Source organism: Dolichospermum compactum NIES-806 (assembly GCF_002368115.1).
GTDB lineage: Bacteria > Cyanobacteriota > Cyanobacteriia > Cyanobacteriales > Nostocaceae > Dolichospermum > Dolichospermum compactum.
The window spans coordinates 4,336,202-4,418,381 of record NZ_AP018316.1 but is presented as its reverse complement, the minus strand read 5'-3'; the positions used below and the strand labels follow the sequence as shown (position 1 = coordinate 4,418,381).

87 protein-coding genes, 1 tRNA gene and 4 pseudogenes are annotated in these 82,180 nt (G+C 37.9%); 56 read left to right on the top strand and 36 right to left on the bottom strand.

Annotation, left to right across the window (positions count from 1 at the left end; all coding sequences use genetic code 11):
• Positions 1 to 140 precede the first annotated feature (140 nt).
• The 19 genes from CA730_RS20530 to CA730_RS25010 all read left to right on the top strand — a co-directional run bounded on the left by CA730_RS20530 (position 141) and on the right by CA730_RS25010 (position 19,537).
• Positions 141 to 695: a DUF2887 domain-containing protein gene (locus tag CA730_RS20530; RefSeq protein ID WP_096670102.1), complete on the top strand. Its 555-nt coding sequence runs from the start codon at positions 141 to 143 to the stop codon at positions 693 to 695.
• Between the two features lie 693 nt (positions 696 to 1,388).
• Complete coding sequence (locus CA730_RS20525; protein WP_028091101.1) at positions 1,389 to 2,000, top strand: retropepsin-like aspartic protease; 612 nt, start codon at positions 1,389 to 1,391, stop codon at positions 1,998 to 2,000.
• A 1,066-nt stretch (positions 2,001 to 3,066) separates the two neighbouring features.
• Complete coding sequence (locus tag CA730_RS20515) at positions 3,067 to 4,056, top strand: glycosyltransferase family 2 protein (RefSeq protein ID WP_096670098.1); 990 nt, start codon at positions 3,067 to 3,069, stop codon at positions 4,054 to 4,056.
• Between the two features lie 314 nt (positions 4,057 to 4,370).
• Entirely contained in the window at positions 4,371 to 5,507 is a 1,137-nt protein-coding gene (locus tag CA730_RS20510; RefSeq protein ID WP_231939898.1) for a glycosyltransferase, read from the top strand.
• Between the two features lie 73 nt (positions 5,508 to 5,580).
• A complete protein-coding gene (locus CA730_RS20505) occupies positions 5,581 to 6,480 on the top strand; it encodes a class I SAM-dependent methyltransferase (protein ID WP_172891221.1) in 900 nt (299 codons plus the stop codon).
• Positions 6,481 to 6,548: 68 nt separating this feature from the next.
• Positions 6,549 to 7,721 carry a glycosyltransferase family 4 protein gene (locus CA730_RS20500; RefSeq protein WP_096670094.1) on the top strand — a complete coding sequence of 391 codons (1,173 nt, stop codon included), beginning with the start codon at positions 6,549 to 6,551 and terminating at the stop codon, positions 7,719 to 7,721.
• Between the two features lie 25 nt (positions 7,722 to 7,746).
• Entirely contained in the window at positions 7,747 to 8,763 is a 1,017-nt protein-coding gene (locus tag CA730_RS20495; protein WP_096670092.1) for a CgeB family protein, read from the top strand.
• 24 nt (positions 8,764 to 8,787) lie between these two features.
• Entirely contained in the window at positions 8,788 to 9,150 is a 363-nt protein-coding gene (locus CA730_RS20490) for a hypothetical protein (protein WP_197705471.1), read from the top strand.
• A gap of 22 nt (positions 9,151 to 9,172) precedes the next feature.
• A complete protein-coding gene (locus CA730_RS20485) occupies positions 9,173 to 10,537 on the top strand; it encodes a hypothetical protein (protein WP_096670090.1) in 1,365 nt (454 codons plus the stop codon).
• 192 nt (positions 10,538 to 10,729) lie between these two features.
• A complete protein-coding gene (locus tag CA730_RS20480; protein ID WP_096670088.1) occupies positions 10,730 to 11,869 on the top strand; it encodes a glycosyltransferase in 1,140 nt (379 codons plus the stop codon).
• A complete protein-coding gene (locus tag CA730_RS20475) occupies positions 11,832 to 12,206 on the top strand; it encodes a PDDEXK family nuclease (protein ID WP_407919749.1) in 375 nt (124 codons plus the stop codon). The genes CA730_RS20480 and CA730_RS20475 overlap by 38 nt, the downstream gene beginning before the upstream one ends.
• Before the next feature lie 189 nt (positions 12,207 to 12,395).
• Positions 12,396 to 14,237, top strand: a complete 1,842-nt coding sequence (gene asnB / locus CA730_RS20470; protein ID WP_096670086.1) for an asparagine synthase (glutamine-hydrolyzing) — start codon at positions 12,396 to 12,398, stop codon at positions 14,235 to 14,237.
• A complete protein-coding gene (locus CA730_RS20465; protein ID WP_096670084.1) occupies positions 14,234 to 15,400 on the top strand; it encodes a glycosyltransferase in 1,167 nt (388 codons plus the stop codon). The genes asnB and CA730_RS20465 overlap by 4 nt, the downstream gene beginning before the upstream one ends.
• Before the next feature lie 493 nt (positions 15,401 to 15,893).
• Entirely contained in the window at positions 15,894 to 16,340 is a 447-nt protein-coding gene (locus CA730_RS20460; RefSeq protein WP_096670082.1) for a DUF29 domain-containing protein, read from the top strand.
• A 132-nt stretch (positions 16,341 to 16,472) separates the two neighbouring features.
• Entirely contained in the window at positions 16,473 to 17,306 is an 834-nt protein-coding gene (locus CA730_RS20455) for a Uma2 family endonuclease (protein ID WP_096670080.1), read from the top strand.
• Positions 17,307 to 17,358: 52 nt separating this feature from the next.
• Positions 17,359 to 17,559, top strand: coding sequence for a hypothetical protein (locus CA730_RS24690; protein WP_157750033.1), 201 nt, complete (start codon positions 17,359 to 17,361; stop codon positions 17,557 to 17,559).
• A gap of 315 nt (positions 17,560 to 17,874) precedes the next feature.
• Complete coding sequence (locus CA730_RS20445) at positions 17,875 to 18,228, top strand: nucleotidyltransferase family protein (RefSeq protein WP_096671684.1); 354 nt, start codon at positions 17,875 to 17,877, stop codon at positions 18,226 to 18,228.
• Positions 18,210 to 18,674: a ribonuclease toxin HepT-like protein gene (locus tag CA730_RS20440; protein WP_096670078.1), complete on the top strand. Its 465-nt coding sequence runs from the start codon at positions 18,210 to 18,212 to the stop codon at positions 18,672 to 18,674. Before CA730_RS20445 ends, CA730_RS20440 begins: the two co-directional genes overlap by 19 nt.
• A gap of 56 nt (positions 18,675 to 18,730) precedes the next feature.
• The gene (locus CA730_RS25010; RefSeq protein ID WP_172891220.1) at positions 18,731 to 19,537 is read left to right on the top strand and encodes a nucleotidyltransferase family protein; all 807 of its coding nucleotides are present in this window, start codon (positions 18,731 to 18,733) and stop codon (positions 19,535 to 19,537) included.
• Between the two features lie 9 nt (positions 19,538 to 19,546).
• On the opposite strand, the gene CA730_RS20425 is transcribed toward CA730_RS25010, so the two are convergent.
• Positions 19,547 to 20,008, bottom strand: coding sequence for a DUF29 domain-containing protein (locus tag CA730_RS20425; RefSeq protein WP_096670076.1), 462 nt, complete (start codon positions 20,006 to 20,008; stop codon positions 19,547 to 19,549).
• Between the two features lie 225 nt (positions 20,009 to 20,233).
• Here CA730_RS20425 and CA730_RS20420 point away from each other — a divergent pair, with 225 nt between their 5' ends.
• From CA730_RS20420 to CA730_RS20375, 10 genes and pseudogenes are all read left to right on the top strand, one after another.
• Complete coding sequence (locus CA730_RS20420) at positions 20,234 to 21,001, top strand: Uma2 family endonuclease (RefSeq protein ID WP_096670074.1); 768 nt, start codon at positions 20,234 to 20,236, stop codon at positions 20,999 to 21,001.
• A gap of 89 nt (positions 21,002 to 21,090) precedes the next feature.
• Positions 21,091 to 21,984 (top strand): phytanoyl-CoA dioxygenase family protein, encoded by an 894-nt coding sequence (locus CA730_RS20415; protein ID WP_096670072.1) that lies wholly within the window; start codon positions 21,091 to 21,093, stop codon positions 21,982 to 21,984.
• Between the two features lies 1 nt (position 21,985).
• The gene (locus CA730_RS20410) at positions 21,986 to 22,954 is read left to right on the top strand and encodes an aldo/keto reductase (RefSeq protein ID WP_096670070.1); all 969 of its coding nucleotides are present in this window, start codon (positions 21,986 to 21,988) and stop codon (positions 22,952 to 22,954) included.
• A 101-nt stretch (positions 22,955 to 23,055) separates the two neighbouring features.
• Positions 23,056 to 23,772 (top strand): FkbM family methyltransferase, encoded by a 717-nt coding sequence (locus tag CA730_RS20405; protein WP_096670069.1) that lies wholly within the window; start codon positions 23,056 to 23,058, stop codon positions 23,770 to 23,772.
• Between the two features lie 50 nt (positions 23,773 to 23,822).
• Positions 23,823 to 24,221: a class I SAM-dependent methyltransferase gene (locus tag CA730_RS20400; RefSeq protein WP_269076532.1), complete on the top strand. Its 399-nt coding sequence runs from the start codon at positions 23,823 to 23,825 to the stop codon at positions 24,219 to 24,221.
• 23 nt (positions 24,222 to 24,244) lie between these two features.
• Complete coding sequence (locus CA730_RS20395; protein WP_096670067.1) at positions 24,245 to 25,027, top strand: glycosyltransferase family 2 protein; 783 nt, start codon at positions 24,245 to 24,247, stop codon at positions 25,025 to 25,027.
• Between the two features lie 24 nt (positions 25,028 to 25,051).
• Positions 25,052 to 25,249 (top strand): DUF2281 domain-containing protein, encoded by a 198-nt coding sequence (locus CA730_RS20390; protein WP_096670065.1) that lies wholly within the window; start codon positions 25,052 to 25,054, stop codon positions 25,247 to 25,249.
• A 206-nt stretch (positions 25,250 to 25,455) separates the two neighbouring features.
• Positions 25,456 to 25,566, top strand: a pseudogene (locus CA730_RS26500) (YdcF family protein); the annotation flags it as partial.
• Positions 25,541 to 26,113, top strand: coding sequence for a WcaF family extracellular polysaccharide biosynthesis acetyltransferase (locus CA730_RS20380; protein ID WP_096670063.1), 573 nt, complete (start codon positions 25,541 to 25,543; stop codon positions 26,111 to 26,113). The pseudogene CA730_RS26500 and the gene CA730_RS20380, both read left to right, overlap by 26 nt.
• Before the next feature lie 408 nt (positions 26,114 to 26,521).
• Entirely contained in the window at positions 26,522 to 28,750 is a 2,229-nt protein-coding gene (locus CA730_RS20375) for a GumC family protein (protein ID WP_096670061.1), read from the top strand.
• A 188-nt stretch (positions 28,751 to 28,938) separates the two neighbouring features.
• Here the strand turns inward: CA730_RS20375 and CA730_RS20370 are convergent.
• The 4 genes from CA730_RS20370 to lipB all read right to left on the bottom strand — a co-directional run bounded on the left by CA730_RS20370 (position 28,939) and on the right by lipB (position 31,676).
• Positions 28,939 to 29,022: transfer RNA gene (locus tag CA730_RS20370), tRNA-Leu, on the bottom strand.
• A 108-nt stretch (positions 29,023 to 29,130) separates the two neighbouring features.
• Complete coding sequence (locus CA730_RS20365) at positions 29,131 to 30,006, bottom strand: M48 family metallopeptidase (protein WP_096670059.1); 876 nt, start codon at positions 30,004 to 30,006, stop codon at positions 29,131 to 29,133.
• Positions 30,007 to 30,157: 151 nt separating this feature from the next.
• Entirely contained in the window at positions 30,158 to 30,874 is a 717-nt protein-coding gene (gene msrA / locus CA730_RS20360) for a peptide-methionine (S)-S-oxide reductase MsrA (protein ID WP_096670057.1), read from the bottom strand.
• 85 nt (positions 30,875 to 30,959) lie between these two features.
• Positions 30,960 to 31,676, bottom strand: coding sequence for a lipoyl(octanoyl) transferase LipB (lipB, locus tag CA730_RS20355; RefSeq protein ID WP_096670055.1), 717 nt, complete (start codon positions 31,674 to 31,676; stop codon positions 30,960 to 30,962).
• A 755-nt stretch (positions 31,677 to 32,431) separates the two neighbouring features.
• Here lipB and hpf point away from each other — a divergent pair.
• A complete protein-coding gene (gene hpf, locus CA730_RS20350; RefSeq protein WP_096670053.1) occupies positions 32,432 to 33,070 on the top strand; it encodes a ribosome hibernation-promoting factor, HPF/YfiA family in 639 nt (212 codons plus the stop codon).
• 87 nt (positions 33,071 to 33,157) lie between these two features.
• Here hpf and CA730_RS20345 read toward each other — a convergent pair whose 3' ends face one another.
• From CA730_RS20345 to CA730_RS20335, 3 genes are all read right to left on the bottom strand, one after another.
• Positions 33,158 to 33,619 (bottom strand): peroxiredoxin, encoded by a 462-nt coding sequence (locus CA730_RS20345; RefSeq protein WP_096670051.1) that lies wholly within the window; start codon positions 33,617 to 33,619, stop codon positions 33,158 to 33,160.
• A 24-nt stretch (positions 33,620 to 33,643) separates the two neighbouring features.
• A complete protein-coding gene (locus tag CA730_RS20340) occupies positions 33,644 to 34,207 on the bottom strand; it encodes a PEP-CTERM sorting domain-containing protein (protein ID WP_096670049.1) in 564 nt (187 codons plus the stop codon).
• Between the two features lie 86 nt (positions 34,208 to 34,293).
• Positions 34,294 to 34,488: a hypothetical protein gene (locus tag CA730_RS20335; protein WP_096670047.1), complete on the bottom strand. Its 195-nt coding sequence runs from the start codon at positions 34,486 to 34,488 to the stop codon at positions 34,294 to 34,296.
• A 545-nt stretch (positions 34,489 to 35,033) separates the two neighbouring features.
• Here CA730_RS20335 and CA730_RS20330 point away from each other — a divergent pair.
• The 3 genes from CA730_RS20330 (at position 35,034) to galE (ending at position 38,289) form a co-directional block, all read left to right on the top strand.
• A complete protein-coding gene (locus CA730_RS20330) occupies positions 35,034 to 36,008 on the top strand; it encodes a helix-turn-helix domain-containing protein (protein ID WP_096670045.1) in 975 nt (324 codons plus the stop codon).
• A gap of 24 nt (positions 36,009 to 36,032) precedes the next feature.
• Positions 36,033 to 37,163: an acyltransferase family protein gene (locus CA730_RS20325; RefSeq protein WP_096670043.1), complete on the top strand. Its 1,131-nt coding sequence runs from the start codon at positions 36,033 to 36,035 to the stop codon at positions 37,161 to 37,163.
• 127 nt (positions 37,164 to 37,290) lie between these two features.
• Complete coding sequence (galE, locus tag CA730_RS20320; protein WP_096670041.1) at positions 37,291 to 38,289, top strand: UDP-glucose 4-epimerase GalE; 999 nt, start codon at positions 37,291 to 37,293, stop codon at positions 38,287 to 38,289.
• Positions 38,290 to 38,492: 203 nt separating this feature from the next.
• Here the strand turns inward: galE and CA730_RS20315 are convergent, their stop codons facing one another.
• The 3 genes and pseudogenes from CA730_RS20315 to tnpA all read right to left on the bottom strand — a co-directional run.
• Complete coding sequence (locus CA730_RS20315; protein WP_096671680.1) at positions 38,493 to 39,125, bottom strand: hypothetical protein; 633 nt, start codon at positions 39,123 to 39,125, stop codon at positions 38,493 to 38,495.
• Positions 39,100 to 40,326, bottom strand: a complete 1,227-nt coding sequence (locus CA730_RS20310) for an urease accessory protein UreH domain-containing protein (RefSeq protein ID WP_096670039.1) — start codon at positions 40,324 to 40,326, stop codon at positions 39,100 to 39,102. Before CA730_RS20310 ends, CA730_RS20315 begins: the two co-directional genes overlap by 26 nt.
• A 216-nt stretch (positions 40,327 to 40,542) precedes the next feature.
• A pseudogene (gene tnpA, locus CA730_RS20305) lies at positions 40,543 to 40,782 on the bottom strand (IS200/IS605 family transposase); the annotation flags it as partial.
• 16 nt (positions 40,783 to 40,798) lie between these two features.
• On the opposite strand from tnpA, the gene CA730_RS20300 reads away from it, so the two are divergent.
• Positions 40,799 to 40,999 (top strand): zinc ribbon domain-containing protein, encoded by a 201-nt coding sequence (locus CA730_RS20300; protein ID WP_269076531.1) that lies wholly within the window; start codon positions 40,799 to 40,801, stop codon positions 40,997 to 40,999.
• Positions 41,000 to 41,056: 57 nt separating this feature from the next.
• Here the strand turns inward: CA730_RS20300 and CA730_RS20295 are convergent, their stop codons facing one another.
• The 5 genes from CA730_RS20295 to CA730_RS20280 all read right to left on the bottom strand — a co-directional run bounded on the left by CA730_RS20295 (position 41,057) and on the right by CA730_RS20280 (position 45,785).
• Positions 41,057 to 41,461, bottom strand: coding sequence for a hypothetical protein (locus tag CA730_RS20295; protein ID WP_096670037.1), 405 nt, complete (start codon positions 41,459 to 41,461; stop codon positions 41,057 to 41,059).
• A 24-nt stretch (positions 41,462 to 41,485) separates the two neighbouring features.
• On the bottom strand, positions 41,486 to 41,950 hold the full coding sequence (locus CA730_RS20290; protein WP_096670035.1) for a hypothetical protein: 465 nt from the start codon (positions 41,948 to 41,950) through the stop codon (positions 41,486 to 41,488).
• A 192-nt stretch (positions 41,951 to 42,142) separates the two neighbouring features.
• Positions 42,143 to 42,307: a hypothetical protein gene (locus CA730_RS24685; protein ID WP_157750032.1), complete on the bottom strand. Its 165-nt coding sequence runs from the start codon at positions 42,305 to 42,307 to the stop codon at positions 42,143 to 42,145.
• A 679-nt stretch (positions 42,308 to 42,986) separates the two neighbouring features.
• Positions 42,987 to 43,772: a sigma-70 family RNA polymerase sigma factor gene (locus CA730_RS20285; RefSeq protein ID WP_096670033.1), complete on the bottom strand. Its 786-nt coding sequence runs from the start codon at positions 43,770 to 43,772 to the stop codon at positions 42,987 to 42,989.
• Positions 43,773 to 44,243: 471 nt separating this feature from the next.
• On the bottom strand, positions 44,244 to 45,785 hold the full coding sequence (locus CA730_RS20280; protein ID WP_096670031.1) for a YcjF family protein: 1,542 nt from the start codon (positions 45,783 to 45,785) through the stop codon (positions 44,244 to 44,246).
• Positions 45,786 to 46,323: 538 nt separating this feature from the next.
• Here CA730_RS20280 and CA730_RS20275 point away from each other — a divergent pair.
• The 3 genes from CA730_RS20275 (at position 46,324) to CA730_RS20265 (ending at position 49,008) form a co-directional block, all read left to right on the top strand.
• A complete protein-coding gene (locus CA730_RS20275) occupies positions 46,324 to 46,821 on the top strand; it encodes a DUF937 domain-containing protein (protein WP_096670029.1) in 498 nt (165 codons plus the stop codon).
• 292 nt (positions 46,822 to 47,113) lie between these two features.
• Positions 47,114 to 47,806: a magnesium protoporphyrin IX methyltransferase gene (gene bchM, locus CA730_RS20270; RefSeq protein ID WP_096671678.1), complete on the top strand. Its 693-nt coding sequence runs from the start codon at positions 47,114 to 47,116 to the stop codon at positions 47,804 to 47,806.
• A gap of 944 nt (positions 47,807 to 48,750) precedes the next feature.
• Positions 48,751 to 49,008 carry a DUF7219 family protein gene (locus tag CA730_RS20265; RefSeq protein WP_096670027.1) on the top strand — a complete coding sequence of 86 codons (258 nt, stop codon included), beginning with the start codon at positions 48,751 to 48,753 and terminating at the stop codon, positions 49,006 to 49,008.
• Between the two features lie 124 nt (positions 49,009 to 49,132).
• On the opposite strand, the gene CA730_RS20260 is transcribed toward CA730_RS20265, so the two are convergent.
• The 9 genes and pseudogenes from CA730_RS20260 to CA730_RS20225 form a co-directional block, all read right to left on the bottom strand.
• Positions 49,133 to 49,402: a hypothetical protein gene (locus CA730_RS20260; protein WP_096670025.1), complete on the bottom strand. Its 270-nt coding sequence runs from the start codon at positions 49,400 to 49,402 to the stop codon at positions 49,133 to 49,135.
• 35 nt (positions 49,403 to 49,437) lie between these two features.
• A pseudogene (locus CA730_RS20255) lies at positions 49,438 to 49,682 on the bottom strand (hypothetical protein); the annotation flags it as partial.
• A 66-nt stretch (positions 49,683 to 49,748) separates the two neighbouring features.
• Complete coding sequence (locus CA730_RS24680; protein WP_157750031.1) at positions 49,749 to 49,886, bottom strand: hypothetical protein; 138 nt, start codon at positions 49,884 to 49,886, stop codon at positions 49,749 to 49,751.
• Between the two features lie 42 nt (positions 49,887 to 49,928).
• Positions 49,929 to 51,062 carry a glycosyltransferase family 4 protein gene (locus tag CA730_RS20250; RefSeq protein WP_096670023.1) on the bottom strand — a complete coding sequence of 378 codons (1,134 nt, stop codon included), beginning with the start codon at positions 51,060 to 51,062 and terminating at the stop codon, positions 49,929 to 49,931.
• A gap of 179 nt (positions 51,063 to 51,241) precedes the next feature.
• A complete protein-coding gene (locus CA730_RS20245; protein WP_096670021.1) occupies positions 51,242 to 52,396 on the bottom strand; it encodes an NAD-dependent epimerase/dehydratase family protein in 1,155 nt (384 codons plus the stop codon).
• A 162-nt stretch (positions 52,397 to 52,558) separates the two neighbouring features.
• Positions 52,559 to 53,065, bottom strand: coding sequence for a hypothetical protein (locus CA730_RS20240; protein ID WP_096670019.1), 507 nt, complete (start codon positions 53,063 to 53,065; stop codon positions 52,559 to 52,561).
• A 10-nt stretch (positions 53,066 to 53,075) separates the two neighbouring features.
• On the bottom strand, positions 53,076 to 53,270 hold the full coding sequence (locus CA730_RS20235) for a hypothetical protein (protein WP_096670017.1): 195 nt from the start codon (positions 53,268 to 53,270) through the stop codon (positions 53,076 to 53,078).
• Between the two features lie 110 nt (positions 53,271 to 53,380).
• Entirely contained in the window at positions 53,381 to 53,581 is a 201-nt protein-coding gene (locus CA730_RS20230; RefSeq protein WP_197705548.1) for a hypothetical protein, read from the bottom strand.
• A 145-nt stretch (positions 53,582 to 53,726) separates the two neighbouring features.
• Positions 53,727 to 53,870, bottom strand: a pseudogene (locus tag CA730_RS20225) (transposase); the annotation flags it as partial.
• A gap of 165 nt (positions 53,871 to 54,035) precedes the next feature.
• On the opposite strand from CA730_RS20225, the gene CA730_RS20220 reads away from it, so the two are divergent.
• From CA730_RS20220 to CA730_RS20210, 3 genes are all read left to right on the top strand, one after another.
• Complete coding sequence (locus tag CA730_RS20220; protein WP_096670015.1) at positions 54,036 to 54,383, top strand: hypothetical protein; 348 nt, start codon at positions 54,036 to 54,038, stop codon at positions 54,381 to 54,383.
• Positions 54,384 to 54,473: 90 nt separating this feature from the next.
• On the top strand, positions 54,474 to 55,985 hold the full coding sequence (ycf46, locus tag CA730_RS20215) for a stress-responsive protein Ycf46 (protein WP_096670013.1): 1,512 nt from the start codon (positions 54,474 to 54,476) through the stop codon (positions 55,983 to 55,985).
• Between the two features lie 143 nt (positions 55,986 to 56,128).
• The gene (locus tag CA730_RS20210) at positions 56,129 to 56,479 is read left to right on the top strand and encodes a DUF1257 domain-containing protein (protein ID WP_015081375.1); all 351 of its coding nucleotides are present in this window, start codon (positions 56,129 to 56,131) and stop codon (positions 56,477 to 56,479) included.
• Positions 56,480 to 56,614: 135 nt separating this feature from the next.
• On the opposite strand, the gene CA730_RS20205 is transcribed toward CA730_RS20210, so the two are convergent.
• Entirely contained in the window at positions 56,615 to 58,684 is a 2,070-nt protein-coding gene (locus tag CA730_RS20205) for a prolyl oligopeptidase family serine peptidase (protein ID WP_096670011.1), read from the bottom strand.
• A 241-nt stretch (positions 58,685 to 58,925) separates the two neighbouring features.
• Here CA730_RS20205 and CA730_RS20200 point away from each other — a divergent pair, with 241 nt between their 5' ends.
• From CA730_RS20200 to CA730_RS20180, 5 genes are all read left to right on the top strand, one after another.
• Entirely contained in the window at positions 58,926 to 59,330 is a 405-nt protein-coding gene (locus CA730_RS20200) for a hypothetical protein (RefSeq protein WP_407919806.1), read from the top strand.
• Positions 59,331 to 59,333: 3 nt separating this feature from the next.
• Positions 59,334 to 59,762 carry an NUDIX hydrolase gene (locus CA730_RS20195; protein ID WP_096670009.1) on the top strand — a complete coding sequence of 143 codons (429 nt, stop codon included), beginning with the start codon at positions 59,334 to 59,336 and terminating at the stop codon, positions 59,760 to 59,762.
• A gap of 73 nt (positions 59,763 to 59,835) precedes the next feature.
• Entirely contained in the window at positions 59,836 to 60,918 is a 1,083-nt protein-coding gene (locus CA730_RS20190) for an AI-2E family transporter (protein WP_096670007.1), read from the top strand.
• A gap of 381 nt (positions 60,919 to 61,299) precedes the next feature.
• On the top strand, positions 61,300 to 62,454 hold the full coding sequence (locus CA730_RS20185; protein WP_096670005.1) for an iron-containing alcohol dehydrogenase: 1,155 nt from the start codon (positions 61,300 to 61,302) through the stop codon (positions 62,452 to 62,454).
• 458 nt (positions 62,455 to 62,912) lie between these two features.
• Positions 62,913 to 63,257, top strand: coding sequence for a pentapeptide repeat-containing protein (locus CA730_RS20180; protein WP_231939897.1), 345 nt, complete (start codon positions 62,913 to 62,915; stop codon positions 63,255 to 63,257).
• A 75-nt stretch (positions 63,258 to 63,332) separates the two neighbouring features.
• Here CA730_RS20180 and CA730_RS20175 read toward each other — a convergent pair whose 3' ends face one another.
• The 3 genes from CA730_RS20175 to CA730_RS20165 form a co-directional block, all read right to left on the bottom strand.
• Entirely contained in the window at positions 63,333 to 63,668 is a 336-nt protein-coding gene (locus CA730_RS20175; protein ID WP_096670003.1) for a XisI protein, read from the bottom strand.
• A complete protein-coding gene (locus CA730_RS20170) occupies positions 63,656 to 64,072 on the bottom strand; it encodes a XisH family protein (protein ID WP_096670001.1) in 417 nt (138 codons plus the stop codon). Before CA730_RS20170 ends, CA730_RS20175 begins: the two co-directional genes overlap by 13 nt.
• A gap of 310 nt (positions 64,073 to 64,382) precedes the next feature.
• A complete protein-coding gene (locus tag CA730_RS20165) occupies positions 64,383 to 64,580 on the bottom strand; it encodes a hypothetical protein (RefSeq protein WP_096670000.1) in 198 nt (65 codons plus the stop codon).
• A 131-nt stretch (positions 64,581 to 64,711) separates the two neighbouring features.
• Between CA730_RS20165 and CA730_RS20160 the strand changes: the two genes are divergently transcribed.
• Positions 64,712 to 65,413 (top strand): aldehyde oxygenase (deformylating), encoded by a 702-nt coding sequence (locus tag CA730_RS20160; protein ID WP_096669999.1) that lies wholly within the window; start codon positions 64,712 to 64,714, stop codon positions 65,411 to 65,413.
• Between the two features lie 405 nt (positions 65,414 to 65,818).
• Here the strand turns inward: CA730_RS20160 and CA730_RS26170 are convergent, their stop codons facing one another.
• Positions 65,819 to 65,944: a hypothetical protein gene (locus CA730_RS26170; protein WP_269076485.1), complete on the bottom strand. Its 126-nt coding sequence runs from the start codon at positions 65,942 to 65,944 to the stop codon at positions 65,819 to 65,821.
• A gap of 74 nt (positions 65,945 to 66,018) precedes the next feature.
• On the opposite strand from CA730_RS26170, the gene CA730_RS20155 reads away from it, so the two are divergent.
• From CA730_RS20155 to folE, 4 genes are all read left to right on the top strand, one after another.
• Positions 66,019 to 67,038, top strand: a complete 1,020-nt coding sequence (locus tag CA730_RS20155; protein ID WP_096669997.1) for a long-chain acyl-[acyl-carrier-protein] reductase — start codon at positions 66,019 to 66,021, stop codon at positions 67,036 to 67,038.
• 144 nt (positions 67,039 to 67,182) lie between these two features.
• A complete protein-coding gene (locus CA730_RS20150) occupies positions 67,183 to 68,163 on the top strand; it encodes an acetyl-CoA carboxylase carboxyltransferase subunit alpha (RefSeq protein WP_015079153.1) in 981 nt (326 codons plus the stop codon).
• Between the two features lie 338 nt (positions 68,164 to 68,501).
• Entirely contained in the window at positions 68,502 to 69,227 is a 726-nt protein-coding gene (locus tag CA730_RS20145; RefSeq protein WP_096671672.1) for an SDR family oxidoreductase, read from the top strand.
• A 94-nt stretch (positions 69,228 to 69,321) separates the two neighbouring features.
• A complete protein-coding gene (gene folE / locus CA730_RS20140) occupies positions 69,322 to 70,029 on the top strand; it encodes a GTP cyclohydrolase I FolE (RefSeq protein ID WP_096669995.1) in 708 nt (235 codons plus the stop codon).
• Positions 70,030 to 70,146: 117 nt separating this feature from the next.
• On the opposite strand, the gene CA730_RS20135 is transcribed toward folE, so the two are convergent.
• Positions 70,147 to 70,776, bottom strand: coding sequence for a phosphoribosylanthranilate isomerase (locus CA730_RS20135; RefSeq protein ID WP_096669993.1), 630 nt, complete (start codon positions 70,774 to 70,776; stop codon positions 70,147 to 70,149).
• A 129-nt stretch (positions 70,777 to 70,905) separates the two neighbouring features.
• Between CA730_RS20135 and psaK the strand changes: the two genes are divergently transcribed.
• Both psaK and CA730_RS20125 read left to right on the top strand, forming a co-directional pair.
• Positions 70,906 to 71,154 carry a photosystem I reaction center subunit PsaK gene (gene psaK, locus CA730_RS20130; RefSeq protein ID WP_096669992.1) on the top strand — a complete coding sequence of 83 codons (249 nt, stop codon included), beginning with the start codon at positions 70,906 to 70,908 and terminating at the stop codon, positions 71,152 to 71,154.
• Between the two features lie 127 nt (positions 71,155 to 71,281).
• Complete coding sequence (locus tag CA730_RS20125; RefSeq protein WP_096669990.1) at positions 71,282 to 72,475, top strand: site-2 protease family protein; 1,194 nt, start codon at positions 71,282 to 71,284, stop codon at positions 72,473 to 72,475.
• A 289-nt stretch (positions 72,476 to 72,764) separates the two neighbouring features.
• On the opposite strand, the gene CA730_RS20120 is transcribed toward CA730_RS20125, so the two are convergent.
• The 4 genes from CA730_RS20120 to CA730_RS20105 form a co-directional block, all read right to left on the bottom strand.
• Entirely contained in the window at positions 72,765 to 73,466 is a 702-nt protein-coding gene (locus tag CA730_RS20120) for a manganese catalase family protein (RefSeq protein ID WP_096669988.1), read from the bottom strand.
• Positions 73,467 to 73,528: 62 nt separating this feature from the next.
• Entirely contained in the window at positions 73,529 to 73,801 is a 273-nt protein-coding gene (locus CA730_RS20115) for a GlsB/YeaQ/YmgE family stress response membrane protein (RefSeq protein WP_027403466.1), read from the bottom strand.
• A 145-nt stretch (positions 73,802 to 73,946) separates the two neighbouring features.
• Positions 73,947 to 75,329, bottom strand: coding sequence for an oxygen-independent coproporphyrinogen III oxidase (gene hemN / locus CA730_RS20110; protein ID WP_096669986.1), 1,383 nt, complete (start codon positions 75,327 to 75,329; stop codon positions 73,947 to 73,949).
• A 247-nt stretch (positions 75,330 to 75,576) separates the two neighbouring features.
• Positions 75,577 to 76,251 (bottom strand): biliverdin-producing heme oxygenase, encoded by a 675-nt coding sequence (locus tag CA730_RS20105; RefSeq protein ID WP_096669984.1) that lies wholly within the window; start codon positions 76,249 to 76,251, stop codon positions 75,577 to 75,579.
• 395 nt (positions 76,252 to 76,646) lie between these two features.
• Here CA730_RS20105 and acsF point away from each other — a divergent pair, with 395 nt between their 5' ends.
• On the top strand, positions 76,647 to 77,723 hold the full coding sequence (acsF, locus tag CA730_RS20100; RefSeq protein WP_096669982.1) for a magnesium-protoporphyrin IX monomethyl ester (oxidative) cyclase: 1,077 nt from the start codon (positions 76,647 to 76,649) through the stop codon (positions 77,721 to 77,723).
• 75 nt (positions 77,724 to 77,798) lie between these two features.
• Here the strand turns inward: acsF and CA730_RS20095 are convergent, their stop codons facing one another.
• Entirely contained in the window at positions 77,799 to 78,716 is a 918-nt protein-coding gene (locus CA730_RS20095) for a metal ABC transporter substrate-binding protein (RefSeq protein WP_407919748.1), read from the bottom strand.
• A 234-nt stretch (positions 78,717 to 78,950) separates the two neighbouring features.
• Here CA730_RS20095 and CA730_RS20090 point away from each other — a divergent pair, with 234 nt between their 5' ends.
• From CA730_RS20090 to CA730_RS20080, 3 genes are all read left to right on the top strand, one after another.
• Positions 78,951 to 79,778, top strand: a complete 828-nt coding sequence (locus CA730_RS20090) for a metal ABC transporter ATP-binding protein (RefSeq protein WP_096669980.1) — start codon at positions 78,951 to 78,953, stop codon at positions 79,776 to 79,778.
• A gap of 298 nt (positions 79,779 to 80,076) precedes the next feature.
• Positions 80,077 to 80,922 carry a metal ABC transporter permease gene (locus CA730_RS20085; protein ID WP_096669978.1) on the top strand — a complete coding sequence of 282 codons (846 nt, stop codon included), beginning with the start codon at positions 80,077 to 80,079 and terminating at the stop codon, positions 80,920 to 80,922.
• Positions 80,923 to 81,108: 186 nt separating this feature from the next.
• Complete coding sequence (locus CA730_RS20080; RefSeq protein WP_096669976.1) at positions 81,109 to 82,152, top strand: serine/threonine-protein kinase; 1,044 nt, start codon at positions 81,109 to 81,111, stop codon at positions 82,150 to 82,152.
• Positions 82,153 to 82,180 lie beyond the last annotated feature (28 nt).

Here is an 82,180-nt window from a genome sequence, read left to right as displayed (position 1 = left end):
GAGCAACCCCCTCCCCCCAAGCGATGAGGGGGCTATGATGTATCTTATGCAAGTGCATACCGCTATATTGAACTATACCAACAAGTCCGGCGATCGCTGCCCTTGGAGCAGGCATCGCAACTGAGTATATAATGTGATTATTGGCAAGTTCCAGAGTCCACCGTATATACTTGGATGAATTAGAACCTCCAGCAAATGCCCCTATCAGTCTGAAGTTGCTGAAACTGATTGTTACTCCTGCGGATAAAAGTGCAGTTTTAGCACAAGAAATTGCTAAAGAAACCTATGGACAAATAACTCAAAGACAATTGCAATTGCAACTAATTGATTTGTTAGAGACTATCATGGTTTATAAACTGCCTATTTTAAGTAGAGAGGAAATACAGCAGATGATAGGAATAACAGACGTAGACCTCAAACAAACCCGTTTTTATCAGGATGTCTTTGCTGAAGGACAACAGGAAGGAAAGCAAGAAGGAAAGCAAGAAGGAAAGCAAGAAGGAAAGCAAGAAGGAAAGCAAGAAGAAGCAGTGAGTATAGTTCTGCGTCTTCTGACACGGCAATTTGGTTCTTTAGATTCTGCCATTGAAGATCGAATTCGGGGTTTGAAACTAAGTGTAATTGAAATGTTGGTTGATCAATTACTTGATTTTACGGATATTTCTGAGTTAGAAAGCTGGTTAGAAAACCAGTAAATTTTCACATTTAGTCTAGTCTATCCCCTAAAGACAACTTATAATCAATTGAGATATACTTTGTTTATCTTGAAAGCGATCGCTAATTTATGAAATCTCAAATTGGTCACTGGGGAAATTCTTTAACCTTCACTCTATAAATAAAATAAGAAAATCAGATCCCCGACTTCTTTAAGAAGTCGGGGATCTGAAACTGTTGATCTTGAAGGTGATCGCTTGGTTAAATGAAACTCTTTCGCAGGTATCAATTATTCAAAGGAGTTAATTAAAATATACTGACAATAAAGATGACACTTGAATCAGAATCTCTGAACCTAGCGCACACTAATTAACTATGTGTTATTCTATTATTCATCCATTAGAGAACGACGATCGCAAACCTGTATAAAATCAGAGTTAAAAAAAATAGATTCGATTATTGTTGTGCGAGAGTGACAGAACCGGATAGTATTGAACAGTGAGTTGGGCTTTGATGGTCTTTTTGATCTCAGTCCCTCCATGCAACCTTTTGAGGATCTCTTTTGAGATATTGATCAGAAGGCCAAAGTACAGAAAATATCTGACCAAAATCTGGAACTTTGTCTACAAGACATCTAATATTGTCAGTAATTAGGCGATTAAAGAAATAAATATAATGGTAACTGAATACATAATCTGATCATGCCCAGATCCCCGACTTTCCTATAGCTAAATATGAACGAAAAATACAATAGTGCCAAAGAATGGCGTAAAGCAAATTACCGAAAACTAAAACAATATCGTGGAGAATGGATTATTTACACTAAGGATGGTGTAATAGCTCATCACCAAGATTATAGAATCATGACACAGCAAATTGACCTTCAGAACTTAAAATCTTCTGACTACATCACTGAGCGGATCTACGAGAACGAATTTGTTGAGCCAGTGAAGTTTTTCCCAGTGCGTTTTAGAACAGTCAAAAAACATGATTGGCAGCCAAAATACGAAGTCTGTCTAACTTTTCAAAATTCTAAAATCCTGGAAATGCTTGTAGATTCTGGTTCGGATATTAGCCTAATTACATTTTATTTAGGCACAGACTTAGGATATGCCCTCTCTCAAGGAGAAGTTCTGAGTAATGGAGAAGGAGTAGGGGGGAGTGTACAATATGTACTCCGACAAGTTGAAATGCAGATTGATAATTATACCTTTTCTGCTCCTGTTGCCTGGTTACAAAATGAGGATTGCCAAGAAGTTTTATTGGGTAGGGAAGTTGTGTTTGATTTATTTGATATTGAATTTAAACAAGCTGAGGAGAAAATCCTATTCAAATATAGGGGATAACTACTGTTAACTTATAAAATAAGTGTGTTATAAGTGAGCTAATAATAGTCATTGGGGATTGTAACGTTATTTTAAGATAAATAATTAAGGGGAAAAAATGAACGAAAATTGTTGAGCGAACTGCTTGCAGCAGCGTTTCGCTATCGCCCTTAAAGAATATACTTTAGAAATGCAGGAAAAAAGATATAGCAGTATACACTTGCATGAGATACATCATAGCCCCCTCATCGCTTGCGGGGAGGGGGTTGGGGGTGGGGTTCTTGTATCTCAATTAATCGAGAACCGCTATATATAGAACTATACCAACAGATGAGGCGATCGCTTCCCTCGCAGTAAGCATCGCAACCAAATATATAATGTGATTATAGCCTCTAGTTCAACCAGTACAGGCGAACTGCTTGCAGCAGCGCTTCGCTATCGCTCAAAGACTTGCAAACCATCCCCGAATATTCATTTAGTCTATCAAATACCCTTTTGTCGTCTAGGGTAGCGGCAATTGAGATATACTTTGTTTATCTTAATTGAAAGCGATCGCTAATTTATGAAATTTCAAATTAGTCATTGGGGATTGTAACGTTATTTTAAGATAAATAATTAAGGGGAAAAAATGAACGAAAATTGGCGAGCGAACTGCTTGCAGCAGCGTTTCGCTATCGCCCTTAAAGAATATACTTTAGAAATGCAGGAAAAAAGATATAGCAGTATACACTTGCATGAGATACATCATAGCCCCCTCATCGCTTGCGGGGAGGGGGTTGGGGGTGGGGTTCTTGTATCTCAATTAATCGAGAACCGCTATATATAGAACTATACCAACAGGTCAGGCGATCGCTTCCCTCGCAGTAGGCATCGCAACTGAATATATAATGTGATTATAGCCTCTAGATCAACCAGTACAGGCGAACTGCTTGCAGCAGCGCTTCGCTATCGCTCAAAGACTTGAAAACCATCATGGACAATAATTAACAAGATATTTTTCCGCGAGATGTTCCAGTAAAATCAAATTTCTTTTGAGAACAGTTGTAAGTCTAAAAGTTTTAATCCTAATAAGGAGTATAATAAGTATATGCGTTGTCCCACTTTAAGCGAACTTCCACCACCCCCAAGCGGTAAAACAGGCTGGCCTTGGACTGAATCGAGTCCCCAAGTACCTGATAAAATGCCTGATGGCTCAGAATGGCCAAAGATTAGTATTGTTACACCAAATTATAACTATGGGCAATTTATAGAAGAAACTATTCGTTCTGTGTTGCTTCAGGGTTATCCTAATTTAGAATATATTGTAATTGATGGTAACAGCACAGATGATTCAGTGGAGATTATTAAAAAGTATGAACCTTGGTTGACTTATTGGGTGAGTGAGAAGGATAAAGGACAGGCAAATGCGATTAATAAAGGATTAGAAAAAGCTACAGGTCATATATTAGCTTACCTTAATAGCGATGATATGTATCTACCATCTGCTTTCCAAGATATAGCCAAGATATTTTATAGCAAAAAATGTGATATTTTAGTTGGTAATAGAAAGCCCAATCAATATAAACCCAAATATTATTTATTACGTAGGAGTTGGTGGCGGCATCATTTTCGCATATTTAAACCGTTTGTCTTTCCTTTTATAGTATTTAATCTCCGTTACGAACTTCCGCAGGAGAGCACATTTTGGAATCACACCAAATTTCAAAATTTGAAATTCAATGAAAATTACCACTTCTGTTTAGATTTGTGGTGGTTCTATCAGATTTATTCTGGTGCGAAAGTTGCTCATACTACCCAGAGATTGGGTTACTTTCGTTTACATTTAGATTCTAAAACTTCTAATCTAGAAAATGTACATCAAAGAGAAAAATCTAACTTACTCAAAGAGTGGTCTAGCAAAACTTTCTCTCCTATTAACAAAAATGATGAACTCAAAATTATTTCTGCTTATAAATGGGTAAGTATTTATGCTGTTTTAGTCAAGTTAACTATGCCCTGGATTGATGTAATCTTTGAATATAATCATCCAGACTATCTAAGGGGCGCTGAAAAGAAAAACGTCAAAACTAAAAAATAATGCCTTTTATTAAGTAAGTGAACACAATAAAACCAATCTGTGTAAAGAAAAGTAAAAAATGATTTTCTACCTACATTTGGTGCAAGTCGTTTTCCGGTGTTAAGCTTCCTCTATGCCATAAAGCTAACTTATATCTCCTGAGACATACTTTGTTTATCTTGAAAGCGATCGCTAATTGATGAAATCTCAAATTGGTCCTTGGGGAAATTCTTTAACCTTCACTCTGTAAATAAAATAAGAAAATCAGATCCCCGACTTCTGAGAGAAGTCGGGGATCTGAAACCTTCAAAAAATCAAATATTATTACTGCACTAATGATTAAATCAAAAAATCGCATCTTATACATCCAATACACAAACCCCGCAATTTATCCCCCTTTAGAACATAGTTCTCGGATTTTAGCCCAAGCCGATTGGGAAGTGCTGTTTTTAGGGACAGGAGCATCAGGCGGAGACGCTTTAAGGTTTCCACCTCATCCTCATATTACCGTCTATCAAATACCCTTTTGTCAGCCTGGCTGGTGGCAAAAATTACATTACATGAGATATTGTATTTGGGTGTTGATATCGGTGTTACGTTGGCAACCTCAATGGGTATATGCTTCAGATTTTTTAGTTTGCCCGATAGCTTTAATATTGACTTTTTTACCCGGTATAAAAGTTATTTATCACGAACATGATTCACCAAGCACAAAAGCTAACAGTTTATTTATAAATTGGTGTTTACAAGCAAGAGAAAAATTAGCACGCCGAGCTAAATTCTGTATCTTACCTAATCAACAAAGAGCCGATTTATTTGACAAAGAACTTAATAATAATCAACATTCTCTTTGTGTTTGGAACTGTCCAAGCAAACAAGCAGTATTTCATCCCAATATATTAAATGACAAAGATGAATTATGGCTTTGGTATCATGGCTCAATAGTTCCCACTCAACTTCCTTCTATAATCATTAAAGCTTTAGCACAGTTACCCGAAAATGTTAAACTTAGGATAGCTGGATATGAAACTATAGGGCATCGGGGTTATGTGAAAGAATTACAAACATTAGCAAATAAGATAGGTATAGGCGATCGCATTCAGTATGTAGGAACATTATCTAAACGATCAGAACTACTGGAATGGTGTAGTAAATGTGATATCGGCTTATCACTATTTATTAAACCTACCAGAGAACCAATGACCGGTGCTTCCAATAAACCCTTTGATTATCTAGCTTGTGGTTTACCCTTGGTAGTGTCAGATTTACCCGACTGGAAACAAATGTATGTTGAACCCGGTTATGGATTATCCTGTAATCCTGAAGATGTTAATAGCATTGCTGATGTTATCCGCTGGTATTTGGAACATCCTCTAGAAATGAAAGCAATGGGGGAAAAAGGTAGACAAAGGATTTTAAATGAGTGGAATTATGAAACTCAATTTGAAGTGGTTAAAAATCAAATGAATTAAGTTCTAATACAAACTTTCTTTATTTCTTGATCAAAGTTCGGTTCAATTACTTTATTTAATGAGATTGGATGTTATGGTGATATTAAGTGAACAACAATGCCCCTCTTGCGGCGGACAAGGCTCTACAATTGGCATCTCTTTCGATGAAGATGTGCTTCATTGTCAGGATTGTGATTTATGCTTTCTGAAAAATTCAGTACGCCCTATGTCTGCTAATGATAATGGCTGGTATTCGGAGTTATTTGATTTTTCTCAAAACGCAGCTAATAATTTGGTTGCTGAAATGCAGGATTCCTATTTACGTCAACTATCTACTTTAGAAAAAGTATCTCATGGGAGAAATATTTTAGATGTTGGTTGTGGAATTGGCATTTTTCTGGCAGTTGCTAAATCTAGAGATTGGAACGTCTTTGGTGTAGAATCTAGTGAACATGGAGCTTATTTTGCCAATAAGCACTTTGACATTCAGTATCAATCATCTATAGATGAATTTCCAGCTAATACCTTTGATGTAGTGAGAATATCCCATGTTCTTGAGCATATACCAGAACCTAGAGATTTTCTACACCAATTATATCGAGTTCTAAAACCATCAGGAATTTTAGTCGTTATAGTTCCTAATCGTGAGCCATTATGTGCAATGTTTGTTAATAGATATCGTCAGCTATTTTCAAAGAAACCAAAACTTGCTGGGGCAATTTATCCAGATATGCACGTTCTTGGTTTTTCTACAAAATCTTTAAATAAATTAGTCAATTCCATAAAATTTAATACTGTAAGTTGCTTCACAGTATCAATGGGAGACATAACTTATTACCCATTATTTTATGATGGACTTCTGAGCCGAACGAAAATAACAAACATTAAATTTAAAACTTTTTTACGGTATTATTTGCCAATGATAGTTGATAACTTAGGTAATCCATTTTCCAAAGGACAATGGATAGTAGGTTATTTTGCAAAGAACGAATGATTTAATAGTTTGGAGTTAAACACGGAAATTAAAAATCAATATATCTTACACTAAAAACATAATTACTTATGCTTGCTGTCATAGACACACATCCCATTCAGTATCGCGCCCCCGTTTACCGAACCTTAAGCACAGAAATTGGTATACCAATAACTGTAATTTACGGCTCTGATTTTAGTGTGGTTGGTTACAAAGATAAAGAATTTGGCGCAAAATTTGCCTGGGATACAGACTTACTATCAGGCTATTCATCAAAATTTTTATCCCATGTCAAAACTGGAGGAGCGCAGTCTTTTGAAGAAGTTTCTGCTCAAGGACTAGCAGCAACGCTCAGAGAAGTACAGCCAAAAGCTTTGTTAATCACAGGTTATAGTCATCGCTTATATCAAGCCGCTTTTTATCAAGGGTGGAAATTGCAGATTCCTATTTTATTTCGTGGAGAAACAACGGATCATGCCATCAAACGAAATAAAATAAAATCTTGGATACGCGATCGCACCTTATCTGTAGTTTATCAGAGTTGCTCTAAATTACTTTATATTGGTCAAAATTCTCAAAGACATTTTCAGCGATTGGGATTGTCAGATACAAAACTGGTTTTCTCTCCTTATTGTGTTAATACTCAATCATTTCAACTGAAAGCGGCTGATAGAAAATTATTAAGAAATACTACTCGTGAGCAATTAGGGATCACAAACACAGAAAAAGTTTTATTATTTTCAGGCAAACTCAGTTATAGAAAAGGTGTAGATTTAATTTTACCAGCAATTGAAAAATTACCTGAAGAAATTAAAAAACAGTTGGTAGTCTTATTTTTAGGGAATGGAGAATTAAAAGCACAACTAGAAAAACAAGCCGAAAATTTACCTAATACCAAAGTACATTTTCTGGGTTTTCAGAATCAAACTCAATTGAGTCATTATTATCATGCAGCAGATATACTAATATTACCAAGTCGCTATTCAGAAACTTGGGGATTGGTAGTCAATGAAGCGTTACATCACGGACTCCCTTGTATTGTCTCTCAAGCCGTAGGAAGTGGGTCTGATCTAGTTAAACCTGGTGTAACGGGTAATATTTTTGAAACTAATTCTATTGATAGTTTGGCTAATAACATAAAAGATAGCTTGTATTTGTGCAATAACTCTGAGATTCAAGAGCAGTGTCAATTACAAGTTAGTAATTATTCTGTGGAAAAAGCTGCCGAAGGCATAGCAACAGCTTATAGTTCACTCTGCTAAAAAATTTAGTTAAAATTCAATTATTGTGAAATTACTGATTATTGGTTTATCTGGTACTACTCATATAGGTGGTACTTTTTTAAAAGTTGCCAAAAATCTCCATCTAGAGCCGAGATTTATTAGTGTTGATTTAGCCTATGAAGCGCCTAAATGGCTAAAAACCATTAATTGGCATCTGCGAGGTAGATATCCATCAAATTTGAATACATTTAGCCAAGATGTAGTTAAACAATGTGTCAACCTTCAACCACAATGGCTATTAACCACAGGAATAGCTGCTATTAACCATTTAGCCTTACAACAAATTGGTCAAATGGGAATTAAACGGTTCAACTTCCTCACCGATGATCCTTTTAACCGCGCTCACTACGCGCCCTGGTTTTTCAAAGCTTTACCCCATTACGACGTTGTTTTTTCCCCCCGTCGTGCTAATATACAAGACTTGCTGAACGCAGGTTGTTCGAGAGTAGAATATCTACCATTTGGTTATGATGATGAATTATTCTATCCCGAAGACCCATCTAACATCAACCTAGATACAACCGTTCCCGATGTTGTTTTTGCAGGAGGGGCAGACCGCGATCGCGTTCCTTATATGAGTGCTTTAATCCAATCAGGCATCAATTTAGCCCTATATGGCGGTTATTGGGAAAAATACCCAGAAACTAAGGCTCATACCCAGGGTCAAGCAGATGTTCCTACCCTGAGATTAGCCATTACTAGTGCTAAAATTTCCCTATGTTTAGTCAGAAGAGCAAATCGTGATGGTAACTGTATGAGAACCTTTGAAGTCCCGGCTATTGGTTCATGTATGTTAACTGAAGATACTCAAGAACATCGGGAAATTTTTGGTCAAGAAGGTGAAGCAGTTGTTTACTTTAATACCATCTCAGAAATGCTAGAAAAAACACATTGGCTGCTGGATCACGACCAAGAACGCCAACGTTTAGCCAAAAATGCCCATTTACTCATTACTCAAGGAAATCATACCTATAGCGATCGCCTAAAAACCATGTTGTCAAATGATTTAATCTCAAAATAACGTAGTATACTGGGGTTAATCGTATTGAACGGCAAGATAAAATACCTAACCCCAGAACAAGTTTACAAACAATTTGGTTATTACCCTAAGACAACGGCAGAATTGGCTGACTTAGGGAAAATAGAATGTATCCGTTCCCCTGGTGGACACCGGAGATATCCAGAATCAGCATTTATCAAAACAGTCTCAACGGACAAAGAGCGAGTTCTCTATGCCCGTGTCAGCACAAAAACCCAGTTGTTGGACCTTGACACACAAATAGATTTTTTAAGTAAAACTTACCCAGGATGTCGAGTAGTTAAGAACAAGAGAGTATATGAAGACTTTCAACCTAGAGATTGGAGTAATGTTGCTCAGGATTTTACTATAATTGGCAGAGATTATTGAGACCAAGGACAAAAGTAACTTCATGGAAAATCGCTCTGAGTTAATTATCTGGTTGGTGATTTGGGTAGCAATATGTGCCTCCGTAGTCCGCGACCAGTGGAGTCGGAAAGTTCCTAGCGTTGGTTTACCCCTTGCTTACTTATTATCCCTGTCAATGATTCATTTTTTTGGTGGAGTTGTTTACGCTTTACCTTGGTATAAACCCAAAGGTGCATACCTGCTGCAAGCAGGGGCTTCCTATGCTCAAGTTTCCGCCGGTTTCATCGAAAGCGTCTATGGTGTCATGGGCTTTGGTTTAGGTAGCACCATTTTAGCTTACTGGATACTACGCATATTTCAACCAAGTTGGCTCAGACAAGTTCCCCAAAACCCTGATTTGCAATTACCCAAACAGTTGCTACAAGTGGGGTTCTTTTTCACGCTGATTATCGCTCCTACTATTGGTCGTATCCCCGGTTTTCAGGGTTTTAGTACATCAGGGGTCTACCTAATTGTTGTATCATTATGTTTGGCTTGTTGGAAAGCATGGCATGAGCAAGATAAAAAAGCTTTTTTCTTCTGGCTGGCTGCCAGTTGTAGTATACCCCTAATTACTATTAACGTGCTCGGTTTTATTGGTTACGGCGCTGCGGCTACCTTAGTTATCCTCATTTTTATATCCAGTTTTTATCGTCCCCGTTGGCATATTTTAATCACCGGATTTTTGGTATTTGCTTTAGGACTATCTGCGTTTGTTACCTACCTCAGAGATAGAGGAGAAATTAGAGCCACAGTATGGGGAGGACAGGGTATAGAAGCAAAATATGAACGGATGATCAATACCTTTAGCAAGTTTGAAATAATTGATTTTTCTAACCAATCTCATTTAGAAGCTATTGACACAAGGCTCAATCAAAATGGATTAGTTGGCAAAGCTGTTGAATACATCAATCTTGGACAAGCAAGTTATGCTTTAGGTGAAACATTATTACAAGCAGCAGTTGCCCCTATTCCCCGACTTCTGTGGCCTGATAAACCTATCTTTGCTGGAAGTGGGAATATTGTTACTTCCTATACAGGACAAAAGTTTGAGGATGGTACTAGTGTGGGTGTGGGGCAAGTTTTAGAATTCTATCTCAACTTTGGCTCTACAGGTGTTTTTCTGGGGTTTATGGTCATAGGCACAATCATCAGAATTATTGATATCTCAGCAGCTTGTAAGTTATTGTATGGCAATTGGCTAGGATTTGTTTCTTGGTTTTTACCAGGATTAGCCATCCTCCAGCCTGGAGGTGCATTAGCAGAAGTTACAGGTTCTTATGCCGCTTCAGTAGCGTTAATTATTTTAATTAGAAGATTTCTATCCAGAAGGTCTTCAATTATACAACAGACTCGATTTCATGTTTAGTCCCTATTGGCAATTGTGCCGGAATGCGATTCTCCGTTGGTTGTTTCCTAAATCATTCTTAATTTATTTGCGAAATAGGCGTGATGGGTTTAGGGAAGTAAAATATATAACAGGAAATATTCAGTAATTATAGCTATAAGAAGTGGAACTTTTACTTTGATTAAACAATTGTTATCATCTTTTCATCTATGGATGCCCAACCTGTTTGAATTCAAAGGTGGAATCCAAACCTACTCAGCTTTTTTCCTCCAAGCTATTCAATATCTTCACCCTGATGCTGAGTATGACATATTTATTAAGCATGACAAAAAACCGCCCTCAGATTTTACCAGTGTAGCCACAACTAGATTTCGCTGCGCTGGAACTATACCATTATCCCTGCGTACTCCTGACTTTGCTGCTCAACTATTTGCATGGGGAATATGGCAAAATCCTGATTTAATCATCTCTACCCATCTAAATTTTACCCCAGTCGCCTATCAATTAAAGAAACTTCGGGGCATTCCCTATTGGACAATTGCTCATGGTGTAGATGCTTGGAACATTGACAACCCCAAATTACAACGCGCCCTACATCATGCCGATCGCATTTTAGCAGTTAGCGGTTACACACGCGATCGCCTCCTGAAAGAACAAAACCTTGACCCAAAAAGAGTCTCTGTACTCCATAACACATTTGATAGTTCTAAATTTAAACCCGCACCAAAACCGACCTATTTATTAGACCGATATCAACTTAAACCAGAACAACCAATTATTTTAACAGTAGCTAGATTATCAGCTTCAGAACAGTATAAAGGCTATGACCAAATCATTCGAGCAATACCAAAAATTCGTGACCTAATTCCCGATATTCATTACATCATTGTGGGTAAAGGGGATGATAAATCAAGAATTGACCAATTAATTACCGAATTTAAATTAGAAAACTGCGTTACCTTAGCTGGGTTTGTTCCCGACGCTGAACTTTGTGATTACTACAATCTTTGTGATCTTTTTGCCATGCCCAGTAAAGGCGAAGGTTTTGGTATAGTTTACTTAGAAGCATTAGCCTGTGGTAAACCCGTACTTGGCAGTAATCAAGACGCGGCAATTGATGCTCTTTGTCATGGTAAACTAGGTGCATTGGTTAATCCTGATGATGTAGATGAAATTGCTCAAACTATTACTCAAATTTTACAAGGTACATATCCTAATTTATTAATGTACCAACCTCAAGCCCTCCGTCAAGCGGTCATTGACACCTTTGGTTTTGAGCAGTTTCAGAAAACTTTGGCTGGATATTTACAAAACTATGAAGCCAGGAAACCAGGGCATAAATTCCCCGTCTGATATAATTTTGGTGGAGGCGATGAAACATAATTTGCGATCGCCATATTATGTTATTTTTGACAGATATGAAAATAAATTACGAGTATTTCAATTGGTTGGTACAAGATATCAAGCGGTAGAACTTGTAGAGCCAAAATTCTGGTTTCCTGAATTGGAATTAGGAGTAGGAGTTTGGTCAGGAAAATATCAAGATACAGAAGGTTTGTGGTTACGTTGGTACAATCAAGATGGTGATTGGATTCCTACTTTTGCTGAAAGAGCAGAACAGGAGAAACAACGAGCAGATAAATTAGCTGAAAAATTGCGGGCTTTGGGAGTGAATTTAGATGACATTTAAAGGAATTTAAACAAGGAAGCTAGGGAATTTATTCCCTGGCTGTAATAGGCTGTTATGCAGCTAAATTGTATAGTCATAAATTCTTGAACTCTTGTGGCACAGGCATCTTGCCTGTCTCATTTATACAAATTAAATGCACAACAGCTTATTATTTTTATCCCAACTCATAATACATATATAAGCTTAACTATGTGCGGAATTGCAGGTATTATTAAACTAAATACCAACTATGGTAATTTAGAAGCAAAAATCGAAAAGATGCAAACTGGACTAAAACATCGTGGACCAGATGATGCAGGTATTTATATTTCAACTGACAAACAAGCAGCTTTAGCCCATACTCGTCTCTCAATTCTTGATCTCAGTTCCGCTGGAAATCAACCCATGTCTACCAGTGACGGACGATATTCAATTACATTTAACGGAGAAATTTACAACTTTCAAGAACTACGAGAAAATCTCATTTCCCAGGGTGAGAAATTTCATTCTCAAACAGATACAGAAGTAATTCTCAAACTCTATCAAAGAATCGGTTCTGATTGTGTCCAGCATTTACGAGGAATGTTTGCTTTTGCGATTTGGGATGATTTAGAAAAAACTTGTTTTTTAGCTCGTGACCCTTTAGGAATTAAACCACTTTATTATTACCAATTAGGTACAACTTTAGTATTTGCTTCCGAACTCAGAGCGGTTTTAGCATCTGGTTTACCTGCAATTAATATGAGTGTGGAAGGATTATATGGTTATTTAACAACTGGTTCAGTTCCCGAACCATACACCTTAATCGCTGACATTCATTGTTTACCCGCTGGTAATTGGCTATATTGGCAGAATGGAAATATTACTAAAAAACAATATTGGCAAATAAATTTTACTCCTGAAGCAATTTCTCCTCCAGAAGCGCGAGAAATAGTCCGTAAAGCTTTATTAGATTCCATTGAGCATCATTTTATCAGTGATGTACCCGTGGGAATTTTCCTCAGCGGAGGTATTGACTCTACAACCATTCTCGCTTTAGCAACTCAAACTCAAAAATCTCAATTATCTACCTACTCCATAGCTTTTGCTGAATCAGAATTCAATGAAGGAGAATTAGCTCAAAAAATCGCTAATCATTTTGGTGCAAAACACACAGAATATCAAGTTACATCATCCTTTGCTAAGAGCATATTACCCGATTTCCTCGCAGCAATTGATCAACCAAGTATTGATGGCTTTAATACATTTTGTGTCTCTAAAGTTGCCCATGACAATGGCATGAAAGTAGTATTATCAGGTTTAGGAGGAGATGAAATATTTGGTGGATATCAGTCTTTTCAAAAAGTTCCCCAAATGGTTGCATGGGGTAAAAAATTGCAGATATTACCCTCATTTAGCACCGTGTTAGGTAAAGGTTTAGAACGTTGGGAAAATTCACCAAAAATGCAAAGATTGGGTGATTTTTTACAACAGCCTCCGAGTTTTAATGCTGCTTACCGTAGTTTTCGAGGTATTTTTTCTCATCAAGAAGCTTGTACAATTATTAATCAATTATCAATCAGCATCCCGATGTTACCCCCCTTAGTCCCCCCTTATAAAGGGGGGAAACCGGAATCTAGTTCCCTCCCCTTGCTAAGGGGAGGGTTAGAGTGGGGTTCTACTCCAGAAGATGAAGTTAGCTTTTTAGAATTAAGCCGCTATATGCGTAATCAATTACTACGAGATAGCGATGTCATGAGTATGAACTGGGGTTTAGAATTGCGTGTTCCTTTTGTAGATAAAGCTTTATTAGAAGCTGTTGCCCCAATTCCTAGTAGTATTCGTTTACAGCAGGGAAAAAAGCTTTTAACACAAGCAATTACAGAAGTACCTGATTGGGTAATAAATAGACCCAAGAAAGGCTTTTCCTTCCCCTTTGAAAGTTGGATGAATAGTGAATTTGGTGATTATTTCCAAAACCTAAATACACCCCCAAATATCTCCCTCACTCCTTGGTATCGTCGTTGGATTTTAGCAATATTGAAACATTGGTGGGAGCAAATTAAATCATGAAGGTTCTCCATATAATTCCCTCTGTTGCAACCGTTCGCGGTGGTCCGAGTCAGGCAATTTTAGAAATGGTGAAAGCTTTAAGAAAAAATGATATTGATGCAGAAATTATCACTACTAATGATAATGGAGAAGATATATTAGATGTACCTTTAGGAAAATTTATAAATTATCAACAAGTTCCTGTCCAGTTCTTTCCCCGATTTTCTCCTTCTATTCACTCATTGAGAGAGTTTGCTTTTTCTAGAGAATTAACTATCTGGTTATGGCAAAATATTCGTAATTATGACTTATTACATATTCATGCTATTTTTTCTTATAGTTCTACTATAGCAATGGCGATCGCTCGCCGTCAAAAAATTCCCTATATTGTTCGTCCTCTAGGACAACTATGTACATGGTCTTTACAGCAAAGTGCTAGAAAAAAGCAAATATATCTGAAAATTATCGAAAAAGCCAATCTTAATCATAGTCAATCAATTCATTTTACTTCTGAACAAGAACAAGAAGAAGCTTCACTATTAAATTTAACCTCCCCAAGTTTTATTCTTCCTCACGGACTTTCCATTCCAGCTATAATTCCTGATGCTTATCAACGGCTGCGAGAACAATTTAATTTACCAATAGATGAAGCAATTATCTTATTTTTATCTCGCTTACATCCTAAAAAAGGTTTAGATTACCTAATTCCAGCATTGGGGAAGTTATATCATTACCGCTTCACATTCATTGTCGCAGGTAGCGGTGATGCAGATTATGAAACTGAGGTAAAAACTTTAGTGAAAACTCATGGAATTGAAGAAAGAACACATTTTGTCGGATTTGTCAAGGGTGAAATTAAGGATTTATTAATACAAGGAGCAGATATATTTGCCCTAACTTCCTATTCCGAAAACTTTGGTATATCAGTTCTAGAATCCCTAGCTGCGGGTACTCCAGTTATAATTACCCCTGGTGTAGCGCTCAGTGATATAGTTCAGCAACAACATCTGGGATATGTTACAGAACTTAATATTAATGATATTGCTACTACAATTGAAAACTTCTTCAATCATCCTCAAGAATCTAAAGAAATGGGCTATCGCGCCCGGCAATTTATATTAGATAATTATACATGGGATAAAATAGCATTAAAAATGATCTCTGTTTATAGAAGTATCCGGTAAACGTAAAACTCAGCGGCTTTAGCTCTGAGATATGAGTGACACACTCTGGTTTCTCGACTATTGAAAAAACGATTTGGAGCGATAGAGCGATTCCTAGGTCGCGCTTCGCTATCGCAGCTATAATACCATAGGAATGATATTTGATTTATGAAAAGATACTTAGGGTGCGTCAGATATTACAAATCTGTTTATCGATAGAATTTATGCAGTCTGACGCACCCTACAATACCTAATTTTTTTCAAAAATCAAATACGAGTTCTATATATTAGAGTAAACAATACTTAGAGGGTGCTTGAAAAGTCTCAATCCATACTAACTCTGGCGACTAGAAGTCGCGGCTACACAGACAAAACCCACCTATTCCTTCGGTTCCGTAAGGGATACGTGGGTTAAGAACCTTAATTTTGTGTTAGTCCACAAAAGTGGACTTGGTTTGTGTAGTTGCGATTTATAATCGCCGGAAACTTTTCAAACATCTTATTAGGCGCTTTTATGAACACCATTAATGCTCTTTACGAACAAGATTATTTCCTTTGGCTGGAAGAAACCTATAAATTACTAGAAAATAATCGCATTGAGGAATTAGATTTTTTACATTTAAAGGAGGAAATTCTCAGTTTGGGTAATGAACAAAGGCGGAAAGTTGACAGTTACCTGCGTCAATTGCTCATTCACTTATTGTTGTATAAGTATTGGAACTCTGAAAAAGAATACTGTGCCAAAGGTTGGCAAAATGAAATTGATAACTTTCGATTTGAGCTTGAGTTATTGTTAAAGTCTAAAACGTTGTATAATTATTTCTTGCAAGAAATTGCAGAAATTTATGTTAAAGCCAGAAGACAGGCTATCAAAAAAAGTGAATTACCTGCTCATCTTTTTCCTGAAAGTTGTCCGTTTTCTGCCGATGATCTACTTGATCCAGAATTTCTTCCCGATTAAAATTAGTGATGTCCCTGTGAAATTTCTATAATAATGCTTTTCAAAAATGGGCGATTCCTAGGTCGCACTAGTTCCCTCCGGGACGCAATGCGTTCGCGATCGCGCCCGGCAGTTTATATTAATGAATGAATCATGTATCAAAGTGAAGCACCTCCGCACAAAAACCTGCCCACCATGTATGATTTACCTAGTGAAGACATTGATGAAGAATTAGACTCCACAATTCATCCCCGTCCACCCTGGGAAACCATGCCAACGATGTATGATTTACCTGGTGAAAATCCAGAGGAGCCAGGTTTGCCAGACGAATTTCATGACTTTCAACCGCAATTATTACGGGAAACCTGTCAGTCTCCCCTTTATCCCAAAGAGGAAATGTTCATTGGTACGGATTTAAACTTATACTATGATGGTCGTCATTATTCATGGTATAAAAGACCTGATTGGTTTTTAGTCTTAGGTGTAGCTGCTTCCGAAAAACAAGAAGATATGCGGTTGAGTTATGTAGTTTGGCAGGAAGTAGTAGCTCCATTTTTAATAGTAGAATTATTATCACCAGGTACGGAAGCAGAAGATTTAGGACAAACATTAAGAAGCGCGAATAAACCGCCGACAAAATGGCAAGCCTATGAACAATATTTGCGATCGCCCTACTATATTATCTTTGATAGATATGAAAATAGCCTAAGAGTATTTCAATTACGTGGGACAAAATATCAAGCTGTGGAACTGACAAAACCAAAATTCTGGTTTCCTGAATTGGAATTAGGACTAGGAGTTTGGTCAGGAAAATATCAGGATACAGAAGGTTTGTGGCTACGTTGGTACAATCAAGATGGTGATTGGATTCCTACTTTTGCCGAAAGAGCAGAACAGGAAAAACAACGAGCAGAACAGGAAAAACAACGAGCAGACAAACTAGCGGAAAAACTGCGGGCTTTGGGAGTGAATTTAGATGAAATTTAAAGAAAATTAACCGAAAAAAGCAACTTACAGGTAAGCTGTTACGCAGCTAAATTTGATAACCATAATTTACTTGAACTTTGTGGTGCGGGCATCTTGCCCGCTAGAATTATACAAACTAAATGCACAACAGCTTACAGAAGGTTTGTGGCTACGTTGGTATAATCAAGATGGTGATTGGATTCCTACTTTTGCTGAACGAGCAGAACAGGAGAAACAACGAGCAGACAAACTACAGCGATTTCCAATCATCTAAGCTACATCTTAGCCCCCTCATCGCACCCCCCTAAATCCCCCCGCTGCGGGGGGAAGAAAAGGATAAGCTTTTGATACTGGAGGGGGTTGGGGGTGGGGTTCTTGTTCCAGGTTTGATGACAATTTGCTGTAGCTGAAAAATTGCGGGCTTTGGGGGTGAATTTAGATGAAATTTAAAGAAAATTAACTTAAAAAAGCATTTCCGCAGGTATGTTATTGTGTGTCTATTACCAAGCACCCCATTCCCAAGCTATAATTGGCTCTAGGAGGTAGTCCAGAACGACAAAAATTTACAGCAGAATTTGCTGAAAAATATATGAAACAGTGGCACAGTCCAAAATTAGATGATATTATCCAAGAGCGCCGTTATAAGTTAGAACAAGAACGCAAAGATCTAATTGTCAAGACAAAACAATGGTTAGATGAATTTTCGCCAGAATTTGGCATAGATGAAGCCTACATTTTTGGTTCTGTAACCCGTGGTGGTAAATTTCGGCAAAATTCAGATGTTGATGTCGCAGTAGAAAATATCAATCCAGAACAATATTGTTTAGCTATTAGCCTACTCTCAACCTATTTAGAAAGGGATGTAGATATTATCAGATTGAATGATTGTCATTTTAGCGATCGCATTCGGCAAACAGGAATATTATGGAAAAAAACACCCTAATTATCTTCCAAACGGATGTCAAATATCAATTAGCGGTGATTGTTGCTATTAATCAAAAATTGGTTGAACGTTCTGAAAACTTAACCTCTGATAATCCAGTTTTATTAGAAAGTATCGCTTACCAAATTCATAACTTATATGGTGCAACCGAAGATCTACTAAAAATAGTAGCCTCCTATTTTGAAAATAATATTACCGATACTGCCCAGTGGCACAGTGCATTACTCAGAAGAATGAGCCAAAATATTCCCGAAATTCGTCCTTTTTTAATTTCTCCGTCAACCTACGAGATTTTAAATAGTTTAAGAGGATTTCGCCATTTCTTTCGTCATGCTTATGGGGTAGAAATAGAATATGAGCAACTAAAGATCAATTTATTTAAAGCATTAGCATTATTACCAAATCTTGAAAAAGATATTGAACTCTTCCTGGAAAAAATTAACTAGTTAACAGGAAGCGGGAGTAGGGAGTGGTAGGGATAAACTCAGGACTAAACACAATAATGGAAAACATTTATACAGAAAACAGCAATCAAACTCTAGAAGAAAGAAAACAAGAAGCATTACAAACAGCCGCAAAATGTCGGCAAATTCTCCTAGAAAATGGAGCAAAGGAGGTAATATTATTTGGTTCTTTATCAGGAGAAAGTCCTTGGCATTGGCAATCTGATTTAGATTTAGCCGTGAGAGGAATGTCAGAAAAACAACAATGGGAAGCCTATTCTCTTTTGGAAAAAATCACACCTACTTGGTTAAAAATAGATTTGGTAGCATTAGAAGAAATCCCAGATTTTGTCCGTTCTCGCATTCTCAAAGAAAAGCCCATGCCTACTAATAAATATTTAGCCCTAAAAACCCGTATTGAAGATGGGATGATAGCTTTAGATCAGAATTGTCAAGCTTTAAAACAATTAATTGCTCAAGCAGAAACCATTCCAGAAATTGCTCTCACTCCTGCCTTATCCAGTTATATTTGTGATTTTTACACAGCTTGTGAGCGAATTAGCGAAAGAGTTGCTGTGACTTTAGATGGGGGAATACCAAAAACAGAAAATTGGCACGAACAACTATTGTTACAAATGGCAGAAATTGGTGGAGAAAATCGTCCTCCCTTATGGCAAGGTTCACTATTATTACAATTAAATGATTATCGCAAGTTTAGACATTTAGCCCGGCATAATTATAATCTGCAATTACGAAAAGAAAGAGTATTAGAATTAGCCCAACAAACAGAAACAATTATAGCAAAAATTCAAGAGGCGATCGCTATTTTCAATAATTGGCTAGAATCTCAAGCACAAGACATATAATTCACGAAATTATAATTCTTCCCAAAACTTGTTAGTTAATATAGCATCTACATCATTGGGAAATGGACAAAGATTGGAAAAATAAACATCAGGATAACTATCTTTGACATTTTCCAATGCCATTTCATAACTTTTAGCGAAAATTTCTCTCAAAAAAGTTTTCAAACTTGGTGAATCTTCTAATTCAATTTGTAATCTTTGGCGAAAATTCCGTATTTCAATTTCCCAACCTCGATAACAGTCTGACATTGGTACATAACACCGTTTTAATAAATGTTCTAATAACCGCACCAAAAAACTCCTGACTGCTTTACGCTGACTTTTGCCCAAAGATTCTACCTCTTCAATTAAATTCTCCCAATCTAAATTATCATGATCTCGCGTTTTTAACTTGTTAATTGTATCTTCAATCCAGAGAGAAAAATCCTGTTCATAAAGATTTTTTACTGATTTTACTGATGTTTTACTCATAGTTGATATGGGCGGTTTATTTTGGCTGTATTATAGCATTATATTTTAAATATAAGATCCCAGACTTATTCAAGAAGTCGGGGATCTACAGATTGCAATAAAGTTGTGCTAAATTGGTTAAGCGTAGTACCAATTCCACCGTTAATAGAATTGTTCAACCATCTAATCTAAATACCAACAATAAACAATATAATAACTTAACACTGTTAGCGATCGCACTTGAGTATGACAGTTCTACAACTCCCTCCCCCCAATACTCTACCTCGAATCACCTGGGAAAAACTACCAGCAGATTTTCCTCTACCAGATGAACCCGTGGAAAATAACTTCCAACCCCTTCTCGCTGCTGCTCTAAGAGAGTCCCTAGAATTAGCAGGTTTAATTCTAGAATCAATGCTGATTGCCTCCAATTTTGGTCTATGTGCCACAGTGGATGAAAAAAGCATCGTCAAAGCACCTGATTGGGTTTACGTGCCTTCTGTCCATCCTCTACCCCCAGGAGAAATCCGTCGTAGTTACACTCCTCACAGCGAAGGAGAAAACCCAGCCATTGTCATGGAATTTATATCCGCAACAGAAGGAACAGAATATTCCATTAATCCTCATTATCCCTATGGAAAGTGGCACTTTTATGAACAAATTTTAAAAATTCCCACTTACGTGATTTTCCATCCCCAAATTGGAATTTTAGAAGTTCATAATTTAGTTAACGGTAAATACCAGCAAGAATCTCCAGATGAAAGTCAGCGCTTTTGGATAGAAGCTTTAGACCTATTCTTGGGTGTATGGATAGGAAAAAAAGCCGAATTTGAGGGTTATTGGTTACGATGGTGGGATAAATCTGGAAATTTATTACTCTGGGGAAGTGAGTTAGTTAATCAAGAGCGTCAAATAGCAGAAAAAGAACGCCAAATAGCAGAACAAGCAGAACAAAAAGCTGTTAAACTAGCTGAAAGACTGCAAGCAATGGGGATTAATTTAGAAGATATTTAAGAACCGAACCTTTTAGTAAAGAAGAGACCTTGGATACTGAGTATCTACCATTAACTGTTGTTGAGAAACATAAAAAAGACTTAAAATTTATGAATCAGCCTAACTTAGCTTATACATCTGATAATCCTAAATTAGATTATCGCGTGATCATCAAAAAAATATTAAACGGTAATTTTGGGTATATTTTTGGCAGATTTTATATGTGCAGAAAATATTATTCTCAATTCAAAAGAATAAAGCAACTTTTTCAAAAAAATAAGATTGAGAATAGTTTGAAGTTTAAAACTCAAATATTAAATTGCTCTAATCTTGAGCCACAAGAAATAGCTAGTTACATTAAAAATAACTCATATTACGACCAACTTGAGCTAAATCAACAATCAGTTGCATCCATAGTAGCAGCCGCCAAGACAGAAAACCTGATTGCGACTGGAAATGGTTTATCTTTTACTTATGATGAATATCAGTATCAGACCAAACAAGATCATAAAATTGCAATGGCTAATGTAGATCAACCTCTAAAAATAAAGGAAATACACAAACTTAGGTATGATAGTCAATTATTAGATATTTCATCACAATACCTGGGTTACTTTCCCACTAGCTGTGATGTCAGATTGTGGTGGAGTTTTGCGAATACATTATCTCCAGAAGCAAGACGTAGCCAGAATCAAACCATTGACTATCATTATGACATACATGGATTTAACTTTTTCTATGTTTCTTTTTATCTAACCGATGTAGATATTAAAAGTGGCGCACATATTCTTGTTAAAGGGAGTCATGTAAATAAAAAGATGTTTATGCTTTTGCGTAGTGCGCGTCTTCCTGAAGAGGTAATTCATCAAAATTATTCTCCAACAGACATTATTACAATTCAAGGTAAAGCAGGAAAATGTTTTCTTGAGGATGCTTCCTGTTACCATAAAGCTTTAGCACCCATTGAACATGATCGTTTATTTCTACAACTGAGGTATTTTTAATATGTTAGTAACTAAACTGGGTTTTGGCTGTGCTTCAATTTTAGGTAAAATTGACAAAAAGAATAGCCTTTATGCTCTTAAATTAGCACACGAAGCAGGTATTAACTATTTTGATATAGCCCGTTCTTATGGTTGGGGTGAAGCAGAATCCCTATTGGGAAATTTCTTAATACAAGAGAAAATTTCTAGAGAAAATGTAGAAATTACAACTAAATTTGGTTTGAGTCCACGTAACAATAAATTTATCAGAATAGCTAAAACATTAGCAAGAAATATTGTCAATTATATCCCTCAATCTCAAACAATAGTCAAGTCTGCGGCTGGTCAGGTTTCACCTAAGATAGACTTTACAGTCAAAAATGCAACTATTAGCTTAAATACCAGCTTAAAATCTTTGCGTACTGATTATATTGATAATATATTATTTCACGGTTATGACTTTGAAAACAAATCAGATGACATCTTTGAAGTGATTGAATTTTTAGAAGCACAAAAAAAATGTGGTAAGATTAGAAGTTATGGATTTGCTACATATCAATCAATAGAATTAGTAAATAACTTCTTCACATCTCAAAATATTAAGCCTGATATACTTCAAATAGCCTGTGGAGGAATTGGTAAGCATGATTCAATGACATTGAAAAATCTTGCTGATAAAGATATAAAAATTGTGATGTATTCTCCCTTTAGAATTGAACCGAGTATAGCATTGATATTTGAACAACTTAAGGATAAAAACCTCTATTCTGAAATTGAGTCTATATTTGGAAGAAAATTTATTCCACAAGAAAATATGCACCAAATTATATTATCATATTTTCAAAGAATTTATTCACCTTACGCAATTGTAATCAGTATGTTTAATCCTCAGCATATTAAAATCAACCAGCAAGCAGTTCAACAAGAAAAAATCAGTAAGGAACAATTTGAGTCTTTTGAAAGATTGCTTATTCTTCATAAGATCATTTAAATAATAGATTTTGATGTATAAATAACCCATCAAAAATTAGTTGATATAAATGCTAATGCTTTGTTAAAATCTAAATATTTTCCATTTTCTCTAAGAATACTATGAAATCTATATTTTCTAGCCTCGTTCAAAGCCCATACATCATAAATACAAGATCCTTTTTAAGGAAAAATAGTATTGGTAGAAAGTTTTTAGCATACCTATCTACTAAAATTAGTAAAGGATATGAGAGTAATTTTGAATCTGCTTTATTGAGATATATTAAAGCTGGTGATATCGTATGGGATATAGGAGCAAATATTGGATATTATACAGAACAAATATTGAGTCAAGTTGGAAATGAAGGTAAAGTTATAGCTTGTGAACCATCACCTTTAAGCGCACAGTTGTGCAGAAAAATTCCTAATAAGGGAAACTTAATTGTGATCGAATCAGCATTAGGCAGTAAAACTGGAACTACATATTTTTCTCTTAATGATGATCCAACTTCCCCAACAAATAAATTATCAAATTATGGTAAGACAAGTAATAGTATAGAAGTAGAAATTACTACTGGTGATAATATTTTCAAGCAATTAGGTTATACTCCTAATGTGATCAAAATAGATGTAGAAGGAGCAGAAATTGAAGTCCTTAGAGGTATGCAGAAAGTTTTAACTTCTTCAGATTTGAGGGCAATTTTTATTGAAGTACATTCTCAAATACTTGAACAGAATGGATATCATGATGCAATTAAGATAATAACTCAAATTTTAAATAATAATGGTTTTAATATTAACTGGACAGATTTTTCACATATTGAAGCCATTAGAAAATAACTTTGCAGGTAGATTACCTTGTATTAGACATCTGGAGGTAAAGACTTTCCATAAAACATTGTCGCTTTATTCAAGGTAGCATTTATGATTTACCATATTCTCAACTAGGAGACAACTTTGATATTGTGATTGCTGTTGAGGTAATTGAGCATTTATTTTATCCTAAAGAATTAGTCAGAAACGCTAAAAAATGCCTCAAACCCAATGGTGGGTTAATTCTAACCACACCCTATCATGGTTATTTAAAAAACCTAGTGATGGCTGCTACAGGGAAAATGGACAACCATTTTACCGCTCTTTGGGATGGTGGTCATATCAAATTCTTTTCCGTACCAACTATGACGGCTTTACTTAAATCAGAGAACTGTACAAATATCAAGTTTAAGTTTGCAGGTAGATTTCCCTACCTTTGGAAAAGTATGTTGTGTTCTAGTACCATAGTTCAATAACAAGAATTTATTTGAATATCCTCATGTTAGAACAAATTACCCCCCTCATCCTTACCTATAACGAGGAAAATAACATTAATCGTACCCTAGAAAAACTTAAATGGGCAAGTAAAATCATTGTCATTGACAGTTATAGCACAGATACAACATTAAAGATTTTGTCTCAATATCCTCAAGTAGAAGTATTTTCCAGAAAATTTGATACTCATGCTACTCAGTGGAACTATGGATTAGAAAAAGTTGCAACTGAGTGGGTTTTATCCTTAGATGCAGATTATATTGTCACTGATGCACTAACAACTGAAATAAAAAATCTATCTCCCAATTCTGGCATTGATGGCTATTTTGCTAAATTCAAATATTGTGTATTTGGTAAACCCTTACGAGGTACTATACTACCTCCCCGTCAAATTCTTTTCCGTAAAGACAAAGCAATATATATTGATGACGGACATACTCAACTTTTAAAGAATCAAGGTAAATCTAGTCAATTATCAGCATACATCCACCACGACGATCGCAAACCATTGAGTCGTTGGTTATGGGCGCAAGATCGTTATATGGTAATTGAAAGTAAAAAACTTCTAGAAACACCAGAGCATGAACTTAGTATAGGCGATCGCATCCGCAAAGAGAAAATCCTCGCACCTTTAATCATCTTCATCTATTGTCTCATCCTCAAAGGCGGTATTCTTGACGGTTGGCATGGATGGTATTATACATTTCAGAGAGTTTTAGCAGAACTATTGCTGGGTATACATATAATAGAAGCAGAGAAAATAGATATTCAGCAAACTCAAAAATAAAAACCCAGCAAGCACGATGGTAATATGACAACCCAAATCATCCCTAACCCAGAGATTCAGCAAATTGAAGACTTCATTGAGTTCCTTACCCAAAAATATGTTCACCCAAAAGACATCATTTCCCAACCACCTCGGATTCTCGGACTTCAAGAAGGTAAAGAATGGATAAGCAAAGACTTTAACAATCCTCTCCCGGATGAGTTTTGGCTAGGTGAAGGATGAACCTATTACTAGATACCCATTCTTTCATTTGGTGCGGCATCTGTCCAAATAAACTTTCTACAAGAGCCACTAGCCTGATTTTAGACCGAAGCAATCCCAAGGGTTGTGATTGCTTCCCTTCGCTCGCAATGACTGTAAATATTTTTGTCCAATTTAAAATCCGTGAAATCAGCGTAATCCGTCTAATCCGTGATTCAGAGCTTTTTGTCCGCGATAGTATACGTTCCCTGTTTTGGATTGTCTCAGGTCGTACAGGAGCCAGCTTTAACCCACGTTTTCACTCCCCATTTTATGCGTTTAGACAATTACACACTTGAGAATTATACACCTGGAGCGCCATATATCCAACAACTTCTATGGTATTTCATTGGCTCACCCATAGTGGAGAGTTATTGGCTGCCTATATCATCTATAAAAGTTTCAATACTGAGACTGTTTGGTGCTACTATAGGTAAAGGTGTACGCATTAAAACAGGAGTAAAAATTAAATTTCCCTGGCGCTTGACCCTTGGTGATTACGTTTGGATTGGAGAAGATGTCTGGATTGATAATATAGCTCCTGTGGTGATCGAAAATCATGTGTGTTTGTCTCAGGGAGTTTATCTCTGTACTGGTAATCATAACTGGAATCACCCCAACTTTGAACTAATTCCTGGAGCTATTCATATTCAAGAGGGTAGTTGGATAGCGGCAAAATCAGTCATCGGACCTGGTGTTACTATTGGACGGGGAGCAGTTTTAGCATTGGGTAGTGTCACAGGAAGATCCTTAGAAGCGAATATCATCTACTCAGGAAATCCGGCTAAACCAATCAAAAAAAGGACAGAATGGGAAAATTTGGCATCAGACACCACCAAAAATTAGCGGAGTGCGGGTTCTACCGCTCCCCCGGTGATTAAATATTCATTTTAGATGTCCAAAACTATTGCTGTATATGGATTTTATTTAAGAGCGATTCCTACAAAATATCAGGGATAAGCACTCCATCCATATAACGTTTAATTTATGATAATCCTCATTTAAATGTATCCTCTAGCTTAATTGAGGTGTTATATTAACAAATAGCAATTTCCTCACAATAGTAACAACGTTGATATATCGTTCCATTATTACTTAAGTATGTGAACAGAAAGATTTAAAGGTATGTGAAGAAAAGTAAAATCACTCAAAACTCTCTTCCTGTTCCCAGTTAAGAGTTCCCAGTTAAGAGTTCCCTGTTCCCTTGCCCCAACGACAATTTTTAACGCCCACCTACTTACACAATAAAAATCAATGCTTAATAAGCAAATTACAAACCAAACAAGTTCTATCAGTGATATCATTCCGATCGCTGAATCATTTCCCAATCCCACCTTTTCCCAATTTTCAGAAGAGGCTAGTGATTTTAACCTCAAGTCCTTTCTTGGTCTTTTACAGCGCCGAGCAATTATCATCATAGGAGTTGCTTCCGTTGCTATGGGTAGTGTTATTTATGCAACTTTTAACCAAGTACCAATTTATGAAGGCAACTTCAAAATATTAGTTGAATCTGTTAATAGTGACTCTGAACTAGGGAAAATCAACATAGGAGTCGGTAATACCTTTAGTCCATCTGGACTAGATTATGATAGCCAAATTCAAGTACTCCAAAGTCCAGAACTGCTGAAAGATTTTATTAAAGAAATACAAAAATCTCATCCTGATATTGATTATAATACCCTTACCAAACGGTTAACTATTCGTCGCTTGGGAGAATCAAAAATAATCCAAGTTAACTATAAAAGTGAGAATAACCAAGAAATTAAACTCATATTAGATCCTCTGGCTGATTTTTATTTAAAATATAGCCTCAACAAGCGACAAACAAAGCTCCGTCAGGGAGTTCAATTTGTGGATGCAAAACTACCTGAAATCCGAATTAGGCTAGGACAGTTGCAAAAAGAAATGCAAATGTTCCGCCAAAGATACGATTTTATTGATCCGGAAAACCAATCTGGAGTAATTTCTTCGCAAATTCAATCTTTGACACAACAAAAACTAACTATCAATCAACAGTTAACCGCTGCCAGATCTGCTTATGACAGGCTACAGAGACGTGAAGAACAGTTAGCAATTCTCAATACTGCCCCTCTTTATCAAACCCTAATTGCTCAACAACGCCAATTAGATATCCAGCTATCTGGAGAATTAACTCGGTTTCAACCAGATAACCCAGTTATCCGCACCTTACAAGAAAAAAGATCCAACCTTTTACCTATTATTGAGGCAGAAGCAGCACGCACTATTAATATCAGAATATCTGAAGCTACGAATCTAATTAAGAAAATAGAAGTAGACAATCAATATATGGTACAAGTAGAAAAACAACTGCAATTTAAATTAGACCAGTTGCCAGTTTTGTCTCGGCAATATACTGAAATTCTACGGAATTTACAAATAGCCAATGAAAGTTTAAATCGCTTTTTAGCTGCTCGTGAGCAATTGCAAATACAAGTAGCTCAAACAGAACTACCTTGGGAATTAATCCAAGCACCTAGTAAGTCTCTATATCCAATTTCTCCAGATATTCCCCGCAATTTGATGTTGGGATTTGTGGCTAGTTCTTTATTAGGCATAGGTGCTGCTACTCTGAAAGAACAGACTGATAATACCTTTCACAGTGTTAAAAATGTCCAGGATAATATAGGAATGCCTTTATTAGGAACTCTTCCCTTTAATAAAAACTTAGCTCAGAATCCATCTTTAAAATTGACAAACAAAAATCAACAACCAGAAGTAGTTTTAGACCCTCTTCTCCTAAATGATGAACCAGCTAAAACTTCTGCTCGTAGACCTTCCCAATCAAGGTATTATTATGGACAGGGATCATTTTGGGAATCTTTACAAGTTTTATATAGTAATATTCAACTGCTTAATTCTGATAAACCAATTAAGTCTTTAGTTGTTTCCTCTGCTGTCCCCGGAGATGGTAAAAGTACGGTGGCATTTAGTCTGGCAAAAACAGCCGCGATTATGGGGAAAAAAGTATTAATTGTAGATTGTGACCTCCGCAAATCCAAGGTTCACAAACTATCAAAATTAAATAATCTCTGGGGACTAAGTAGCTTAATTTCTTCAGATATAGATGTCAAGCAAGTAATTCAAGAAATGCCCGGACTTAATGGTTTATCTGTGATTACGGCAGGTCCTTTACCACCTGATCCGGCGCGGTTACTATCATCAGATAAAATGATTCAACTGATGAACTATTTCTCTGAGAATTTTGATTTAGTGATTTATGATACTCCTCCTTTGTCAGGATTAGTAGATGCTAGACTAGTAGCAATTAATACTGATGGTATCATGCTAGTTGTCAGAATTGATAAAACAGATAAATCAGTCGTCAAGCAAGTTGTTGATGCGCTAAAATCATCTCCCATCAATTTACTAGGAACAGTAGTCAACGGCGAGAAATTCCGAGGACTGGGATATAACTATAATTACAGATATAGCTCATATTACTATAGTAATAGTAAGAGATAAACACGGGTGAGATCTAAACTTTTGCCAAATGACAAAGAACCCAGATGTGTATGGGTAAAGTAAAAGCTTATTGGTGTCAACTTAAGGTGAAAGCCTTGTAAAATATCAGTTTCACCCTTTCTCGTTCCCATACAGAGTATGGGAACGAGATAAAAATAAAGGACAAACAGATGAAGCCTTGACAAATATGGGCAGGAGGAGAATCGAACTCCTATGACCTCACGGCCGCCGCATTTTGAGTGCGGTGCGTCTACCAATTCCGCCACCCGCCCTTGGGTGTAACTTTACCATTATAGCCTATTTTTTTAGTTTGGCAATAGGTAATTAGATTTAATTTAGAAACTTTTTGGAAAATTTCCAGAAACGGATTCCTGTAAAATCTACCAATTCCGCCATCCGCCTGGGGATGGAGATTCACTTTTGTAATTAATACCGTGATTTTGCACTAACTTTTGGTACTCTTGACTACTTGCCCAACGGTCAATTTCCCTAGCTCGTAATACGGGGACAGGATGGCTTAATTGGGCTGTGCGGGCGGATTTGACCATTTCACCCAATTCGGTTTTGCTAATGTCATCATAGGCACGAGCTTGGTCAACAAAGGCATCTAAATTGAGTTGGGGTGCTAAACTGGGAGAACCGCCGGCTAACTTCATTAATACTGACATGACAACTTTTGGGTCTTGGGTAGCTAACAAAGCGGCGCGATCGCAGGTAAACTCAGCACAGCGGACCCATTCTAATAATTGTGACTGGATAGCTTGAGCCAAGACAGCGCCGACATTTGGGACAATGGCAGCGGCTAAAATCAACAAATTCACAGGTGTTAAGTATACGCTATGATCGCATTTAAGATGACCTAATTCATGGGCAATTACAGCCTGTATTTCTTCAGGTGTAAGAATCTCAATCAAGGATGTATGAATGACCACAAAAGGCTGCTTACCGCGCATAGCAAAGGTGTAAGCGTTAGGGGCTGGATGTTGACGCACATATAACTGAGGCGGATCAATATCCAGAATTTGACAAGCTTCTAGTAGTAACTTGTGTAAATCAGGAAGTTGTTTTTCTCCCACCAAAATACTAGAAGCGATATTTTCCACATAAAAAACCTGTTCAGCCATTGGACCTAGCAAATTCCGCACCATCATATCTAAACCGGGAATTTGTTTGAGAGTTTTCGTAGCTTCCAAGTCCAGAGGATGACGGAATGAGTCTGCTTTTAAGCCTGTGAGCGAGGTTTTGAGTAAGGACATAGTATTTAAATTAATAAAAGATTGGGCATGGGATAATGGCGGTATGAGTTATGTTATGCCTACGGCACGCTGCACAAAAGAGCAAAAACGCAAAGTTTAGAAGATACAAGGTTGGGTTAAGGAGGGAAAACTCAACCTTGATTTCAAACTCTTACTCTCTGAGACTCTGCGCCTCTGCGTGAGGTAAAATCATATTCTGAATCAGCAACCCTACCTGAGCTTCGGGAATACCTGGACAAGCTACGTTAGTACCACCTAAGCCACAATAACCACCAGGGTTTTTGGCTAAATATTGCTGATGGTATTCTTCAGCATAATAAAATTCAGGTGCATCTAAAATTTCTGTGGTAATTTTACCATATCCAGCGCCGCTGAGGGCAGCTTGATAAGCGTTCTGTGATGCTTCCGCTAATTCTTTTTGCTCTTGTGAATAAACGTAAATTCCTGAACGGTATTGAGTACCAGCATCATTACCTTGACGCATTCCTTGGGTGGGGTTGTGGCTTTCCCAAAACACTTTCAACAGTTGGGAATAACTAATGATTTTGGGGTCAAACACCACTAATACCACTTCATTATGACCTGTCATGCCACTACATACTTCTTGATAGGTGGGGTTGGGTGTGTAACCAGCCGCATAACCTACCGCAGTGGTGTAAACTCCTGCTTGTTGCCAAAATTTGCGCTCTGCTCCCCAAAAACAGCCTAAACCAAACATGGCAGTTTCTAAGCCTTGGGGAAAAGGTGCTTTCAGAGGATTTTTATTAACGTAATGTTGTGCGGGTACTCGCATTACTTCTGCCCGTCCTGATAGGGCTTGCTCAGGTGTAGGTAGGGCTGACTTTTTACCAAATCCAAATATTCCCATTGTTTTTAATTTGTATTATGTATGATTGCTATTCTTTTTTATTGTAAAGATTTTTGTAGCTATTACGGGTTGGGATGAATAAATTTCAGGGTGTTATTGATGAATCGTTTCTGGGCGCAGTCCCTGCGCCCCTACTTTCTGAATTTTTCATGGTTACGTCAAATACTTCTGCAAAACATTGATCTATAGAATGTCGGACTTGGTTACAGGTAATGTCGGGAATCCATCTAGCTAAACTGCTGACTGGTTTATCAATAATGCCACAGGGAATAATTTGTTGAAATCCTGTCATGTCTGGACATACATTTAAAGAAAAACCGTGCATTGTAATCCATTTACTCACTTTTATGCCGATGGCGGCAACTTTGTATCCTTCTAGCCAAACTCCCGTAAAACCAGGAATCCGTTCTCCTTTCAAGTCGTAATTTGCTAAAACGCGAATTAATACTTCCTCAAGTTGACGCAAGTACCAATGGAGGTCTTGGCGGTAATGACGCAAGTTTAAAATGGGATAACCTACCAATTGTCCTGGACAATGATATGTGACTTCGCCACCTCTTTCAATGCGATGCACATTATAATCACTTTTGTCAAGATTAAATTTAATAAATTCTGGATTTGCTCCTGTCCCCAAGGTGTAAACGGGGGGATGTTCTAGCAAGATTAAGACATCATCTAGTTCTGGGTTGTGAATGCGCTCTGCAACTAGCGATCGCTGCCACTGATGAGCAGTTTCATAAGGCATTACGCCAACATTATATAGTAAACAACGGTACGGGGTTAATTGAGTGCTAGGAATCATCAGTGAATAAATGATAGGCAAGAAAGAGGCAAGAGGTAAGTCTTATTTCCCAAAAATATAACGAACAAATGTCAAGCTATGCAAAGGATCTTAAAGGAACGTCAAGGAAATAAACTTTAGAACTTACAAGATGCTAGTTTGAATATATAACCTCAATGGGTGTTGGGAGGAGAGCATTCAGATCAGACAATACCAACTAATTTACAAAACTGATGGCAACTTAACAGTTTATAAGACCTCGCGGTAAGCGTAAAACTCAGCGGCTAAAGCCGCTGAGAGTGTCAATTGTATCAATCAGGATCAAATTTCCCAAAAGAGTTGTATTCTCTATACAATAGTGAACAAGACTGGGGGACGAAAAAAGGCGAGGACTCCTATTTTGGTAAAGTTCAATAAAAGTAGGTGTTTAAAAGAACCATATCTCAAGCAGCCTAATTCAATAGTTTTGCTTAGATAGCCAATTGCTTACAGCGACTTCCAATCATGTAAGGTACATCTTAGCCCCCTCATCGCTTGCGGGGAGGGGGTTGGGGGTGGGGTTCTTGTTCCGGGTTTGATGACAATTTGCTTAACAACCAGTTGGGAAACAAGACGATAAATAAGCGCCAACTTGAAGATGCAAGAAGTGTTAAAAATGCTAAAAAACAATGTCTTAGGGATAAGTAACAATTTGTGTCGGTGGCAGTGATAGGCCTTACCGCAATTTCTATTCCTAACCGAAAACATCACATATAATATTGAGCGGGAGAGTTTACATGAAGCTTGTCATCCACGGTAAAAATATTGAAATCACTGATGCAATTCGTGAATATGTGCATCAAAAGATTGAAAAAGCAGTTAGTCACTTCCAGAACATCACCAATCAAGTGGATGTTCATTTAAGCGTAGCCCGCAATCCCCGAATAAGTACAAAGCAAGCGGCAGAAGTAACTATTTATGCTAATGGTAGTGTTATCCGTGCGGAGGAAAGCAGCGAAAGCTTATATGCAAGTATTGACCTAGTTGCCGACAAAATTGCTCGACAATTACGGAAATATAAGGAAAAAAGGCAGGATCATCAAACTCAACCTATATCAACTAACGAAGCAGTAGCACCGGAAACCGTTGCAGCGGATCTAATAGGCGATCGCACCCCTGGATTACCCGAAGAGGTTGTTCGTACCAAATACTTCTCTATGCCGCCTATGACATTGGCAGAAGCGCAGGAACAACTACAACTGGTGGGTCATGACTTTTATATGTTTCATAATGCCGAAACCGGAGAGATTAACGTCATTTATGAACGTAATCACGGTGGTTATGGAGTCATTCAACCCCGCAATAACGGTAATGGCAACGGCAAAAATGGCAAATCAGCTAATGTTGGTATTCCCGAAAAATCGCACTCTAAATAAAGTCTGATTAAATTCTTTATATGTAGAGACGTTTCATGAAACGTCTCTACAATGTTGTTTGTTCAAAGGTAATTTTTGTAACCTATCTTACTTTGCTGCTAGTTGTTCCAGGGTTTTTAATGCTTCTTCAACGTGGCCTTTAAAGTTCAACATGGAATCAAGCACATACTGAACCACTCCATTTTGATCAATTACATAGGTAACTCGGCCGGGAATGAAACCAAAAGCGGTAGTTGCACCGTATTGTTTTCGGACTTTATCACCTTGATCACTTAAAAGTGTAAAAGGTAAATTGTATTTATTTGCAAACCTTTGATGAGATTCCCTAGAGTCACCACTCACACCAATAACTTCAGCACCAGCGGCTTGAAACACTTCATATTGATCTCGAAAAGCGCAAGATTCTACAGTGCATCCTGGTGTATCATCCTTGGGATAAAAATAGAGGACAACGGATTTTTGACCCCGAAAGTCTGCCAGACTGACGTTTTTGCCATTTTGGTCAAGTAAACTAAAGTCAGGCGCGGTATCTCCAACTTTGATAGACATATTAAAATTATTAATTAGGGAGTCTCAAGATTTAGAATTGCCAGTGTATTTACGTTTAGCCCAAACACCAATACCAAAAAGAATTGTACTACCTAATATTGGTAGGGTATCAGTTTCCCAAGGAACAGCCTGAATTTGAGCATTACTTAGGGTGAGAGTTGATTGACCTGTTGTATCATTAACGTCAACAACTCCAATACCAATATTATAACTTCCCGGTGAAGTGAAGGTATAGCTATAAGTACCATTATTACCCGTTAAAGCTTGAATATTATTGGCAATCGCTACAAAAGCTTGATCTTGATTGTCTTGGTTAAATTGCCATTGAAAGCTAAATACATCTCCAGAATTAATGTTACTAAAGGTACTTTTAATGGCTGAACCAAAAGTATTGTCTGGGATAACAGTTGAAAAATTGGTCGGGTCAATACCCAGGAAATCCTCCAAAGTACCAGTACCACCACTGATTTCAACCGTATTCGGTGAACCTGAGGAAATAACTGTGTTGTTACTAATAACATCTCCAATGGAGTTAAAAGTGTTTAAATTAACTAAGTTGATAGAGTAAGCAGGAGCAGAGATTGCCATGGAACTGATACCAGTGGACAAGGTTATACCGATGGTGATCAGAGGGTTTTTAAATTGAGTCAACATAGAGATCCTGATAGAAAATGTTAAAAAACAAAGTTATCGACGTTGTTTAACTGGGTGGTAGTGATGTTATCAACCTGAAGGAAGTTCTTAAATATCGAACTACCTGAAGTACCATCCCGGTCAATTTGCAAAAAGGTACTACCGATATTACTCCCAGTTCCCGCAACAAATCTGATGTATTTATCCGCAATAGGATTAGTGCCATTATAATTCATACTACTGACTTTATTAATGAAGTAACATCACTGATGTAGCTGTAGAAGCTAAAAAAACTGGAAACCGTTGTAGATTCATTACAAAATGAAGTGCGGAAAGCGGGATATTAAATTTTTTAACAATACGCGAAAGTCCCCAGCCTCAATGTACTTTTATAGTGGGGATGAGTAGCGGGCGGTCTCTACAATCTTTTTCACCCCACCCTAACCCTCCCCTTGCAAAGGGGAGGGAACTGGATTTTCTTGTTTCCCCCCTTCATAAGGATTAAGGGGGGTAATTTAACTTGTGTGTACACGATAATTGCAAAGGGGAGGGGATTAGATTCCGGTTTCCCCCCTTGACAACAGAAAACTTCGGAAAAATAAAAGAGGCGATCGCTCAACACCAGCCAAAATATCCTAAAATTAAATACAGTAACGGGAATTTAGACTAAAAGAAATTAAAAATTAAAGTCATAAATTACCTAAAACAGGCGGGTTTAAGCGTAAAAATAAACCATCATCTGTACGCTTTCATCATGGGAATAACCACTTAACAGAAATCAATGCCAAGATCACTATGCGTTCGTTATGACTGTATTGACGAGGTTAGGGTGGCTGTTACACGCAATGGATACGCTAACCAAAGAGCCTTAGCTGATGATACCGGATTATCCTTAGCTACAGTTAGTAATTTCTTAACTGGTAAACCCGTTAACCATACAACAGTTGAAGAACTATGTCGCAAATTAAATCTAGATTGGCAAAAAATTACCACTAGCAGCGATAAAGTAATATCTACCCCCCCCCGCAATCCGGACAAATACGCAAAAAAAAACAATTTCAATAAATTCCAAGACTGGGGAACAGCAATTGATATTTCACCATTTTACGGACGCAGGGAAGAACTCATACAGCTAGAATCATGGATCATCCAAGATAGCTGTCGGTTGGTAGGATTGTTCGGTATCAGTGGAATTGGTAAAACAGCTTTAGCTACTCAACTAGCAAAACAGATTGGGGGTGAGTTTGATTGCGTTTTTTGGCGTTCAGTGCCTACTGTTCCATCTTTTGAGAGTATGATCACTGACTTGCTATCTTTTGTCTCTAATCACAAAGAAAGCAAATCCGACATTAATCGAGTTATCCATTATTTGCGTACTCGTCGTTGTCTGATTATCTTGGATAATCTTGACCCGGCTTCAGATGTTAATTATATAAAATATACTCAACTAACCCAAATAATTGCGGAAACACACCATCAAAGCTGTCTCATTTTCACCAGTCAATCCAAACCTGCTGAAGTTGGTTTTATGGAGAAGTGGACATTATCAGTACGTTCTTTGGGATTATTGGGTTCATCAGAAATAGCTTTTTCCCTAATCCAATCAAAACAATTATTGGGAACTGATGAACAAAAATATGAACTATGCTATCTCTATGGAAATAATCCCCTCAAAATTAAAGTGGTTGTTAGTACCATCATTGACTTATTTGATGGTGACATTGGGAAGTTTCTAGAAGAAAAAAGTACCCGTTAGACTCTCAAATAGATTATTCCGCCTATGCGTCTGAGTTCACTTGATGTGTTTCGTGGTATCACCATTGCAGCGATGATTCTCGCTAATATGGCCGGAGTTGCAGATGATGTTTATCGTCCCCTCAGTCATGCCCAATGGCACGGTTGTACACCTACTGATTTAATATTTCCCTGCTTTTTATTCATTGTCGGTGTAGCAATGACCTTTTCTTTAGCAAAATATACCGCCCAGAACAAACCTACTCAAGCAGTTTACTTACGCATCCTGCGCCGGACTGCGATTCTATTTATATTGGGTTTAGTATTAAATGGTTTTTGGAATCAAGGTGTTTGGACTTTTGATTTAAGTAGTATCCGCTTGATGGGGATATTACAACGGATTGCTTTAACTTATCTTTTTGCATCTTTAATAGTTTTAAAATTACCTCGCAAAAGTCAATGGTTAGTAGCAGGAGGATTACTCATTGCCTATTGGTTGACAATGATGTATATCCCAGTTCCTGATTATGGTGCGGGAGTGCTGACGCGAGAAGGTAATTTTGGTGCATTTATTGATAGATTAATTATTCCCAAAGCACATTTGTATAAAGGTGATGGGTTTAATTTTATGGGAGACCCAGAAGGACTCTTTAGCACTATTCCGGCAATAGTTAGCGTTTTAGCTGGTTATTTCACGGGGGAATGGATTAAAGATAAAAAACAAGCTACTTCACAAACTAGCATGGATTTAGTATTGTTTGGTTTGTGTTGTTTGGTAATTGCAATTATTTGGGATGTGTCATTTCCCATTAATAAGAAAATTTGGACAAGTTCCTATGTTTTATTTACCTCTGGTTGGGCGTTAATGTTATTAGCAGCTTGTTATGAGTTGATAGAAGTGAGGCTAATTAAACGCTGGAGTAAGCCTTTTGAGATCATGGGATTAAATGCGATCGCTCTTTTTGTAGCTTCTGTATTTCTAATTAAAATCATAGCCAAAACCCAACTGGGTACAGGTGAAACTGCTGTTAGTATCTATAATTGGATTTACAAAAATATCTTTGCATCTTGGGCAGGAAATTTCAATGGCTCATTTTTGTTTGCATTTGTTACCTTGTTATTTTGGTATGGTGTGGCTGTCTTAATGTATCAGAAACGCTGGTTTATTAAAGTGTAAATAAAGTTCTGCTGGGACAGGCATATTGACCAGAGATCAGATCCCCGACTTCTTGAAGAAGTCGGGGATTTTATTTCAAATTAAGCTAAATTAGATTAACAAAATGACCATCAAGGAGAAATAAACTATGTCAGCGAGAAAACCTAGCATTTTGGTGACAGGGGGAGCAGGATATATTGGTTCTCATACAGTGTTAGCACTCAAGCAAGCTGGTTATGAGGTAGTTATCCTAGATAACTTGGTGTATGGACATCGGGATTTGGTAGAACAGGTTTTAGAGGTAGAATTGATAGAAGGGGATACGAGCGATCGCACTTTATTAGATCATCTTTTTCAGACTCGTAATTTTGCCGCAGTTATGCACTTTTCTGCCTATGCTTATGTAGGTGAATCTGTTACAGATCCTGCTAAATATTACCGGAATAATGTTTTAGGAACGTTGACATTATTAGAGTCAATGTTAGCAGCTTCAATTCATAAATTCGTCTTTTCTTCCACCTGTGCTACCTATGGTGTACCGAATTTTATTCCGATTACGGAAGATCATCCCCAAAATCCCATTAATCCCTATGGGGCAACTAAATTAATGGTAGAAAGGATATTAACTGATTTTGATGTGGCATACAATTTTAAATCAGTGCGTTTCCGTTACTTTAATGCTGCCGGTGCTAACCCTGAAGGATTATTAGGAGAAGATCACCATCCCGAAACCCATTTAATCCCTTTAGTGTTACAAACAGCATTAGGTCAACGGGAAGCTATTAGCATTTTTGGGACTGATTATCCCACTCCTGATGGTACTTGCATCCGCGATTATATTCATGTCAATGATTTAGCCGATGCCCATATTTTAGGACTAGAATATTTATTAAATGGTGGTGAAAGCGAAGTTTTTAACTTAGGTAATGGTAATGGTTTTTCAGTTAGAGAAGTGATTGCTGCGGCAGAAGATGTCACAGGTATGGTAATATCAGTCAAAGAATGCGATCGCCGTCCTGGAGATCCTCCAGCCTTAATTGGTACAAGCGAAAAAGCCAGAAAAATCTTGAATTGGCAACCTCAATATCCAGGTATTAAAGATATCGTCTCTCACGCTTGGCAATGGCATCAAACCAGGCATAAATAACTAACTACTGATTGAGGGGGAATGGAGAGTAATTTTCTCCTTTTCCCTTTCCATATCCGGTAAAATAGGAATAAACAGCAAATAAATATTATGCGCCAAACATCAGTCAAAAACTTATACGAAGAAGATTTTTATCTCTGGGTTGAGGATACCGTCAAATGTAGATGCTGTATTAACTAACAAGTTTTGGGAAGAATTATAATTTAGTTTTGCTTCTTCATTTGTACCAAGAAAACTACAATACCTCCAGACAGCAACAAAATTCCCAACCAAATCAAAGGTTGTATTAACCCAATTGTCGTTCCTTGCTGATTCTCATTTTGCCCAGGTTGAGAAATATCTATAGCCTTTCCTGTAGCCACAGTCACAAAAAACTTTAACTCAAAAGGTTTAAAACTTCCCTCAGTCACAGGTTTACCACTCAATTGCAACTGATAAGCCCCTGGTTTAGGAAAAGTAACTTCTGCCCCTGGTATGCCTTCATACTGTTCAGCCTGAATAGATTTTAATCGAGGTTCAATTAATGCTGGTTCTCCGGCTACATGAGGTTCAGCATAAATAGCCAACCGACAATTACAATCTTTTAAAGGAATTACCTTACCACCTTTTCGCGTCAGGGCAAACCAAGTTTGAGTAACTTCCCCAGCGCGGGGATTATCATTAGGTTCTAAATGGACAGTACCACCCACATCTTCGGATATTTTCACCGTGTGGGCTAGAACTTGAGTATTTGTAGTCACTATCAAACTAGATAAAATTAATAATAATAGATACCTGATTTTGCTGTTGCATGGAGTAGAACGAGTCAATTTACCGCGACTTATTGGGAGGAACATAAAATTTTTCTAGATGTAAATATAACCAAAAATACCGTGAGCGCACTAATAATACACCAAAAATAATTATCCCCAGCAACACGGCTGCTAACTGGTTTTGCCAACTTAATCTAAAAGCGCCCAAGTAATGAGAACCAATCATCACCGCATGAATAGCACTCAATAACAAAGCTGGTACACTCAAGAGATGAATTTGTCGCCAACGTTTACCTAATGACTTTTGCAGAAAGTCAAAACTTGTACAAGCAGCTGGGAGCATTAATGCCAATGCCACAGCCCCTGCACTCATCCCCCATTGAAATTTTAACTTTAAAAACCAAAAAGCGTTGAAATTCCACTCTAGAGAATGTTCAAAATGATGAATAGTATGTACCCCAGCCAGAACAAAAGCCCCAACTCCCAAAGCTCGACGGTAACGCAGAGGTGCAGACCAAAAACTATTCACAGGACGGGCAATCAATGAGAGAATTAAACAAATTAGGGCAGCGTGTCCGCTATAGTCTGTCATCGTATCCCCTGTCCGCAAAAGGGTAATATTGCCAATTATCAGAGTTACCCACCCACCCAAGCGAAATAATTGACTGCGGCGATCTTTACTCATTAAAGCCGTAGAAACACTTACGCCTAGCATGATAGGGAGCGTGCCAATCCCAAAAGCTAACATTGTCGCTGTTGCTTGCCACAAATTTCCTGTAGCCGCAGCCTTAATTTGAGCCGCATATAAAAAACCACAGGGCATTAATCCCCAAGTCATGCCCAAAAGTGACGGTGTCCACCATTGAGTTTGTGCAGATAAGTGGAGCATGGCTGCACTGAGACGGTTGTGTAAGTTCCCTTTTAAGATAGGGTGTAGGATGGGAATATGCGGTAAAAAATCTGGTTTGACCTGTCCTAAACCAAACCAAATCAGCATTATGCCTGTAATTATGGCTATCCACCGCCGCAAATCACTACCGACTCCTGCCAGTTGTCCACCTTCTACTAATACCGAACCGATTGCGCCAATAGCAGCACCAACTAAAGCGTAACTCAACATTCGCCCCAAGTTGAGTAAGGTATGAAATTGTAATTGCTGTTGCCAAGTCGGATTTTTCTGCTGTTGAGAAAGAGAAAAAGCTACTGTTAAGGGTCCACACATCCCAAAGCAATGTCCAAAACTGCCCAAAAACCCTAGTAATGTGATGAGTAATAAATCTAGCATATTCATGATGGCAATTCGCAATTGGTAATTGGGAAAGTATACCTTTTACATCTCTTACCATGATGTCAATGTCAAAAGACAAGCTGTCAAACTTGGTGTAGTTTTAATATTTAATTTCCTATAGTTGGAGTTAAATCATGATCAGAAAATGGTTGTGGGTGGTGCTAGGGGTCATGATTGTTTTGACCGAAAAGACGGGAAACAAGCCCCGTCCTTCTAGGACGACTTTTCTTGATTCTTAATATACTCTTTTAATATTTCTAGTGGCGCACCCCCGACTGAAACGGCAAAATAGCTGGGACTCCATAGAGATTCTTCGTGGGGTTTTTTATATCCGGCTTGTCCATATCTGCGGCTGGATACCCCTTTTAGGGCATTTACTATTTGAGAAACGGATAATTTAGGAGGATATTCAATCAGTGCATGGACGTGATTCCCTTCACCGTTAAACTCAAGTTTAAAAAGAAAACTTATTAGTAGATGGGAACCAACTAGCCAAATTTGCTCTGAATGTGGCTACAAGTGGGGGAAACTTGACTTAAAAATTCGGTCGCTTAAGTGCTTGAATTGTGGGACTGAACAAGACCGAGACGAGAACGCCGCCAAAAATATAAATAAAGTCGGGATAGGGCATTGCCACGACTCTAAACGGGCGCTTCACCAAAGCGGGTAAGCTGTGTAATCAGATCGGGTGGTTAGTTAGTAAAAGTTAGATTTAAGGTTAAAAAATTCAAATTTTCACTAACTCTTTTACAATTGATAGCTCTTGAAAATATCTATTAAAACTTAATTTAAAATATTTTCTTGAATAACACGGTATATTTTCCATATAACGCGCTTTCATACTTGCTTTATAAAGTGTTTCGTATGCAGCACTACGCAACATATCACCATACTTATCATAACTTACGTCGTGAACGTAGGCTATTCGCCTATTATGTTGATTTGATTCAATATTATAATACTCCGCATATATATCTTTGCTATTAAATATTGCATGACCTTCTACATAATGAAGCGCGGCATAAAAACACATAGTAACAGCCCAATCATAACATTCTGATTGGGCTGCAATGTCAGCGGCATCTTCGTTTAATTCTGCCTGTTTAATGTGAAGAATATGGGATTTTGACATATTTATAGTAGATGCTTGACCCTTTTATGAATCAAGTAATGGATTAGTAAAATCTTCTACTATTTGCGTGAAGAAATACCATTTTTCCCCAGTAATATCTCTTAAATGACAGCAGGTTTTCAGAACTAAATCTTGAGCTTCTTTCCAAATCTGCTCTGAATCATTCACTTCAATTTCATATTCAAAATCATCAGGAGTTTCTTGTTCAGATAAAGTAGATAATTTAATTTGAAAAACGACTGAATGGACATTTTTCAATACAGCTTTAACACTTTCTACACCCTCAAGATTAGACAAATTTTGTATTAATTCTTGAATCTTAGAGAGTCCAAAAGAATTTAAGAGTCCAAAAGATTTTTGTTGAAACTGAATATGAGAAACTCCCTGCAAGCTTTGTGTAGCTAATGGTTGATAAACAAGAGAAACTCCCTGCAAGCTTTGTGTAGCCGATAGTTGAGATATTACCACTGTTTTTGTCAACGGAGTCATTTTCGCTACCTCATGAAAATCTTTAAGCCATAAAAAGCCATGAAAATAAATATACGGATAGGTGTATCTTATCCTTTTAGTGGCTTTTTCAGTTTCTAATCAACTATATCACCCATTCAAAAAAAAATTGGTGATTTACCACTAACTTTTAAACCGTGCATAAAATATATACTTATATATACTTAATCATATCTAATTATGTTTAGTTTCCAACCGTGCATTTTCAGGAGTTGAGAAGTCGTTAAATTGATGTTTAACGACTTGATCCACAGGTGACAGCATTGATAAGGCAGAAACAGCCCCTAACACCTGCTCATCACGCACTTCAATCCCACATTCCGCACCCCCCGGTGTCACAATCGGTTTTTTCTGATTTTTATCCCCATTACGTTGAAAAGAAATATTGGTAGGCGATAGCGAAGCGCTGCTGCAAGCAGTTCGCTAAAACCAAATCTCCAAACGACCAATTTTCCTTGTGTGACAGTTTAGGGTGCGGAAGGTAGGTTCAATAAGTAGTATACAAAAACTACATTCGCAGGTAATTAAAAACTATAGTTTTTAAAAATTAGGTAACTATCAAAAAATAAATTATGCACGCAAAAATTCTAGCTTTTTTATTGTGTTTAAAAAGCCAGGAAGACAGTTTAATTTGAATTTTTCAATCAGTTATTCTCCCCACAACTTAACATAATAAATAATATTTTTGACAAGCATTTTTCGGTAATTTCTATGTCCGATATTTGGTGATTAAACTGTTTCTGCTACTTATTACACTCGTGCCTGTACTACACAATGAAGTGCGGAATGTGGGATTTAACTTTATTTTGATATAGTTATCTTTATCAGTAGGAACGTTTAAAATTAATTCATTTCTGTCTAATTGAATAGGTAAAAAAGACCCCCGGCTATAGACCGAGGGATTCTGCAAGTCGGAATTATCGCACAAAGACATTCGCGTACCCAGAATAGCAATGCAACAGATAGAAAAAATGCCAAAATGCCAAAAACCACAAATCTCCGTATTTTTGCCAATATTTTAAGATCCAGTCGCAATGGAGGTTGGTTGTAAATAAGTAATCAACTGTTGTAACCCTTTTTGCAGATATCGTGTTACTGTCATTGGTGTAGCCCCAATCTTCTTAGCAGCATCCTTGCGAGTTAATTGTTTAACAAACACTAACTCCACTGCCATTCTGGGTTTATCATCTAGCATACTTATTGCTCCTTCTAGCTGCTCTTTTTCTTCTTGCCGTTGCTGAAGTGCGATGCTATGGTGACAGGGAAGCAAATCAGCCCAGGTGACTGGGGAATTTACATAATTAGATGCTGTATTATCTAAACTCAAAGGAATGCGATTTTGAACTGCTAATTTGGTTGCTTGCCACTCTTCTAAAGATATATGTAGCTTGTTAGCAACTTCAATTTCTTTGGGAGGATGATTTAAAGATATGGCTAATTCCTTACGAATTTTTTGTCCTTGACTGTAAACTTCTTGACAACGACGGGGAATTTTTAATAAGGTAGAGTTATCACGCAAAAAGTGAAGAATCTCACCGCGAATATACGGTACAGCAAAGGAACTCAAAGCATATCCCTGATCAGGATCAAAACGTTCAATTGCTCTAATTAAACCAAAATATCCAATTTGTTCTAGATCTTCATAAGATTCATAACAACTCTGGCTAAATTTATAGGCAATTTTTCGCACTAATCCTTGATGTAATTCAACAAGCTGATTACGAAGTTGAATAGAGGGGTTTGTGTAGTAGAGGGATAAGAGATCAATACCATCAGAACGAGCAGAGGACTCATTGAATTTCATATTAATTCCTTTGTATTAATTCCTGTATGCAAATAATGGCGTTGTGTATATTATTTTTAAGCTTGTAAATATTCTCCTTAGTTCAGGCTAAATAAGCCATAGTTATTTTACTGAAATTTTAGTCAAACCTAAAGATATAATTAAGTAATTATACGTAAATAAAATCCTTGAAAAAGTAGTAAGACTATCTTCTGTAGTCATCATATTTGATTTGTAAACAGATCCGTAGGGTGTGTAAAGCCCTTGCACCCATGGGTACGCTTAAATAGACGGCATAATACACCATTATTAAACTGTTAGTGTCACAATCAGTAATTTCAGATTTCTGAATAACTCAAAGGATAAGTTTTATACAAAGTTCTGGAAATTTTAGATAGCGAAGCATAGTCTCGAATCTGAAGCACCGGCGGATTTCCGGAATTATAGACAATAATTCAGTATGTGAAATATTCAATAATTATTTCAGTGTTTTTATTTATAATCTTCTTTTTCTGCAAAGGTATCAGTTAATGGTTTGACGACTTTAGCGATCGCTTCTTGCACAAAAACTTTGATAAATTCATCCCGGCGATTAATCTGAAACTGTTGTTGTACTACCTCTGTCATGCCCCCATCACCCCAATCTTGATCATGACGAAAATATTCAATAAAACTTTTCCCCGCAATTCGGGTTAAATATGCCGCTGTCACCCCTTGAATTGCCCTACCCACAATAAAAGTAGCCACATTGAGTTGCAAAGCCGTTGATAATAATTCAATAGCCCCTTTAACGATCCCTAAACCGGCAATAGTTTTTCCTAAAGATAGCGCTAATTCTTTGCCCCGTTCCATGTTTAAATCACAACCATAAAGCCTACCAATTTCTACTACCATTTGGGCATTAACAGCGGCGGTTGCGAGTAAATCTACCATTGGCAATGGGGTGACAGAAACCACACCTGCTCCAATCCATTGATACCGCTCAACAATTTTATCAGCTTGCCGACGACGCTGAGAATCTATCAGTTTACGGGCTTCTTCTCCTAAGCGTAAAGACTGTAAGAGAATATTATCTGCCACTAAATCTTCACCTTCAGCGCGTAAAATCGCAGCCATACGCCGTAATAAGGGGATAATATCCGCTTCAGGTTGAAAGGTTTCGCCGGTTTCTAATTGGGCTATTTGGGGATTGGCAGCGATCGCCACCACATCATTAGTAGCAATAAAACCCCGTACCCGCTCCCGTAATCTCGCCAAGATTGATTCTATGTCAGTTTCAGTGTATAAATCTGTTTTATTCAGAACTAAAAGCGATCGCTTGCCAATTTCCGCCAAACCCCGCAATGGTTCATATTCAGAACGGCGTAAATCATTATCTACCACAAATAACAGTAAATCCGCTTCCGTCGCCAAAGCCCTAGCCAATTGTTCCCGTTCCGTACCCGCCACCCCCGGTTCTAAAATCCCTGGAGTATCAGTAATTAATATCTTCCGTTCCAAACCCTTTAAGCGTAAACAATAGGTTTCACCCACCTGAGTCGTCCCCATTGGCGCATTCACCTCACCAACTATCCGCCCCATAATCGCATTTACCAGGGAAGTTTTCCCAGCACTACCAGTACCAAAAACAACAACCTGAATTTCCCCTCTCGCTAAATTCGCCTCAATTTCCTTAGTCCGACTCAGTAAAGCTTGGCGTGTCACCTCATCTTGAATTTGGGCTACCTGTTGACGTACCGCTTGCAAAGTAGAAGAAGCCGCATCCGATTTAGCCGCCGGAATTTGGGCAGAAGTCACCCTTTGACGTTGACGACGGGATTTTTCCTCCCCCTGCCGCAGCACCAAGACATAATAAACAAAAGCAGCAATCAAACCACCAATTAGTAAAACTAGCAGTAATAATAGTAAATTACCCAACAACGGCGAATAGGACAACTGCCAGTACAACCGGGAAAGAGAATCAATTAGCCATAGGATTAACGCCAAAATGACGATCAGGCCAACAATTAGTGTAACAATACGAGACAAAGGCATGAAGGATAGAAGTTATTACCTGTATAATGTTTTTCTCAGATAGCAAAGTAAAAAGCAACAATTTTTGATAAACTAATATTTCAGTGTATGTGTGGTGTTGCCTGATTGACTGACTTTTAAATTCTCCATTTTTGACCTAATCCCAATTCATGGGAAAGTGAAATGCTAAGTCACCATATGAACTTTATCTCTGAGTTTAAACATTTTAGCTCTTTTCAAAAATTATTCCCCCGCGTGAGTATCAGAAAAAAGTTGTCCTGGGGTATAGTCTTTTCCTGGGAATATCATTTTTAGGTACATCTGGAGGGTTATTAGTAGGCAATAGCTATTTTCAAACAGCCTCAAAAAAGGCGATATTACTCCATAAAGAAGGTCTCTTACTCGGTAATTTACAAACAAAACTTTGACAAATAGTGATACCAATTGCTCATTCATCACTATAATAATTTTGACTTTATTCCTGATTTCTAACTGTTGATGACTTGATTTTGCTGTATCATTGATAATTAGAGATATTAAAAACAACAGGAAAAAATTAATGGGGCTATTTGATCAAATTCTTGGTGCAGTTAGTAATTCCACTCAACCCGGTGGTTTGGATAATTTAGTAAATATTGCCACCACAGTTAAACAATTAGGCAATGGTGTTGGTGCAGACTCTTCCACCATGCAATCAGTTTTATCAGTTGTCGGTAAACAAGTACAATCATCTTTACAGGCAAAACAAGCTACTGACGGCAGTGAAGCCGTACAAGATTTAGTCAATCAATTTGCCGGCACTTCAGCCCATTCCCAAGCTGTAGATACCTTATTTTCTTCAGATATCCAAGCACAAGTAGCGGAAACTGCCGCCCAGGGTACTAGCTTAGATGTAAATACAATTCAACAATTATTACCAACTTTAGTCCCTTTAATTTTGAGTTTTTTACAATCTGGTGGTAATCCATTACTCAATAAATTTCTAGATGCTGACGGTGATGGTGATGTAGACATTACGGACGCGATTAAATTAGCTAGTAAGTTTTTAAGAATTTAAACTGACTGGGATTTTTGTCGCTGAGAATCTACTGATACCAAATTCAGATGAAGCTGCATAGAATAAGATCTCAAAAATAATTGACCGCAGATAAACGCAGATAAACACAGATGAATTCATTAGACATATCCAGAAAAGAATGTAGAGACGTTCCATGGAACGTCTCTACAAGGGTTCTAGGATACGCATATTTAATTTCTGGAGATGTCTATTGAATTTTATGATTCTGTGCAGCTTTACATATAATTGGGATGATAATTTTAAGAATTGTGAACAATTAACAATTGAGTTTATGAACGCAGCCGAGGATAAAACAATAGTCCGCGAATACTTCAACTCCACAGGTTTTGATAGGTGGCAACGCATCTATGGTGATGGTGAAGTCAACAAGGTTCAGCTAGATATTCGCACTGGACATCAACAAACTGTAGATAATGTCATCGGCTGGTTAGAAGCTGACAACAATTTACCATCATTATCAATTTGTGATGCTGGGTGTGGTGTAGGTAGTCTGAGTATTCCTCTGGCTATAAGTGGCGCTAAGGTCTACGCCAGCGACATTTCTGCCAAAATGGTATCAGAAGCTCAGGATAGGGCTGTAATGGCTTTGTCCAATACTGTAAATCCCTCCTTTGCAGTACAGGATTTAGAATCTTTAAGTGGTAATTATCACACTGTAATCTGTTTAGATGTTTTGATTCATTACCCTCTAGAAAAAGCTGACGAGATGATTTCTCATCTGTGTTCTTTAGCGCAATCACGAATTATTCTCAGTTTTGCGCCTAAAACTTGCTTCCTGACTATCCTCAAAAAAATTGGTACTTTCTTCCCTGGTCCGAGTAAAACCACTCGCGCTTATTTACATCCTAAAGCTGATGTGATCAAAGTTCTGGAAAAAAATGGCTTTTCAATCCAACGACAAGCTATGACGCGAACAAAGTTTTACTTTTCCAGTTTACTAGAAGCAACTCGCACATCTGTCTAAGTAGTAAATTACAATTGATACTTCATATTCCCGATTTCTTGGAGAAGTCGGGAATATTCCCATCTTCTTTCTTCCCCCTGACTCCTGGTACACTGCGGCGTAAATACACCAACCATTCTCAATCGTCAAAAAGCTTGCTTAATCAATACCTTGTCCAAATTGTAATAAGCCTTGATTTGCGCTGTCGCTTAACCCAACCTACAGAGAATGGACAAGGTATTGTTAATATTACTTTTGACTTTTAACTTCCGCTTTGCGGTACTAGCCCTAAGGAAAAGACTTCTTCCGCGAACCCTATCCCTGTTCTGTCACTCTCGGAAAACAATAATCGAATCCATCTTTTGTAACTCTTATTTCATCAAGATTTGGCGCTTTTTTATGTATTAAAAAATAAAATTAATGCATAAAATGTCAAAACCAAAGCCCCGTAAACCTTTCAGGTATTGTATTTTCCCAATCTGACAGAACAGGTTTATTAAGCTTTCTGCTGGGCAGGAAGCCCACGCTGTACCGTCAGGTCAGTGTGGGTAGTTCACTCATCAAATACTTGTATTTTCAATTATTCTAATTTAAATGTATAATTATGGTTTGCAAGGAAAGTTTTTCCAAGTATTGCAAAAATGAATGTATTAATCTATCTTAAGAGATATATTAATGACACATTGAATTTAATAAAATCTGTTGTTAATAAATTAGAGAATAACTAAACGTGAATAACTGCCCTAAAGCTCCACCTATGGCTCACGCCACTCTAAACTATCAGTAGGATGTAATAGTTTTATCTATCCCACTCTTACAGGGTAGAGGAGCTATGAAGACAGAACTATCCATCTGTCTTGATCACCAAGAGGGGAAACAAACAGCAATGTATGGCTTAAGGCACGCTGCGCTGTCAGTATTATATAAGTTTTATAGAGCAGTTGAGTAAATGGAGAAAAAAAATGATGAGCAAAGAAGATTTTCTCTATCCCCGTGGTCGCTATTATGGTCATGTCAAACCAGAAAACTTGGTATTTAATGCGAATTTGCAGGAATTTGCCCAAAAGGTTAGTTATATTTGCAATTTAGAAACTGGTGGCAAGATCTCACCAGATGAGGCTTATGACCAGATTAAGTTACTTTGGAAACAGTTAAAACAATCAAAAAAACAACTGAAAATCGGTGAACAACCTTTTCAAAGTAACGGTTCTGAAGAAGGTTAGGTAATTGGTCATTGGTCATTGGTCATTGGTTTACAGCAACTAACAACTGACTATTTTGCCATCATTGTCCAAACACCATCCCAGGACTTTGGTGGTGGTATCTGCTGGTATTGATAGGCGCGTTCTAAATGAATTTGCACAGCTTGATCTGTTGGTTTTCAGAAAACAACATAGTGACATCCTTCCGTTCACCCACCATTAAAGTATCCTGTCCCAAAGCCATCACCTGCTCGGCTACATGAGGATTCAGATAACGGTATAAGGTGCTTTTCATCCCACATTCCGCACCCCCCGGTGTCACAATCGGTTTTTTCTGATTTTTATCCCCATTTAATGTTGTATTTTGTACCAAAACCAAGAAATATTGGTAGGCGATAGCGAAGCGCTGCTGCAAGCAGTTCGCTAAAACCAAATCTCCAAACGACCAATTTCCGTTGTGTGACAGTTTAAGGTGCGGAAGGTAGGTTTCATGCGTTTTCTCAACTGATATCTTCTAAGACCACTAACCCACTACGAGATCCACCTTCTGGGTTAGTTAACGGATTAACAGTGAGATTAATACTCCGTTCTAACTTCTCCACTACATCTGCACTGAGTAACTCAGATTGAGAAGTTAAAGATTGATTCCAGAGAATGAAAATATTTGGGTTTTGGCGATCGCAAATAGCCAAAATTAATTCATTATTATTTCTATTATTAGCTTGTCTGACCGGAGAACCTAAAATTCTAACGCCGCATCATTAATAGTCACAATTTGACCGAGCATAACCGGCAATCCCCCGACTCGCACTAATCCGAATTTCCATCAGATTTCTGCTATTAACATCTTCCACCTTTGTCCATAGTTCATCCATCTTGAAAACTTGAGTTTTCGCCATAGAAAAAACTATGGATTTCAACTTGGAAGGGGTTTAGCATTCTTATTCTGACTCCTGACTCCTCTTTAAGATTACTTTTTGATAATAATTTTCTAGTTGTTGTGTCGCCGATGTCCATCCCCATTTCTCTGCTTCTGCACGGGCATTTGTCCGAATAATAGCTATTTCCTGCCGTTGTTTTAACAAACGGATTGTAGCATTAATCGCTTCTTGAATATCAGCCTCTGGATCAAAAAGATATCCATTTACACCATCTGTCACAATATCAGGGATGCCTCCAGAACGGGCTGCTACTACTGGACACCCGGCAGCCATAGCTTCTAGCAGCACTAATCCGAGTGTCTCTGTGCGGGAAGGAAAAATAAAAGCATCAGCACTGGCAAAGGCAGAGCCTAATTCTTTACCCATAAGATAACCAACAAAGTAAGTATTTGTCCCAGCAAAGTGTTTTTCCAAAGCTTGACGGTGGGGACCATCGCCAACTAATGCTAATCTGGCATCAGGAATAGCTTCTAAAATCGGTTTAATGCGTTCGATTTCCTTTTCCGCTGAAAGACGACCAACATACAATAATAAAGGGCTATCTGGATGATTTTGGGAAAGATGCGATCGCATTTTGGCACTGACTAAATCAGGATGAAATAATTCTGTATCTACCCCCCGTTGCCATAAATCACACCTTTCAATCCCATGCGCTGAAAGTTCCTTTACCATTGCCGTAGAGGTACACAAATTTAATTCAGCCTGATTATGACCCAGCTTTAACAACTCCCATAGTAACCCTTCTAACATCCCTAATCCGTAATGTTGTAGATATTGGGGCAAGTGAGTATGATAAGAAGCCACCAAAGGAATTTTGAGAACTTTACTATAAAAAATCCCTGATAGTCCGAGAACTGCGGGATTAACAACATGAATAATATCTGGTTGAAACTCTTCTAAAGCGTGACCAATGGCAGGGCGGGGCAGTGCCATTTTTAACTCTGGATAGAGAGGTAAGGGAAAGCCACTAACTCCGTAAACTTTCGCACCTTTATGTTCAGTGATACCACCTTCGGGGGCAAATACCAAAACTTGATTGCTAAGACGTTGCAAATGGTCAACAGTATGGCGAAGACGGGTAACAATGCCATCAACTTTAGGTAAAAAGGTTTCTGTAAATAGGGCAATTCTCATAAAAAGAAGGAGTTCGGAGTTCGGAGTTCGGAGTTCGGAGTTCGGAGTTAGGAGTTAGGAGTTAAGAGTCAGGAGTCAGAAGTTAAGAGTCAGGAGTCAGGAATCAGGGGAGAATGAATCCACCTTTGCCTTTTGCCTCTTGCCTTTTGCCTCTTGCCTCTTGCCTCCTTTACTGTCACCTATTTTCTATGCCAAGAGACTTTGGGGAGAATTTGTTTGTGATCAACTCGGTTCTGATACTTGACAGAAAAGTTTAATAGTGAATCAAGTAGAGAATCCGAGAGAAGATGCGGTTGTAAGCCCAAATCCAAGAGTTTGGTGTTTTTGGCGTTGAAATAGTGTTCTTCCTTCTCCACTCTAGGGTTGTCTATGTGATTAATATCCACATTCAGTCCCATAGCGTTGCCGGCTTTTTTCACCATCATTGCCAAATCAACGACGCTAAATAGTTCGGTAAATTGGTTAAACACACGAAATTCTCCTGGTTCAGCCGGATTAGCGATCGCTAACTCAATACATCGCACCGTATCCCGAATATCCAAGAAGCCACGAGTTTGTCCACCTTTACCGTAGACGGTGAGAGGATGTCCCACGGTAGCTTGAATACAGAAGCGATTCAATGCTGTACCAAATACACCATCATAATCCAACCGGTTAATTAACAGTTCGTCCATCCCCGTTTCTTCGGTTAAGACACCGTAAACAATCCCCTGATTTAAGTCTGTAGCCCTTAAACCCCAGATCCGGCAAGCAAAGTGGATATTATGGCTGTCATGGACTTTACTCAAGTGATACATAGAACCGGGCTGTTTCGGATAGGGCAAAGTATCCTTACGTCCGTTATGTTCAATCGTAATGTATCCCTCTTCAATATCAATGTTGGGAGTTCCATACTCACCCATTGTTCCCAACTTCACCAAATGGCAATCTGGGAAATCTTCCCGCATAATGTACAGCAAATTCAACGTGCCAACCACATTATTCACCTGAGTGAGAACAGCGTGTTCTCGGTCAATCATGGAAAAAGGCGCTGAACGCTGTTCACCAAAATGCACGATCGCAGTTGGTTGAAATTCGTGTAAAGCTTTGTGCAGAAACTCGTAATTAGTAATATCCCCGATAAACAGATCAATAGACTTACTAGTCAAATCCTGCCATCGCTGGAGACGTTTCTGAATTGGTGCGATTGGGGTAAGGGTTTCTACACCCAATTCATTATCCCAGTGTCGCCGCACCAAACTATCTAAAATTCCAACTTCGTAACCTCGATTAGAAAGGTAAAGCGCGGTTGCCCAACCGCAATACCCATCACCACCAATAACCAGGACTTTCATCTTTACCAGTTTTTACTCGCTGATAGCTAAATCTATCAGGTTTATGTCCCCTCTTCATCATTAAATTCTCTTAATGAAGGGAACAGGGAACAGGGAACAGGGAACAGCCAAGAGGCAGGGGAGCAGGGGAGAAGATTTTTCCTACTGACAACTGACAATTAGCTACTGACTAATTTTATACTCCTGGGCAATGTAATAAAACAGCCGATAATAATTTTTAAAGTCTTGACTCGTGCTTTGTCCTTGCCAGTGATATGCCAATTGCTCTTGGCTAATAGTTAATTTGATCACAGTCACCTTTTCTCCAGCCTCTACAGCCAATACTCCAGCAAAACCTTGATGAGTCCGAAAATTAGGGACAGGCTGAGAATTTTCAGTTACGGATTTTAATACAGGCTTACTTGCATAAGCACGAATTTCTAGATTTTTTTGGTTTGGTGAAACTAAAACAACACCATCACTATTGTCTGGGTTTCCTAACACCTGCCAAGTATGCGGATAGGGAAACTCAAAACCATAACGCTTATTTCTATATATATTCCATCTTGTCTCTTGAAGCTGGGAGTTATTAGCATTACACCCCCACAAGATCATCCCTATTCCCACGCCGGAAATCATAGCGCACAGCACCTTGTTTATTTGTACTGCACCCCAAGGCTGTTTCATCATTCAGTTTTCATTAATATATTGGTGGATCGTCTCTTAATTGCTTTGATGTTTCCTGAAGTCGCGCAAAACTTTCTTGGCGCGATCGCTCAATCATCAGTGTTTGTAAAATTGGCTCAAGACAGCGTTTGGCATCTTGATAACCCCGTTTTTGCAAAAGTTGAATCCGTTCGGGACTGAAATCTAGTAATTTGTTAGGACTACCCATATCTTCCTTTGGACGAATTTCAATTATTGTCTGGTTGGGAAATTCATGCCGATTCCAGAGTTCACCATTTCCTAAATGAATAGCGATCGCATGAGTACAACCGCGATTTGCTAAGGCTTTGAGAGGGACATTAATGATTCATTTCCTGATGCTCCTCTAAAAAATAAAGGTATATCTCCATCACTACTTACTATTAAATCTAATATACATTGTTTTAAGTCTGGACGATGGTCACGGGAATACCCCTGTATGATATTAATCGGATTTTCTTTGTTTATTCCTTGTTCTTTATCTTCATTATTTACACTCAAATTCTTCTTTTTGGTTATTCATATTTTTTGGTATTTTTATTTAATTCAGATTCATTCTCTCATTTTTGCTCCTGAATTTATTGTCAATACCTTATTAATTTCAATTTGTTGGCAATTTTTATATTACTGCCTATATTTATTACTAGGGTTTTTTATATCCGGCTTGTCCATATCTGCGGCTGGATACCCCTTTTAGGGCATTTACTATTTGAGAAACGGATAATTTAGGAGGATATTCAATCAGTGCATGGACGTGATTCCCTTCACCGTTAAACTCAAGCACCAAAAAAATCCTGAAAATCCCTAAATCCTGGACATCCTGATTCAGACAGAAAGATCTAAATATATTACGAAATGTAACAAAATTGCAGTTAAAACGCTTTACCATCTTGACAACTGAGAAAAGAGCCGATAAGGTGGTATACATACCCGGGTAAGACCACCAGAAAGTTGTATGCAAACTAAGCAAAAGGTTACGTTATATTTATCACCGGAACTGCACAGAAAACTTAAAATCCGTTCTGCCGTTGACTCAGAACCAATGTCAGACCTAGCAGAACGGGCGCTCAGTTTCTACCTGACCAACTCAGAAATAGTAGAAGAGATAGAAGCGTCTACTCATGGCCGAACCCACCGGATTTATTCCTGCCCCACCTGTGAAACCTCACTCGTACTGCGTGATGGTGAACTCGTGAACTTGGGCAACCAACCAGGAATCATCGGTCAGGATCATCTATCAATTGATGGTAGAGAAAAAGAAGAAACCTATCCCAAGGGTGAGGAAGAATTAGTTCCTTGTTAGATAGGAATTAATGATGATTAATAGTCTGGCTTAACGCCATGCGATCGCTGATCGGTACTGTCTCTATAAGGTCTCAAGTAGGTCGATAGTATGAAAGAAGAGCTCAATATTTTAATTCAAGCTCAATACCCTTTAATCTACCTTGTGACCTCCGAGGAAGAGCGGGCAGAGCAGTCAATTTTTAAAGTCTCCCAAGATTTAAAACCCCAAAGACGAGTATATGTGTGGACAGTAACTCACGGTATCGTCGAGTACGGTCAACCCCGGAATACAACTCAACACAATACTGTTTCTCCCGAAGCAGCTATTGATTGGATTATTCGGCAAAAAGAACCCAGTATATTTATTCTTAAAGATTTACATCCGTTTATTGATGCGCCGGCAACAACCAGATCGCTCCGGGACGCGATCGCTAGTTTTAAAGGAACGCAAAAGAACATTATTTTAATGTCTCCTGTGCAACAAGTTCCGATAGAACTAGAAAAAGAAGTTGTTGTTTTAGATTTTCAATTGCCTGACATGGCTGAGTTAAATAAAGTTTTAACCGTCCATCAAGAGCAAAATCGTGGACGACGGCTAACCACCGAGGCGCGAGAAAAGCTACTCAGAGCCGCTTTAGGTCTAACTAAAGATGAAGCTGAGAAAGTCTACCGCAAAGCACAGGTAACAACTGGGTGTTTGACGGAAGATGAAGTTGATATCGTCTTATCCGAGAAAAAACAACTCATCCGCCGTAACGGTATCTTGGAGTACATCGAAGAAGATGAAACCATTGACGCTGTTGGCGGCTTGGAAGAATTGAAAACCTGGCTCACCCAACGCTCTAACGCCTTTACAGAAAGAGCGAGAGAGTATGGGTTGCCCCAACCAAAAGGAATGTTAATTCTCGGTGTTCCTGGTTGTGGTAAGTCACTGATTGCTAAAACTACCTCCCGTTTATGGGGTTTACCAATTCTGAGATTAGATATGGGGCGGGTATACGACGGCTCAATGGTGGGTCGAAGTGAAGCCAACCTGCGGAACGCCCTGAAAACAGCAGAATCAATTTCCCCCACGATTCTGTTTATTGACGAATTGGATAAATCCTTTGCGGGTAGCGGTGGTTCTGGCGATTCTGATGGGGGGACATCAAACAGAATTTTCGGCTCTTTCCTTACCTGGATGCAAGAAAAGAAATCTCCAGTGTTTGTCATGGCGACTGCTAACCGAGTAGAACGCTTACCTGGAGAGTTTTTGAGGAAAGGTCGCTTTGATGAAATATTCTTTGTGGATCTGCCCACACCTGAAGAACGTCAGGATATCTTCGGTATTCACCTGACTAAACGCCGGGAAGAAATTGCTAGATTTGACCTAGAGCAACTAGCAAAAATGTCCGATGGCTTTTCTGGCGCAGAAATTGAACAAGCGATAGTGGCGGCTATGTATGAAGCCTTCGCCCAAGATCGGGAGTTCACCCAATTAGATATTATTGCTGCATTGAAGTCTACTTTGCCGCTGTCACGAACGATGCAAGAACAGGTCACAGCCTTAAGGGATTGGGCCAGACAGCGTGCTAGACCCGCAGCCTCCTCTGTCGCTGAATATCAGCGCATGGAGTTTTAAAAGCTTTCCTCTGCTGTTTGTCAGGGGGAAAGGTTAGTCACAAGGCTAACAGATAGAAAAAAGCCGTTCCCAAATCATGCGGCTTAGTTGGAAAAGAACCGTTGTCGTTTTTCTCATCAATCTTCTTATTGGAGGAAACCCAAATGTCTCACTTTAGCACTCTGCGTACCAAGATCACCGATGCCGAAATTCTCAAGTCTTCTTTGCGCGACTTAGGTATCAGCGTAAAGACTGAAGCTGATGTTCGTGGTTATAATGGTCAGCGTCTCCGTTCCGACATCGTTGCTGTATTGGAAGGCGAGTACGATCTAGGTTGGTCTCGTAACAGTGACGGTTCTTTTGACCTCATTGCTGACCTTTGGGGTGTTGCTAAGAAGCACAACCAGACCGAGTTGATCAACTCTATCAATCAAAAATATGCCGTTAACAAGACTTTGGCTGAAGTAAAACAGCGCGGTCTGCAAAATGCCAATGTTAAGTTGGTATTGCAGTAACAATTTCTGTAGCACGTTCCCAAAGTCAAACGGGTTAACCTTCTAATAAGCGGTTAGCCCGCTTTTTTTTGTGGGTAAATTTTTCATCAGAGTAATGATTATGAAACATCACGGGTGACTTATTAAAACGACAAATTAAATTTCAACTTTCAAAACTTTAACTAAGAAACCCCATTTATCTGCTGCTTCCTCAATAATTTTTGCTGTTGGTTTACCAGCACCATGTCCTGCCTTCATCTCAATTCTAATTAATACAGGTGCATCGCCACTATGCGCTGCTTGTAAAGCCGCAGCAAATTTAAAACTGTGAGCAGGCACTACACGATCATCATGATCTGCGGTAGTAATTAATGTAGCTGGATAAGCTGTTCCCGGCTTCAAATTATGCAAAGGTGAATAAGCATATAAAGTTGCGAATTCTTCTGGGTTTTCTGAAGAACCATATTCAGCCACCCAAGCCCAGCCAATGGTAAATTTATGGAAGCGCAACATATCCATAACGCCTACTGCGGGTAGGGCTGCACCAAACAAATTAGGGCGTTGTGTCATGCAAGTACCCACCAATAAACCACCATTACTACCTCCACCAATGGCTAATTTGGCAGGTTGGGTGTAATTATGGGCAATTAACCATTCAGCCGCAGCAATGAAATCATCAAAAACGTTCTGCTTTTGCAATTTCATTCCTGCTTGATGCCATTCTTCTCCATATTCACCACCACCACGTAAATTAGGAACAGCATAGACTCCCCCCATTTCTAGCCATATTAACAGGCTAACAGAAAAACTTGGTGTTAAGGAGATATTAAAACCACCATATCCATAGAGGTAGGTGGGATTGTTACCATCTAATTTAATTCCTTTTTTGTGGGTAATAAACATTGGCACTTTTGTACCATCTTTACTGGCATAGAATACCTGTTTTGTTTCATATTCATCAGCATTAAAATCTACTTTTGGCTGCCGGAAAATTTCGCTTTTACCTGTTTTCATGTCATGCCGATAAATAGTTCCGGGGGTAGTAAAGCTGGTAAAACTATAAAATGTTTCTGTATCATGCCGTTTACCAGCAAATCCGCTGGCTGAACCAATTCCGGGTAATTCTACTTCTCGAATAAAATTACCTTTGAGATCAAATATTTTGATTTGGCTATGGGCATCCTGTAAATAATCAGCCACGAACTGATTATTTAAGATACTGACACTTTCTAATGTTTCTGCTGCTTGAGGAATAATTTCTTGCCAATTTTCGGAAGTTGGATTTTTCGTATCAATGGCAATAACTCTACCTTTTGGAGAATTGAAATCTGTGCGAAAGTAGAAAATATGATTGTCATTATCAATGAAGCTGTAATTTGCTGAAAATTGGTTAATTAGTTCGATGACTTCAGAATTTTCATTTGTTAGATCCTTGTAAAAAACCAAGTTTTTGGAGTCAGTTCCTAGCCAGATGGAAATTATCAAATATTTGCCATCTTCTGTGACATTCCCAGAAAACCCCCATTCTTTTTCATCAGGACGATCGTAAATTAAGATGTCCGCTGATTGGGGTGTACCAAGTTGATGATAATAAAGTTTTTGGTAATAATTGACATCTTCTAATTTGGTTTTTTCATTTGGTTCATCATAACGACTGTAGAAAAACCCTTGATGATCATGAGTCCAAGAAGCACCAGAAAATTTAATCCATTGGAGATGATCTTGTAGATATTCACCTGTGGCAATGTTTCTAACTTTCCATTCTTGCCAATCTGAACCAGAATTAGATAAACCGTATGCTAAAAGTTGACCATTTTCACTGATAGAAATTCCTGAAAGGGCAATTGTTCCATCTTCTGAAAGTTGATTAGGATCAAGTACAATTCTGGGTTCCGCATCTAAATTTGGCAGAGTATAGAGAACACTTTGATTTTGCAGTCCATTATTTTTGAAATAAAAGTAACTTTCACCTTCTTTAAAGGGAGTTCCATATTTTTCATAATCCCAAAGTTTGGTAAGCCGCTGTTTAATGTTTTCTCTGGCAGGAATTTCGTTTAAATAGCCGAAGGTAACTTGATTTTGTGCTTCTACCCAAGCTTTTGTTGCTTCTGTATCCGGGTCTTCTAAGGCTCGGTAAGGATCGGCGATCGCAATTCCGTGATAATTATCCACTTGCTCACTTTTGCTAACGGTAGGATAAGTCAGAGGTTGTTTAGAGTTAGACATAAATTTAGGATAAGTAAATTGTACTAAATTGGTATAAATTAATTAATAACATAAAAAAGCCATTATATCCGATATTAACTTATTCTCCAACAAGAAAGACAAGAACGTTACTAACTGAAGGTATCGCTGATAATTTATTCATCTCTTCATGATTTTGACAGAATCACTATCTTTTTGCGACCAAATAACATTATGATCAATAACGAGTAATTTCTGTAACCTGGAGATAAAATTGGCAGTAATACAAAAAATAGCTCAATCTATAGCTTTGATGCCACCAGCAAAAATTTTTACTGTGGGACTATCTTTCTCTCTGGTAACGGGACTTTATGCTTGTGGTAAGGGAGTAAATTCTGGTATCAATCTTCAAAATTTCAATATTGGTGCTAATGTAACACAGATTCAAAAAATTACCAAAAAAAATCAGGACACGCCAGTTTACATTCAAGGTAAAGTAGAAAAATATGCTCCGTTAATTAAGAAAAAAGCATATCAAATTAATGATTCAACTGGGAAAATTTGGGTGATCACTAATCAGGGCGATTTTCAAGTTGGAGAACAGGTAGTATTGAAGGGCAATGTTCAGTACCAAAGTGTCCCTTTGGCTGGCAAAGAATATGGTGAACTTTATTTAGAGGAAAAGTAATTTATGAATAGTCAATTAGCTTATGTAGCTGTTACCATTCTTTGTCAAGAAAATAAGTTTTTAATGCAATTACGGGATAATATTCCTAATATTATTGCTCCTGGTTGTTGGGCTTTATTCGGTGGACATCTAGAACCGGGGGAAACTCCAGAAATAGCCGTTCAGCGAGAGGTTATGGAAGAAATTGGTTATCAGTTAACTGATTTTACAAAATTTGGAATTTATAGCGATGAAAAAGCTGTGCGTCATGTATTTCAAGCACCATTGTTAGTCCCAGTCAATCAACTTGTACTTTCAGAAGGGTGGGATTTAGACTTATTAACAGCAGAAGATATTGACAAGGGTGAATATTATTCTGAAAAAGCCGGACAAATCAGACCTTTAGCAGCTTTACCTCGAAAAATTATGCTGGATTTCATCAAAACTCTATAGTCTGATAATTCAATTTACAACCTTTTTAAGTTTTCTAGATATTTTGCCAAAATTTAGATTATTAATAAATTCCATGCAGCCAGTAAAAAATTTACCAAATTCACCTAAATGGTTAAACATAGGATTAGCCTTTCCTGTGATTCTTTTAAATGGATGGTTACTAATTCAATTCATTAACTATTTTCAGCCTTTAGTTAGTGTAATTTCCGTTGCTATTCTTCTGGCTTTTGTGCTAGATTATCCCATTCAACTTCTTCAAAAACGTGGAGTACCTCGAATTTTAGCAGTTGTCGTCGTATTACTGTTATCTATTATTATTTTGGGTGCTGTAGGTGTGATTCTACTACCACTTATTCTCGAACAATTGAATGAGTTAGCTAATCTTCTTCCCTATTGGATAGAATCGGCAACTCAACAAATAGAAGCTTTGCAAAATTGGGCATCCACCCAGCAATTACCAGTAAATTTAAGTGGATTGGCTGGGGAAATTTTAGGAAAAATATCTAGTCAATTGCAATCTTTCACTGGCAAGATTTTAGGTTTTGCTTTCGATACTATTGGTAATTTATTTAATTTATTAATCACTATAGTTTTGACTATTTATTTAGTATTGAATGGTGAAAGTTTATGGAATGGTATTTATCTTTGGTTTCCGCCACAAACAGCGAAAAAGGTACGGAAATTGCTGCGGGAAGATTTTAATAATTATTTCATTGGTCAAGCTACTTTAGGGGCTATTTTGGCTGTATCTATAACATTGGCTTTTGTCGTTTTACGAGTGCCTTTATCACTACTTTTTGGGATAGCAATTGGCTTGTTTTCGCTATTTCCTTTTGGTACTGGTATTGGTATTGGTATTGTGAGTTTATTAATAACTTTAAAAGACTTTGGTTTAGGGTTAGAGGTTGCGGCTATAGGTGTGGCTATTGATCAAATTAATTCTAATATTATTGCTCCACGTATTTTAGGAAATTTAACTGGTTTAAATCCTGTATGGGTGGTAATTTCTTTATTGATAGGAGCAAAGTTAGGCGGTATCTTGGGTTTATTGGTTGCTATTCCTCTTGCTAGTTTTATTAAAGATATGGCGGATACTTGGCGTAATGGTGAATTTAATAAAACTGCTGTTGATAGTGAATATATACAAGAATTATGATATGAATGGAATTTAGCTGTTTTATGTTTTGGGAATAACTTAATTAATTGTGGTGCGTCAGGTTGAGGGAATCTATTTTTTGTCAAATTATTGAGTCTGACGCACCCTACAAGTTACAAGTAGGTTCTAGTAATGTGATTTTCACAAATTTCAGTAATAACTAAAATATTCATATCACTCCACAGGAGGCTGTATGAGTCAGGTATATGAGGGAGTTCGCTGGACAATCACAGACTTAGAATTATTACCAGATAATGGCAACCATTATGAAATTTTTAATCAGATTGTGGGAAAATAGTATTCTGTAGGTACAGGCACAAAAATCAAGAATGTCATTACAATATTCAAGGTGAAATCTAATTCTCTTGAGTGACTAAATTTATGGAAAATTTTGTTTTTTACAACCCAGTTAAAATCCTGTTTGGTAAGGGTCAAATCGCTAATATTGGTTCAGAAATACCGGCAGATGCAAAAATTCTGATTACCTACGGTGGTGGTAGTATTAAAGCTAATGGGGTTTATGATCAAGTAAAATCGGTATTGGCTGGTAGAAATGTATTTGAGTTCGGCGGTATTGAACCTAATCCTCATTTTGAAACTTTGATGCAAGCGGTTGAGTTAATCCGCAAAGAAGGGATTGATTTTCTGTTGGCTGTGGGTGGTGGTTCTGTTGCGGACGGGACTAAGTTTATAGCGGCTGCTGTTCCTTTTGTGGGCGACCCTTGGGATATTTTAGCAAAGCACGCATCAGTAACTTCGGCTTTACCAATGGGGGTGGTTTTGACTTTGCCTGCGACTGGTTCAGAAATGAATACAAATTCAGTTGTGACTAAGTGGGAAACTAAAGAAAAGTTATTTTTCGCTAGTCCCTTGGTGTTTCCGAAATTTTCGGTTCTTGACCCAGAAACAACTTTCTCCCTGCCTCCTCGGCAAATTAGCAATGGTATTGTTGATGCTTTTACTCATGTGATGGAGCAGTATTTGACCTATCCGGTGAATGCACCATTACAAGACCGCATGGCTGAATCAATTTTACAAACTTTGATTTCCGAAGGACCAAAAACTTTAGCTAATCCTACAGATTATGATGCGCGAGCAAATTTGGTTTGGTCGGCAACAATGGCGTTAAATGGGTTAATTGCGGCTGGTGTTCCTCAAGACTGGACCACACACATGATAGGCCATGAGTTGACAGCGTTGCATGGTATGGATCATGCTCAAACTTTGGCGGTTGTGTTACCTGGAACTTTGACGATTAGACGCGATCGCAAGTGGCAAAAACTTCTACAATATGCAGATAGGGTTTGGCAAATTGTCGGTGGTTCGGAAGAGGAACGGGTAAATGCTGCAATTACTAAAACTCGTGATTTCTTTGAATCAGTTGGTGTTCGCACTCATTTGTCTGATTATGGTGTGGGAGTAGAAACCATTCCCGCAGTTATCAAAAACTTAGAGAAACATGGAATGACGGCTTTGGGAGAACATCAAGATGTTAACCCGCAAGTTGTTGAACAGATTTTAGCTCTTTGTGCTTAAAAGTTTCAACTTAAGACCTGGCGAATGGAATTCACGGCTACACAAACAAAGTCCGCCTGCGCGGACTAAGGAAAAATCAAGGATTTGAAACCCACGCAGGTGGGTTTTGCCTGTGTAGACGCGGTTTCTAACCGCCGGGTTAACGTATTTCATTTACATAAAATCTCTGAGTAATGAAATGATGGAGTTATAATTGAGTAGTGATACTGAATATGCTATTTACCTGTAACTTCAGACAACTTAGAGAAGGGGAATCAGTGGATGTACAACCCATATTCCGCACTTCACAATGTAGTATCCATCTTTTCAAGAATTATTCCTAACAAGGGTTAAATTGTTCAATATTAATACCTAAAATGATGGATAAAATATGTGTTTTATTAAACGATAAAAAATAAAATTATGGAAATATTCGCGTATTACAAAATGAAGTGCGGAAAGCGGGGTACAAGATTTCTTTGACTATTATTACAACTATTTTTAGTTTAGTCACCGTACCTGTATATGCTGCAAATCTTGCACATATTCAGCAGCTATTGAAGACAAAAAAGTGTGTTAAATGTGACTTGTCAGGAGCCGAATTGCTGGGGGTTAACCTATCAGAAGTCGAATTGTTAGGAGCCAACCTGTCAAAAGCTAATCTTTCACTAAGCAAATTATCAGGAGCTAACCTATCAGGAAGTAAACTCTCAGAAGCTAATTTGTCAGAAGGAAAACTCTCAAGAGCAAACCTATCAGCAGCAGACCTATCAGGAGCAAACCTTCAAGGGGCAATGATGCCTGATGGCACAATTCATCCTTAAACATAGAGCAAAAATAAATCGTCAAATACGTGATCAAAATCCTGATTCTGACAACTGAACTGAAACATTCAAAAATCAAGCTACACCATAACCGGTATAAGGACGTTTATAGGGTGGTTGTAAACCAAAAACAATATCTTCTTTTCCTATTCCCATATTTACAAGTTCTTGAGCTAAATCTGATTCTGTCATATTTTGTTGAATCCAGATTTTGTTATCTTTAATATCGAAATGAATGACACTATGATAAACTCTTCTTAAATCATCCCAACCAACACGCATAAGTTGATAATGATCATGAATAGTATCAAAAATCAGTTCATTATCTATTTCGTCGTATTTGGGCTTAAATTTACCATGTTCTTTGATGATGGTTTGAATACACTGACGATAATGTTCTATGTTTGCCATTGTATGATTACCTCCTGATCTGGATTATATACTATGATTTTAACTTGATATTTTTTTACAGTAATTTTAGCAAATCGAGTTTGAAAAAAAGAAATATAAGCATCTTTGGGAACGGCTAAATATAATTCTCTCTCTGACTCAATTTCTTCTAACATAGTTTGATAATTAAGAAATTGTCCTAATGCTGTATAGAATTCACTGACTGCCGAGTTACTAGCAAAACTTTTGATTTCTACAGCAATTTTTTGTTCTCCTTTTTCTGCGGCTATTAATCTTTCTGCACCCAAATCAATTCTAAAGGTTATCTCCTCTAATTCTACCTCTAAGGGATCATCTGTAATTATCCATCCTTCTTTTTCTAATGCGGTTCTAACTGCTTGATGAAATAAATCTCTTGCTGACATAGATATTTTATTGTTTCAATTAAAAATAACACTATCACGGCTATCGTAGCAATTGTCGCTGCTGCTATTATTAACGAAAAACTATTGGTAAGCCCCTTCATTATTCCGGTAAAGCCGATTGTTTTATGATTAATTACAATTAATTTCAAGCAAGAAAAGCTTAAACAAATCATGTTGCTTACCAATTAAGATCAAGCTAAAGCCGAAGTGAAAATTGGAAAAGCTGTAAGTGCGATCGCTACTAAGGTAGAATATTCAAAGTTCAGTAAAAACTTCCCTCCCACCCCAGGGGTAATTGGCTAAAGTCCCATTATTCTGGGAAGTCTTTGTTGTTTGTGGTAACTTCAAACCCAAAGGAAGTCAGAAAAACCACGATTAGCGGCAGCAAAACTCTAAATTTACCTGTTCGTGCTGCTAACAGCCTCAAAAATCGGCGTTTTTGAGATTCCAGTTTAGCTTGGACATTGGCTATGACTTCATACATTTGTTTTTCTGGTAGTACAACCATCAGTAAAAACTAATCTAATAACTATAGTTTCTTGTTAAGTTAAATTAAATCACAGTGATAATTACCCCAAATTTATCGGGTAAGTTAGGTTTTTGTATCAAATGAGCAGGGTTAACGGAGTAATACAGACAATGCAGCAACTTGTAGACCAAATTGAAAAAATTGATTTTCAAAGTGAAATATATAAAGATGCTTATAGCCGCATCAATGCAATTGTAATTGAAGGAGAACAAGAAGCCCACGAAAATTACATTACATTAGCTCAACTACTGCCGGCACAGGAAAAGGAACTAATTGTCCTCTCGAAAATGGAAAGTCGCCACAAAAAAGGATTTGAAGCCTGTGGACGGAACTTAAAAGTGAATCCAGATTTAGAATTTGCGAAAAAGTTTTTCTTGGGACTACACGACAACTTCCAAGCCGCAGCTAAAGAAGGTAAAGTCGTGACCTGCCTTTTGATTCAATCATTAATTATCGAATGTTTTGCGATCGCCGCCTACAATATCTATATTCCAGTCGCTGATGATTTTGCTCGTAAAATCACAGAAGGCGTAGTAAAAGAAGAATACAGCCATCTCAACTTTGGTGAAGTGTGGTTGCAAGAAAACTTTACAAAAGAAACCAAAGCTGAGTTAGAAGAAGCAAACCGCCAAAACCTGCCCCTGGTATGGAAAATGCTCAATCAAGTGGCAGATGATGCCAAGGTCTTAGCAATGGAAAAAGACGCTTTAGTGGAAGATTTTATGATTCAATATGGTGAAGCCTTAAGTAACATTGGCTTCACTACCCGTGATATCATGCGTCTTTCTGCCTACGGACTTGTAGCCGCTTAAAAATGCCCTTGGGGTGACGACTATGTTACCCCAGGTTTAGGGAGTAGGGGGCAGGGAGCAGGGAGTAGGGGATCAGGGGTAAAAAGGATTTAAGACCTATTGACTTTTTTTGACATATTTTTGGTGATCTGACTTCCACCTACTTAGGGCTGGCTGAATAAAGCTAGAACCGTTTATTAATAAAGTTTTCGCAGATTTTCGGAACAAGAAAGTGCAAGGTTTTGGCTGATGGTATCTCAAAAAGGTTGCATTTCTCTTTGTCGGATATGGGAAATCAAGGATATCAAGGTAGTGAAAACTGTTCCCTGTTCCCTGTTCCCTGTTCCCTCTTATCACAGACAACTTTTTCGGCAAACCCTACTTAATTACGAATTGCGAACTATTTGCACACCTTATGTAGTATTTTTAATAGTTAGACATCATATAGCAGATTGCAGATTGATGAGGTACAGGATCTAAATTTAAAGCCTGACAACAAGCCAGTTTTACTCCTGACTCCTGCTGTATCTGTATCTGATTTAAAGTTGGCATAGTTTTTTGATTTTTCCAAAATCTAAAATCTAAAATTGGTTTTGCACGACAGCACACGCCTAATATATCACTCCATGTTTGGTTTAATTGGACATCTGACTAGTTTAGAACACGCTCAATCAGTAGCTCAAGAATTGGGATATCCAGAATATGCCGATCAAGGGCTAGACTTTTGGTGTAGCGCCCCGCCGCAAATAGTTGATCATATTACTGTCACCAGTATCACCGGGCAGAAAATAGAAGGAAAGTATGTAGAATCATGCTTTTTACCGGAAATGCTGGCTAATCGCCGCATTAAAGCCGCAACGCGCAAAATTCTTAATGCTATGGCTCATGCTCAGAAGCATGGGATTGATATTACAGCCTTGGGTGGATTTTCTTCAATTATTTTTGAGAACTTCAATTTAGAGCAGTTCAAACAAGTCCGCAATATTAACCTAGATTTTGAACGGTTCACCACAGGCAATACTCATACAGCCTACATTATCTGTCGGCAGGTAGAAGAAGCTTCCAAACAACTAGGGATTGAATTGTCCAAAGCAACTGTAGCTGTGTGTGGTGCAACAGGGGATATTGGCAGCGCAGTCACTCGCTGGTTAGATAAAAAAACAGATGTCCAAGAATTGCTCTTGATTGCGAGAAACCAAGAACGTCTCGAAGAACTACAAGCAGAACTAGGACGGGGTAAAATAATGGGGTTACAGGAAGCATTACCCCAAGCGGATATTGTCGTCTGGGTAGCGAGTATGCCCAAAGGCGTAGAAATTGACCCAACAACATTAAAACAACCCTGCCTATTGATTGATGGTGGCTATCCTAAAAACTTAGGCACAAAAGTTCAGCATCCGGGGGTATATGTATTAAATGGTGGCATTGTGGAGCATTCCCTAGATATTGACTGGAAAATTATGAAAATTGTCAATATGGATGTGCCAGGGCGGCAATTATTTGCTTGTTTTGCCGAATCAATGCTGCTGGAGTTTGAGAAGTTATATACAAACTTTTCTTGGGGGCGTAATCAGATTACCGTAGACAAAATGGAGCAAATTGGTCGAGTGTCCATTAAACACGGTTTTAGACCATTACTAGTTTAGTCATTGGTCGTTGGTCAGTAGTCATTGGTCAGTAGTCATTGGTCAGTAGCAAAGAGAATAGAACTGACAACTGACAACTGACAACTGACAACTGACAACCAACAACTGACAACTGACAACTGACAACTGACAACTAACATAATTATGGCAACCACTGAGCGCAAACCGCTACTGTTAGATTTTGAAAAGCCTTTAGCAGAACTGGCCACTCGGATTGACCAAATTCGCCAATTGGCTGAAGAAAATGGTGTTGATGTTTCTGGACAAATTCGCCAATTAGAAACGCGGGCGACGCAATTGCGGGAAGAGATTTTTAGCAGTCTGACACCATCTCAACGATTGCAGGTAGCTCGTCATCCCCGCCGCCCTAGCACTTTAGATTATATCCAGTCTATCAGTGATGAATGGATGGAGTTACATGGCGATCGCTGTGGTGGCGATGATCCGGCGTTAGTTGGTGGCGTTGGTCGCATAGCTGGACAACCAGTGATGATGTTAGGACACCAAAAAGGTCGAGATACTAAAGACAACGTTGCCCGGAACTTTGGCATGGCGGCTCCTGGTGGCTACCGTAAGGCTCTACGCCTCATGGAACACGCCAATAAATTTAGTATGCCAATTTTGACCTTTATTGATACTCCTGGGGCTTGGGCGGGCATAGAAGCCGAACATCAAGGGCAAGGAGAGGCGATCGCCTATAACCTCCGAGAAATGTTCAGTTTTGACGTACCGATTATTTGTACAGTTATCGGTGAAGGTGGTTCTGGTGGGGCTTTGGGTATTGGTGTAGGCGATCGCCTGCTGATGTTTGAACACTCAGTTTACACCGTAGCTACCCCCGAAGCCTGCGCCGCAATTTTGTGGAAAGATGCCAGTAAATCTCACCTAGCCGCCGTAGCCCTGAAAATCATCTCCCACGACCTCAAAAACTTAGGCATTATTGACCAAATCCTCCCTGAACCCTTGGGTGGCGCACACTCAGACCCCTTAACAGCGGCTACCAACTTAAAACAAGCCTTGCTGGAAAACTTAGACGAACTCAACCGTCTCACCCCAGCCGAGCGCCGCCAACTGCGTTATGATAAATTCCGTAATATCGGCGTTTTCACAGAACTTGCTCACTAAAAATATTCCAGAAAATGGCATAGAATTACAGCAATGCTATAATTGCCTATGGCTGCTTAAAGATTTTTAACAATCTTCAAGAGCTATAGGCATTTGTATTTACAAAAAAAGGGAACAGGGAACAGATAAGAAACAAATGTTGCTGAGTTTAGAGCTTCAGTCAGAAAAAAGATGTTTTTTAAGATGCGTAGCACGAAAAAAAACAGTGTCATTATTTCAATCTCATGTTTTTAAACATGAGTTTTTCCTGTTAGAAAGTTGCCCGTTCCCTGTTCCCTCTGAATTGATTTTACGAGTGGCTGTTGGCTGAAGGTGCTGCCAAAAAGTTGGAAAATATCATGAATTCTGAGCAAAAAAGACGCGCCTTAATTACTGGTGCTAGTAGCGGAATTGGCAAAGCAACAGCTTTAGCATTTGCCAAAGCTGGAATAGATGTAGTATTGGTCAGTCGTTCTCAGGATAAACTAGAGTCTGTAGCTAAAGCTGCACAGGAGTTAGGAGTAGAAGCCCAAGCCTTTTGTCTAGACTTAGCTGAAGTTACCCAAGTTAAATCCAAAATTCAAGGAATAGCTGATGAATTTGGCAACATAAATATTCTCATTAATAACGCTGGAATTGGATATACAGGCAACCTGAGTGAAACACCCTTGGAAGACTGGCAACAAGTCATTGACTTGAACCTCACCAGTGTCTTTCAGTGCATGATGGGAATTTTGCCAGGAATGCGCCAACAAGGGCAAGGCACAATTATTAACATTGCTTCTATAGCAGCCAAACAAACCTTTCCAGGTTGGGGCGCTTACTGCGTTAGTAAAGCAGGACTTCTTTTCCTCTCCCAAACCCTCGCACAAGAAGAACGGGCTAATGGCATTCGCGTCATTGCCATTTGTCCTGGTTCTGTGAATACGGCAATTTGGGATACTCCAACTGTTCAGGCTAACTTTGACCGTTCCCAAATGTTAACTCCAGAAATTGTGGCCACAACAATTCTACACACTGTCTTATTACCACAAGAAGCAGTAATTGAAGAATTGACGATTATTTCCAATGCTGGTGTTCTCTAATTGGTAATTTCGTCATTTATCTTTTTGAATGACTAATTACCACTGACAATTGACAACTAAGTGCTAACAACTAACCAATTACTAAAATTTAATCATGACTATCGTTGGTTCAAACGGTGCTAATACCTCTCAATCTCCTCTCATTCCCGATTTAGCAGAAGCTATCAATGTCCGACCAGACCGCAATACCCATAATGGCAGAGAACCAGAAATACATCCACCCTCGGAAGAAACAATGGATGAGATGATGCAAGCCGTGCGGACAATGTTAGTAGGATTAGGAGAAGATCCTGAACGGGAAGGACTGCTAAAAACACCCAAGCGCGTAGCTAAGGCGATGAAATTTCTCACCAGCGGCTACAATGAATCTCTAGAAGACCTCATCAATGGTGCGATATTTGATGAAGGACATGATGAAATGGTCTTGGTAAGAGACATTAACTTCTTTAGCTTGTGTGAACATCATATGTTGCCATTTATGGGCAGAGCGCACGTTGCCTATATTCCCAATCAAAAAGTTGTGGGATTAAGCAAACTGGCAAGAATTGTGGAAATGTATTCTCGGCGATTGCAAGTTCAAGAAAGACTAACTCGACAAATTGCTGAGGCACTACAAGCAGTTCTCGAACCCAAAGGTGTGGCTGTAGTTATGGAAGCTACTCATATGTGTATGGTGATGCGGGGGGTTCAAAAACCTGGTTCTTGGACAGTTACCAGTTCGATGGTAGGCATATTCCGAGACGAACACAAAACCCGTGAAGAATTTTTCAACTTGATTCGTCATCAAGCGTCATTATTTTAAGTAGGGAACAGGGAACAGGGAACAGGGAACAGGGAACAGGGAACAGGGAACAGGGAACAGGGAACAGGGGGAATATTTCTTCCCAATGACCAATGACCAATTACCAATTACCAATTATCAATTCCCTAACTTTTGAAACAATAGGGCTACTTTATCTAAATCTTTGTTACCTGGTGAGTGTTCGACACCACTAGATAGATCAATACCATTGGGTTTAATTTGACTTAAAGCAGTCAAAATATTATCTGGTGTGAGTCCTCCGGCTAAGAACCAAGGAAGACTAGGGTTAAATTGTTGATTTAGTTGATGCCAATCTAAGGTTTGTCCTGTTCCTCCTAACTGTTGGGGATGGTAAGCATCAAGTAGTAGAGTATCTACATAATCGGTGTAATGTATGGTGGTTTGTAGATGCTCTAAACTGCGGACTCGCAAGGCTTTGATAATTTCCACTTGAGATAGGGATTGACGTAATTGCTGGCAAAATTCTGGTGTTTCGTCTCCATGTAGCTGGACACCGGTTAAACCAGACTTTTGAACTGTTCGAGTAATTTCGGCAATAGTGGTGTTAGCAAAAACGCCGATTTTATCAATATTTTCGGGAATGAGTCCGATAGCTGCCTGAATTTGGGCTATGGTAACGTAACGAGGGGAAGTGGGAACACAGATAAATCCTAGTGCTGTTGCACCGAGGGCAGCTATAGCTAAAGACTGCTCTGGTTGAGTAATACCGCAAATTTTAACCCGCATTTCTATCAGAAAAGTTACAAATAATCACAAAAGTATCTTAATTCAAGTTAAAAACTTTTGCTTTGTCCTGGGTAATTTTATAATTCTGTAGGACTATATTCATTTTTTCATTTAGGAGAACACAATTTCATGTCATCAATTTTATTAGCCGCAGCATCCGTTCCTGTTACACCAGTGTGGAGTCCTACAGTCGGTATCATTATCAGTGCCAGCAGCGCAGTTGTATTATTATTTACTTTTGCCCTGAAATCTGCTAAAGTTGGACCGGCTATGCCCATATTGCCTGTAAGTGTACCAGGATTCATTGGAGCAATGGCTTTTGGTCATGTAATTGGTATTGGTATTGTGTTAGGACTGACTAATATTGGTCGTTTATAAGTTGGATTAACAAATTCCAGATCCCCGGCTTCTTGGAGAAGTCGGGGATCTATGCTATTTAAAATTGTCTATCCTAGAGTTATACATACATTTTTCTCTATAAAAGAATTTCTGGAAATATCTAATAATGCAAACTTGGCGAATAGGTTCTTTATTTGGCATTCCTTTATTTTTAGACCCCTTATGGTTTGTGATTTTGGGGCTAACAACTCTGAATTTTGGGTTAGCTTATCAGCAATGGGGGACTGTTGCGGGTTGGAGTGCTGGTTTGATGATGGCACTGCTGTTATTTGCTTCGGTGCTGCTGCATGAGTTAGGACATAGCTTGGTGGCACAATCCCAAGGTATTAAGGTGAATTCGATTACTTTGTTTTTGTTTGGGGGGGTGGCGGCAATTGAGGAGGAATCGAAAACTCCTGGTAAAGCTTTTCAGGTGGCGATCGCTGGACCTGCGGTAAGTGTTATTCTATTTTTCTTACTGCGTCTAGCAGCAAGTGTAATTCCCAATAGTAACCCTCTGAGTGAAATGACGGGGGATTTATCGAGAATTAATTTAGTTGTGGCTTTATTTAATTTAATTCCTGGGTTGCCTTTAGATGGGGGACAGGTATTAAAAGCGGCTTTGTGGAAAATTACAGGCGATCGCTTTCAAGCGGTACACTGGGCGGCAAAGGCTGGACAAATTTTTGGTTATGGTGCGATCGCTTTGGGATTTGCTATTGACTTCTTTACCAGAGAATTTATCACAGGTTTATGGATTGTTTTGATCGGTTGGTTTGCCGTGCGTAATGCTAACAGTTATGACCGTGTTACCACATTACAAGAAACTTTACTCAAGTTAGTAGCAGCCGATGGCATGACTCGTAATTTTCGGGTTGTTGATGCTAATCAAACATTGCGAGAATTTGCTGATTTATATCTTTTAGAAACTACTACACCGCAAGTCTATTTTGCCGCTGCTGATGGTCGTTATCGGGGTTTAGTTAATATTAATGACTTGCGAACAACCCAAAGAAGTGCATGGGAAAATCAAACTTTACAAACTATTGTTCATCCTTTGACGACAATTCCCACTGTGCTTGAATCTACTTCTTTGGCTGAGGTAATTAAGAAATTAGAAACCGAACAATTAGCTCAAATTACTGTTCTTTCTCCGGCGGATGCTGTTGCTGGTGTCATTGATAGAGGGGATATTGTCCAAGCATTAGCACAAAGGTTAAATTTGCAAATTACTGCTGCGGAAATTAAGCGAATTAAGGAAGAAGGTAGCTTTCCACCAGGTTTACAATTAGGAGTAATAGCAAAGTCTGTAGAAAAATAAAAATTTCTGAATCAGGATACTCAAGATTTGAGGATTTTCATGATTTTAGGATTTTCAGGATGAGTGATTTTTGATGGTTAGGAAGTTTTGGAAGATGAATATTATTAGAGAAATGGAATAATGTCTGAATCAGGATACCCAGGATTAAAGAATTTTTAGGATGAATAAATACAACATCCTGTTAATCTTTAAATCCTGTAAATCCTGATTCAGACAAGTAATTAAATCTCGCTAATCTTTAAGTCCTGATATGGCTTGCACCACGCTACGCTATCAAACAATAAAATTCTTATTTGGCACTCATTACCATTTCTAGTGGATTAGAGACATATTGGAATGTTGGTTCAGAATTCCAGGGGCCACGCTGATCTTTGCCATCTCCATCTGTTGATAAATTATAGTAAAGAGCGACAGTTTCATCTGGTTGGATATTACCAAAAAGAGGTTCACTCAACTTACCCAAAGAATCCAAAGCTTTCATAAACATCTGAGTATGAGAAACTTCTCGCGTTAACAGATGTACTAAAGTTTGTTTTGTTCCCTCATCTGTTGCTAGTTTAATCAACTCTTCATAAGTTTGTCGAGCGCCACCCTCAGCGGCAATATTAGCACGTAAATCGCGGACAACATCACCACCTTCATTCAAATAACTTGCAGTCCAAGTATTTCCCTGACTATCAAGAAAATGGGGTCCCATACCTCGGATAGCAAATAAGGTACTTTTATATGCTTCTGTTTGGTCAGTATTTTTAGTGTGCATTTCAATGAGTTTACCAACCATTTCTAAATGGCCAAATTCCTCGATAGCAATATCCTGGAGCATATCCTTAATTGCAGGATTTTCTACATGAAAAGATTGTACCCAGTATTGCAAAGCTGCGGAGAGTTCACCAGTTGCACCACCAAATTGTTCTAGAAGTAACTGAGCAAACCGGGGGTTGGCTTCATCAACCTTGACAGCGTGAATGGACTCTTTTTTGTGAAAAAACATAATTTTAGCTCCTGCAAACTTTAACCTAAAAAACAAAATTTATCATCCTAACTATTGTTGAGTTAGACTCTGCTGCTTCTTTGCCATAATCCCCATAAATAAATGGCAATAATTGCCCCAATAACTGCCACTACTACTCCAGGAATACTTAAAGATGCAGATGTAAGTTGTAAAGTCCCTGTACGAATGAGAGTAAATAAAGTTCCACCGATAAAAGCACCAACAATGCCTAATATCATGGTGGATATCATTCCCCCACCTTGATAACCAGGATAGATTGATTTGGCAATAACACCAGCTAATAGTCCTAATATTATCCAAGTAATAATATTCATGGATGTCCTCAAAAATTTGACTCAAGTTATGTCAAATTTATCAAAGCTTCATGTTATTTATTTCTATCTAATGACGTAAAGTATATAAATCAAAAGGTATGTAGTTTTGTTCTCTCCATAAATCATCACTACATACCAATTTTCATTAAATAGAACGAGAGAATTTTGTCTCTCTAGTTCTTGTATGAGTATCGAAAACAACCGCAATATTTCTAACTAGCAATCTGCCAATATCAGTAATATGGATTTCATCAGCTAATGCATTTACTAATCCATCAGCTTGTAGAGGTGCTAATTCTTTGAGTTCATAGGAGAAATATTTATCAAAATTGATATGATATTTCTGTTCAATTTCTGACTTATTTAGTTGAAAGTGAGACATTATGGACATAATTACATCCCGTCTAATAATGTCATCTTGAGTGAGTTTAATGCCTTTACTTGTAGGAATCACACCTGCGGCAACTGCTTTGTAATAATCCTTTAATTCCTTGTGGTTTTGAGCATAGGCATCTTCTAACATACTAATAGATGTAGCACCAAAACCAAACAATTCGGTTTCTGCGTGGGTAGTATAACCTTGGAAGTTACGTTTTAGTGTACCATGACGTTGAGCGATCGCTAATTCATTGTTGTTTTTAGCAAAATGATCCATCCCAATAAACAGATACTTGTTATTAGTTAATTCCTCAATCGTCATTTTGAGAATATCTAACTTTTCTGCTGCTCCCGGTAATGCTGCTTGGGGAATCATTTTTTGCACAGGTTTAATCCAAGGTACATAGGCAAAATTGAACACGACAATTCTATCAGCATCTAAAGCCATTGTCTTGTGTAATGTTTCCCGAAAAGTTTCTAGAGTTTGATAAGGTAAACCGTAAATTAAGTCTACGTTGACACTATCAAATTCAGCCTCTTTAATCCAACCCATGACATCAAAAAGTAATGATTCGGGTTGAATCCGATTCACCGCTTTTTGTACTTCTGGGTTAAAATCTTGAATACCAAAACTAATCCGGTTAAAGCCAATATCCCGCAAGAATAAGATATAATCTCTATTTACATAGCGGGGATTAATTTCAATAGATACTTCTGCATTTGAAGCAATTTGGAAATTGCGGGTGATATTTTTCCACAGGAATTCTACTTGATCAAGTTCTAAATAATTCGGTGTACCTCCACCCCAATGAATCTGAAGCACCTTTCTATCTTTATCAATTAAAGCTGAGGTATTTTTGATTTCCTGTTCCAAATGTTCTAGATATGGAATAGCCATTTTCCTGTTATTGGTAATCACGGTATTGCAACCGCAGAAATAACAAGCACTTTGGCAAAAAGGAATATGAAAATACAAAGATAGGGGAGTTTTTCTTTGATTAGATGCGGTAATTGCCGCTTGGAAATCTGTTGCAGTGAAATTTTCACTTAATTCTGTTGCTGGGGGATAACTCGTGTATCTAGGAGCGCGAGTATCATACTTTTGAATTAGATCAAAATCAAACTTAATGCCAGGTAGTAGAAAAACCATTACAGTCTCCAATAAATGTGAGTATATTTCTGTGTAGTTGGGAAGTAATCAATTTTCCCAATTTAATGTTGTAATTTAGGATTTAGCAAATAGAATATATTTATTCTATTTGTTTGTAGTTAGCATTATTTTTTGACGAACCACAGAGGCACAGAGAACACAGAGGAAGAGGATGGATTTTTATATAATTCATCGTTGCTGAAATTAATTGCGTGATGAATTATATTTTTGTAAGTTATGCAGGAACTTAAACTAAATCATTGTAAGTGGCTCTACCAAGAGCTTCGATTAAGATACTTTCCAATTCTTGAAGTATCTGCATATTTAACTTAAAAGCATGGTTAGCTTCTGCTACAATTTTGTCAGCGGTTGTATCATCAATATTAACTTTATCTAATGCTTGACGATACTTTCCTTTGAAAGTCTGCTTGTCTGGAATTTGCTGAAAATTGTAAAAGGAAGTTCCTTCATGTCCAGAAAGTTTTAAGGCTGACTGAGCAATTTTTTGGAGCATTTGCCCACCAGAAAGATCACCCAAATAACGAGTATAGGAATGAGCTAATAATAGTGCAGGTTCATGAGTGGAAATTTGTTGGATACGCGCAATATAAGCTTGAGCGGCAGGTGAAGGGGTGATGCGTTTGTGCCATTGACTCCCATAATAAAATAACATATCTTGCTCTAGGGAAGATTGGCGATTTAGTTCGGGAAAATAAATCAAACTAATCACAGGATGCTGTTTATGTTTCTCAATTGCTGCTTCTAGTTCACTATAAACAAAATAGAAATTTCTCAATAATTGAATGAAACAATCTCTATCTACAACTCCTTGCACAAAACATTTCATGAAGCCGAGATTTTCTGAATCTGTATGCGCTTGTTGAGTTCCTACACGCAGTTTCATGGCCAAATCATTACTCATTCTTAGTTCCTTCTTGTTTACTTGTCAGGGCTTGCAAATTTCAACGACTTGTTTATCAGTTCACCGTCGTTATCATCACAGGAAAATTGCTATTCTGTGGGAATAGGGTTTTGAGAATAATTTCTCTAGCACAAATTACTACCGATGTGGATTTCGGCTATTTTTACTGCTCCTGAAATTATTTAACTATTATTCTTTGTATAACTATAAGAGTATTCATATTTATTTATGGTTTCCTAAATACATTTGTCCCGTAAATAGGTATTTAAACTATACGAAAATTAAGAATAATTCAGTATTTTTGTAATAATTAGTTTCAATAATTTAACTGATGACTAATAACAAATATTTATGCTTATATAATTTTAAGTCAGATAATGGTAAAGGGACTACTTATGGTTAAATCGTTGGATAAATCGCCACTTGATTTATCGAAATCGGGTGTAAAAACACCAGTTCAAGAAACATTATTAACACCCAGGTTTTATACCACTGACTTTGATACAGTGGCAAAAATGGATATTTCTGGGTATGAAACGGAATTAAGGGCTGTAATTGACGAACTCAAGGCTGATTATAACCGTCATCACTTTGTGCGAGATGATGAATTTAAGCAAGGTTGGGATCACATTGTTGGTGAAAAACGACTTGCTTTTATTGACTTTTTAGAACGTTCTTGTACTTCGGAATTCTCTGGGTTTTTACTATTTAAAGAATTATCTCGTCGTCTCAAGGATAGTAACCCTTTACTATCAGAAGCATTTGCTTATTTAGCGCGAGATGAAGCCCGTCATGCTGGCTTTTTGAATAAGTCAATGGCAGATTTTAACCTTTCCCTTGACTTGAGTTATCTCACTAAAAATCGTACCTATACATTTTTCCCAATCGAGTGGGTTATTTACACAGTTTACCTATCGGAAAAAATCGGTTATTGGCGCTACATTTTAGTATTTCGCCATATGGAAAAAAATCCAGAGTACCAGTTTTATCCTCTATTTAGAAAGTTTGAAAGTTGGTGTCAAGATGAGAATAGACACGGTGATTTTTTCAAGGCTTTGTTACGTTCTCAACCCCAGTTATGGAATAATTGGAAATCTCGGATATGGGTGCGGTTTTTCCTATTAACTGTATTCGCTACCCACACCATGACAGTATTTGAAAGAGGGAATTTCTATGAGATATTAGGTATGCACCCTCGTAAATATAATACTCAAGTAATTGAGGAAACCAACAAAACCGCAGCCAAAGCATTTCCGATTATTTTAAATACCAATCACCCCTACTTTTTCTGGTATTTAGAACAATGTGCATTGTATAATCAGAAAATAATTGATCTCAATAATGTCCAAGATTGGGGAATTGTGAAATTTTTCCAAAAAATTCCTTTAATCTTAATGATTTTTTGGTATATGTTCAAGATTTTTCTGATTAAACCCATAGATACAGAAGCAACTCGTGAACAAGTTTGTTAGTTAGAGAAAGGGGAAAGGTGACGAATAACAAGATCCCCGACTTCTTAGAGAAGTCGGGGATATAATCCTTAATACTTATTTTTCACTTTTTAATTGAAATGGCGTATATTTTCCCCCTAATGCTTCAACAATAGCGCGGGTATTTGCTGCCATCATTTTTATATAAGTATCGCCACTACTACCTTTTGCCCCAATAGAATCCGAATAAAGTGGAGTGGGTGCTAATTTTACTCCGGCTTCTTCGGCTACTGTTTTAATTAAAGCTGGGTTAATTGTTGTTTCTGCAAATATGGCAGGAACACCAATTTTTTTCACAGATTCAACTAACTTTTTCACTGTTTGGGCGCTTGGTTGTTCTTCCGTACTAATGCCAATTAAAGTTCCAGCGATTGCTATTTTATAAGCATTGCCATAATATTGAAAAGCATCATGAGTAGTGATTAATTTCCGTTTATCTGCGGGAATAGTTTGGATTTGTTGAACAATCCAAAGATGTAATTGTTGTAATTCATCAGTTAGCTTTTCGGCATTTTGAGTAAATTTATTTTTATCCTCTGGTGACAACTCAATTAAACTATCTCGAATTGCTTTCACCATAGCTATCACATTTTCTGCACTTCCCCAAACGTGAGGATCTGGAACGATTTGTCCTTTCCCTTTATCTAACTTTAAAGATTTCACAACTTCTCCTACAGCTATTTTTTTCGTTTTCCCTCCAGTCGCATTCATTAACTTAATAATTCCCGGTTCTAAATTGTAACCGTTATACAAAATCAAGTTAGCTTTTTCCAAAACTCGACTATCTGCGGGTACAGGTTCGTAAACATGAGGATCTGCACCTGGTTTAAGAATACCTGTAATCTGTACTTCTTCTCCACCAATTTCTTCAGCCAAATCAGCAATAATTGTACTTGTTGCTACCACCTGCGGCGTAGTATTTCCCTGGGGTTGGGAGTTGGGAGTACAACCCATTACAGCCAAAGATAACAACATTCCTAGACAAAGGGAGAACCTAACCCCCAACCCCTTCCCTGCGAGAGAAGGGGAGTAAGAATCAAAGCCTCTCTCCTCATAGGAGAGAGATTTGGAGAGGGGTTTCAGTAATAAGTCATACATTGTATTAAATATTAGTTTCATTTATATCACTGATTACTTCTAATTATAGATATTCTCATATTTCTCTCATTTTTGTGGTAAGCTCGAAAAATAAGTATTTTAACTAAGGTTATGCAAAACGTTTCTTTTTACCAAAAATTTAGCATATCTCCCAGAAATCAAGTAGATATACTTACAGAAACTATCAAACCTATTGACATGAATTCATCAACAGCAATTAACGTTACTCATGTAGGCGTACACTACCGCACACAAGAAGCACTTCGGGATGTTAACTGCATAATTAAACCTGGAAAGCTAACAGGAATTTTCGGACCCAATGGCGCGGGTAAAAGTACATTAATGAAAGCCATTTTGGGATTAGCTCCCATGAGTAGTGGTAAAGTTTTATACAAAAATCAGCCTTTAATGCAGCAACTAGAAAAAGTCGCTTATGTACCACAACGTAGCCAAATTGACTGGAATTACCCCGCTACTGTGTGGGATGTAGTGATGATGGGGCGTGTCAAAAAAACAGGATGGTTACGGATTTTTTCCACAGTTAGCCGCCAAATAGCCAAACAAGCATTAGCAAAAGTGGGAATAGAAGAATTAAAAAATCGCCCCATTGGTGAACTTTCAGGAGGACAACAACAGCGGGTATTTTTAGCCAGGGCGTTAACTCAAGAAGCGGAAATATTTTGTTTTGATGAACCCTTTGTTGGTATTGATCAAAAAACCCAAGCTATCATATTTGAAGTTTTCCAAGAACTAGCAAAAAACAATAAAATCGTCTTAGTAGTTAATCATGATTTAGGGGAATCAATCACCCATTTTGATGATTTAATCTTACTAAACTGTGAATTAATTGCCACAGGTTCACGGCAACAAGTCTTAACAGAAGAAAACTTAAATAATGCTTATAGCGGGAAAGTCATGTACTTTTCCGACGCAGCATAATAACTGCTAATACCAAATTCTAATGAAGGTGCATAGAATAAAAGTTCAAGAATAATTGAACGCAGATAAACGCGGATGAATTAATGAATTTTATAATTCAATACAGTTCAGTTAGTAATTTTTTCTTCTCTTGTCTCTGTCTCCTCTGTGCCTCTGTGGTTCGTTTTAAAAAAGGTTTTTAGGCTTAACTGAACCGGCGTGTTTTATAATTCTGTGCAGCATCACATAAAATTGGTATGATATCTTCTCTTCCTCTCTTCCTTCGTGTCCTTCGCGCCTTCGTGGTTCATTTTAATCTATGCTTCAAGCACTAATAGAACCGTTGCAATATGGCTTTATGCAGCGTTCCTTAATCATCGCCATATTAGTAGGCTTATTGTGTGCCATTGTTGGTAGTTATTTGATGGTACAACGTTTAGCTTTGCTGGGTGATGCTATTAGTCATTCAGTATTACCAGGACTAGCGATCGCCTTTATGATTGGTGCTAATATCTTTGTCGGGGCGTTCATAGCTGGTGTTTTGAGTACGATGGCTATAGCTGTCATTAAAACCCGATCTCCCATTAAAGAAGATGCCGCTATGGGCATAGTTTTTTCAGCTTTTTTTGCCCTGGGTGTCACCTTAATTACAGTCATTCAAAAAGATAATCAAATTGATTTGAATCATTTTCTTTTTGGCAATATTTTGGGCGTAACTAGAGACGAAGTACGAGACACTGCTATTATTGCAGCTATTGTTTTAATAGTGGTTTTTTTATTATATAAAGAACTGTTATTTTACACATTTGATCCTTTGGGCGCACAATCTGCCGGTTTACCAGTGAATCGCTTAAATTTTGGTTTAATGTTGTTAATTGCTTTAACAATTGTTGCCAGCATGAAAGCTGTGGGCGTGATTTTAGTATTATCACTTTTAATTACCCCTGGCGCAACTGCTTATTTGTTAGTAAAACGGTTACATGAGGTGATGATTTTGGGGGCGGTAATTGGGGTAATTTCTAGTATTAGCGGAATGTATCTCAGCTACTTTTATAATTTACCTTCTGGTCCAGCGATTGTGTTAGTAGTTTCGGGTTTATTTACGTTGGCTTTGTTGTTTAGTCCTCGACATGGGATTTTGATTCCTAGTGTAAATAGGAAATAAAATTATCAAGTTGGTAATTAAATTACATTTAATGCTTCTTTATATTTACGTTATCCTCCGTAAGTGAATTTGCAGCAGCAATCGCTAATTGCCGTTATTGTACTAAACTGTAAAAATGTTCACAATTACCGCTATTATAATTCTTGAGGTATTAGATCAAGAGTGTGGTAAACCAGGGGAAAGAAAATGAGAGAGATTCCAGGACAACTCCCGATTTTAGCTGGAAATAGAGGAAGATACCAACTTCTTAGACCTTTAGGAGGAGGTAGCTTTGGAGATACTTTCCTTGCTATTGACTTAAATACGCTCATTCAACGCCACTGTGTTGTTAAGCGATTACGAATTGATGGTCATCATTCTCCTGAAAACGTTGCAGGGATTAAAAAAGCCTTTGAAAAAGAGGCTAAGGTTCTGGAAGATTTAGGGGATAAAAGTTCCAACATTCCCTGTTTGTATGATTATTTCTCCTTGACCGTAAATGACCCTCAATTAAATACTCCACAAGAATTTAATTATTTAGTTCAACAATATATCGAAGGTGAGGATCTAAGTAAAGAACTGGAAAAACAAGGACTTTTTTCAGAAGCAAAGGTTTTGGCTCTATTAAATAACATTTTACCTGGTTTGGAATTTATCCATAAAAATAACGTTATTCACAGGGATATTAAACCTAGTAATATTGTGCGCTCCAATACAGAAGATAACAAATTCTATTTAATTGACTTTGGAGCAGTTAAACAAGTAATTAAAGGTGATATTTCCACCACAGAAAAATCTATAGTATTTGGAACTATTTCCTATGCTCCCCCAGAACAAATCAAAAAAGAAAAAGTTGATTATTCCAGTGATTTATATGCTTTAGCTGCTTCTTGTGTGCAATTATTAACAGGTGAATTTCCAGATGATTCCCTTGATGTTAATAATCTTTGGAATTGGCAAAGATATCCCTATATTAGTGAACATTTAGGTAAGATACTAAGGCGTATGCTCCAAGTAGATCCTTATTATAGATTCCAGTCAGCACGGGAAGTAATGGAAGCTCTGAATAAACGTGATGATGACCCAAAGAACTTGAAGCCGCCTACTAGGGATGAAAATAATGGTGGTGGTGAAAAGACAGAAGTTATCAATCCTTCCCAACCTCGATTTATTAAAGTTTTGTTGATAACAGCAATTATTTTGACGACTGCTGGGGTTTTAATAGCTATTTATCGCCATCAAAATCAATAGGACTTACGCAAGTGTCACACTAAAAATC

Bases quoted from the DNA above. Each gene is read 5' to 3' on its own strand.
- CA730_RS20525 (WP_028091101.1), top strand. From the start codon at position 1,389: ATGAACGAAAAATACAATAGTGCCAAAGAATGGCGTAAAGCAAATTAC.
- CA730_RS20515 (WP_096670098.1), top strand. From the start codon at position 3,067: ATGCGTTGTCCCACTTTAAGCGAACTTCCACCACCCCCAAGCGGTAAA.
- CA730_RS20510 (WP_231939898.1), top strand. From the start codon at position 4,371: ATGATTAAATCAAAAAATCGCATCTTATACATCCAATACACAAACCCC.
- CA730_RS20505 (WP_172891221.1), top strand. From the start codon at position 5,581: ATGGTGATATTAAGTGAACAACAATGCCCCTCTTGCGGCGGACAAGGC.
- CA730_RS20500 (WP_096670094.1), top strand. From the start codon at position 6,549: ATGCTTGCTGTCATAGACACACATCCCATTCAGTATCGCGCCCCCGTT.
- CA730_RS20485 (WP_096670090.1), top strand. From the start codon at position 9,173: ATGGAAAATCGCTCTGAGTTAATTATCTGGTTGGTGATTTGGGTAGCA.
- CA730_RS20480 (WP_096670088.1), top strand. From the start codon at position 10,730: ATGCCCAACCTGTTTGAATTCAAAGGTGGAATCCAAACCTACTCAGCT.
- CA730_RS20475 (WP_407919749.1), top strand. From the start codon at position 11,832: ATGAAGCCAGGAAACCAGGGCATAAATTCCCCGTCTGATATAATTTTG.
- asnB (WP_096670086.1), top strand. From the start codon at position 12,396: ATGTGCGGAATTGCAGGTATTATTAAACTAAATACCAACTATGGTAAT.
- CA730_RS20465 (WP_096670084.1), top strand. From the start codon at position 14,234: ATGAAGGTTCTCCATATAATTCCCTCTGTTGCAACCGTTCGCGGTGGT.
- CA730_RS20460 (WP_096670082.1), top strand. From the start codon at position 15,894: ATGAACACCATTAATGCTCTTTACGAACAAGATTATTTCCTTTGGCTG.
- CA730_RS20455 (WP_096670080.1), top strand. From the start codon at position 16,473: ATGTATCAAAGTGAAGCACCTCCGCACAAAAACCTGCCCACCATGTAT.
- CA730_RS20445 (WP_096671684.1), top strand. From the start codon at position 17,875: ATGAAACAGTGGCACAGTCCAAAATTAGATGATATTATCCAAGAGCGC.
- CA730_RS20440 (WP_096670078.1), top strand. From the start codon at position 18,210: ATGGAAAAAAACACCCTAATTATCTTCCAAACGGATGTCAAATATCAA.
- CA730_RS25010 (WP_172891220.1), top strand. From the start codon at position 18,731: ATGGAAAACATTTATACAGAAAACAGCAATCAAACTCTAGAAGAAAGA.
- CA730_RS20425 (WP_096670076.1), bottom strand. From the start codon at position 20,008: ATGAGTAAAACATCAGTAAAATCAGTAAAAAATCTTTATGAACAGGAT.
- CA730_RS20420 (WP_096670074.1), top strand. From the start codon at position 20,234: ATGACAGTTCTACAACTCCCTCCCCCCAATACTCTACCTCGAATCACC.
- CA730_RS20415 (WP_096670072.1), top strand. From the start codon at position 21,091: ATGAATCAGCCTAACTTAGCTTATACATCTGATAATCCTAAATTAGAT.
- CA730_RS20410 (WP_096670070.1), top strand. From the start codon at position 21,986: ATGTTAGTAACTAAACTGGGTTTTGGCTGTGCTTCAATTTTAGGTAAA.
- CA730_RS20405 (WP_096670069.1), top strand. From the start codon at position 23,056: ATGAAATCTATATTTTCTAGCCTCGTTCAAAGCCCATACATCATAAAT.
- CA730_RS20395 (WP_096670067.1), top strand. From the start codon at position 24,245: ATGTTAGAACAAATTACCCCCCTCATCCTTACCTATAACGAGGAAAAT.
- CA730_RS20390 (WP_096670065.1), top strand. From the start codon at position 25,052: ATGACAACCCAAATCATCCCTAACCCAGAGATTCAGCAAATTGAAGAC.
- CA730_RS20380 (WP_096670063.1), top strand. From the start codon at position 25,541: ATGCGTTTAGACAATTACACACTTGAGAATTATACACCTGGAGCGCCA.
- CA730_RS20375 (WP_096670061.1), top strand. From the start codon at position 26,522: ATGCTTAATAAGCAAATTACAAACCAAACAAGTTCTATCAGTGATATC.
- CA730_RS20365 (WP_096670059.1), bottom strand. From the start codon at position 30,006: ATGTCCTTACTCAAAACCTCGCTCACAGGCTTAAAAGCAGACTCATTC.
- msrA (WP_096670057.1), bottom strand. From the start codon at position 30,874: ATGGGAATATTTGGATTTGGTAAAAAGTCAGCCCTACCTACACCTGAG.
- lipB (WP_096670055.1), bottom strand. From the start codon at position 31,676: ATGATTCCTAGCACTCAATTAACCCCGTACCGTTGTTTACTATATAAT.
- hpf (WP_096670053.1), top strand. From the start codon at position 32,432: ATGAAGCTTGTCATCCACGGTAAAAATATTGAAATCACTGATGCAATT.
- CA730_RS20345 (WP_096670051.1), bottom strand. From the start codon at position 33,619: ATGTCTATCAAAGTTGGAGATACCGCGCCTGACTTTAGTTTACTTGAC.
- CA730_RS20340 (WP_096670049.1), bottom strand. From the start codon at position 34,207: ATGGCAATCTCTGCTCCTGCTTACTCTATCAACTTAGTTAATTTAAAC.
- CA730_RS20335 (WP_096670047.1), bottom strand. From the start codon at position 34,488: ATGAATTATAATGGCACTAATCCTATTGCGGATAAATACATCAGATTT.
- CA730_RS20330 (WP_096670045.1), top strand. From the start codon at position 35,034: ATGCCAAGATCACTATGCGTTCGTTATGACTGTATTGACGAGGTTAGG.
- CA730_RS20325 (WP_096670043.1), top strand. From the start codon at position 36,033: ATGCGTCTGAGTTCACTTGATGTGTTTCGTGGTATCACCATTGCAGCG.
- galE (WP_096670041.1), top strand. From the start codon at position 37,291: ATGTCAGCGAGAAAACCTAGCATTTTGGTGACAGGGGGAGCAGGATAT.
- CA730_RS20315 (WP_096671680.1), bottom strand. From the start codon at position 39,125: ATGTTCCTCCCAATAAGTCGCGGTAAATTGACTCGTTCTACTCCATGC.
- CA730_RS20310 (WP_096670039.1), bottom strand. From the start codon at position 40,326: ATGCTAGATTTATTACTCATCACATTACTAGGGTTTTTGGGCAGTTTT.
- CA730_RS20295 (WP_096670037.1), bottom strand. From the start codon at position 41,461: ATGTCAAAATCCCATATTCTTCACATTAAACAGGCAGAATTAAACGAA.
- CA730_RS20290 (WP_096670035.1), bottom strand. From the start codon at position 41,950: ATGACTCCGTTGACAAAAACAGTGGTAATATCTCAACTATCGGCTACA.
- CA730_RS20285 (WP_096670033.1), bottom strand. From the start codon at position 43,772: ATGAAATTCAATGAGTCCTCTGCTCGTTCTGATGGTATTGATCTCTTA.
- CA730_RS20280 (WP_096670031.1), bottom strand. From the start codon at position 45,785: ATGCCTTTGTCTCGTATTGTTACACTAATTGTTGGCCTGATCGTCATT.
- CA730_RS20275 (WP_096670029.1), top strand. From the start codon at position 46,324: ATGGGGCTATTTGATCAAATTCTTGGTGCAGTTAGTAATTCCACTCAA.
- bchM (WP_096671678.1), top strand. From the start codon at position 47,114: ATGAACGCAGCCGAGGATAAAACAATAGTCCGCGAATACTTCAACTCC.
- CA730_RS20265 (WP_096670027.1), top strand. From the start codon at position 48,751: ATGAGCAAAGAAGATTTTCTCTATCCCCGTGGTCGCTATTATGGTCAT.
- CA730_RS24680 (WP_157750031.1), bottom strand. From the start codon at position 49,886: ATGGCGAAAACTCAAGTTTTCAAGATGGATGAACTATGGACAAAGGTG.
- CA730_RS20250 (WP_096670023.1), bottom strand. From the start codon at position 51,062: ATGAGAATTGCCCTATTTACAGAAACCTTTTTACCTAAAGTTGATGGC.
- CA730_RS20245 (WP_096670021.1), bottom strand. From the start codon at position 52,396: ATGAAAGTCCTGGTTATTGGTGGTGATGGGTATTGCGGTTGGGCAACC.
- CA730_RS20240 (WP_096670019.1), bottom strand. From the start codon at position 53,065: ATGATGAAACAGCCTTGGGGTGCAGTACAAATAAACAAGGTGCTGTGC.
- CA730_RS20235 (WP_096670017.1), bottom strand. From the start codon at position 53,270: ATGGGTAGTCCTAACAAATTACTAGATTTCAGTCCCGAACGGATTCAA.
- CA730_RS20220 (WP_096670015.1), top strand. From the start codon at position 54,036: ATGCAAACTAAGCAAAAGGTTACGTTATATTTATCACCGGAACTGCAC.
- ycf46 (WP_096670013.1), top strand. From the start codon at position 54,474: ATGAAAGAAGAGCTCAATATTTTAATTCAAGCTCAATACCCTTTAATC.
- CA730_RS20210 (WP_015081375.1), top strand. From the start codon at position 56,129: ATGTCTCACTTTAGCACTCTGCGTACCAAGATCACCGATGCCGAAATT.
- CA730_RS20205 (WP_096670011.1), bottom strand. From the start codon at position 58,684: ATGTCTAACTCTAAACAACCTCTGACTTATCCTACCGTTAGCAAAAGT.
- CA730_RS20195 (WP_096670009.1), top strand. From the start codon at position 59,334: ATGAATAGTCAATTAGCTTATGTAGCTGTTACCATTCTTTGTCAAGAA.
- CA730_RS20190 (WP_096670007.1), top strand. From the start codon at position 59,836: ATGCAGCCAGTAAAAAATTTACCAAATTCACCTAAATGGTTAAACATA.
- CA730_RS20185 (WP_096670005.1), top strand. From the start codon at position 61,300: ATGGAAAATTTTGTTTTTTACAACCCAGTTAAAATCCTGTTTGGTAAG.
- CA730_RS20175 (WP_096670003.1), bottom strand. From the start codon at position 63,668: ATGGCAAACATAGAACATTATCGTCAGTGTATTCAAACCATCATCAAA.
- CA730_RS20170 (WP_096670001.1), bottom strand. From the start codon at position 64,072: ATGTCAGCAAGAGATTTATTTCATCAAGCAGTTAGAACCGCATTAGAA.
- CA730_RS20165 (WP_096670000.1), bottom strand. From the start codon at position 64,580: ATGGTTGTACTACCAGAAAAACAAATGTATGAAGTCATAGCCAATGTC.
- CA730_RS20160 (WP_096669999.1), top strand. From the start codon at position 64,712: ATGCAGCAACTTGTAGACCAAATTGAAAAAATTGATTTTCAAAGTGAA.
- CA730_RS26170 (WP_269076485.1), bottom strand. From the start codon at position 65,944: ATGCCAACTTTAAATCAGATACAGATACAGCAGGAGTCAGGAGTAAAA.
- CA730_RS20155 (WP_096669997.1), top strand. From the start codon at position 66,019: ATGTTTGGTTTAATTGGACATCTGACTAGTTTAGAACACGCTCAATCA.
- CA730_RS20150 (WP_015079153.1), top strand. From the start codon at position 67,183: ATGGCAACCACTGAGCGCAAACCGCTACTGTTAGATTTTGAAAAGCCT.
- CA730_RS20145 (WP_096671672.1), top strand. From the start codon at position 68,502: ATGAATTCTGAGCAAAAAAGACGCGCCTTAATTACTGGTGCTAGTAGC.
- folE (WP_096669995.1), top strand. From the start codon at position 69,322: ATGACTATCGTTGGTTCAAACGGTGCTAATACCTCTCAATCTCCTCTC.
- CA730_RS20135 (WP_096669993.1), bottom strand. From the start codon at position 70,776: ATGCGGGTTAAAATTTGCGGTATTACTCAACCAGAGCAGTCTTTAGCT.
- psaK (WP_096669992.1), top strand. From the start codon at position 70,906: ATGTCATCAATTTTATTAGCCGCAGCATCCGTTCCTGTTACACCAGTG.
- CA730_RS20125 (WP_096669990.1), top strand. From the start codon at position 71,282: ATGCAAACTTGGCGAATAGGTTCTTTATTTGGCATTCCTTTATTTTTA.
- CA730_RS20120 (WP_096669988.1), bottom strand. From the start codon at position 73,466: ATGTTTTTTCACAAAAAAGAGTCCATTCACGCTGTCAAGGTTGATGAA.
- CA730_RS20115 (WP_027403466.1), bottom strand. From the start codon at position 73,801: ATGAATATTATTACTTGGATAATATTAGGACTATTAGCTGGTGTTATT.
- hemN (WP_096669986.1), bottom strand. From the start codon at position 75,329: ATGGTTTTTCTACTACCTGGCATTAAGTTTGATTTTGATCTAATTCAA.
- CA730_RS20105 (WP_096669984.1), bottom strand. From the start codon at position 76,251: ATGAGTAATGATTTGGCCATGAAACTGCGTGTAGGAACTCAACAAGCG.
- acsF (WP_096669982.1), top strand. From the start codon at position 76,647: ATGGTTAAATCGTTGGATAAATCGCCACTTGATTTATCGAAATCGGGT.
- CA730_RS20095 (WP_407919748.1), bottom strand. From the start codon at position 78,716: ATGTTGTTATCTTTGGCTGTAATGGGTTGTACTCCCAACTCCCAACCC.
- CA730_RS20090 (WP_096669980.1), top strand. From the start codon at position 78,951: ATGCAAAACGTTTCTTTTTACCAAAAATTTAGCATATCTCCCAGAAAT.
- CA730_RS20085 (WP_096669978.1), top strand. From the start codon at position 80,077: ATGCTTCAAGCACTAATAGAACCGTTGCAATATGGCTTTATGCAGCGT.
- CA730_RS20080 (WP_096669976.1), top strand. From the start codon at position 81,109: ATGAGAGAGATTCCAGGACAACTCCCGATTTTAGCTGGAAATAGAGGA.